At 71.0% G+C, this 114,242-nt stretch carries 101 protein-coding genes and 2 tRNA genes (2 of these 103 only partly in view); 57 read left to right on the plus strand and 46 right to left on the minus strand.

Going from position 1 to position 114,242, the window contains the following annotated elements; translation table 11 throughout:
• Nucleotides 1-879: the 3' portion of a transcriptional regulator gene (locus ACIBFB_RS13030; protein ID WP_262391751.1), read on the plus strand. The gene continues 372 nt to the left of window position 1, outside the view; 879 of the gene's 1,251 nt are visible here — the last part of the coding sequence; its start codon lies beyond the left edge, outside the window; the stop codon is at nt 877-879.
• Between the two features lie 112 nt (nt 880-991).
• Here ACIBFB_RS13030 and ACIBFB_RS13035 read toward each other — a convergent pair whose 3' ends face one another.
• A complete protein-coding gene (locus tag ACIBFB_RS13035; RefSeq protein ID WP_397229534.1) occupies nt 992-1,510 on the minus strand; it encodes a MarR family winged helix-turn-helix transcriptional regulator in 519 nt (172 codons plus the stop codon).
• A gap of 78 nt (nt 1,511-1,588) precedes the next feature.
• Between ACIBFB_RS13035 and ACIBFB_RS13040 the strand changes: the two genes are divergently transcribed.
• Nucleotides 1,589-2,803 (plus strand): FAD-dependent oxidoreductase, encoded by a 1,215-nt coding sequence (locus ACIBFB_RS13040; RefSeq protein ID WP_397229536.1) that lies wholly within the window; start codon nt 1,589-1,591, stop codon nt 2,801-2,803.
• Between the two features lie 46 nt (nt 2,804-2,849).
• Here ACIBFB_RS13040 and hisC read toward each other — a convergent pair whose 3' ends face one another.
• Entirely contained in the window at nt 2,850-3,932 is a 1,083-nt protein-coding gene (gene hisC / locus ACIBFB_RS13045; protein ID WP_397229538.1) for a histidinol-phosphate transaminase, read from the minus strand.
• 212 nt (nt 3,933-4,144) lie between these two features.
• On the opposite strand from hisC, the gene ACIBFB_RS13050 reads away from it, so the two are divergent.
• Nucleotides 4,145-4,819, plus strand: a complete 675-nt coding sequence (locus ACIBFB_RS13050) for a hypothetical protein (RefSeq protein ID WP_397229540.1) — start codon at nt 4,145-4,147, stop codon at nt 4,817-4,819.
• Here the strand turns inward: ACIBFB_RS13050 and ACIBFB_RS13055 are convergent.
• Entirely contained in the window at nt 4,776-5,765 is a 990-nt protein-coding gene (locus tag ACIBFB_RS13055) for a MauE/DoxX family redox-associated membrane protein (RefSeq protein WP_397229958.1), read from the minus strand. The two genes, ACIBFB_RS13050 and ACIBFB_RS13055, sit on opposite strands and share 44 nt — an antisense overlap.
• A gap of 2 nt (nt 5,766-5,767) precedes the next feature.
• Nucleotides 5,768-6,739, minus strand: a complete 972-nt coding sequence (locus ACIBFB_RS13060; protein WP_397229542.1) for a hypothetical protein — start codon at nt 6,737-6,739, stop codon at nt 5,768-5,770.
• A 265-nt stretch (nt 6,740-7,004) separates the two neighbouring features.
• Here ACIBFB_RS13060 and ACIBFB_RS13065 point away from each other — a divergent pair, with 265 nt between their 5' ends.
• The gene (locus ACIBFB_RS13065) at nt 7,005-7,532 is read left to right on the plus strand and encodes a SigE family RNA polymerase sigma factor (RefSeq protein ID WP_397229544.1); all 528 of its coding nucleotides are present in this window, start codon (nt 7,005-7,007) and stop codon (nt 7,530-7,532) included.
• Between the two features lie 68 nt (nt 7,533-7,600).
• Nucleotides 7,601-7,689: transfer RNA gene (locus tag ACIBFB_RS13070), tRNA-Ser, on the plus strand.
• 498 nt (nt 7,690-8,187) lie between these two features.
• Here ACIBFB_RS13070 and ACIBFB_RS13075 read toward each other — a convergent pair.
• The gene (locus ACIBFB_RS13075) at nt 8,188-8,442 is read right to left on the minus strand and encodes a hypothetical protein (RefSeq protein WP_397229546.1); all 255 of its coding nucleotides are present in this window, start codon (nt 8,440-8,442) and stop codon (nt 8,188-8,190) included.
• Nucleotides 8,443-8,580: 138 nt separating this feature from the next.
• The gene (locus ACIBFB_RS13080; RefSeq protein WP_397229548.1) at nt 8,581-8,832 is read right to left on the minus strand and encodes a hypothetical protein; all 252 of its coding nucleotides are present in this window, start codon (nt 8,830-8,832) and stop codon (nt 8,581-8,583) included.
• An 89-nt stretch (nt 8,833-8,921) separates the two neighbouring features.
• On the opposite strand from ACIBFB_RS13080, the gene ACIBFB_RS13085 reads away from it, so the two are divergent.
• The 6 genes from ACIBFB_RS13085 to ACIBFB_RS13110 all read left to right on the plus strand — a co-directional run bounded on the left by ACIBFB_RS13085 (nt 8,922) and on the right by ACIBFB_RS13110 (nt 14,874).
• Nucleotides 8,922-9,491 (plus strand): TetR/AcrR family transcriptional regulator, encoded by a 570-nt coding sequence (locus ACIBFB_RS13085; RefSeq protein ID WP_397229550.1) that lies wholly within the window; start codon nt 8,922-8,924, stop codon nt 9,489-9,491.
• A 225-nt stretch (nt 9,492-9,716) separates the two neighbouring features.
• Nucleotides 9,717-10,568 (plus strand): alpha/beta fold hydrolase, encoded by an 852-nt coding sequence (locus ACIBFB_RS13090; RefSeq protein ID WP_397229552.1) that lies wholly within the window; start codon nt 9,717-9,719, stop codon nt 10,566-10,568.
• A gap of 53 nt (nt 10,569-10,621) precedes the next feature.
• Nucleotides 10,622-11,920, plus strand: a complete 1,299-nt coding sequence (locus ACIBFB_RS13095; RefSeq protein ID WP_397229554.1) for a DUF3533 domain-containing protein — start codon at nt 10,622-10,624, stop codon at nt 11,918-11,920.
• A 134-nt stretch (nt 11,921-12,054) separates the two neighbouring features.
• Nucleotides 12,055-12,756 carry an SDR family oxidoreductase gene (locus tag ACIBFB_RS13100; protein WP_397229556.1) on the plus strand — a complete coding sequence of 234 codons (702 nt, stop codon included), beginning with the start codon at nt 12,055-12,057 and terminating at the stop codon, nt 12,754-12,756.
• A 30-nt stretch (nt 12,757-12,786) separates the two neighbouring features.
• Nucleotides 12,787-13,821: an alpha/beta fold hydrolase gene (locus ACIBFB_RS13105; RefSeq protein WP_397229558.1), complete on the plus strand. Its 1,035-nt coding sequence runs from the start codon at nt 12,787-12,789 to the stop codon at nt 13,819-13,821.
• 54 nt (nt 13,822-13,875) lie between these two features.
• Entirely contained in the window at nt 13,876-14,874 is a 999-nt protein-coding gene (locus tag ACIBFB_RS13110; RefSeq protein ID WP_397229560.1) for an NAD(P)H-binding protein, read from the plus strand.
• Between the two features lie 561 nt (nt 14,875-15,435).
• On the opposite strand, the gene ACIBFB_RS13115 is transcribed toward ACIBFB_RS13110, so the two are convergent.
• On the minus strand, nt 15,436-16,041 hold the full coding sequence (locus ACIBFB_RS13115) for a TetR/AcrR family transcriptional regulator (protein ID WP_397229562.1): 606 nt from the start codon (nt 16,039-16,041) through the stop codon (nt 15,436-15,438).
• 728 nt (nt 16,042-16,769) lie between these two features.
• Here ACIBFB_RS13115 and ACIBFB_RS13120 point away from each other — a divergent pair.
• Both ACIBFB_RS13120 and ACIBFB_RS13125 read left to right on the plus strand, forming a co-directional pair.
• The gene (locus ACIBFB_RS13120; protein WP_397229564.1) at nt 16,770-19,631 is read left to right on the plus strand and encodes an AfsR/SARP family transcriptional regulator; all 2,862 of its coding nucleotides are present in this window, start codon (nt 16,770-16,772) and stop codon (nt 19,629-19,631) included.
• 319 nt (nt 19,632-19,950) lie between these two features.
• Entirely contained in the window at nt 19,951-20,364 is a 414-nt protein-coding gene (locus tag ACIBFB_RS13125; RefSeq protein WP_397229566.1) for a helix-turn-helix transcriptional regulator, read from the plus strand.
• 51 nt (nt 20,365-20,415) lie between these two features.
• Here ACIBFB_RS13125 and ACIBFB_RS13130 read toward each other — a convergent pair whose 3' ends face one another.
• Nucleotides 20,416-20,586 carry a hypothetical protein gene (locus ACIBFB_RS13130; protein WP_397229568.1) on the minus strand — a complete coding sequence of 57 codons (171 nt, stop codon included), beginning with the start codon at nt 20,584-20,586 and terminating at the stop codon, nt 20,416-20,418.
• Between the two features lie 313 nt (nt 20,587-20,899).
• Between ACIBFB_RS13130 and ACIBFB_RS13135 the strand changes: the two genes are divergently transcribed.
• From ACIBFB_RS13135 to ACIBFB_RS13160, 6 genes are all read left to right on the plus strand, one after another.
• Entirely contained in the window at nt 20,900-21,094 is a 195-nt protein-coding gene (locus ACIBFB_RS13135; RefSeq protein ID WP_397229570.1) for a plantaricin C family lantibiotic, read from the plus strand.
• A 187-nt stretch (nt 21,095-21,281) separates the two neighbouring features.
• On the plus strand, nt 21,282-24,296 hold the full coding sequence (lanM, locus tag ACIBFB_RS13140) for a type 2 lanthipeptide synthetase LanM (RefSeq protein WP_397229572.1): 3,015 nt from the start codon (nt 21,282-21,284) through the stop codon (nt 24,294-24,296).
• 202 nt (nt 24,297-24,498) lie between these two features.
• On the plus strand, nt 24,499-24,711 hold the full coding sequence (locus ACIBFB_RS13145; RefSeq protein WP_397229574.1) for a hypothetical protein: 213 nt from the start codon (nt 24,499-24,501) through the stop codon (nt 24,709-24,711).
• 87 nt (nt 24,712-24,798) lie between these two features.
• Nucleotides 24,799-27,615, plus strand: coding sequence for a type 2 lanthipeptide synthetase LanM (lanM, locus tag ACIBFB_RS13150; RefSeq protein WP_397229576.1), 2,817 nt, complete (start codon nt 24,799-24,801; stop codon nt 27,613-27,615).
• A 125-nt stretch (nt 27,616-27,740) separates the two neighbouring features.
• Nucleotides 27,741-28,655, plus strand: coding sequence for an ABC transporter ATP-binding protein (locus ACIBFB_RS13155; protein WP_397229578.1), 915 nt, complete (start codon nt 27,741-27,743; stop codon nt 28,653-28,655).
• Entirely contained in the window at nt 28,652-29,437 is a 786-nt protein-coding gene (locus ACIBFB_RS13160; RefSeq protein WP_397229580.1) for an ABC transporter permease, read from the plus strand. Before ACIBFB_RS13155 ends, ACIBFB_RS13160 begins: the two co-directional genes overlap by 4 nt.
• A 29-nt stretch (nt 29,438-29,466) precedes the next feature.
• Here ACIBFB_RS13160 and ACIBFB_RS13165 read toward each other — a convergent pair whose 3' ends face one another.
• From ACIBFB_RS13165 to ACIBFB_RS13175, 3 genes are read right to left on the minus strand one after another with little or no spacing between them, the layout of a single operon-like run.
• Nucleotides 29,467-30,396 carry an LLM class flavin-dependent oxidoreductase gene (locus tag ACIBFB_RS13165; RefSeq protein ID WP_397229582.1) on the minus strand — a complete coding sequence of 310 codons (930 nt, stop codon included), beginning with the start codon at nt 30,394-30,396 and terminating at the stop codon, nt 29,467-29,469.
• Nucleotides 30,397-30,455: 59 nt separating this feature from the next.
• Nucleotides 30,456-32,252: an ABC transporter ATP-binding protein gene (locus ACIBFB_RS13170; RefSeq protein WP_397229584.1), complete on the minus strand. Its 1,797-nt coding sequence runs from the start codon at nt 32,250-32,252 to the stop codon at nt 30,456-30,458.
• A complete protein-coding gene (locus ACIBFB_RS13175) occupies nt 32,249-33,289 on the minus strand; it encodes a methyltransferase (RefSeq protein WP_397229586.1) in 1,041 nt (346 codons plus the stop codon). Before ACIBFB_RS13175 ends, ACIBFB_RS13170 begins: the two co-directional genes overlap by 4 nt.
• Before the next feature lie 391 nt (nt 33,290-33,680).
• On the opposite strand from ACIBFB_RS13175, the gene ACIBFB_RS13180 reads away from it, so the two are divergent.
• The 6 genes from ACIBFB_RS13180 (at nt 33,681) to ACIBFB_RS13205 (ending at nt 41,280) form a co-directional block, all read left to right on the plus strand.
• Entirely contained in the window at nt 33,681-33,851 is a 171-nt protein-coding gene (locus ACIBFB_RS13180; protein WP_397229588.1) for a hypothetical protein, read from the plus strand.
• A 264-nt stretch (nt 33,852-34,115) separates the two neighbouring features.
• Nucleotides 34,116-34,289, plus strand: a complete 174-nt coding sequence (locus ACIBFB_RS13185; RefSeq protein ID WP_397229590.1) for a hypothetical protein — start codon at nt 34,116-34,118, stop codon at nt 34,287-34,289.
• A 121-nt stretch (nt 34,290-34,410) separates the two neighbouring features.
• Nucleotides 34,411-34,605, plus strand: a complete 195-nt coding sequence (locus ACIBFB_RS13190; RefSeq protein WP_397229592.1) for a plantaricin C family lantibiotic — start codon at nt 34,411-34,413, stop codon at nt 34,603-34,605.
• 217 nt (nt 34,606-34,822) lie between these two features.
• Nucleotides 34,823-37,738 (plus strand): type 2 lanthipeptide synthetase LanM family protein, encoded by a 2,916-nt coding sequence (locus tag ACIBFB_RS13195; protein ID WP_397229594.1) that lies wholly within the window; start codon nt 34,823-34,825, stop codon nt 37,736-37,738.
• Nucleotides 37,739-37,905: 167 nt separating this feature from the next.
• Entirely contained in the window at nt 37,906-40,050 is a 2,145-nt protein-coding gene (locus tag ACIBFB_RS13200; RefSeq protein WP_397229596.1) for a peptidase domain-containing ABC transporter, read from the plus strand.
• A 252-nt stretch (nt 40,051-40,302) separates the two neighbouring features.
• Complete coding sequence (locus ACIBFB_RS13205) at nt 40,303-41,280, plus strand: NAD(P)/FAD-dependent oxidoreductase (RefSeq protein WP_397229598.1); 978 nt, start codon at nt 40,303-40,305, stop codon at nt 41,278-41,280.
• Between the two features lie 28 nt (nt 41,281-41,308).
• Here ACIBFB_RS13205 and ACIBFB_RS13210 read toward each other — a convergent pair whose 3' ends face one another.
• Entirely contained in the window at nt 41,309-41,884 is a 576-nt protein-coding gene (locus ACIBFB_RS13210) for an XRE family transcriptional regulator (protein ID WP_397229600.1), read from the minus strand.
• Between the two features lie 74 nt (nt 41,885-41,958).
• On the opposite strand from ACIBFB_RS13210, the gene ACIBFB_RS13215 reads away from it, so the two are divergent.
• Nucleotides 41,959-42,624 (plus strand): methyltransferase domain-containing protein, encoded by a 666-nt coding sequence (locus ACIBFB_RS13215; RefSeq protein ID WP_397229602.1) that lies wholly within the window; start codon nt 41,959-41,961, stop codon nt 42,622-42,624.
• 79 nt (nt 42,625-42,703) lie between these two features.
• Here the strand turns inward: ACIBFB_RS13215 and ACIBFB_RS13220 are convergent, their stop codons facing one another.
• The 3 genes from ACIBFB_RS13220 to ACIBFB_RS13230 form a co-directional block, all read right to left on the minus strand.
• Nucleotides 42,704-43,744, minus strand: coding sequence for a sigma-70 family RNA polymerase sigma factor (locus ACIBFB_RS13220; RefSeq protein WP_397229603.1), 1,041 nt, complete (start codon nt 43,742-43,744; stop codon nt 42,704-42,706).
• 243 nt (nt 43,745-43,987) lie between these two features.
• Nucleotides 43,988-44,440: a hypothetical protein gene (locus tag ACIBFB_RS13225; RefSeq protein ID WP_397229605.1), complete on the minus strand. Its 453-nt coding sequence runs from the start codon at nt 44,438-44,440 to the stop codon at nt 43,988-43,990.
• 108 nt (nt 44,441-44,548) lie between these two features.
• Entirely contained in the window at nt 44,549-45,313 is a 765-nt protein-coding gene (locus ACIBFB_RS13230) for a L,D-transpeptidase family protein (protein ID WP_397229607.1), read from the minus strand.
• A gap of 270 nt (nt 45,314-45,583) precedes the next feature.
• Here ACIBFB_RS13230 and ACIBFB_RS13235 point away from each other — a divergent pair, with 270 nt between their 5' ends.
• Together ACIBFB_RS13235 and ACIBFB_RS13240 are read left to right on the plus strand one after the other, a co-directional pair.
• Nucleotides 45,584-46,285: a response regulator transcription factor gene (locus ACIBFB_RS13235; protein WP_397229609.1), complete on the plus strand. Its 702-nt coding sequence runs from the start codon at nt 45,584-45,586 to the stop codon at nt 46,283-46,285.
• Nucleotides 46,272-48,347: a sensor histidine kinase gene (locus ACIBFB_RS13240; RefSeq protein WP_397229611.1), complete on the plus strand. Its 2,076-nt coding sequence runs from the start codon at nt 46,272-46,274 to the stop codon at nt 48,345-48,347. Before ACIBFB_RS13235 ends, ACIBFB_RS13240 begins: the two co-directional genes overlap by 14 nt.
• 20 nt (nt 48,348-48,367) lie before the next feature.
• On the opposite strand, the gene ACIBFB_RS13245 is transcribed toward ACIBFB_RS13240, so the two are convergent.
• The 3 genes from ACIBFB_RS13245 to ACIBFB_RS13255 form a co-directional block, all read right to left on the minus strand.
• The gene (locus tag ACIBFB_RS13245; RefSeq protein WP_397229613.1) at nt 48,368-49,882 is read right to left on the minus strand and encodes a hypothetical protein; all 1,515 of its coding nucleotides are present in this window, start codon (nt 49,880-49,882) and stop codon (nt 48,368-48,370) included.
• 67 nt (nt 49,883-49,949) lie between these two features.
• Entirely contained in the window at nt 49,950-51,902 is a 1,953-nt protein-coding gene (locus tag ACIBFB_RS13250; RefSeq protein ID WP_397229615.1) for a hypothetical protein, read from the minus strand.
• Nucleotides 51,903-52,466: 564 nt separating this feature from the next.
• Nucleotides 52,467-53,039, minus strand: coding sequence for a GNAT family N-acetyltransferase (locus tag ACIBFB_RS13255; protein ID WP_397229618.1), 573 nt, complete (start codon nt 53,037-53,039; stop codon nt 52,467-52,469).
• Nucleotides 53,040-53,150: 111 nt separating this feature from the next.
• Between ACIBFB_RS13255 and ACIBFB_RS13260 the strand changes: the two genes are divergently transcribed.
• Nucleotides 53,151-53,732, plus strand: coding sequence for a DNA-3-methyladenine glycosylase I (locus tag ACIBFB_RS13260; protein ID WP_397229620.1), 582 nt, complete (start codon nt 53,151-53,153; stop codon nt 53,730-53,732).
• Between the two features lie 13 nt (nt 53,733-53,745).
• Here the strand turns inward: ACIBFB_RS13260 and ACIBFB_RS13265 are convergent, their stop codons facing one another.
• Entirely contained in the window at nt 53,746-55,347 is a 1,602-nt protein-coding gene (locus ACIBFB_RS13265) for an ABC-F family ATP-binding cassette domain-containing protein (protein ID WP_397229622.1), read from the minus strand.
• A 155-nt stretch (nt 55,348-55,502) separates the two neighbouring features.
• Between ACIBFB_RS13265 and ACIBFB_RS13270 the strand changes: the two genes are divergently transcribed.
• The 5 genes from ACIBFB_RS13270 to ACIBFB_RS13290 all read left to right on the plus strand — a co-directional run bounded on the left by ACIBFB_RS13270 (nt 55,503) and on the right by ACIBFB_RS13290 (nt 59,898).
• Entirely contained in the window at nt 55,503-56,129 is a 627-nt protein-coding gene (locus ACIBFB_RS13270) for a TetR/AcrR family transcriptional regulator (protein ID WP_397229624.1), read from the plus strand.
• Nucleotides 56,130-56,253: 124 nt separating this feature from the next.
• The gene (locus tag ACIBFB_RS13275; protein WP_397229626.1) at nt 56,254-57,228 is read left to right on the plus strand and encodes an ATP-binding cassette domain-containing protein; all 975 of its coding nucleotides are present in this window, start codon (nt 56,254-56,256) and stop codon (nt 57,226-57,228) included.
• The gene (locus ACIBFB_RS13280; RefSeq protein WP_397229628.1) at nt 57,225-58,079 is read left to right on the plus strand and encodes an ABC transporter permease; all 855 of its coding nucleotides are present in this window, start codon (nt 57,225-57,227) and stop codon (nt 58,077-58,079) included. Before ACIBFB_RS13275 ends, ACIBFB_RS13280 begins: the two co-directional genes overlap by 4 nt.
• 108 nt (nt 58,080-58,187) lie before the next feature.
• Nucleotides 58,188-58,958 carry a TetR/AcrR family transcriptional regulator gene (locus ACIBFB_RS13285; RefSeq protein WP_397229630.1) on the plus strand — a complete coding sequence of 257 codons (771 nt, stop codon included), beginning with the start codon at nt 58,188-58,190 and terminating at the stop codon, nt 58,956-58,958.
• Between the two features lie 379 nt (nt 58,959-59,337).
• A complete protein-coding gene (locus ACIBFB_RS13290; RefSeq protein WP_397229632.1) occupies nt 59,338-59,898 on the plus strand; it encodes a hypothetical protein in 561 nt (186 codons plus the stop codon).
• A 71-nt stretch (nt 59,899-59,969) separates the two neighbouring features.
• On the opposite strand, the gene eda is transcribed toward ACIBFB_RS13290, so the two are convergent.
• From eda to zwf, 3 genes are all read right to left on the minus strand, one after another.
• On the minus strand, nt 59,970-60,608 hold the full coding sequence (gene eda / locus ACIBFB_RS13295) for a bifunctional 4-hydroxy-2-oxoglutarate aldolase/2-dehydro-3-deoxy-phosphogluconate aldolase (RefSeq protein ID WP_397229634.1): 639 nt from the start codon (nt 60,606-60,608) through the stop codon (nt 59,970-59,972).
• Between the two features lie 68 nt (nt 60,609-60,676).
• Entirely contained in the window at nt 60,677-62,497 is a 1,821-nt protein-coding gene (gene edd, locus ACIBFB_RS13300) for a phosphogluconate dehydratase (protein WP_397229636.1), read from the minus strand.
• A complete protein-coding gene (gene zwf, locus ACIBFB_RS13305) occupies nt 62,494-63,975 on the minus strand; it encodes a glucose-6-phosphate dehydrogenase (protein WP_397229638.1) in 1,482 nt (493 codons plus the stop codon). The genes edd and zwf overlap by 4 nt, the downstream gene beginning before the upstream one ends.
• Nucleotides 63,976-64,187: 212 nt before the next feature.
• On the opposite strand from zwf, the gene ACIBFB_RS13310 reads away from it, so the two are divergent.
• From ACIBFB_RS13310 to ACIBFB_RS13320, 3 genes are all read left to right on the plus strand, one after another.
• Entirely contained in the window at nt 64,188-65,375 is a 1,188-nt protein-coding gene (locus ACIBFB_RS13310; RefSeq protein ID WP_397229640.1) for an ROK family protein, read from the plus strand.
• A gap of 340 nt (nt 65,376-65,715) precedes the next feature.
• Nucleotides 65,716-66,378 (plus strand): hypothetical protein, encoded by a 663-nt coding sequence (locus tag ACIBFB_RS13315; protein WP_397229642.1) that lies wholly within the window; start codon nt 65,716-65,718, stop codon nt 66,376-66,378.
• 441 nt (nt 66,379-66,819) lie between these two features.
• Nucleotides 66,820-68,061 (plus strand): LCP family protein, encoded by a 1,242-nt coding sequence (locus ACIBFB_RS13320; RefSeq protein ID WP_397229644.1) that lies wholly within the window; start codon nt 66,820-66,822, stop codon nt 68,059-68,061.
• Nucleotides 68,062-68,456: 395 nt separating this feature from the next.
• On the opposite strand, the gene ACIBFB_RS13325 is transcribed toward ACIBFB_RS13320, so the two are convergent.
• Complete coding sequence (locus ACIBFB_RS13325; RefSeq protein WP_397229646.1) at nt 68,457-69,395, minus strand: hypothetical protein; 939 nt, start codon at nt 69,393-69,395, stop codon at nt 68,457-68,459.
• A 362-nt stretch (nt 69,396-69,757) separates the two neighbouring features.
• A complete protein-coding gene (locus ACIBFB_RS13330) occupies nt 69,758-70,678 on the minus strand; it encodes a hypothetical protein (protein WP_397229648.1) in 921 nt (306 codons plus the stop codon).
• A gap of 327 nt (nt 70,679-71,005) precedes the next feature.
• On the opposite strand from ACIBFB_RS13330, the gene ACIBFB_RS13335 reads away from it, so the two are divergent.
• A complete protein-coding gene (locus ACIBFB_RS13335) occupies nt 71,006-72,751 on the plus strand; it encodes a GAF domain-containing protein (RefSeq protein ID WP_397229649.1) in 1,746 nt (581 codons plus the stop codon).
• Nucleotides 72,752-72,797: 46 nt separating this feature from the next.
• Here ACIBFB_RS13335 and ACIBFB_RS13340 read toward each other — a convergent pair whose 3' ends face one another.
• The 4 genes from ACIBFB_RS13340 to ACIBFB_RS13355 form a co-directional block, all read right to left on the minus strand.
• Entirely contained in the window at nt 72,798-73,157 is a 360-nt protein-coding gene (locus ACIBFB_RS13340) for a VOC family protein (protein ID WP_397229651.1), read from the minus strand.
• Between the two features lie 374 nt (nt 73,158-73,531).
• A complete protein-coding gene (locus tag ACIBFB_RS13345; protein WP_397229653.1) occupies nt 73,532-74,203 on the minus strand; it encodes a response regulator in 672 nt (223 codons plus the stop codon).
• 178 nt (nt 74,204-74,381) lie between these two features.
• Nucleotides 74,382-75,887: an amidase gene (locus tag ACIBFB_RS13350; RefSeq protein ID WP_397229655.1), complete on the minus strand. Its 1,506-nt coding sequence runs from the start codon at nt 75,885-75,887 to the stop codon at nt 74,382-74,384.
• Between the two features lie 32 nt (nt 75,888-75,919).
• Nucleotides 75,920-76,939: a D-2-hydroxyacid dehydrogenase gene (locus ACIBFB_RS13355; protein ID WP_397229657.1), complete on the minus strand. Its 1,020-nt coding sequence runs from the start codon at nt 76,937-76,939 to the stop codon at nt 75,920-75,922.
• A 302-nt stretch (nt 76,940-77,241) separates the two neighbouring features.
• On the opposite strand from ACIBFB_RS13355, the gene ACIBFB_RS13360 reads away from it, so the two are divergent.
• From ACIBFB_RS13360 to ACIBFB_RS13375, 4 genes are all read left to right on the plus strand, one after another.
• Nucleotides 77,242-77,724 carry a DUF3830 family protein gene (locus tag ACIBFB_RS13360; protein ID WP_397229659.1) on the plus strand — a complete coding sequence of 161 codons (483 nt, stop codon included), beginning with the start codon at nt 77,242-77,244 and terminating at the stop codon, nt 77,722-77,724.
• A gap of 83 nt (nt 77,725-77,807) precedes the next feature.
• Nucleotides 77,808-78,614: an Asp/Glu racemase gene (locus tag ACIBFB_RS13365; protein WP_397229661.1), complete on the plus strand. Its 807-nt coding sequence runs from the start codon at nt 77,808-77,810 to the stop codon at nt 78,612-78,614.
• A 30-nt stretch (nt 78,615-78,644) separates the two neighbouring features.
• Nucleotides 78,645-79,394, plus strand: coding sequence for a maleate cis-trans isomerase (locus ACIBFB_RS13370; protein ID WP_397229663.1), 750 nt, complete (start codon nt 78,645-78,647; stop codon nt 79,392-79,394).
• A 49-nt stretch (nt 79,395-79,443) separates the two neighbouring features.
• Nucleotides 79,444-80,112 carry a GntR family transcriptional regulator gene (locus tag ACIBFB_RS13375; RefSeq protein ID WP_397229665.1) on the plus strand — a complete coding sequence of 223 codons (669 nt, stop codon included), beginning with the start codon at nt 79,444-79,446 and terminating at the stop codon, nt 80,110-80,112.
• A 43-nt stretch (nt 80,113-80,155) separates the two neighbouring features.
• On the opposite strand, the gene ACIBFB_RS13380 is transcribed toward ACIBFB_RS13375, so the two are convergent.
• Complete coding sequence (locus ACIBFB_RS13380; RefSeq protein ID WP_397229667.1) at nt 80,156-81,619, minus strand: NAD-dependent succinate-semialdehyde dehydrogenase; 1,464 nt, start codon at nt 81,617-81,619, stop codon at nt 80,156-80,158.
• Nucleotides 81,620-81,778: 159 nt separating this feature from the next.
• On the opposite strand from ACIBFB_RS13380, the gene ACIBFB_RS13385 reads away from it, so the two are divergent.
• The 3 genes from ACIBFB_RS13385 (at nt 81,779) to ACIBFB_RS13395 (ending at nt 84,438) form a co-directional block, all read left to right on the plus strand.
• Nucleotides 81,779-83,035 carry an aspartate aminotransferase family protein gene (locus tag ACIBFB_RS13385; RefSeq protein WP_397229669.1) on the plus strand — a complete coding sequence of 419 codons (1,257 nt, stop codon included), beginning with the start codon at nt 81,779-81,781 and terminating at the stop codon, nt 83,033-83,035.
• Between the two features lie 79 nt (nt 83,036-83,114).
• Entirely contained in the window at nt 83,115-84,230 is a 1,116-nt protein-coding gene (locus ACIBFB_RS13390; RefSeq protein ID WP_397229671.1) for a hypothetical protein, read from the plus strand.
• Between the two features lie 132 nt (nt 84,231-84,362).
• Nucleotides 84,363-84,438 (plus strand) — tRNA-Arg (locus tag ACIBFB_RS13395).
• Nucleotides 84,439-84,564: 126 nt separating this feature from the next.
• On the opposite strand, the gene ACIBFB_RS13400 is transcribed toward ACIBFB_RS13395, so the two are convergent.
• From ACIBFB_RS13400 to ACIBFB_RS13440, 9 genes are all read right to left on the minus strand, one after another.
• Complete coding sequence (locus ACIBFB_RS13400; protein WP_397229673.1) at nt 84,565-85,764, minus strand: tyrosine-type recombinase/integrase; 1,200 nt, start codon at nt 85,762-85,764, stop codon at nt 84,565-84,567.
• Nucleotides 85,765-85,792: 28 nt separating this feature from the next.
• On the minus strand, nt 85,793-85,996 hold the full coding sequence (locus ACIBFB_RS13405) for a helix-turn-helix transcriptional regulator (RefSeq protein WP_397229675.1): 204 nt from the start codon (nt 85,994-85,996) through the stop codon (nt 85,793-85,795).
• Entirely contained in the window at nt 85,993-87,696 is a 1,704-nt protein-coding gene (locus tag ACIBFB_RS13410) for a replication initiator (protein ID WP_397229677.1), read from the minus strand. The genes ACIBFB_RS13405 and ACIBFB_RS13410 overlap by 4 nt, the downstream gene beginning before the upstream one ends.
• A gap of 483 nt (nt 87,697-88,179) precedes the next feature.
• Nucleotides 88,180-89,595, minus strand: coding sequence for an FtsK/SpoIIIE domain-containing protein (locus ACIBFB_RS13415; protein WP_397229679.1), 1,416 nt, complete (start codon nt 89,593-89,595; stop codon nt 88,180-88,182).
• The gene (locus tag ACIBFB_RS13420) at nt 89,595-89,843 is read right to left on the minus strand and encodes a hypothetical protein (RefSeq protein ID WP_397229681.1); all 249 of its coding nucleotides are present in this window, start codon (nt 89,841-89,843) and stop codon (nt 89,595-89,597) included. The genes ACIBFB_RS13415 and ACIBFB_RS13420 overlap by 1 nt, the downstream gene beginning before the upstream one ends.
• A gap of 99 nt (nt 89,844-89,942) precedes the next feature.
• Nucleotides 89,943-90,350, minus strand: coding sequence for a plasmid replication, integration and excision activator (locus ACIBFB_RS13425; protein WP_397229683.1), 408 nt, complete (start codon nt 90,348-90,350; stop codon nt 89,943-89,945).
• Between the two features lie 113 nt (nt 90,351-90,463).
• Complete coding sequence (locus tag ACIBFB_RS13430) at nt 90,464-91,204, minus strand: GntR family transcriptional regulator (RefSeq protein WP_397229685.1); 741 nt, start codon at nt 91,202-91,204, stop codon at nt 90,464-90,466.
• A gap of 207 nt (nt 91,205-91,411) precedes the next feature.
• The gene (locus ACIBFB_RS13435; RefSeq protein ID WP_397229687.1) at nt 91,412-91,768 is read right to left on the minus strand and encodes a hypothetical protein; all 357 of its coding nucleotides are present in this window, start codon (nt 91,766-91,768) and stop codon (nt 91,412-91,414) included.
• Between the two features lie 71 nt (nt 91,769-91,839).
• Nucleotides 91,840-92,196, minus strand: coding sequence for a hypothetical protein (locus tag ACIBFB_RS13440; RefSeq protein WP_397229689.1), 357 nt, complete (start codon nt 92,194-92,196; stop codon nt 91,840-91,842).
• A 378-nt stretch (nt 92,197-92,574) separates the two neighbouring features.
• On the opposite strand from ACIBFB_RS13440, the gene ACIBFB_RS13445 reads away from it, so the two are divergent.
• The 3 genes from ACIBFB_RS13445 to ACIBFB_RS13455 are packed head-to-tail and all read left to right on the plus strand — an operon-like array spanning nt 92,575 to nt 95,016.
• Nucleotides 92,575-93,987, plus strand: a complete 1,413-nt coding sequence (locus tag ACIBFB_RS13445) for an XRE family transcriptional regulator (RefSeq protein ID WP_397229691.1) — start codon at nt 92,575-92,577, stop codon at nt 93,985-93,987.
• A complete protein-coding gene (locus ACIBFB_RS13450) occupies nt 93,980-94,528 on the plus strand; it encodes a flavoprotein (RefSeq protein ID WP_397229693.1) in 549 nt (182 codons plus the stop codon). Before ACIBFB_RS13445 ends, ACIBFB_RS13450 begins: the two co-directional genes overlap by 8 nt.
• Before the next feature lie 32 nt (nt 94,529-94,560).
• Complete coding sequence (locus ACIBFB_RS13455; RefSeq protein WP_397229960.1) at nt 94,561-95,016, plus strand: NUDIX hydrolase; 456 nt, start codon at nt 94,561-94,563, stop codon at nt 95,014-95,016.
• A gap of 167 nt (nt 95,017-95,183) precedes the next feature.
• On the opposite strand, the gene ACIBFB_RS13460 is transcribed toward ACIBFB_RS13455, so the two are convergent.
• Genes ACIBFB_RS13460 through ACIBFB_RS13470 form a run of 3 tightly spaced genes read right to left on the minus strand, consistent with a single transcriptional unit; the run spans nt 95,184 to nt 97,083 of the window.
• Nucleotides 95,184-95,696 carry a hypothetical protein gene (locus ACIBFB_RS13460; protein ID WP_397229695.1) on the minus strand — a complete coding sequence of 171 codons (513 nt, stop codon included), beginning with the start codon at nt 95,694-95,696 and terminating at the stop codon, nt 95,184-95,186.
• A complete protein-coding gene (locus tag ACIBFB_RS13465) occupies nt 95,675-96,295 on the minus strand; it encodes a hypothetical protein (protein WP_397229697.1) in 621 nt (206 codons plus the stop codon). The genes ACIBFB_RS13460 and ACIBFB_RS13465 overlap by 22 nt, the downstream gene beginning before the upstream one ends.
• Before the next feature lie 2 nt (nt 96,296-96,297).
• Complete coding sequence (locus tag ACIBFB_RS13470) at nt 96,298-97,083, minus strand: TIGR04255 family protein (protein ID WP_397229699.1); 786 nt, start codon at nt 97,081-97,083, stop codon at nt 96,298-96,300.
• 502 nt (nt 97,084-97,585) lie between these two features.
• On the opposite strand from ACIBFB_RS13470, the gene ACIBFB_RS13475 reads away from it, so the two are divergent.
• On the plus strand, nt 97,586-98,080 hold the full coding sequence (locus tag ACIBFB_RS13475; RefSeq protein WP_397229701.1) for a hypothetical protein: 495 nt from the start codon (nt 97,586-97,588) through the stop codon (nt 98,078-98,080).
• A gap of 316 nt (nt 98,081-98,396) precedes the next feature.
• Here the strand turns inward: ACIBFB_RS13475 and ACIBFB_RS13480 are convergent, their stop codons facing one another.
• Together ACIBFB_RS13480 and ACIBFB_RS13485 are read right to left on the minus strand one after the other, a co-directional pair.
• A complete protein-coding gene (locus tag ACIBFB_RS13480; protein WP_397229703.1) occupies nt 98,397-99,686 on the minus strand; it encodes an APC family permease in 1,290 nt (429 codons plus the stop codon).
• A 100-nt stretch (nt 99,687-99,786) separates the two neighbouring features.
• Nucleotides 99,787-100,200 (minus strand): DUF2000 domain-containing protein, encoded by a 414-nt coding sequence (locus ACIBFB_RS13485; protein WP_397229705.1) that lies wholly within the window; start codon nt 100,198-100,200, stop codon nt 99,787-99,789.
• Between the two features lie 109 nt (nt 100,201-100,309).
• Between ACIBFB_RS13485 and ACIBFB_RS13490 the strand changes: the two genes are divergently transcribed.
• On the plus strand, nt 100,310-100,771 hold the full coding sequence (locus tag ACIBFB_RS13490; RefSeq protein ID WP_397229707.1) for an Lrp/AsnC family transcriptional regulator: 462 nt from the start codon (nt 100,310-100,312) through the stop codon (nt 100,769-100,771).
• 361 nt (nt 100,772-101,132) lie between these two features.
• Here the strand turns inward: ACIBFB_RS13490 and ACIBFB_RS13495 are convergent, their stop codons facing one another.
• Nucleotides 101,133-102,080 (minus strand): helix-turn-helix transcriptional regulator, encoded by a 948-nt coding sequence (locus ACIBFB_RS13495; protein ID WP_397229708.1) that lies wholly within the window; start codon nt 102,078-102,080, stop codon nt 101,133-101,135.
• A 668-nt stretch (nt 102,081-102,748) separates the two neighbouring features.
• On the opposite strand from ACIBFB_RS13495, the gene ACIBFB_RS13500 reads away from it, so the two are divergent.
• On the plus strand, nt 102,749-103,771 hold the full coding sequence (locus ACIBFB_RS13500; protein ID WP_397229709.1) for a zinc-dependent alcohol dehydrogenase family protein: 1,023 nt from the start codon (nt 102,749-102,751) through the stop codon (nt 103,769-103,771).
• Nucleotides 103,772-104,078: 307 nt separating this feature from the next.
• On the opposite strand, the gene ACIBFB_RS13505 is transcribed toward ACIBFB_RS13500, so the two are convergent.
• Nucleotides 104,079-104,975, minus strand: coding sequence for a hypothetical protein (locus ACIBFB_RS13505; RefSeq protein ID WP_397229711.1), 897 nt, complete (start codon nt 104,973-104,975; stop codon nt 104,079-104,081).
• A gap of 223 nt (nt 104,976-105,198) precedes the next feature.
• On the opposite strand from ACIBFB_RS13505, the gene ACIBFB_RS13510 reads away from it, so the two are divergent.
• From ACIBFB_RS13510 to ACIBFB_RS13530, 5 genes are all read left to right on the plus strand, one after another.
• On the plus strand, nt 105,199-105,714 hold the full coding sequence (locus tag ACIBFB_RS13510) for a hypothetical protein (RefSeq protein ID WP_397229713.1): 516 nt from the start codon (nt 105,199-105,201) through the stop codon (nt 105,712-105,714).
• Between the two features lie 111 nt (nt 105,715-105,825).
• Entirely contained in the window at nt 105,826-106,509 is a 684-nt protein-coding gene (locus tag ACIBFB_RS13515) for a response regulator transcription factor (RefSeq protein ID WP_397229715.1), read from the plus strand.
• A gap of 120 nt (nt 106,510-106,629) precedes the next feature.
• Nucleotides 106,630-107,394 (plus strand): PucR family transcriptional regulator, encoded by a 765-nt coding sequence (locus tag ACIBFB_RS13520; RefSeq protein ID WP_397229717.1) that lies wholly within the window; start codon nt 106,630-106,632, stop codon nt 107,392-107,394.
• A 297-nt stretch (nt 107,395-107,691) separates the two neighbouring features.
• A complete protein-coding gene (locus ACIBFB_RS13525) occupies nt 107,692-110,535 on the plus strand; it encodes an AfsR/SARP family transcriptional regulator (RefSeq protein WP_397229719.1) in 2,844 nt (947 codons plus the stop codon).
• A 501-nt stretch (nt 110,536-111,036) separates the two neighbouring features.
• Entirely contained in the window at nt 111,037-111,597 is a 561-nt protein-coding gene (locus ACIBFB_RS13530; RefSeq protein WP_397229721.1) for a hypothetical protein, read from the plus strand.
• A gap of 69 nt (nt 111,598-111,666) precedes the next feature.
• Here the strand turns inward: ACIBFB_RS13530 and ACIBFB_RS13535 are convergent, their stop codons facing one another.
• Nucleotides 111,667-113,055: a hypothetical protein gene (locus ACIBFB_RS13535; protein WP_397229722.1), complete on the minus strand. Its 1,389-nt coding sequence runs from the start codon at nt 113,053-113,055 to the stop codon at nt 111,667-111,669.
• A gap of 161 nt (nt 113,056-113,216) precedes the next feature.
• Here ACIBFB_RS13535 and ACIBFB_RS13540 point away from each other — a divergent pair, with 161 nt between their 5' ends.
• Nucleotides 113,217-114,242, plus strand: partial view of a molybdopterin-dependent oxidoreductase gene (locus ACIBFB_RS13540; protein ID WP_397229724.1) — the 5' portion only. 321 nt of this gene lie beyond the right edge of the window; the window shows 1,026 of its 1,347 coding nt (coding positions 1-1,026); it begins with the start codon at nt 113,217-113,219; its stop codon lies off the right edge, out of view.

Raw genomic sequence — 114,242 nt, forward strand, 5'->3', positions numbered from 1 at the left:
CTGACCTCCTTCCACGAGGGGCTGTGGCGGCGCAAGGCGACCAGGATGGCGATCACCTGCGTGCGCGGCGTGGCCGAGCGCCTGGAGGCGATCGGCGTCCCCGTCGTCCGGCTCCGGCCCACCAACGCGGGTGTGCGCAGCGCCCTGCAGACCGCGGGTCTGCTGGGAGCGCACCACCGGCTGGAGGAGGCGCAGCTGGGGGTCGTCGTGGTGGACGTGCCCACACTGCGGGACTCGTCGCGCCGGTCCACCCCCCGGTACTGGCGGGAGGAGCTGCGGCTGTCGCTGCACCGTCTGCTGCTCCAGGAGGCGCACCGGATCAACGCCACGGCGCACCGGTTGGACGACCATTCGTTCATGGTGACCGCGACCCGCGGGTCGCTGGTCACCGCGACCGAGGGGTTCCGGCAGCCGCCGTTCGTGGAGCGGATCAAGGCGGAGCTGGGGATCGCGATCGAGGTCGGCATCGGCATGGGGCGCACCACCCAGGACGCCGAGGCGCACGCCCGAGCGGCTCTGAACCGCGCCCAGGCGTCGCGTCAGAGCTTCGCGGTGGACCGCGAGGGTCGTTCCCTGGTCCCGGCCCAGCGCGCGCCCGCACGGCAGTCCTCCGAACCGCTGCGCACCAAGGGGCGGGAGACTCTGATTCGGCTGTCGGAGAAGATCGCCGAGGAGGACGGCCCCCTGGTCGTCGACGCGGAGAACGCCGGGCGGATGCTCGGCGTCACCTCCCGGACCGCCCGGCGGCTGCTGCGCACGCTCGTGGAGGAGGGGCTGGCGTGGCCGCTGCCGCCCAACCGCACCCTCCAGCCCGGCCGCCCGCGCCAGCTGTACCGGCTGATCGTGGAGAAACTCGACAAGGACGCCGCGGGCAAGTAGCCGCGGCGTCGTCGCGCGTCGTTCCGTACGCGGGAGCGTCCTCCGGGAGGGGGCGCCCCCGCGAGGGTTCGGCACCCGCTCCGCCCCGCGGAACCGCTCGTGCGGCTCCCGCCTACGACCGGTCGCCCCCGTCCCCCTCGGTCATCCGCGCGGCGGCCTGGATCTGGAGCCGGGCGTTGGCGTCCAGGAAGCGCGTGATCAGGGCGATCTCCTCGTCCCCGTACTCCTCCATGAGCCGGTCGAGCGCACCGGTGTAGTAGGCGAACAGCTCTCCGGCGCCCTCGGAGAGCCCCTCCGCCGTCTCGACCACCACGCGCCGCCCGTCCCGCTCGTCCTTGCGGCGGCGGACGTAGCCCCGCTTCTCCAGGCGGGTGACGATCCCCGTGACCGAGGCCGGGGCCAGCCCCGACCCGCGCACGATCTCCCCCGCCGTCATCGGCCCGTTCCGCTCCAGCAGCCCGAGCGTCTTCCAGTCGCTGGGACCGATGCCGAGGCGCTCCCCCAGGACGGTGTGGTACATGACCGCGGCGTCGCTCGACCGACGCCCCGCCGCGCGGAACTCGTCCAGCAGGACAGCCCGACGCGCGCTGACCTCGTCGTCCGCACTCCCGCCACCCGCGTCGCTTGACACAGCGGAACCTCCTCCATATATTTCGTTCGCACGAAAGAAATAAATGATCCGGCACCAACCTACCCCAGGAGGGACGACATGCGCGCCATCGTCATCGGGTCCGGCATCGGCGGCCCGGTCGCGGCCACCGCCCTGCGCCGCGCCGGAATCGACGTCTCGGTCCACGAGGCCCACGCGGGCCCCGGCACCACCCTCGGAGCCCAGCTCAACCTCGCACCCAACGGCCTGGCCGTGCTGCGGACCCTCGGACTGCTCGAGGCCGTCCTGGCGGCGCCCGGCACGATCCCCAACTCCACGATCGACTTCCGGTCCGGCACCGGCCGCCGCCTGGGCGCGATCGACGACGGCTCCACGGCCCTGGAGGAGGGGCTCCAGTCCGTCAGCGTCCGGCGCGGCGAACTCCAGGCGGCGCTCGCCCGGGCCGCGACCGGCCACGGCGTCACCGTCGAGTACGGCCGGCGCCTCGTCCGCCACACCGACACCGGCGCCTCCGTCGTCGCCGAGTTCGAGGACGGCTCCACGGAGGAGGCCGACGTCCTCATCGGCGCGGACGGCATCCACTCCCGGGTCCGCCGGGGCATCGACCCCTCCGCGCCCGCTCCCGTGTACACCGGCCTGCTCGACCAGGGCGGGTGGACCACCGCGCCCGGCCTGCCGACCACCCCGCCGTCCACGAGCCGGCTGGTCTGGGGCCGCCGCGCCTTCTTCGGCTACCAGAGCGCGCCCGACGGAACCGTGTACTGGTTCGTCAACACCCCGCACCGCGACCTCGACGAGTCCACGCTCCGGAGCCGCGACGCCGCGTGGTGGAAGCGGAGCGCGCTGGACCTGTTCACCGGCCAGATGCCCGAGATCACCGCGATCCTGGAGGCGAGCGAGGAGCACTGGTTCGCGCCGCGCGCCGTCCACACCGTCCCGACGCTGCCGCACTGGGTCCGGGGCAGGGTGGGACTGCTCGGCGACGCCGCCCACGCGCTCCCCAACTCCAGCGGGCAGGGCGCGTCCATGGCGTTGGAGGACGCCGCGACGCTGGCCGCGTGCCTGCGCGACGTCGCCGGCCCGGAGGCGGCCCTGGCCGCCTACGAACGGCTGCGCCGCCCCCGGGTGGAGCGGATCATCGCCGAGGGCACCCAGCGGGGGGACCTCAAGCTGATCACCAACCCGGTGGGCGTGTTCCTGCGCGACCGGGTGCTGCTGCCGCTCGTCTTCCGCATGGTGGCCAGGACGGAGGGGCACTCGTGGATCTTCGACCACCGCGTCGACGTCGACGCCCGGGTCGGCCCCGTCAGCTGAGGGACGCCCCCGGCGAGGGGCGTCCCCGACTGCTGCGGGTGGGGCCCTAGCCGCGCTTGGCGTAGGCGGTGGCGACGGACAGGAACACGTCGTTCTCCTCGGGTGCGCCGAGACTGACGCGGGCCCCCTCGCCGTCGAACGGCCGGACCGAGACCCCGGTCTTCGCGCACTCGGCGGCGAAGTCGAGGGTGTCGTCCCCCAGACGCAGCCAGACGAAGTTGGCCTCGGTCGGCGGGACCGTCCATCCGGCGGCGACCAGGGCCTCCCGCACCCGGGTCCGCTCCACGACCGTGGCCGCCACGCGCTCCATCAGCTCGTCCCGCGCGTCGAGGGAGGCGATCCCGGCCGCCTGGGCGAGGTGGTTGACGGCGAACGGCACCAGCGTCTTGCGCACGGCGGCGACCACGTGCGGGTGGCCGACGAGGTAGCCGAGACGCACCGCCGCCAGGCCGTAGGCCTTGGAGAACGTCCGCAGCACGGCGACGTTGGGGCGGTCGCGGTACAGGCGGACGCCGTCCGGCACCCGCGGGTCGCGCACGTACTCGTGGTAGGCCTCGTCGAGGATGACCAGGACGTGTTCGGGGACCCGGTCGAGGAAGGCCGTCAGCTCGTCCTCGGGCACGGTCGTGCCGGTGGGGTTGTTCGGGTTGCACACCAGCACCATGCGCGTGTTCTCGGTGACGGCGTCGGCGATCGCGTCGAGGTCGTGGGTCTCGTCGCGCAGGGGGACGCGCACCGAGGTCACACCCGCCAGTTCGGCCAGGAGCGGGTAGGCCTCGAAGGAGCGCCAGGCGTAGACGACCTCCGCGCCGGGCTCGCCGACGGCCTCCAGCAGCTGCTGGAGCACGCCGACCGAACCGGCGCCCAGCGCCACGTGGTCCTCGGGGACCTCCAGGAACCGGGCGAGGGCGCCCACCAGTTCGTCGGCGCCGGGGTCGGGGTAGCGGTTCAGCTCCGCGGACGCCCGGGCGACGGCCTCGCGCACGGACGGAAGCGGCCCGAGGGGGTTCTCGTTGGAGGACAGCTTGATGGACCGCCCGTCCGGCCCGACGACCTTCCTGCCGGGCTTGTAGGCGGGGATGCTCTCCAGCACCGACCGCAGATATGGCGATTTCGGCTCCGACACCATTGTCCTTCCTCAATACTTTGTGTTATCCCCGCGACACGATCAGCGATATCGCGCCCCGGATCGATCACCGCTCCCAAGCGGAAATATCGCACAAACGAGGAGATTGCACCATGCTTTCGCGTCATCGCCGCGCCGACTCAGGTCGAATCATGGCAGGTCAGGGCCCTGGTACGCACAACGGCCGGAAATTCATCCGGTCACTGGCTCTTCCCATGACCCTGGCCATGGCCCTGGCCCTCTCGGCGTGCGGTTCCGGCGGGGAGGAGCAGGAACAGGCGGCGGCGGATCCCAACGCCGAGGCGGCGGCCCGGCTGCACGAGGCCCAGCCGACGTCCTTCCGCGACGCCACGCTGCTGCCCGAGGGCAGCGAGAGCGGCACCTACGCCGAACTCGCCACGGTCCAGTACAGCGAGCAGGTCCGCGAGAGCACCGAGATCGACAAACCCGAGTGCGTGGACGCCGCCAACCGGTGGGGCGACCTCGACAGCGTGCGCGCGGCGCCCGCGTCGGTGGCCGCCTACGAGTGGCCCGGAGGCTCGGTGTCGAGCGTGCTCGTCGAACTCGACGAGGAGGAGGCGGCGGAGGCGATGGGGGTCGAACCGCCGTCCTCCTGCACGACGTACAGCGCCACCTACGCCGACGGCACGTCCTCCGAGTACGGCGTCCGGGAACTCGACATGCCGGGGATCGGCGACGAGTCGCGCGCGTTCCTCGTCGAGGTGCGCACCGGGGACGAGGCGAGCCACATGCTCAGCCTCCTGTACCGCAACGGCGGCCTGTTGGGCGCCACCTCCGTCCTCGGCAGCGGCGACGTGGCGGAGTACGAGGACATGCTGGCGGGGTTCACCGAGGCTGCCATCGATCGTCAGGGGCAGATGCTGGAGTGACGGGCTCGCCCGCGGCCCGGGCCGCCCGCAGCGCCCTGGCCTCGCGCTCGGGGTCCCGAACAGCGTCGTCCCGTTTGGCCGCCACCCTGGGGCGGGGCAGCTTGCGGGGCGGTCCCGGCAGTTCGCGCCTGGTCACGGCGCCGAAGGACGCGGACACGATCCCGCTCTCCCGATCCACCAGCGCCGCGCGCACGGCGGTCCGACCGCGTCCACCGATCCGGACCGCGAAGACCACGTCCACCCGGCGTCCGTGCCGCATGCCGTCGTAGCGCAGGAACCTCCAGCAGCCGTGCCGCCACACGTCCTGGGGCTCGGTCCCCAGCATGACGGTCCGATTCGTCCGCCACACGTCGCTGGAGCGCAGCCGCGCCATGGTCCGGCGCTGCGGGGCCGGCCGGAGCTCGCACGGCTCCGTGCTCGTGAGGCGCGCGGCCAGCTCCCGCAGCTCCGGGCTGAGCACCGCCAGCACGGCCAGCTCCACGCCCAGGACCGCCCCGTGCGTGACGGTGAACCCGGTGACGGCCGACCATCCCGTCGCGTCGAGGCCGAGCGTGGCCAGGGCCGCGACCGCGAGCAGGCCGGCGCGGGTCAGCGTGCGCCAGCCGATCGGAGCCCGGCTCAGGCCGCCGAAGCATCCGCACCCGGCCTCCGGGTCGCGTCGGCGCGCCAGGAGGAGGACGACGACCGACGCGGCGAACAGGGCGGCCGTGCCCGCGCGGGCCGCCGCGCCCAGTGCCCCCGCGAACCCGACGAGTCCGACGGCGAGCACGGCCTCCAGCGCTCCCGAGGCCACGGTGACGGGGCGGCGCAGGCGTTCGGTCAGCAGGACGGCCAGGCCCGATCTGGCGGCCCCCGTGGTGGTCTTGGCGACGGCCCCCAGCGCCAGCAGCACCGCCAGCAGCGGCAACTGGACCTCGCGGACCGCCTCGACGATCTCGGGCAGCATGGTCATCCCTCCCCCTGCGCGACGGTCATGGTCGCGTTGAAGCAGCCGTCCTCCAGTCGCCCGCCGAGGGCGACGAACGCGGTCATGGTGAGGGACGCGATCCGGCCCGCGCTCTGTCCCCCGCAGGCCGGGCACAGGTCGCAGATCCAGCTGTCGGCGGCGGCGCAGTCGACCACGGGCACCACGGTGGTGTCGCGCGTGCAGTCGTTGCGCAACCGCAGCGTGGCGCCGGTCGACAGGAGCGGCAGAGGGGCGCAGGGCGTCCGCCGGTCGCACCCGTCGTGGTGCCCCACCGGGTCGATCGCCGGGTAGGCGGCGGCGTTGGCGAGGGCACGGGGGTCCAGGTGGGTGGAGCGGCCGAGGACGGGGTCGTACCAGGTGGCGATCCCTCCCACGGTGCCGGTGTACCCGCGTGTGGGCGGGCGGTGCGGAGTCGCGTGGAGCGGGTACGGGGGCTGGGTGGTGGCGGGTCGCGTCACCCGGATCGCGCCGTCGCGCCAGACTCCGACGGCGTCGAAGACGTAGCCGGGTTCCAGGCGGGGGTGGCGGACGCCGATCCGACCGGAGGCGCGGTAGGGGATGGCGACCGGCACGCGCGGGCGGCCGTGGCCTGGATCGATCTCCAGTTCGTCGCCGTCGCGCGCCACGATCACGCCGGTCGCGCGGGCGGCCTGGGCCCAGACCCGTTCGGCGATCAGCCGGCCGTCGTGGGAGCAGAGGACGACCGCGTCGTCACCGGGGCGCAGGTCGGTGGGCTCGGCCTCGTCGCCCCTCCAGAACGTGGTCACCCGCTCGAAGAGGAAGCGCTCCTCGCCTCGGGTCGTGGCCAGGCAGAGCATGTACGAGGTCGCGTCGACGACCACGCCCCGCGCCACGCGGTCGCTGAGCGGAAGGGGTTCGGGAACGGTGTCGGGGCCGAGGACCGCCGCGGTGAACCGTCTGCGGTCACGCACCCTTCCAGTCATCACTGACATGTCGTCCGCGCCCCCTTGTCACCCGACTCGTCACTCAGTGCCCATTGTCCTGCTCGGCGTCCCGTCCGGGCTCTCACACGCCGAAGGGCACCGGTTCGTGCCGCTGCCATGTCCCAGGCATTGCCCGGCGACGGCTCCGATCCCCAGTCGCCCCATACGCGCGGTTTGTAGGCGCGTGGGACGTAAGTTCCTGAATGTTGGCGTTCGCTGTGTGAGAGTGAGAGGAAGAAAAGTGACCGAGCTCATCGAGCGCGCCTGAAAGTCGGTGGTCGGTGTGGGGGGAACGACCCAGACGCCCCGGTACGACGAGTTCAGCCGCTACGTGGAGGAGCGCGGCCCAGCGCTGCTGCGGATGGCGCGGTCACTGACCAACAGCCACGCCGACGCCGAGGACCTGTTGCAGGCGGCGCTGGTCAAGACTTTCCTCGCCTGGGACCGCATCGCCAACCCGAGGGCCCGCGACGGATACGTGCGCAGGGCGATGGTCAACACGCAGATCTCCGAGTGGCGCCGCAGCCACCTGGACGTCTACCCCACCGACGACATCCCCGAGCAGCGCGTCGACGACCCGACGTGGCGCAGCGACCTCGCCGACGTCGTGGAACGGGCGATCGAGAAGCTGCCCGACCGGCAGCGCACGACGGTGGTGCTCCGGTACTACGACGACCTCACCGAGGCGCAGATCGCCGAGCGGATGGGCGTGACGTTGGGCACGGTCAAGAGCACGCTGTCCCGGGCCGTGGAGAAGCTGAGGCGCGACGCCGACCTGATCATCGAGCGCACGATCGGCTGACGGGGCCCGAGGACGGCCGGTTTCGTTTTGCGCAACGCCCCGTGGGGTCTGTACCCTTGGCACAGCCAGGAGGATTCGCCTAGTCAGGTCTATGGCGCCGCACTGCTAATGCGGTTAGGTGGCAACGCCTTCCGGGGTTCAAATCCCCGATCCTCCGCGCCTGGCCTGGGGTCTTCCGCACAGCGGAAGCCCCAGGCCTTCTCATGTTCAGGGATCGCCTCGGGGCCAGCAGGCACCACATCCGTGCCTGCCGAGCCGCCGTCGCAGGCGCTACGCCGCCAGAGTGCAGGCAGCACCCCGACCACCGACGGCACAGGTCCGAACCCGGCCCCCAGCCTCGGCACCGCGAAGGACACCCTCCCGAGAGCCCCTACGCACCCCGACGGGCGTGACCAAGCCGCCAGACGAGACCCGAGTCGATGACTCTGAACAACCAGACATCGCCGCGTCGAGTACCCCGATTCGGACTGCCCTCTCCGCTCCAGGCGCTCACCGCGAGCCACGATCGCGTCGATCGTCTCGCGTTCCTGCGTGCCGTACCGGGCGTCGATCATCGCGGCCAGGAGCTCCCTCCCCATCGCCCCCGGATGCTCGACAAGGGGCCGAATGTCCCCTCCCTGTCCGGGGAGGGGACACCGTGCGTTGTGTGGTGTGCTCAGGGCGGGCCGGGGTTGAAAATGGCGTGCGTGCCCACCCGGCGCCAGATCACGTGCGGCTTACCCGGGTACCGTTCCTGGCCGTACTCCCACGTGGCGCGCCCATCAGGTGCCCAGGTCATTTCGTAGACCCCCGGGGCTCCCTGCACGCCCTTGACGCGCAGACCTGGCCGGAACTGCCCCTTCTCCACGTCGGGGGCGAACTCGGTGGTGACCACCCGCCGGAGGCGCCCCGCCTGCTCACAGGTGAGCAAGTCGGCCTGGAACCGGGGGGTGGTGGCGAACGTGGCCAGTGCTCTCAGCGCTCCTCGTCCTCGAGAGCGTCGAACATCGACTCCGCGTCCTCGAACTCCTCGGTCTGACCGGCGGCGATCTGCTCGCTGGACTCCCGCTCACCCCGCTGCCACTCCGGACGGCCCCTCGTCGATGCAGTGCATGCGCAGGCCCTCGCCGACCGTGGCGCACCGAGGCTCGTACGGCCAGTCGGGGAGGCCCTCGAAGTGCTTGTCAGGTGTTCTTTCGACGTCCGTGCCGCCACATCGGACACCGATCGGTTTCCTACTGCGGTCGGTGGAATCGCACACCGCCGCGAGGTCGTTCTCGCTGGTCACCGGCGACTGGCAGTCCCCACCGGTGACCAGCATCCCCCTGGCCCGACTCCGGGCCCCTCGCCCCGATGCACCTTGGAAACCGATCAGTTTTCATGGTGTCCGAATCGGGTTAACCTCACAGCATGAACACCGAAGTGAAGCCAAGTCCCAGAGAGCGGCTGCTGGAGGCGGCGGCCACGCTCACCTACCGAGACGGTGTCGGCATCGGAGTCGAGGCGTTGTGCAAGGCGGCGGGGGTGTCGAAGCGCTCCCTGTACCAGCTCTTCGAGAGCAAGGACGAGCTGCTGGCGGCGAGCTTGGAGGAGCGCGCCTCCGCCTTCGTCGCCGGACTCCTGCCCGCGGCGGACGACGGCCGTTCACCCCGCGAGCGGATCCTGCACGTTTTCGAGCAGGTGGAGTCGCAGTCGATCGCGCCCGAGTTCCACGGCTGTCAGTACCTGGCCGTGCAGATCGAACTCAAGGACCAGAGCCACCCCGCGAGCCAGGTGGCCCACCAGGTCAAGGCGAACCTGACGGCCTTCTTCCGTTCCGAGGCCGAGCGGGGCGGCGCGAGCGATCCCGACCTGCTGGCCCGCCAGCTCAGCCTGGTCTTCGACGGCGCCAGCGCCCGTGCGGGGATCCGGGCCGACCACCTGGCCGGGCTCATCGTTCCCACCGCGACCACTCTGCTCGACGCGGCGGACGTGCGCTGACGCAGCGGCCTGAGCGCGGCCGGTGACGTGACTCGGATCGTACCGACGCCTGGACTTGCAGATGGAAACCGATCGGTTTACCGTAGGGGAAACCGATCGGTTTCTCATGGGGTCGGGAGCTGGGGCGCGGTCACCACCCTCCCGGGTGGGCCGTGCCCGAGTCACCTGTCCGCGGTCCACACACAGAGAGTCGGAGAGTTGTCCAACCCAGAGTCACGTCCCACGATGCGCGTTCCGGGGACCACCAGCCACACCATCGCCCCAAGCGGAGGACGCCACGGCCACGGGGGAACGCTGCGCTACCTCAAGGCGGGCACCGGCGCCCCCCTCGTCCTGCTGCACACCGTGCGCACACAGGCTGAGCACTTCCGCTCCCTCATCCCCCTGATCTCGGACCAGTACACCGTGTACGCGCTCGACCTGCCCGGGATGGGCTACTCCGAGATCGTGCCCGGCGCGTCGTACCAGGAGCCGGAGATGCGCGCGGGCGTCGAGCGGCTCCTCACCGAACTCGACCTCCACGACGTGACGCTGGTCGGGGAGTCCATCGGGGCGGTGCTCGCCCTGACCACCGCGGCCGAACTGCCGGAGCGGGTACGGCGCGTCGTCGCGGTGAACGCCTACGACTTCCGCGGCGGAATCGCCCGCTCCAGTCTCCTCGCCCGTGTGGTGATCAGCGGTGTTCTCGCTCCGGGGGTGGGCCCGGTGATCGCCGGGGTGGAGCCCAGGCCCGCCCTCCGTCGGATCCTGCAGGGCGGGCTGGTCGACAAGGCCGCTCTGCGGGAGGACTACGTGGACGAGCTCCTCCGCGTTGGCGACCGCCCCGGCTACCCGGCCGTTGCCCGGGCCGTGTACCAGAACCTGCCCAGCCTCATCGCGGCCCGCTCGCGCTACCCCGAGATCAAGGCTCCCGTCCACCTCGTCTACGGGGAGAAGGACTGGTCCCGACGCTCGGACCGGAAGGCCAACAAGGAGCTGCTGCCGGCCGCCGATTTCACGCAGGTGCCGAAAGCGGGCCACTTCATCGCTCTGGAACGGCCCGACGTGCTGGCCGACCTGTTGAACGAGCCAGCGTGATTCCCCGGGACCGCCTCTCGATTGCGGCTGTGTTGTCAGGACCGGAGTAAGTCATGAGTGGGATGTACCCCTTCCGCGTGCTGCGCGCCAGACCCCTGTGGATCGCCAGTGGTGTCATCACGGGCGTTCTGGCACTGCTGTTCGCCGTGTTCTACGTCGGCGCCAACGTCGATCCGGTCGGTCACATGGAGAGACTGCCCGTCGGTCTGGTCAACGCCGACGAGGGGGCCGCCGTCGATGGCGAGCAGGTCGACCTGGGCGCGCGGATCATCGAGTCGATCACGGAGTCAACCGCGAACGGGGACAGGATCGACTGGAGGGTGATGGACGAGCAGGAGGCGGAGGAGGAGCTCGGCAGGGGCAACCTTTACGGTGCGCTCGTCGTCCCCGTCGACTTCACCTCCTCCGCCACCGCACTGGCCGACACCGCGACCACCGGGACCCCGGCCCGCCCGACGCTGACGGTGCTGACCAACCAGTCCGCCGGAGGACTGGGCTCCAGCCTGGCGCGGGAGGCGACGACGCGGGCGGCCGAGAGCGCCTCGCTCCAGGTGGGCGAGACGCTGACCACGCTGAGCGGGACCGGGCAGGCGGAACTGCCCGCCGCGGCACGCGTCCTGCTGGCCGACCCGGTCGCCGTCACGGTCGAGGACGGCCACCCGCTCGATCCGCGCAGCGGCCTGGGACTGACGGCGTTCTACTACGCGCTCGTCCTGGTGGTCTGCGGCATGCTCTCCGCCAACGTCATCAGCGGCCAGGTGGACCACGCCCTCGGCCACACCCACAACGACATGGGCCCGCTGCGCCTGCACCGGCCGCTGATCCGGGCGACCCGGGTGCAGGCCCTCGCCATCAGCAGCACCCTCATGATCGGCCTGTCCCTGCCGACGGGCACCCTGGTCGTGGTCGGCGCGGTCGGCATCATGGGCATGAACGCCCCCCACCTGCCGCTGCTGTGGCTGTACTCGGTGTGCGCCATCGCGGTCTCCGGGATCGGTGCGCTCGCCCTCCTCGCCGTCTTCGGCACGCCCGGCATGCTGGTGGTCACGCTGGTCTTCATCGGGATGGGGGTGCCGACGGCCGGTGCCACCACTCCCATCGAGGCGCTGCCCGGCTTCTACCGCTTCCTCGCGGAGTTCGAGCCGCTGCGGCAGATCACCGACGGTCTCCGCTCGATCCTCTACTACGACGCCCAGGCCGACGCGGGCCTGGCCCGGGGCTGGCTGATGATGGCCGTCGGCCTCACGACGGCCGCGCTGTTCGGCTTCGGCGTGACGGGTTGGTACGACCGCAAGGGACTGCACCGCATCCCCGCCGAGACGGAGCCTGAGAAGACCGCCGTCCCCGTGTAGCGGGACACGGCTCACTCCGGACGGGGCCGTTGTCCGGCCTCGGCGCAGACGGATCGACGCTTGGATTTGCACGCGGAAACCGATCGGTTTACAGTGGGTGAAACCGATCGGTTTCCCATTTCTCGGAGGTAGTCGTGACAGCGATCAAGGGCGCCAACGTCTTCGTCACCGGAGGCAGCCGGGGCATCGGCAAGGTGCTGGTCGAGGAGCTCTACGCGCGCGGTGCCGGCAAGGTCTACGCCACGGCCCGTGACCCGCGCTCGGTGACGCACCCCAACGCCGTTCCGCTGGCGCTCGAGGTCACCGACCCGGCGTCCGTGGCCGCCGCCGCCGAACAGGCCCAGGACGTCACCATCCTGATCAACAACGCCGGCGCCTCGGTCGGGGCCTCGTACCTCGACTCACCGATGGAGGACGTGCGCCGGGACCTGGAGACCAACTTCTACGGGCCGCTGCTGGCCACCCGGTCCTTCGCGCCGGTCATCGAGCGCAACGGCGGGGGCCACATCCTCAACATCCACTCCGCCTTGTCCTGGCTGGCCGACGGCACGCCCTACAGCGCCTCCAAAGCGGCCCTGTGGTCGCAGTCCAACTCCCTGCGCCTGGAGTTGCGACCTCGCGGTATCGCGGTGACCGGGCTCCACGTGGCCTACGTGGACACCGACATGACGGCGGGTGTCGAGGCGGCCAAGACCGACCCACGCGACGTCGCCGTGGCCGCGCTCGACGGCATCGAGGCGGAGGCACACGAGGTGCTGGCCGACGACACCACGCGCTGGGTCAAGTCGCAGCTGTCCGCCGACCTGGAATCCCTGTACGCCCAGCTGAAGAAGTAGTACGCACTCACGGACTTCTCGGGGGTCCTCATGCAAAACGCACTCATGCACCGCTTCGTCGACGTCAACGGGGTCAGGCTGCACATCGCCGAGCAGGGGGAGGGGCCACTGGTCCTGCTGCTGCACGGCTGGCCGGAGAGCTGGTACTCCTGGCGTCACCAGTTCGGGGCTCTGGCGGCGGCCGGGTACCGGGTCGTCGCCCCCGACCAGCGCGGCTACGCCCGCAGCGAGCAGCCGTCGGACGTCGCGTCGTACACCCTGCTCCACCTCGTCGGCGACGTGATCGCCCTGATCGAGGAGCTGGGGGAGGAGCGGGCGGTCCTCGTGGGCCACGACTGGGGCGCGCCCGTCGCCTGGACCGCTGCCATGATGCGCCCGGACAAGGTCCGCGCCGTGGCCGGGCTCAGCATCCCGCCGATCCTGCCCGGCGGCATGGTCCCGCCCTCCACCACCCGCACTCTGTACGGCGAGAACTTCTACCAGGTCTACTTCCAGCAGCCGGGAGTCGCCGACGCGGAGTTCGCCAAGGACATCCCGGAATCCTTCCGCCGCCTCCTGGTCGGCGCCTCGGGCGACAACCCGTACTTCGACGAGCCCCGCCCGCTGGTCGTACCCGACGGTCTGGGCCTCCTGGACGCCATGCCGTCGTCGCCCGAGCTCCCCGTCTGGCTGACGGAGGAGGACATCCTGACCTACGCCGAGGACTTCGCCCCGCACGGCGAGCAGGCCTTCACCGGCGCCTTCAACTGGTACCGCAACATCGAACGCAACAACGAACTGCTCGCGGCCTTCCGAGGCCGCACGATCGACGTCCCCGCGCTGTACGTGGTGGGGGACCGCGACATGGTCACCTCACTGCGCGGCCCGGACGGAGGGCCCCCGGTGGGCGATCTCCTGCGCGGCGCGGCCGGGCCGGGCAACCCGATGAGCACCATCGCGCCTCACATGCGGGCACCGGTGGTGCTGCCGGGTTGCGGCCACTGGACGCAGCAGGAGCGTCCCGCCGAGGTCAACACCGCGCTCCTGGACTTCCTCGCCGGTATCGACGGTCCGGCGTCCCGATGACACTCCCGACCTCACAACACTCCTGACCCACCCCGACCAGACAGAGGACGATTGATGCCAGAGAGCAACCCCATCCTGATCACCGGTGCCGCCGGCGGAATCGGCAGCGTGAGCCGAATGATGGTCGACATGCTGATCGACCAGGGGCACCCGGTGCGCGCGTTCGTTCGGCAGGACGACGAACGCGCGGACTCGCTCCGTCAGGTCGGGGCCGAGGTCTTCGTCGGTGACCTGCTCGACATCGCCGACGTGACCGCCGCGCTGAAGGGCTGTCGCCGCATCTACTTCAGCATGAGCCTGTCGCCGTACTACACCGACGCCGTCAGCCTGATGGCCGCGGCGGCGCGGGCCCAGGGCGACATCGAGGCCTTCGTCAACATCTCCGAGTACGAGCAGTCGTTCATGACGTTCGAGAAGATGACCGCGCCGGAGGAGGAACGGCGTTCGCATCTCGGCGGACTCGTCGCGCAGTGGTCGCCGCAGCAGCGGGCCCACTGGGTCGCCGAGCGGGTGCTGGAGTGGTCCGGCGTCCCGACCGTCAACGTGCAGGCGGCCTTCTTCGTCGAGAACCCCATCATGACCTGGCTGGCACTGGGCTCGCTGGCCGACGGAGAACTGCGCCTGCCCTTCGGTCAGCACCAGCTCGCACCCATCGCCGGTTTCGACGTGGCGGAGCTGTGTGTGAAGATCCTGGTCGACCCGGAGCCGCACATCTCGAAGTCCTACGCGCTCACCGGGCCGGAACTGAAGGACATGCACGGGATCGCGGAGGACTTCGGGGCCGTGCTGGGCAGCGAGATCACCTATGTTCCCGACGACATCGAAACCTGGAACAAGACCTACGTGGACACCGCCATGTCCGAGTATCCGCACATCGCGGAGCACCTGAAGACCCTGACCCGGCTGATCGGCGCCGGGGGGTACACCGGTTTCACCGACCAGTTGGAGACCCTGCTCGGGCGCCCGCCGAAGACCGTGCGGTGGGCGCTGGAGAACAATCCGCGCATCCAGAAGATCGTGGCGGGTGAGGCACTGATCGGCCCACGTCGGTAACGGCGGCGCACCCGGTCGCACGACGAGGATCGCCAGATACAGGCCAGCGCTACTGTCCGTAAACGGCACTAGGGGTCACGAGACAAACCTGGACGTATCGCCCTGCTCATGCGGTTGGGTGGCAACGCCTTCCGGGGTTCACATCCCCGATCCTCCGCGCTCCGGCCTGGGGCTTCCCGCATCGCGGAAGCCCCAGGCCGTTGTGTTGGACGGATCGGCGCGCACGAGGCACGCACTCACGCTTGCCCAGCGGCACGCCCGTAGGAGTCACTCGTGAGGCTCGGCTTCGCGTGTCCCAGCGTCCCGCTGATCGCCTCGACCCCGACACCCGCGACCCGGCTCGACGCGGCGGACCCGTGCCGGGCCCGTGCGAGGTCACCGGCGGAAGCCCCGACCTGCGAACGAGTTCGGTCATCTACCGCGTGGCGCCGTCAGGACGAACCGGCCTTCCCCGTCCCGTGGTGAAGACCGGATCATGCTCCTCCCACAACGGACCCGCCGCCGCACGTTCCCGAGGCTGTCGGTGGGCATGGGTACGGCCCACCGTCCTGGAGGCGGAACCTACCCGTCGGTGGCCGGCCAGGCGGTCATCGCCGTTGACACGACGCCTTCGAGTTCCCGGTGGCCGTACCCGTCGAGGGCGAGCCGGGACAGCCCCTGCCAGACGGTCAGGAAGAAGGAGGCCAGGGCGCGGGCATCGGTTCCGGGCGGGAGGTCTCCCCGCTCGATGTCGGCTCGGATCATGCCCTCGACGCGGTCCGCCGTATGGGCGCGGCGCGCTCGCAGGCCCGTGGAGACCGACTCGGGGGAGGCCGTGTTCCCCGTGGCGCCGTTGAGGATCAGGCATCCGGCGGGACGGCCGGGATCCGTCTGATGGGCCACGTACCGGGTGAGGAGTCGCCGCACGGCCCGATACGCCGTGGGTTCGCACTCGATGGCCTCCTGGATGTACGTGCCGTACCTGCGCGCGTAAACGTCGACCGCTTCCTCGAAGAGGGTCGGCTTGTCGGTGAAGGCCGCGTACAGGCTGGCCGGGGCGACGCCCATCGCCTGGGTGAGATCACGGACCGAGACCGCGTCGTAGCCGTGCTCCCAGAACAGGAACATCGCCTGTTCCAGTGCGGTATCGCGGTCGAAGCCCCTCGGGCGTCCCGTCTTGGCGGCCATGGCGGAATTCTATAGCGGTCGCTCAAGAACGTGTTACCGTCATGTCCCGTATCGACCGGTGAGGAACTCGGTGGTCGACGGCGAGTACGGCGCCGACCGGATGCGCTGCTCGCCCGGGTGCGTCACCGCCCCTCCGGATACACGGAACCGAAGCAGGGTCCGCACCGTCACAGCAAGCGACCCGTTCCCCTCAAGTCAACCCCGGCTCCGTTCCCCTCGGGCTTGACTGGCAGACCTTCATCCTGGAGAACATCGGTGATGAGCCGTGAGCCCACCCCCCTCCCCTGAACGGCACCGACCCGCTCCGTCACGTTCCCGTGGCGGCATCACCGGAGTCCGCCCCCTCTTGCGCGGAACGGCTCCGGGAATCCGGCGCGGCGACCGACACGTCGAAGGCGAAGTACCGGTACACCTCGTCCGCGAACACGATCCTCAGTGGTGGCGTCTCCTTCATGACAGGGGCACATGCCAGTGTTCCTCCGCCTGATGAACAGTGCTCGGCGGTGGAAAGCCCCGCCGCGCGGATCGCCGAAGAACGGGGCCGTCCCCGGGTTCCCGCACCGGTCGGGGAATTCGCCTGATCGTTCCCTTTCCGGGCTTCGGGATTCATCGGGGTCTGTTGTTGCTTCCTCTTCGGGACGGTCGCGGTCCGTGGGACCCCTGAAGGCCCGGACCGCGGCGCGAAGCGAATACGCGGCGGATGGCGGAAACAGAATCGATGGGTCACCATGAGTAGTGAGAGCGCCTTCGGCCGTGATGCGGAAAGAGTTCGCTTCCGGCTGCTGGGAACCCTGGAAGTGCACGGCGCCGACGGGCCCGTCCACGTGCCTCTGGGGCGCCAGCAGATCGTACTGACCGCACTGCTGCTGGACCTCAACCGGGTGGTCACCCTGGAAGCGCTGATGGACACGCTCTGGTCGCACGACCCACCCGAGACCGCCCGCACCCAGGTGCAGATCTGCATCTCCCGCCTGCGTCGGCGGCTGGGTCCCCTCCACGTCGCGATCGACACACGAGCCTCCGGTTATCTCCTCCGGGCCGACCCGGAGACGGTCGATCTTCACCTGTTCCGTGCCCGGGTAGGCGAGGCGGGCGCGCTGGAGAAGTCGGGGCGCACCGAGGAGGCGTCCCTCCTCCTGCGCGAGGCGGACACCCTCTGGCGCGGACCGGCGCTCAGCGGGATCGACACCGACGTGATGAGGACGCGGGCCGAGCGGATCGGCGCCGAGAGGATCGACGCCCTGGAACGGCGCCTGGGGCTCGACCTCGGACTGGGGAGGCACGCCCGCCTGGTGACGGAGATCCCGGCGCTGCTCGAAGAGAACCCCCTGAGAGAACGGCTGTGTGCCCGGTTGATGCTCGCGCTCTACCGATCGGGCAGGAAGGGCGAGGCCCTCGGGGTCTATCGGAGGTTCCGGTCCCGGCTCATCGAGGAGGTCGGCCTGGAACCCGGTGAGGAACTGCGCGCCCTGGAAATGGCGGTCCTCGACCAGGACCCGGATCTGGAGCTCCGTGCAAGCGGTGCCCCGGCCTCCCCGCAGGAGCGCCCCGGGCCGATCGACCAGCGCATCCTGTTCCAACTCCCCAGTGCGACCCCGGACTTCCTCGGACGCGAGGACACGGAGACCGCGGTCACCGGGGTCCTCGTCTCCCCCGACGAGTCGGCCGCCGTCGCTGTGATCCTGGGACCGCCTGGGGTCGGGAAGAGCACGGCGGCCGTGCACATCGCCCATCGGCTGGCGGACGAGTACTTCCCGGACGGCCAGCTCTACTGCGACCTGAGAGGTACGGGCGAGGCGCCGCTGCCGCCGTCACAGGTCCTGGGCCGCTTCCTCCGCGCGCTCGGCGTGCCGTGGCAGGCCATACCGGACGACCTCGACGAGCGCGCCGTGATGTACCGCGGTCTCCTGGCGTCCCGGCGGGTCCTGGTCGTCCTCGACGACGCCGCCTCGGAGACACAGGTGGCACCGCTCATCCCCGGAGGCGGCGCCTGCCGGGTCCTGGTCACCTCGCGTGCCCGGCTGACCGGGATACCGGGTGCCCACCGTTTCGACCTCGGCCCCTTGGAGGAGGAACACGCGATCGCCCTGCTGCGCCGGGTGGTCGGCGCCTCCCGGGTGGAGGCCGACCACGCGTCGGCGCGTTCCCTGGTGAGGATGGTCGGTCGGCTGCCGTTGGCGCTGCGGATCGTGGCGGCCAGGTTGGCGGCCAAGCCCCACTGGACGCTGTCGATGATCGTCGGGCGGCTGTCGGACGAACGCCACCGGCTCGACGAACTGGTGCACGGGGACATGAAGGTCCGGACCAGCCTGTCACTCAGCCACCGGGCGCTGGACGAAGCCAGCGCGCGGCTGTTCGGACTGCTCGGCCTGGTGGAGGCGCCGGTCATCCCGGTGTGGGCGGCGGGAGCCCTGCTGGACGACCACCGCGCGTTCCCCGCCGACCTCATGGAGACGCTGGTGGACACCCACATGCTCGGCACCGTGGGCGTTGACGGCGCCGGGGAGCCGATCTACCGCTTCCACGACCTGGTACGGGAGTACGCGAGGGAGAAGGGACGGCAGGACCCCTTCGCCGGACGGGAACAGATCCGCCGGTGGGCCGGCGGCTGGCTCTTCCTGGTGGAGGAGGCGAACAGGAGGGTCTTCGGCGCCAACCTCCTGCGCGTCGAGGGGTGCGGTGCCCGCTGGTCGCCGCCCCGGGGGTACGTCGAACGCCTGCTCGCCGATCCGCACCAGTGGATCGAGCGCGAACGGGTCAACATCCTGGCCGTCATCCGGCAGACGGCGGAGACCGGCCTCGACGAGGAATGCTGGGAGCTGGTCTCCCAGTTCTGCGTGTACGCCGAGAGGCGGGGGTTCTTCGACGACTTCGGCGAGGCACTGCGACCCTCGATGGAGGCGGTCCGCGCTTCGGGCAACATCCGGGGGATCGCGGCGATGGACTTCTCGTCCGCCTCACTGATGATCAACCGCGGGGAGATCACGGCCGCCGAACAGGAGCTGGCCCGGTCGCTCACCGGGTTCTCGGAGGTCGGGGACCGGTTCGGCACGGCACTGTGCCGTGAATGGATGGCCGAACTCGCGTACTCGCACGGTGAGCGGGAGGCGGCCCGGGTCCTGTGCGAGACGGCACTGGCCGATTTCACGGCCGAGGGACGGACGAGCGCCGTGTGGCGCTCCCTGGTACTGCTGGGGCGGATGTGCGCGGACCGCGGGGAGTACGTGGACGGGCAGGCGTATCTGGCACGGGCGTTGGCGAGCGCGGAGACATCGGGTGACCCCCGCGCGTGCTCGCAGGTACTGCACCAGATGGCCAAGGTGGACCTGGCGAGCGGTGAGTACCCCGGTGCCAGGGACCGCTTCCGCGAGGCACTCGAACTGATCACCCGTCCCGGCGACCCCGTGGGCGAGGCACTGATCGGTTTCGGACTGGGACAGGCCCACCTCGCCCTGGGTGAGACAGGCCCGGCCAGGGCACGTCTGGAGCGCTCACTGGAGCTGTGGGAGCGGTTGGGGGACCAGGAGGGGATAGCCCAGGTCAAGGGCGTCCTCGACGACATTCCAGCGGTGTCCTGCCGAGTGGTGTGACGTCGTGCGGCCGTGCGGACCCGGAAGCGACGGCACGTCGCTCCCGGTCGGGCGGAGACGATGCCACGGGCAGGAGCCGACCGGCGGGTCCCGGGGCGTTCCCGCCGAAGCCCTATCCCTCCGCTATCCCCGCCGGTCCGCTGATCGGGCCGCCGCACGGGCGGGCGCCGCCGCGGTCTCGGCCTCTCCAGCGGCGGGCGGAGGGGCGCGGGATGCCCCGGGGATAGCGGCCTGGGCCACTTCCCTGTTTGGCTGTCCGCGTCCGAGTCCCGTCCAGGGAACGATCCCCCTGCCCGAGCCGCTCGCGAGGTACGGACCCATGCTCTCAGACAGTCCTTCCACCCGTCCCGGCACTGAGAACCAGCCGCACACGTTCGCCGGCTGCCTGCATTTCCCGGTACCCGCCCACGACCGGCGCTCCCTCGAAGGACTGACGCACCGCGAACGCGAGGTCCTCACCCTTGTGGGGGCGGGGTGGTCCAATCGGCAGGTCGCCCGAAGGCTCGGAGTCACGGAGCGAACGGTCAAGGCCCACGTCACCCGAATCCTCGAGAAGTTGGCGGTGCGGTCACGCCTGGAGGCGGCACTCGTCGTCGTCGCACACCACTGGACCCGGAGCCAGCACGGCGACGGGAGAGCCTGTGACTGCGGCCCCGACCCGGAATCCGGGCGGGTCGGCGCGCGCGTGCGCGGCGCCTCCGGCGACCGGGCCTCGGACGGAGAGGCCCGGTAGAGCCGGAGACACCGGTCGGGCCCCGATCGAGGGAAGACCGGTGGGATCACCTCACGTGGGGCACGGGTACGCGTCGGTGGTCGGGCAGATGACGATGGAGATCTGCGGACAGAGAACGAAGGACGGGGCACAGGCATACCCGGTCACGACGGGCTCGTCCGCCGCGGCCGACCTTCCGGCCAGGTCCTGATCGTCGATTTCTTCGAGAATTCCGACGTTCATGTCATGCATGGTGATCCTCTTCCTTTCCGGTGGCCGAAAAGGCCTCCCCTTCGGAAGACCATGCCACTTTGTGGCGTTGATCTCCATTGGACTTTGGGGAGGGGGCGGTGCGGGTGTTCGTTCCCCATGATCATTCCATGGATCACGGGAAGAGGAGTGCCGATCGGGTCGCCCCCTGCTTTCCGCGGATCCCCGCCCGCCGGCCGGACCCACCCCAAAGGCCAATAGCGCCCCGATCGCCGCGGTGCCAGGATGATGCGTGTCCAAGAGGCGGCGCCTTTCCGGCAACGAGAAACAAAGTGGTGAGAACGACATGACCAACAAGAACGTCGGCATTCTCGAAGAGATCACCGACCAGGGCCTGGACGCCGTCGGCGCGGGGGCCGACGCCGGCCCCAACAGCCTGAGCATCGCGAGCATCTGCGGCAGCTGCCTGGCCAGCTGGGCCATCGGCAACCCCGGGTGGGCCTGCACGCTGACGGTGGAGTGCCAGAACAACTGCAACTAGGCGAAGACGGAGCGGACCCGTCCACTGTCCTCACCGCGGTGCGGGGCAACGGAGAAACGTCACAGTGCCTCCGTGCCCCTGCCCGGGGAACGGAAACCCGATTCCACTCCCCCCTTCTACGTGACCCGATCGTTGAATCTCATGTCGTGCCGCAAGGCGCTTTTTCTGTGTTTCTTGGAGTCGTGTGATGGTCGAAGTGACATCGGATGACGTGTCCCGCGCTCTGGACACCTATCTGCCCGAGCTCCGTTCCGAGGAGACACGGGACCGCCTGCACCGCAAGCTTCTCCACGACCTCTCGAACCCCGATTCGGTCGACGATCTGGAGCCGGAGGACTTCCCCCGCCCCGCCGCCTACGATCCGGCCCTCGACGCCAAGGGCCAGTTCGAGGACTACTTCCGCCACCACGTCAGTGCGTGGACCGACGGATTCGAGGCGAAGGTGTCCGCGTCCTCGCAGGTCGCCGAGGGCAACACCGTCTTCGCCGACTTCGTCGAGAGCCAGTCGGGGCGGCTCGCCTGGCTCATGACCCGCACGCTCCTGGAGGTGCTGTACGAGCGCAGGGCCCGAGGGGCGCTGGAGGGGGACAGCCCGGAGGAGCGGTACGCGAGTTTTCGCCGGTGGACCAACAGTGCGGAGGGGCACGTCGTGCTCCTGGCCGAGAACCCGTACCTGTTCCGCACCGCGCGTGAGCGCGTACGCACGGCCGCGTCCCAACTGCTGCACGTGCTCTCCGAGGTGGAGCGCAACCGTGCCCTGCTGGACGAGCGCATCCCCGGGGTGACCGCGGGCAGCGGGGTCTCCACCGTGGTCCTGGGCCAGGGGGACACGCACAACGGCGGCAGAGCGGTCGCGCGCGTCGTCTTCGACGACGGCGGACAGGTCGTCCACAAGCCCAGGCCGATGGAGGCCGAGGCGGGCTACCACGCCTTCGTGTCCTGGATGAACGAGCGGTTGGGAACCGGCCTGCGCACCCTCGCGGTGCTCCCCTGCGGGGAGGAGGGCTTCGTCGAGTACGTGCGCACCGGCTCCGGGAACTCGGGTACGAAGGAGTACTTCTCTCAGATCGGTCGGCTCACGGGCATCCTCTACCTGCTCAGGGCGATCGACATCCACTACGAGAACATGGTGACGAGCGACCGGGGGCCGGTGGTCGTCGACACCGAGACGCTGCTGACCCCGAGGATGGCCTCGCGACCCGTGGAAGGGGACGGTTCCGGCTGGCGGCACGCCGTCCGGACACTCAGGGAGTCGGTGGTGGCGATCGGCGTCCTGCCCATGGTCATGGGGTCCAACGGATCCGACACGGGCATCGATGTGGGGGTCATCGGATACGACCAGGGCCAGCGCAGCCCCTACCGGAACATCCAGTTCCACCACCCCGGGCGCGACGACATGTTCGCGCAACTCGTCCACGGCGTCGCCTCGGATGCCAACGCGAACCCCTCGGTGTCGCGGACCGCCTCGCTGCCGGTCGCCGAACAGCGCGACATCCTCAAGCGGGAGTTGCGCCGGGTCCTGGTCCACGCCCGTGACCACCGGCAGAAGGTCGCGGACGCCATCGACCGTTTCCTGGGGGGCGCGAGGTTCCGGTTCCTCAACAACGCCACGATCTTCTACGCGCAGCTGCTGCGCATGGTGACCCATCCGGACGCCCTGCGCGACCCGCTGATCCGGGCGGCGGTGCTCCACCGCACCGTCCTGAGCCCGGACGCCGTCGCCGAGGTCGGTGACGACGAGGCGCGGCAGCTGGCCCGAGGGGACGTGCCGTACTTCACGTACACGGCGGCCTCCCGGGACCTGGCGGCCGCGGACCGGACGGTGCTCCGGGGCGCCTTCGCCGAATCCGGACTGGAGGCGACCCGTGCCCGGCTCGCCGGCCTCGACACCGCGGAGATCGAACGGCAGCTCACGCTCGTCGACTTCTCCTTCGTCGACAAGCTCCCCAGGGAAGCGGAGCCCACCGGGTTCGCCCCGCGACGTCCCCCGGGGAGGGCGGTCCCGCGAACCGGCCGGGACCGGTTCCTCGACGAGGCCGTCCGCATCGGCGACGCGCTCGTCGACGGCATGATCACCGGTACGGACGAGAGCCACCCCGCGACCTGGATCTCGCCCGTGGTAACGGGCCCGGAGGAGAACCAGTGGACCCCCGGGGCGCTGGGATACGACCTCTACAGCGGAACACCCGGGATCGCCCTCGTCCTGGCCGGGCTGGCCCGGGAGACCGGGGCCGTCCGGTACCGCGACGCGGCCCTGCGTGTCATCGGTCCCCTGGAGACGCAGCTGAGGGACGGGGTGCTGGCGGAGCTGCGCACCTCGGTCGGCGGTATGAGCGGGCTGAGCGGCACGCTGTACTGCCTGGACACCGCCCGGCGCCTGCTCGGCACCCCCGGGACGATGACCGCGGGTGAGACGGCGGACCTGATCGTGAAGGCGGTGGGCTCCGAGGGCCCCACCGACTTCCTGTCCGGTACGACCGGTGCCCTGGCCGTGTGCATGGCCCTGCACCGGCACTCCACGGGCGAGGACGACCGCGAACGTACGGCCGCCGCGGCGGCCGGCATCGTGGCGCTCGGGTCGGAGGCGTTCGGGGTGGACACCGGGACCGGGAGGGCGACCGAGTACCTCGGCTACGCGCACGGCGCGGCCGGGATCGCACCCTGGCTGATCGAGTACGGGGCCGTCTTCGGGGACGAGGAGATCCGCGACCTGGGTGTCCGTGTCATGCGCGCGGTCGCGGACGCCTACGACGAGAGCGCCCGTGACTGGCCCCGGGAGTGGAGCGGGGAGGAGACGCACCGCGCCTACGGCTGGTGCCACGGCGCTCCGGGGCTGCTCCTGGGGGCCGCCTCGGCGGTACGGCACGCTCCCGACGCGTTCCCCCGGGACCTACTGGCGCGCCTGGCGGAACTCACCCTCGAGCGCGGTTTCGGCAACAACACCACCTACTGCCACGGGGACCTGGGCAGCGCGGAGAGCGTTCTGCTCGCGGAGCAGCTGGTCCCCGGCCTGTTCGGCGAGGAGGTGACCGCCGACCTCTACCCCCGGCTCTTCACCGACGTGCTCGAACGCTACGACGCCAGGGCGGACAGCAAGTACGCCTTCAGCAACAGCCTGATGCTGGGCCAGGCCGGGATCGCCTGGTCCGTGCTGCGCCACCTGGACCCCGAGACCTACCCCTCCGTGCTGCGGCTCTTCTAGGGCCTGTTCGGCGGACGCTCCCGTGTGGTTCGGCGCTTGCCCCGAGTGCCGGGAGCAGCCTCGTGGCTCCGCGGAGGGACCGCGCCGAACACGCCCTGGGCCGTGCTCCCAGAGCGGGTCCCGCGAACGGACCGTCTCGTCCGCGGGACCGCCAGGGCCTCCGATCCCGGGGGCCTGATCATCGAGAAGGAAGGAAGACCTCATGAGCACGATGCTCCTGGACGCGAGTACCGGGTTCGCCCCTGAGGAGGAACTGGACCGGATCGCCGAGATGCCGGGGGGTTCCGTCGGCGAGGGCATGCCCGTCGCCACGTCCGTGGCGTGCGCCATCTCCGCGACGGTGGCCTCGGCCACCGCCATCAGCACCGCGTGGGGAGACGGGTGCCCCAGCACCGCCTGCACCAGCCGGTGCTAGAGGTGCCGTCCAGGGCGCCCCGGCCGGCTGCCGGGGCGCCCGCCCCCGCAGCCGACGAACCACGAGAAGGACAGGGGAAGAGCACACATGGGGATCCAGCCGGAGGACGACGTCCTCCCCGACCTGGTCCGTGAGCGCGTTGAAGAGAAGAGTGGCCTCTTCGGCGGTTTCTACCGCCCCTTCCTGCTTGACTGCGCAGGGCGTATGCGGGCGTGGCAAACGGAGAGTCCACGGTCCGTCGACCTTCCGAGCCTCGCGGCGTCCGTCCTGGGCTCGGTCATGGACCTGTGCCAATCGATCGGTGCGCGCACCCTGATCACCGCCTTCCGGTCGCAGGACCATTCCCCCGAACGTCCTCGGCTCGGGTACGCGGACTTCCATGCCCGGGTCAGCAGCGACGAGGGGCGCGCTGAGCTGTTCGACGCCTTCCCGGAACTGGAACGCCTGCTGGATCTGGCGTCACGGCGTCGCATGGACCTCGTCCAGGAGGTCCTCGACGGTGTCCGGCGGGACACTTCGCAGCTCGCGGACGCGTTCGGCGCCCAGGGCCGGGTCGTGGCGATCGCACCCGGCGCCGGGGACTCCCACCGGGGCGGGCGGGCCGTGTGCTTCGTCACCTTCGACAACGGGGTGTCGGTGGTCTACAAGCCGCAGCGGTGGAGCTGCCACGGCTTGGTCGACGCCCTGCGTTCCGTCGTCGACGAGGACGGCGGCTTCTTCGGTCCCCTCTTTCCCAGGGCGTTGGTACGGCCGGAGTACGTGTGGCAGGGGGTCGTCCGTCCCACCCACCTGGACGGCCCGGTGGAGGCCGGGGAGTACTTCCGCCGCTTCGGCCGGTCGGCCGCCCTGCTCACCCTGATCGGCGCCAACGACCTGCACCACGAGAACGTGATCGCGACCGCGCAGGGGCCCGTCGTCGTCGACACCGAGACACTGATCTCCCTGCCCAACCGCTCGGACCCGGGAAGCGGCCACGCCGTCGGCGGCGACATCGAGGCGTCGGTGCTCAACACCCTCCTCTTCCACGCCCGGTACCCCGGCATGGTGCTGGACATGGACATCTCCGCCATCGGCAACGTCAAGCAGTCGGAATCACGCCAGCTGGACAGCTTCGTCGTCGTGGACGAGGGCACGGACGACATCAGGTTCGACAAGGTGGCGGTCGGCATGGAGCCGGGGCCGAACATGGCCGCGACCCACGACGGGTGGATCGACCCCACGATGTGGGTCGACGAGGTCGTCGCGGGGTTCGAGGAGGCGCACGGCCGGCTCCGGGAACGCCTCGGAGGCATCGAGGCGGTCCTGAACGAGACCGACGACTGGTCCGTCCGCCAGATCGTGCGTCCGACCTTCGTCTACGCGCGCTTCCTCCAGGCCTCCACGCACCCCGCCTACCTTCGCGACCGGGGGGACCGGCGGACGCTGCTGGAGAAGCTGCCCCGGCACCACCGGGGCGTGACCGAGGGGGAACGCGACGCCGTGTTCGAGGAGGAGATCCTCTCCCTCCTCGACATGGACGTCCCCCTCTTCGAGGTGGGGTGCGACGCACGGGACATGGTGAGCGGTGATACCGCCATCGCCGATACCGTGGTCGCCACCCCCCGGCGGTCCGCGCTCGCCCGCGTCCGCGCGTTCTTCGAGCGACCCGTGGAACGGGACCTCGCCTACATCCGCTACGCCCTGGCCTGCTCCCACGACGACATCTGGGAGAAGCGGCACGGTCCGTTCGAGGAGGACGCGCCGCACGGCCGGACACTGCTGCCGGAACTGGCCGATCCGGGCCCCTGGCACACCCGGTTGGGAGCACTGGTCCTGGGCGGGCCCGAGCGACCGACGTGGATCATGCCCGTACTGGACGGCACGGCGCTCCGGTTCGGTGCCGTCAACTCCCTCCTCTACGAGGGCGGGGGCCTCCTGCTGTACCTCGCACGAGCGGCATCGGCACAAGGCGGGAACGCGACGGGGATCGACGTGGGCAACGCCTACGCGACCGCGGCCGGCAAGCCGCTGCCCGTGCCGCCCGCGCCGACCCCGATGTCCCTGTCGCCGTTCACCGGGAACCTCTCCCAACGGGTCACCGGACTGGAACTGGAACGTCTCGGCATCGGAGTACGGGAGGCGCTGCCGGAGACCGTCTTCCAGGACGACCGGGACGCCGGTCCCGACGGTCTGTCGACGGAGGACTTCGACTACCTCAACGGTCTCAGCGGCTACCTGGCCTATCACTGTGAGTACGGTGTCGCGGACGACCCGGTACTCCCCGGACTGGAACCGGACCGGCTCCTGGACCGGCTCGTCGACCTCGACGGCTCCCCGACGGAGCACGGCGGCGCTGTCGGGCTCGCCCACGGCCGCTTCGGGCGGATCGTCGCGATGAGCGCCATGGTGCGGCGGGGAGAGGACCGCCTGGGGCGGGCCGCCGCACACCTGGAGCGCTTCGCCTCGGCCTACCTGCGCCACCGGTGGCTCGACGACGCCCTGCGGGACCGCGCCAAGAGCGGCACCTGGTGCAAGGGGTACGCCGGTGTGGCCTTCGGCCTGACCAAACTCCTGAGAGCGGTCGGCCACTCGGCCGCGGAGACCCGTGCCGCGATCGCGCCCGAGGTGGAGCGGGTGGTCGGCGACGACCTGGGCCGCGACATCAGCTTCTGCCACGGGGTCTCCGGGCGCGTGGCCATGCTCTGCTGGCTCGCGGACCGGCTCGATTGGCCCGAACTCCGCACGGAGGCCAAGGGGCTCGGCACCCGTTTCCTGGAGCGCCACGGCGACGGCTCATGGACGTGCGGCGTGGGGATCGCGCTCGACCTCCCCTCGTTCCTCTTCGGGTTGTCCGGATGGCACTTCACCCGGTTGATGGTCGATGATCCGACCGTCGAGCTTCCGCTGTGCCTGGGGGGCCGCTGAGGCGCGTACGACCTGTCCGGCGGGTCCGGAAACCCTCGCGGACCGCGGGCGGGCACGGATCGGTGCCGGAATCCGATGTTCGGGGGAGGTCGCGCCACGCGACCGGAACCAGGAAAGGAAACGGTGTGGAACATCGACACAGCGTGATCTCGGTACGAGGGCTGTCCAAACACTTCGGCGACATCCGAGCCGTCGACAACGTGTCCTTCGCCGTGGAACGGGGGCGGATCGCCGGTTTCCTCGGCCCCAACGGGGCCGGGAAGACCACCACCCTGCGGGCGCTGCTCGGCCTCGTCAGGCCGACCTCCGGCAGCGCGCTCATCCTGGGAGAGCCCTACGGGAGACTCAGGAGACCGCTGCGCAGGGCGGGGGTGTCGTTGGACGGGAACGCGTTCGTCCCAGGGCGGACCGGGCGCGCCCACCTCCTGTGCTACGCCGGTCCGGCCGGAACCGGCAAGCGGCGTGTGGGCGAACTGCTGTCCCTGGTCGACCTGGAAGGAGCGGCGGACCGTCCGGTGAGCGGCTACTCCACCGGAATGAAGCAGCGCCTGTCCCTGGCGACGGCGTTACTGGGAGAACCGGAGCTGCTCGTCCTCGACGAGCCGTCCAACGGGCTCGACCCGGACGGCATCATCTGGCTGCGGAACTTCCTCAAGGAGTTCGCCGGGTCGGGAGGGACGGTCCTGCTCTCCAGCCACCTCCTCGGCGAGATGCAGCGGACCATCGACGACGTCGTCCTCGTCGACCACGGGCGACTCGTCCACTCCGGCCCCCTGGAGGAACTGCTGCATCCGGACCAGTGCGTACTCGCCCCCGAACACGGCGCCGAGGAAAAGGTGGTGGCGGTACTCACGGAAGCGGGATCGGAGCACCGCCCCCTGCCCGACGGCCGCCTGTGGGTCGGGGTCGGAGCGGATCGCGTGCGCGCCGTCCTGGAGGAGGCGGGGGAAGCGGTGTACGGAACACGAAGGGAACCGTGCGGCCTGGAGGAGGCGTTCGTGCTCCTCACCCGGACCGCGGAGAAGGGGGATGCCCGGTGATCGTCCAGTTCACGTCGGAGCTCAGGAAGTTCACCTCCACCCGCACGTGGTGGCTGATGCTCCTGGGCATGGTGCTGTACAGCGCGGGTTTCACCGCCTTCCTGTCCTACGCCCCCTTCCTGACCTCGCGGAGCCCGGTCGACCTCACGACCCCCGAGTCGGCGGTGATCGCCTACAACATCGCCCCGGCGATCGCCTATGTCTTCCCCCTCGCCGTGGGGGTCATCGTCACCACCCACGAGTACCGGTACCGCACCATCTCCCAGACCCTGCTCGCCGAACCGCACCGCCCCACCGTCTTCGCCGCCAAGCTCCTGGCCGGTTTCTGCACCGCGTTCGTGTTCGGCGCCGCGTCGGTCGGCGCCTGCGTCCTGGTCGTCGTGGGAGTCCTCTCCTCCCAGGGGCAGGACACCCACCTCTTCTCGCCGGTCATCCTGACCGCGATCGCGGGGTCCGTCGCGGTGCTCACACTGTGGGGACTGGTCGGTGTGGGGGTCGGAGCCCTGATCCGCAACCAGACGGTCGCGGTCGTCGGCCTCGTGGTGCTGACCCAGTTCGTCGAGCCCATGGCGCGGACGGCCCTCGCCGGTGTGGGCCCGCAATGGCTCACCCTCGTGTTCCCCGGGATCGCGGGAGACGTCGCGGCGGGCGGGACGGCCTACAACGCCATGACCGGGACGGCCGTCGCGTCACAGGGCTCGGGATTCCTGGTGCTCGCCGTGTACGCCCTCGTGTTCTCCGTGCTGGGGAGCCTGAGATTCTCACGGTACGAGGTGGCCTGAGGGCCGCACCGTCGCGAGGAGAGGGGCGTTCACCGCGCCTCGGCGAGGGCGCGGAGGATCTCGGCCGCGTCCTTCACCGCGGCCCCGATGCCCTCCGACGCGATGACCCCCATCGTGTTGATGATGACTTCGTCCACACCGGCCCGCGCGTACTCGCGCAGACGTGACACGATCCCGTCGGGCGTGCCGAACAGGAACACCCCGTCCTCCACCAGGCGGAGGGCGCCCGCGACGGGGTCGTCGGCGTGGGCGTCCGTTCCGGCCCGCCGGAGCATGTCGGTGTACTGCGGCAGACTGAGGTGGTTCGCGGCCGCCAGGTAGGCCAGGCGCTCGGCGACGCGTCCGGGCCGCTCCACCGCGGCGTGGACCACCGTCGCGATCCGCGGCGGCTCCCGGTCGTCCCCGGCTCCCTCCCGCAACGCGGGGACCAGGGTGTCCCCGATGTAGCCGGGCGGCGTCATCCACGTGATCGCCACGTCGGCCACGGCCCCGGCGGCCCGGGCCATGCCCGGTCGGAGCACCCCCACGCCGACCTCCACCCCGGGATGCCCGATCGGCGGGAGCAGGCCGTCGTGGCCGTTCAGGATGGCCTGGACCTCGGCGACGTACTCGCGCACCGCGCTCGCCGGACGCCCGTAGGGCTTGCCCAGGAGGTAGGAGACGAACTGCGGGTGGGAGCCGCCGAAGCCCGCCACCACCGGCCGACCGGTGAGCAGGGCCAGCGACCGTGCCTCCAGGGCGGCTTCGAACGGATGCCGCAGGGCGGTGAGGTTCACCGATGTCCCCACACGGATCCGGTATCCCGCACCGGCGAGGAAGGCCATGTACTGCTGCGTCTCCGCGAGGAGCGATGTCCCCATCCACAGTCGTTCGGCGGCCCCCTCCCGGACCAGGTCCGCGAAGGGCCGGGCGTCGTCCCCGGCGCTGGGGAACACGGGGAAGAGAACAGAGGTGCGCACTGACGGACTCCTTGTGGATACGGCATCGGTCCGGGCCCTGTGTGTGGGACGGCCGGGTGCTACCCCCCGGTCGGGGCCGTTCCCGCGGCCGCTCCCTGCCCCTCCAGGAGCGCCTGGTAGGCGGGCGAGGTGGCGGCCAGCACCTCGTGGGAACCCTGACCGACGACCCTTCCCCCGTCCAGGACGACGATGTGGTCGGCCCCGCGGACAGTGGACAGCCGGTGCGCGACGACGACGACGGCCCGGTCCGCGGCCAGCCGGGTGACCGTCTCGCGCAGGCGGTTCTCGTTCACCCCGTCCAACTGTGAGGACGGCTCGTCCAGAAGCACCAGGGGCGTGTCCGCCGCGATGGCCCGGGCCAGCGCCAGCCTCTGCCGCTGCCCCCCGGACAGGTCGACATCGCTCCCCAGCACGGTGTCCAGGCCGGAGGGCAGACCGCGCACCGCCCCGGCCAGGCCGACCTCGGACAGGACGGCGTAGAGTTCGTCGTCACCCGGGTCGCCGACGGCCCCGAGCAGGAGGTTGTTGCGCACGGTGTCGGCCAGCAGGGTGAACGACTGGTCGACGTAGGTGATCATCCCCCGCAGCTCGGACAGGTCCAGGTCGGCGGTGTCCCGGCCCAGAACGCTCACCGTGCCCGCGGTCGGGACCATGAACCGTTCGATCAGCCCCAGGACCGTGCTCTTGCCCGCGCCGGAGCGGCCCACGACGGCGGTCAGCCCGCGCCGGGGCAGTTCGATGTCGACTCCCGACAGCGCGGGGCGGCCGTCATAGGTGAAGTCGACCCCGTCGAACCGTACGGCCGGGGCGTCCGGGGGCGCGGGCCGTGTTCCCGGACGCTCGCCGTCCTCTTCCAGGGGCAGGGCGAGGACCTCGTTGAACCGTTGCTGCGACACCAGACCCGCCTGGATGACGGTCAAGCCGGTCGCGGCCATCAGAATCGGGGCGGCCAGTTGCAGCAGGTACAGCAGGAACGCCGCGAAGACGGCCAGGTCGAGTCGGCCCTCCAGCACACGGACCCCTCCGGCGATGATCACGACGACCAGCGCGATCTGCTGGCCGAAGGTGATGGCGGGCACGATCAGTGACTCCAGGCGGGCGGCCCGCAGTTCCAGGCCGCGCACGTTCCCGGCGACCCGGGCCAGTTCCCCGCCGATACGCTCCTCGGCGCGTCCGGCCTTGATGACGGTGACGGCGTTCAGGGCGGCGACGAACCTCTGCGACATGGCGCCGACGTCGCGCTGGACGGCCGTGTAGATACCCCGAAGGGTCCGGAACACCAGGAAGACCAGGGCGAACGCGATGGCGAACGCGATGGCGGTCATCGACAGCAGGCGCATGTCCAGAACCGCCAGCAGCACGACGGTGCCGATGAGGTTGACCCCGGCCATGGGAAGCTGCAACCCGGTCTCCACCGCGCCCTTGATCCGCGCTGCGTCGGAGGTCAACCGCGCGGCCAGGTCCCCCGATCCGATCCGCCTGACCTCGCCGACCCAGGTACCGAGACTGCGCCGCATCACACGCTCCCTGGCCCGGAGGATGACTCCGCTGCCGATGACCTGGAGCTGATAGGTGGCCAGAGCGTTGACCACCGCACCGGCCAGGGCGGTCGCGACCATGGCCGCCACCCATACCGTCACGGCCGGATCGTGTCCGAAACCGTCGATGACCCGGGCCATGAGCATGGGCAGGGCGAGGGTGCCCGCGGAGGAGAACAGTGCCAGCACGACGACGGCGCCGACACGGCCCCGGTGGGCCAGGATCTCCGCGACGACGTTGAGCCCGCCGGGGGCCGGAGGGACGGCCGCGGCCCCGGGCGAGGAGGGTCTCCGCGTGGAGCTCGGGGAGGGCGTCATGGCGTCACCGTGAATTCCAGGAGGGAGCGGACCGGGGACTGCGGGCCCTGCCAGGACAGGCGTAGCCCGGCCTTCCCGGCGATGTCGGTCAGCTGCCGGGTCGAACGCGTGGGAACGGTCACCGTCGCGGCGACGTACAGGTCGCTCGCCGTGGAGTCGATGTCGTGGGAGTCCGCGCCGACCTGCGGCAGGGTGACCTCGGCCAGGAGCACGCGTGCGCCCGGTCCCGCGGCCTCGGCGACCGTGCCCAGGATCCGGGCGGCCTCCCCGTCGGTCCAGTCCGCGAGGATCGCGGAGAGCAGGTAGACGTCGGACCCGCCGGGAATCCGGTCGAAGAAATCGCCCACGACGGCCTCGCCCCGATCGTCCAGCCCGGCCTGGGCCAGCCGCTTCCGGGCGAGCGCGGTCGAGTTGGGCAGGTCGACCACGCGTCCCCTCAGGTGGGCGTGCGCGCGCAGCAGTTCGATGAACAGGGATCCGCCGCCGCCTCCGATGTCGGTGACGTGGGAGACCGAGTCCCAGGGATAGGAGTCGATGACGATCTCGGCGTCCCACCCCACTCCGTTACCGAGGAAGAGGTCGAATGATTCCGCGTAGGCGGGATCCTGCTGGACGTCGGACCAGAAGTCGGTGCCGAACACGCTCCTGTGGCAGGAGCGACCGGTGCGCACAGTGTGCAGGATGTTGACCGTACCCAGGTCGGAGCGGCCGAGGACACCGTCGGAGTCGAGCATGGCGCGTACGCTCGCGGGGCCGTCGGAGCGTAGGGCGTCCCCGAGTTCGGTGAGGGTGTAGTGGTCGCCGTCCCCACGGTGGAGGAGACCGAGCGAGGCCAGGTAGCGCAGGAGCCGGGTCAGACCGTCCTGGTCCGCGCGGACCAGGTCGGCCAGCTCCTCCGCGGCCGTGGTGCCCTCCGCGATGTGGTCGGCCACGCGCAGGGTCGCCGCCGCCCGGATGGCCGCGGGGCGCAGGATCCCCGCCATCTCGTACAGCCTGCGGGCGCTCTCCTGCGCGCTGGGCGGGGGATGCTCGGACACTCCTGTGGCTCCTTCGTGGGGACGGGGAGGGGGACCGTCCGGGACGCTGTCCGGACGCGCCCCCTGTGCGGGTTCGCCGTGGTTCCGGCATTTTCGGTTCGACGGGCACCGGGTTCGGCTCGGACGTACTGGTTCGATTTCGCACCGCACGCCGGCCCGGTGCGCGGAACGGTGTCGCGCCCGCTCCGGAGGTGTGACGGACGGGGTGGGGAGAACGCACTGACCGCACACCTCTTCCCGAAATTCTCGGGCGGTGATGATCATAGGACTGCGCGCACTCCTCGGCCACCCTCCCCAAGGTCCAATGGAATTTGAATCCGCGGCATGGAAGGGTCCCCTGCGAAGGAAGATATCCGACCCCTGAGAACCGACTGTGGAACGAGGCCGACCCATGACCGATATGAATGCGGCAATTCTCGAAGAGATCGGGGAGCAGGATCTGTTCATGGCCGCCGCGGGCGATGACCGCCCGCCCGCGCCCGTTTCGATGATCTCCTTCTGCGGGCCGACGATGCCGGTCGTGTCGATGCTCACCGTCGTCACGTGCGGAACGTGTGAGTGAGACCGGACACGGACAGTGGAACAGCGGAGCGGGCCGGGTCGCCATCCCTGCGGCATCCCCGTCCCGCCCGTGCGCCGAGGGGGGCGGGCGACCCCGCGGCGGTCCCCGCCCGCCCGCGGTCCGAACAGCGGGCGGGCGGGCGGGGATAGCGAAGGGATAAGGAGCCGCCGGGAACATCCCGATACTGATCCGATCGGCCCTTGCCGGTGAGGCGCTCCCGCCCTGCTGTGGGAGCGCCTCACCCCATCCCCTCAGGAGATCGACGTGAGTATCCGCAGAACCACCGCCGCTGTCGCCGTAGTCGCGATGTTCACCGCACTGGTCGGGCTCTGTGCCTCGGCCGGGTACGAAGAGGCCGGCACCGTCACGACGGCGGCGCCTCCGGTCTCGGAGGACTGGGTCTGGAGCGGGCACTGGATGCGGGAACCCGAGGCCTGAGCGGCGGTCGGAGCCGCTCCCTCCCCAAGGTCCAATGGTCTTCCCAGGCGGCCGGTGCCAGGATTCCCGAGGTAGGGAGGCTCCGCCTCTCCGCAGAAATTCCGATGGATGGGTGGTCGTCATGTCCGAAATGAACGCGAGCATTTTCGAGGAGATCCAGGAGCAGAACCTGGACGACATCGTCGCCGGCGACGTCGCTCCCGACAGTATCAGCGTCACCGTCCCTTGGATCGCCTGTGCGATCGCCAGCAGGAACAACACCGGCCTGTACTGCACCGTCACCCTCGAATGCAACAACCCCGGCAGCGTGTGCTGATCTTCTGAGGTTCGGTCGGGGCGGGTCCGGTTGTTCCCGCGCCGCCTTTTCCCAAGGAGACAGACAACAGATCGTTGAGGCATCGGGCCCTCCGTTCGGCCCGGTCGGTGACGAGAACTCTAGGAGCCTCAGAATGGTCGCGGTAGAGCCGGCTGCGTTGTCGCGGGTGCTGGAGAGGTATCTTCCGGAACTCTCCTCCGAGACGACACGTGATCACGTGTCCCGCGGGCTCCGGGACGTGGAGGCGGATCCGGGGGCGCTCTCCGATGAGGGGTTCCCCGCTCCGCCCCCCTACGATCCGGCTCTCGATCCCGACGGCCGGTTCGCGGACTACTTCCGGCACCTCGTCCTGGCGTGGACACGTGATCTGCGAGCGGAGATCCCCGGCTTCGCCTGTCTCGACGAGGACAACACGGTCTTCGAGGACTTCGTGGCGGCCCAGGTCCCGGCCGTCGCGGAACTCCTGGTGCGCACTCTCCTCCGGGAGCTGTTCCTGCGGAGGTCGCAGGGACTGCTCCGGGGGGAGTCCCCCCAGGAGCGCTACCGGAGCTTCCGGGAGTGGACGAACAGCTCCGAAGGCCACCGCGCGTTCCTGTCGCGCTACCCGCGTGCGTTCGACGCGGCGCACCGGCGCGTGCGAAGGGCTGGGATCGGGCTCTCACGCATCCTGTCGCGGGTGGAGGTTCACCGGGAGGGGCTGAACGCCCTGCCCGGTGTGGCGGAGGAGGACCGGGTCTCCACGGTCCTGACGGGGCAGGGGGACGCGCACAACGGCGGCAGGTCCGTGGCCCGGATCGTCTTCGCGGACGGAGGGCGCGTCCTGTACAAGCCGCGGCCGTTGGACTCCGAGGTCGGTTTCAACGGCCTGGTCGGCTGGTTCAACGAACGGTCGGGGACGGACCTGCCCACGGTGTCCGTGCTCCCCTGCGGCGACGAGGGGTTCGTGGAGTACGTGCGGGCGGATGCACCCCGCTCCGGCTCGGACGGGTACTTCGCCCGGATCGGGCGGCTGCTGGGCATCCTCTACCTGGTCAAAGCCATCGACATCCACTTCGAGAACGTGGTGACGTGCGCCGGGGGACCGGTGGTCGTCGACACCGAGACACTGGTGACACCGCGGCTCGCCGCCCCGGAGCCGAACTCCGCCAGGTCCGCGATGGAGGAGGCGAACTCCCTGCTCGGAGAGTCCGTCACCGGTATCGGCGTGCTCCCCTTCACCATGAGGAAGGGCGGACCCGGAGAGGCCGGCATGGACGTCGGGGTCGTCGGCTACGACCCCGGCCAGCAGGTCCCCTTCAGGAACCTGCGGATCCGCAACCCCGGACGGGACGACATGTTCGTCGAGCTCGCGCAGGAGACGTCCGTCAACGCCACCGCGAACCTCTCGGTGGCCAGGGCCACCGACCTGCCGGTGCGCGAGCAGCGGGACGCCGTCAAACGCGGGCTGCGGCACGTCCTGGAGTTCGCCGCCGCCAACAAGGAGGAGGTCGCGGCCTCGGTCGAGGAATTCCTGGGAAACGTTCCGTTCCGTTTCCTCCACCACCCCACGATGTTCTACGCCCAGCTTCTGCGGATGGTGACGCACCCGGACGCGATCACCGATCCGCTGGTCCGCAAGGCGGTGCTCCACCGGGTGTTCCTGGGCGCCCGGGGGAGGTACGGGATCGCCGAGGACGAGGCGCGCCAGCTCGCGGAGGGAGACATCCCCTACTTCTGCTACACCGCGGATTCCCGGACACTGCTGGCGGGTGACGGCCGGGTCGTCCTGGAGAACGCCTTCGAGGAGCCCGGAATGGACACCGTCCGGGCACGGATCGCCGCGCTGGACGGGGCGGCCATCGACCGGCAGGCGGCCCTGGTGGACCTCTCCTTCGTCGCCAAACTCCCGTTGGCCGACGACGTCACCGGCTTCCTCGCCCGGCGTTCGCCCGGGACCGCCCCCGCCCGGGTGGGCTCGTCCCGGTTCCTCGCCGAGGCCGTCCGCATCGGCGACACGCTCGTCGACGACATGGTCGACGGTTCCGACCCCCGGCATCCCGCGGTCTGGATCGGACCTCAGGTGACGACCCCCGAGGGCGAGGAATGGACCCCCGGAGCCTCCGGATTCGACCTGTACGCCGGCATGCCCGGGATCGCGCTGGCCCTGGCCGGGCTGGCCCGGGAGACGGGGGAGGAACGCTTCCGCCGGGCGGCCCTGAGGGTCGTGGAGCCGCTCGAGGACCTGCTGGTCGGGGGTTCGCTGAACGTGCTGGGGGGCACGGTCGGCGGCATGTGCGGACCGGACGGCATCGCCTACGCCGTCGCCACGGCCAGAGGCCTGATCGGCGGTGGCGGGCCGAGCGTCGGCGAGATGGCCCGCGCGCTCGTGTCGGACATCGATCCGCCGCGCCTGTACGACTACGTCACCGGCTCCGCCGGGAACCTGGCGATCTGCCTCTCCCTGCACCGCAACGCCACCGACGCAGAGGACCGCAGATCCGCGGCGGCGGCGGCCGAGGTCCACGCCGGGCACGTGATGAAGGGCGTTCGCGAGAGCGGTGCGGTCGACGGCCGGGTCACCGAGTACACCGGCTACGCGCACGGGGCCATCGGGATCGCGCCGCCACTGCTGGAGTACGCTGCGGTCTTCGGTGACCGGGAGGCCGCCGAGGCGGGCACGCGCCTGGCGGAGGCCGTCCGCGACGCCCGGGACGTTCACAGCCAGGACTGGCCCCGGGCCTGGAAGGAGGACCGGCCCTCCTACGCCTGGTGCCACGGCGCCCCGGGCATCCTCCTGGGGGCCCTGGAGGTGAACCGCCGTGTTCCCGGGCTCTTCGGCGAGGACGTCCTGGGCCGCCTGGCGGAGCTGACCGCCGCCTGGGGCTTCGGCAACAATCCGACGTACTGCCACGGCGACCTGGGCAGCCTGGAGACCGTCCTGCTGGCGGAACAAACGGTCCCGGGACTGTTCGGCGAAGGCGTCGACGACCTCTACCCCCGTCTGTTCACCGAGGTCATCGAGCGCTACCCGGAGCGGTCGGACACGAAGTACACCTACAGCAACGGCCTCATGCTCGGCCGGGCCGGCATGCTCTGGTCCGTCCTGCGCCACCTCGACCCCCGCGCGTATCCGTCGGTGGTGCGCCTCGAATGACGCGACCGCGCTCCGGAGCCGCGACGAGGTCATCGGACGGGCCGCATGTCCGCAGTCCCGCCGAATCGAATGCGGGAGATCCCCGTGGGCAGGAGCGGATCTCCGCCCGGGTACGGAGCCGGCCGCCCCGCGGCGGCCGGCCTTTCTCTGTGAAGTGGAGGGCACCGATGCGTGTACGGCGTGTGCGGGAAGTCCAGCAGTTCACCCAGACCGAGTGCGGCCTCTGCTGCGTCGCGATGGTGTTGTCGGCCTACGGCTCGCGTGGAACGGTGTCACCGCTGCGACGCGACCACGAGACGGGGCGCGACGGCCTTTCACTCCGGGAGGTCGCCACGATCCTGCGCGGGTACGGCATGCGGGTCCGGGCGTTCCGCGCGGGGATCGGCAAGCTCAACGAGCTCCAGTTCCCGCTGGTGGCCCACTGGAACGACAACCACCTCGTGGTCCTGGAGGAGGTCACGGGCAGCACGGTCACCGTGGTGGACCCCGCCTCGGGACGCCGCAGGTACCCGATCCGGGAGTTCGAGGAGCACTACAGCGGTATCGTCATCGAGGCGACGCCCACCGACGCCTACGTCCCGGTCGTCCACCGGGATCCGAGCGTGTGGTGGGAGTTCCTGCGGTCGCTGACGGGGGCGAGGCGGGCCCTCGCCCAGGTCCTCGCCCTGTCGCTGCTCCTCTACGCGTTCATTCTGTGCGTGCCCCTCGGGGTCCAGGTCGCGATCAACGGCCACAGTGCGTACTTCACGGATGCGCCCCTGGGACCGCTCCTGGCCATGATGGCCGTCCCCCTGGTGCTCTACTACCTCATCTCCTTGCTGCGGAGCCTGTTCCTGGCGACGGTCATCAGGCGTCTGGGCGAGGAGATGATGGGCAAGGCGTTCGGGAAACTCCTGACCCTGCCCTACAAGTACTTCGCGGGCCGGTCCCAGGGGGAGCTCATGTACCGGTTGGCGAGCATCGCCTCGGTGCGCGACATGGTCTCCGGCCAGGCGACGGCGGTTCTGCTGGACGTCGGCAGCCTGTTCGTCGTCTTCGGCTACATCTTCTACCGCTCCCCCCTCCTCGGAGCGGTCGCCCTGGCGGTCTTCCTCTGCATGGTCGCGATCGCCGTGGTCTCCTACCGGCCGATCCGGTCGGTGATCGACCGCGAGATCAGCGCCGGCGCCGAGTCCACCAGCATCCAACTGGAGGCCATGACCTCGATCGAAACGCTGAAGGTGTCGGGGATGACCGGTCCCTTCTTCGAGAACTGGAGGAAGGTCTACGCCGAGGCCGTGAAGCAGACCTGGAGGCGGATCGTCATCCAGGGGGCGGCCTCCGGCGCGTACTCCGCGTTCCAGGTCTTCGGTCCGCTGGTCGTCCTGGTCACGGGGCTGTGGCTGGTCCACGAGGGGCGGTTGGACCTGGGGTCCGCCGTGGCCGTGCAGACCCTGACCTCCACCGGCCTGGGCACGGTGACGTCCCTGTCCGGGGCCTTCACCCAGCTGATCACTGCGAACGCGCAGGTGGAGCGGGTCGGGGACATCCTCAACCATCCCGCGGGCAACGAGATGCCGGGCGACCGGAAACCACCCGTCACCGGGGAGATCTCTCTGCGCGGTGTGGGGTTCGCCTACCCCGGTTCCAAGGTGCCGGTCCTGGAGGACGTGTCCTTCGAGGTCCCGGCCGGCGCCCGGGTCGCGGTCGTGGGGAGCACCGGTTCGGGCAAGAGCACGCTCGGCAAGCTGCTGATGGGTCTCTATCCGCTGGGTGCCGGCGAGATCAGGTACGACGGCGTTCCACTGACCGGTATCGACGCGGGGTGGTTCTACCGGCACGTGGCCTACGTCCCGCAGGAGATCTCACTCAGCAACAGGTCGATCGCCGACAACATCCGTTTCGGTCTGCCCGACGCCGATCCGGAGACCGTCCACAGGGCCGCGCGCGAGGCGCAGATCGACGGGGACATCGAGGTGATGCCGCTCGGTTACCACACCCAGGTGAGGGAGATGGGGGGAAGTCTGTCCGGGGGCCAGCGCCAGCGCATAGCCATCGCGCGGGCCCTGGCCAGGGCACCCAGGGTCCTGGTCCTGGACGAGGCGACGAGCTCCCTGGACACGGTCACGGAGGCGATGATCGCCGCGACCCTGGACGGACTGGCGTGCACGAGGGTCATCATCGCCCACCGCCTCTCCACCGTCGTGAACGCCGACCTCATCGTCGTTCTCCAGGAGGGGCGGGTCGTCCAGACGGGGCGGCACGACGATCTCGTCGGCCGCCCCGGCCCCTACAGGGCACTGGTGAGGTCGCAGAGCGATGTCACGGCCTGAGATCCGGCGCCGGACACGCGGGCTCGGCGGAGGGTGGCAGCGGCCCCGGACACGCCGAAGTGCCCTCCGGAGCGGGCCCGACCGCCTGCATGGCGGCGCGCAGGGCCTCCGCGCCGTCCGGGAGGGCCGAGCCGTGGGCCCCGCCGTCCCCCGGGCCGCAGGATCCGGGCCCTCCGGACCGGCACGGCCGCGTTCTTGCTGAAACGGCATGAACACTTGCCCCGTTCGCGGGCGCCGGACGACCATGCCGGTATGACTGAGAGCGCGAACAACCCCAGTGACGTCGACGTCGTGATCGTCGGCGGCGGAGTCGCCGGCCTGTCCGGCGCGGTGACCCTCGTCCGGTCCCGGCGGTCCGTCGTGGTCGTCGACTCCGGCGAGCCCCGCAACGCCCCGGCGTCCGGAGTGCACGGCCTGCTGTCGAGGGACGGCATCGCCCCGGACGAACTCCTGCGCGTGGGACGGGAGGAGGTCACCGGATACGGCGGCCGCGTGGTCCCCGACCGGGCGGTCACCGCGAGCCGGAACGGCGACGGCTTCCTGGTGGAGACCGCGGGCGGGAGCCGCTTCCGGGCCCGGCGGCTCCTGGTGAGCACGGGGCTCGTCGACCGGCTTCCCGACATCCCCGGGTTGCGCGAGCGGTGGGGCCGGGACGTGCTGCACTGCCCCTACTGCCACGGATGGGAGGTGCGGGACCAGGCCATCGGGGTGCTGGCCACCGGCCCGGCGTCCGTCCACCAGGCGCTGCTGTTCCGCCAGTTGTCCGACGAGGTCACCCTGTTCCGGCACACCGTCGGCGACCTGGCAGACGAAGCGTGGGAGAAGCTCGCGGCCCGCGACATCGCGGTGGTCGAGGGGGAGGTCGCCGGACTGGAGGTCGAAAGCGACCGCCTCACCGGAGTGCGACTGGCCTCGGGGCCGCGGATTCCGATCAGCGCGCTGGTCGTAGCTCCCCGGTTCGAGGCCCGGGACGACGTCCTCGCGGGCCTCGGACTGACCGCCGCGGAGCACCCGATGGCCGTCGGGGAGCAGGTGGCGGCGGACGCCAGCGGGCTCACCTCCGTTCCCGGTGTGTGGGTCGCCGGGAACGTGTCCGAGGTCCTGGAGGGGGTCCCGGGCGCGGCCGCCGCCGGTGTGCGGGCCGCCGCGGCCGTCAACGCCGACCTGGTGGCCGCCGACACCGGCGCCGCGCTCACCCGCCGCCTCGCCGGGAACAGCGCGCACGCCTAGTCCCGGGGCCGTCCGCGCCCCCCAGCGGTCACGTGGTCCGGGCTCGCAGATGGGCGCGTTGGCCCTGGCTGCCGAAGAGCACCAGCAGTTCGACCGGCCGGTCGTCGGCCGGTGCCAGGCAGTGGGGCACGTGCGTGTCGAACTCGGCGACCTCGCCGGGGACGAGGACGAGGTCCTGGTCGCCGAGGACCAGTCGGAGGCGGCCCTCGAGGACGTAGACCCACTCGTAGCCCTCGTGCGTCCTCGTCTCCGGCTCGGCCCGGTCGGGCCGGGGAGGGATGACGAGCTTGTGCGCCTGCATGCCGCCGGCCCGGCGGGTCAGCGGGATGTACGTCATCTCGGGCCGGTGCACCGGTCGCAGGTGGACGCGGGGGTCGCCGGTCTGCGGGGCGCCCACGAGCTCGTCCAGGGCGACTCCGTGGGCACGGGCCAGGGGGAGCACCAGTTCGAGCGTCGGCTTCCGGTCACCGCTCTCCAACCGGGACAGCGTGCTCTCCGAGATCCCCGTCGTCCGCGACAGCGCCGCCAGCGTGATCCCCCGCCGCCGCCGCAGTTCCCGCAGCCGCGGACCGACGGCGGCGAGGGTCTCCCTCAGTTCGTCCATACCCACCACCTTGCCGGAACGGCATGAATTCTTGCAACCGGGCCGACCACGGTCCGGAGGAAGGCGGCACAGCCATGACCGACGACAGTCCCGACGCGGACCGGAATCCCGACGAGGCCGCACGTTTCTGGGAGCGGCTCCACACCCAGCGGGAGGAACGGCACTGGTCGGGCCGTCCCAACCCGGTGCTGGTCGAGACCGCGCACGCGATCGCGCCCGGCACCGCGCTCGACCTGGGCAGCGGTGGGGGCGGGGACGCCGTCTGGCTCGCCGCCCGGGGCTGGCGGGTCACCGCCGCCGACATCTCCGCGACCGCCCTGTCCCGGGCCGCCTCGCACGCGTCCGCCGCCGGCGCCGCCGTCGCACGGCGGCTGACCGTCGAACGGCACGACCTCGCCCGCACCTTCCCCGCGGGCTCGTTCGACCTGGTCAACGCGCACTATCTGCAGACCCCGTTCGCACTTCCCCGCGCCCGCGTCCTCCGCCGGGCCGCACGGGCGCTGACGCCCGGCGGTCTGCTCCTCGTCGTCGACCACGGATCCGAGCGCCCCTGGTCCTGGAGCTCCGGCCAGGACACCCGTTTCCCCGCTCCGGAGGAGGTCTTCGACGCGCTCGCGCTGGACCCCGCGGCATGGCGGCCCGAACGCCTCGACACCCCGCGGCGCGAGGCGACCGGGCCCGACGGGGAGACCGCCACCGTCACCGACACCGTCGTCGCCGTGCGCCGCCTGGCGCCCTGACCACCCGCCACCGCCCCCGGCGCCTCCGAGGCGGGCCCCGGCAGGGGCGCGCCCGGCGGGGCCCTGGCCGCCGGACGCCCTACCCGGGCGCGGGCAGGGCGTCCGGCAACCCGAGCAGCGCGAAGTGCTCGCGCCCGACGAACGACGTCAGCGCGCACACGCGGTCCCCGTCCAGCGTCAGCACCGTGACCGACCACGCCGCGTACACGCCCGCTCCGTCGTCCCACAGGTACCCGGCGACCGCCGGCTGGCCGTTCGCCTCCGTCGGCAGCGTCCGCCAGCTCCCGCACCCGGTGATCGGGACCCGTACGGCGAAGTCCGTGACGGCGGCGCGCCCCCGGTACCAGTGCGGCATCGGCGGCATCGACCAGGTGACGTCCTCGGTGAGCAGGGCGACGAACGCGTCCACGTCACCGTTCTCCAACGCGGACGAGTAGCCCTCCACGACCTCCCGCAGGCGCGCGTCGTCCACCTCCCGCAGGGTCCGCTGCTGCGTACGGGCGGGAACGCGCTCGGCCACGGCGCGGCGCGCCCGCTGGAGGGCGCTGTTGACCGACGCGGTCGTGGTGCCCATCGTCCCGGCGATCTCGGCCACCGAGTACCCCAGGACCTCGAAGAGCAGCAGCGCGGCGCGCTGGTTGCCCGGCAGGTGCTGGAGCGCGGCGACGAACGCGAGCTCCACGGCCTCGCGCTGCTCGTACCTGGCGTCCGGGGTCGTCGGCAGCGCGTCGAGGCCGGTGTCCGGGTAGGGGCCGAGCCACGCGACCTCGGTCCGCGGCGCGTCGCCGACCACCGCCCCGTCGCTGGCCGGGCCCAGGTCGACGGGCAGTGCCCGCCGTCCGCGCCGCTCGGCGGCGTCGAGGCACACCCGCGTGGCCACCCTGTACAGCCACGAGCGGAGCGAGGAGCGCCCCTCGAAGCCCTCCAGGCCGCGCCAGGCCCGGACGAGGGCGTCCTGGAGGGCGTCGTCGGCGTCGTGCGCCGAGCCGAGCATGCGGTAGCAGTGCGCGTGGAGCTCCCGGCGCAGGGGGGCGACGAGGCGGGCGAACGCGGCGTCGTCCCCGCCGCGCGCCCGGTCCAGGTCGTCGTCCCCGTGCGACGGGGTGGTCGTGTGGGTCACGGGCACCGATTCTGCTACGCACGAACGACATCCCTCCCCAGGACGGCCGGTGGAGGGATGTCGCGTGCGAGGGGACCCCCGGCGGCCGGATGGCCGGAGGACCACCGCGGCCGCTGGAGTGACCGGCGCGCGGGGCCGCCGGGGGCGTGTGGGACCCGACCCCCGCCGGTGGGTCCCACGGTCGGGGCGCGCCGCGTCGAGGATTCCCGCCCCTGTCAGCGCGCCCCGGTTCCGGGACCGGCGTCAGCCGGTGTAGTTGGGGTCCGCGGGCCGGGGCCGGGCGGGGTCGGCGGGGTCGATGGGGCTGCCGTCCGGGCCGACGCCGGGCCGCGCGGTGGGGTTCTCACCGGACGCGGCGGGATCCTCGGCGGGGTCCGGCGAGGGGGAGGCCTGCTGCTCGGCCTCCCGCTCCGCCCGCTCCGCCCGCTCGGCCTCCAGTTCGGCTTCCCGCTCCTCCCGCTCGGCCTCCAGCTCGTCCCAGACCGCCGCGCAGTCCCGCGGGCTCCCGAACCGGGCCTCCAGCTCGGCGACGCGCTCCTCGTTCAACCCCATGCTCTCGGCCCGCTCCAGGACCGTCTCCCGGCACTCCTCCAGCCCGCTGGGGGGAGCCCCGGAGCCGTCGGCCAGGGCGGGCGCGGCGCCGAAGAGCGCCAGCGTGGTGACTCCGGCGGCCAGGAAGAAGGACTTCAGTCGCATGATCGACCTTTCGTTGCGTTGTCTGTGGTGGTTCACGGCGGACGGAGCGGTCTCCGCCCGCCTCCGGTCCCGGTTCCGCCCCCGTACGCGCGGAACCGGGACCGCTCCTCACGCGGAGATCTCGACCGGGGTGCCGATCGGCAGGTTCTCGGCCATCCAGGTGACGTCGTCGTTGGAGACGCGGATGCACCCGTGGCTCACCTGGCGGCCCAGGGCGTCCTCGTCGTTGGTGCCGTGCACCGCCAACTGGCCGGGTCCGCCCGCGAACTGCTCCAACGTGTCGGAGAAGCCGCTGAGCCCGAAGGCGTAGACGCCGTAGGGGCCCTCGGGGTCCGGCGGCTCGAGCAGCTCGGTGAAGTAGTAGCGGCCCGCCGGGGTGGGCGTCTCGCTCTCCCCCGTGCCGATGGTTCCCGAGCGCACCTCCTCCTCTCCTTCCAGAACGGTGAACGCGAACCCCGACATGTCGACCTCCACGCGGTACTCGGTGCTGGTCAGCGTCACCTCGTCGCTGCGCACCCACCCCGTGCTGCCGTTCGGACGGATCGGCAGGAGCACTTCCAGCCAGTCGCCCTCGACGCGTTCGACGAGGAACGTCCGGTCCTCGCCGAAGTCGTTCGGGCTCGCCAGCGTCTCCAGGACCTCGTCGCCGCCCGGCTCGGTGCGGACGTCGATCGCGTCGCCCGCGACCGTGGCGATCGTGGCCCCCGCCGCCGCGTCCTCCGCGGTGTCCGGAGCGCCACCACCGCCCTCCTCGTCCGGTGCGGCGGACGAGCACGCCGTGAGGGCGGCCAGGAGCGAGGCCGTCACCAGGGGCGGCAGGGCCGCGCGCGGTCCGGGCCGGGTCGGGCGCGGAAGCAGTGCGGATCGACGCATGGGGAACCATCCGGGTTCGTGTGGCGGGGGGCGGCCCTCGGACGCGGTGGTCCGCGCCGGGACGCCGGGGACTCGTCCGGGTCGGTGTCGCCCGGCCGGACGGTTATGAACCATGGCGTACGAATGTGTGGATCCTGTGTGCTCGCCGTGTGGGAACCGTGTTCTGACCTGGGGGGTGTTCCCGGGCGACTTCCGCCGGCGTGTCCGCTTCCTTCGGCGCGGCGTACGATCGAGCCGCGCCAGCGTTCCCACGAGCGAGCGGAGGACCCCGTGTGCGCCCATGTGCTCGTCGCCGAGGACGACACGAACCAGGCCGACCTCATCCGGCGCTACCTGGAGCACGAGGGCCACGTCGTGCGTGTGGTGCACGACGGCCGAGCCGCGGTCGCCGAACACCACCGGGAGTGCCCCGACCTGGTGATCCTCGACGTGATGATGCCGGTCATGAGCGGTCTGGACGCCTGCCGCGCGCTGCGGGCCGAGTCCGACGTGGCGGTCCTGATGCTCACCGCACGCTCCACCGAGGAGGACCTGCTGACGGGGCTCGACCTCGGCGCGGACGACTACGTCACCAAGCCCTACAGCCCGCGCGAGCTGATGGCACGCGTACGCACCCTCCTGCGCCGGTCCCGCCGCCGTGTCGAACGGACCGACCGCGTCATGCGCACCGGACCGCTCGCGGTCGACCCCGACCAGCACACCGTCGAGCTCCACGGCGAACCCGTCGACTGCACCCCCGCGGAGTTCCAACTGCTCGCGGCGCTGGCCGCCCAGCCGGGGCGGGTGTTCAGCCGGGCGCAGCTGTTGGAGCACATCCACGGTGTCAGCCGCTTCATCACCGAGCGCACGATCGACGTCCACGTGATGAACCTGCGCCGCAAGCTCGAACCGAACCCACGCAAACCCGCGCTGCTCGTCACGGTCTACGGCGTCGGCTACAAACTGAACGGCTCGGTCGATGGCGCGCCGTAGGGGCGCGCTGCGGCACAGCCTGCTCGCGCGCATGCTGGCGAGCTCCGTGCTCGTCGCGGTCTGCTCCATCACGGCGACCGCGTGGTTGGCGGTCCAGGGCACGTCGGAGTCGATCAGCTCGGAGCAGGGCGAGACGCTGGCCGCCGACACCCGCATCCACGACACCCTCGTCGGCTACGCGGCGACCCATCCCGACTGGGACGCCGTCGACGCGACCGTGGGCGAGCTCGCCGAGGAGACGGGACGGCGCATCGTCCTGGCCACGGAGAACCGACGCCTCCTCGCCGACTCGGAAACCGGATCGGAGGCGCCGCTCCCACCGCGCGCCTCATCCGTCGTGGACCCGCTCGCGGTGGACGTGACCCTGGTGTCGGAGGGGTCCGACCGTGTGGACGCCCGTGCGGTCGGACCGTTCGCGCTCGACGACGCGGACCGCGCGCGTCTGGAGGACGTCGCGGCGAGGGCCGTCGGCTGCCTCAGTGACGAGTGGGGGCTCTCGGCCACGGTGGAGACCGCGCCGAGCGGTCGCCCGTACCTGGCGACGGCGGACGGGGGTGAGGACGTCGCGTTCGCGGCGGAGTACTGCGGGTTCGAGGACCTGGAGGCGCCCACCGGGAGCGAGGCGACCGTCCTGGAACGGCTGAGCGATCTCACCGGGAGCTGCCTGGACACCGACGCGCCCGAGGTCGCGTTCCGCATGGACTGGTCGCGGGGGACGGCCGTGGCCGTTCCCGTTCCGCCTTCACCCGCGGACGATCCGGGCGACGACGCCCGCGCGCCGCGGGACCCCTCCCCGGGGACCGACCCCGGCTGGCCGTCCGAGGAGGGGGACCCGTCGCAGGAGCCCAGTGCGGGCCCGCCCGAGGACGCGGCGCTGGACCGGGAGGCAGCGCAGGCGGAGGAGGAAGAGGCGGAGCGGCGGGCCGAGGAGGAGGCCTTGTGGGCCCCGACCCCGGTGGCCAGCGACGCTCCCGACGGCTCCGGGGTGCCGGAGGATCCGAACAATCCGTTCGCGACGGTCTCACCCGGACTGGACGAGCGCGCCGCCGAGTGCGTGGCCAGCGCCCGCCGCGAACTGCTCCGCCCGTACGTGGCCCCGGCGGCCCTCCTCTTCATCGACGACCCGTCCGCCGGCACCGCCGCCGCGCCCTCCCTCTCCCGTGAGGGCCTGCTGCGGGTCTCCGGTGTGGTCCTGCTGGTGCTGGTGCTGACGGTCGGGGTGAGCGTGGCCGTCTCGACGCGGTTGGTGCGTCCCGTCCGCGCGCTGACCGACGCCGTGACGCGGATGCGCCAGGGGCGGGGAGCGGCACGGGTCGAGGTGCGCGACTCCGGTGAGATCGGTGAACTGGCCGCCGCGTTCAACGAGATGTCGGAGCACCTGGAGCGGTTGGAGGACCAGCGCAAGGCCATGGTCAGCGACGTCTCGCACGAGCTGCGCACGCCGCTGAGCAACCTGCGGGGGTGGCTGGAGGCCGTCCAGGACGGGGTGGCCGACCTGGAGCCGGAGCGCATGGAGATGCTGGTGGGCGAGACCCTGCTGCTCCAGGACATCATCGACGACCTGCGGGACCTGGCGTTGGCGGACGCGGGCAAGCTGCGGCTGTCCCTCGAGTTGGTGGAGGCGCGCGGACTCGTCGAACAGGTCGCGGCCAGCTACCGGCTGCGCGCGGACGAGGCGGGGCTGGAGCTGGTCACCGAGACGTCCGACGTCGTGCTCAGGGCCGACCGCACACGGCTGTTCCAGGCCGTGGGCAACCTGCTCGGCAACGCCCTGCGGCACACCTCGGAGGGGACGGTCACCGTACGGGTCCGCCCCGAGGGGGACGAGGCGGTGTTCGAGGTCGCCGACACGGGGACGGGCATCGCCGCCGAGGACCTGCCGAACGTGTTCGACCGGTTCTGGCGGGCGGAGAAGTCGCGCAGCCGCCAGACCGGGGGAAGCGGCCTGGGGCTGTCCATCGTGCGCAACCTGACCGAACTGCACGGCGGGAGGGTCTCGGTCGAGAGCGCCCTCGGCGAGGGAACGACGTTCACGCTCCGGCTTCCCCTGGTGGGGCCCTGACGGCCCCGCAGCGCTCCGGATCACCCGCCGATGACGTAGGGCCGTTCCTGGGGCTGGTCCTCCTCCAGGGGAAGTTCGACGACGGGCACGTAGCGGCCGACCGCCTCGCCGCCGCGTTCGGGACCGTAGCTGAGCACTCCGGCCCCGGCCGGGACCTCGTGGGCGCTGTTGAGCAGCATGAGCTGGTCGAACACGTCGGAGGGCAGCGGAGGGCCGTCGAGTTCCATGGCGTTGGTGGTGCGCACGGCCGAGGCCGCCACGGCGAACGCGTCGTGGTTGACCAGGGCGTAGCCGTTGTCCAGTGCGGACGGGTCGTCGGTCACCTCCTCCGCGAAGGCCGCCCTGAAGGCGGCGTAGCCGGGGGGAACGTCCACGTCGGGGCTGCCGGTCGCCCAGCGGGGGTCGATGCCTGACGCGTGGACGAGGGTGATCCGGCTCTCCTCCAGCGTCGCCATCAGCTCCTCGTCGGCCAGGGCGCTCAGGCCGGTGACGACGAACAGCACCCGCACGGGGGTGTCCGCGCAGGCCCGGGCCGCGAGGGAGTCGAGGAACGCGTTGAGGTCGGGCGTGCGCCCCGCGAACAGCACGGTGTCGGTCCCGGCCGCGCACACGTTGAGGGTCACGGTGTTGAACAGTCCGGCCCGGGGGGCGTCCCCCACGGTCGTCCCGCTGAACTCCTGCGCCTGACCGGTGACGTACTCCCCGAGCCGGGTCCGGTAGGCGTCGCGGAGCGTGCTGACGAACAGGTCCGGTTCGGTGGTGTCGTAGACGAGCGTGGCCCGCGGCGTCTCCTCCAACGCGTCGAGGTAGCCCCGGAGCGCGCGCACGTACTCGGAGTTGCTGGGGGCGGCGCGGAGCAGACCGGGGATCTCGAAGTGGTCGAGGCCGTCGGCGGTGACCGCGGAGGAGACCATGGGGATCTGGTTCTCGGCGAGGCGTTCGGCGGCCGCCCGGGTGGACTCGACGCTCACGCCCATGCCCACGACGGCCACGAGGGGGACCGGCTCGGCGGACATCGCGACGAGGTCGTCCACGACCGTCTCCCAGTGCTCCTGCTGGGCGCCCATGTTGGCGAGGACCAGCTGGATCCGGGGGCTGGGGTCGCCGAAGTCGTGCGAGTGGTTGGCGCGCATCATCCCGGTGTAGGCGCCTTCCAGGGCCCTGCGGATGCGGCCGGGGTCCATGGGGCTCACGTCGCCGAACGTGAGTGTGCCCAGGAAGGCGATCCTGACCACCGTTCCGCCCTCCTCGGCCACCCGGGCGTTCTCGGCGGCGATGAGCGCCTGGATCTCGGCGAAGTCCTCGTGGAAGACGTGGTCGCCGTCGCTGACGCCCACGCACTGCCCCTGGACCGACCGCACGCCGTTGCCCGGCCCGCCGCAGGCGAACCGGTCCCACACCGCGACCGTGCCCGCCGCCAGCGCCAGGACGACGGCTACGGCGAGCGCCGGCGCGAGTCGTCGCAGACGGCGGAACCGCTGGGGTCGGGGGATGACGACCCCGCCACCCGCAGGGTTCCTCTCCTGTTCGGCCATGGTCTGGACTTCCTTCCGGTGTCTGGGGAGGTCGACGCCGCCGGAACGCACGCGGCCCGGACGGGGTTCAGGCGGTGCCGTGGAAGCGGCGCCAGTACTCCAGGTGCGCGCTGGCCTCGTCGAGGAGGTGGCTCTGGCCCGAGGGGCAGTACTGGGACAGTTCGGTCAGCGCCTGGGAGCAGACGGCGTGCAGGTGGTCGGTGCGGAACATGTCGGGGTCGCCGAGGATGCGGCGGGCGGCGACGAGCTTGAGGCAGGCCTCGGTCTCGGCGGACGTGCCCTCGCCGATCTCCTCCGTCCACATCCGGCGCCAGGTCTCGTGGAGGGGCGGCGCCGGACGGGAGCGCATCGGGGCGCCGGTGATCGTGCGGAGCCGCCGGACCCAGGCGGCCCCGCCGATGTCCGGGGCCTTGAGCCAGCCCTCGAAGTGCCAGGCGACGCGGAGGAGCTGGCCGTCGCAGAGGCGGTGGTAGATCTCGCTCTCGGTGGCGCGCTCCGGGTCCGGGTCGGCGCCCTGGTAGTAGTCGGCGAGGAGGCGGTGGGTGGTGGACCAGTCCGGGTGGGGGCCGCCGGAGGCGCGCCGGGCCAGCCTGCGCAGCAGCAGGCGGCGCAGCACGGTGGTGCGTTCGCCGTCCCACAGGGGGTGGGCGCGCAGCTCGTTCTCGCCGACGGTGCGGGGAGGGTCCTGGGCCCGGTACAGCCACAGCCCCGCGTCCATGTCCCTCGCGGCGGAGCAGGTGGTGAGCGCCTCGCGGAGGTCCTCGGGAAGGTCGGTGAGGGCGGCTCCGAGCACGTCGGCGAGCATCCGCTCCTCGGTCGTGCGGGTCGAGGCCCGTCCCGTGCCGGGGTCGGCGGGCGCGTGCGCGAGGGCCTCGTGGAGGCCGCGGCCCCGAACCCCGGTCCAGGCCTCGACCAGCCGGACGGTGGCGGCGGGGTGTCCGGCGGTGAACTCCCACAGCCGTTCGGCCGGGTCCCCGGCGACCTCGCCGTCGGTCCGCTCCGCGAGAAGGCGCCCCGTGTCCCGCGCGGTCAGGGCGGACATCCGGAAGGCGGTCCAGGCGGCGTCCTCCCCGATCCCGTCCCGGGGTTCGGGGAGGGCGCGGAGCAGGCTGTCCCTGCCGGCGGCGACGACGGTGAGCGGTTCGGGGTCGGCGCTGCCGGGCACCTGGGTGAGGGCCTGGACGAGTTCGGGTCCCACGCCGCGGTGGGCGTTGTCCAGCAGGATCACGGGCGTGGGTAGGGCGTGGACGCGCCTGGGCGCGTGCCGCATGTCGGCGCGCAGGGCGTCGCACAGGAAGGCGGTGACGATCTGGCGGTTGGTGAGCCCGCGCGTGGGGTCGGCCCGGTCGGGTTCCCGGGCGCTGTGGGCGAGGGCGACGAGGGAGTCCACCTCGCCGTCGTTGCGGCCGCGGTCCCGGGTGCGGAACCACGTGACCGCGCGGTCGGCCCCCGCGGCGCCGAGGCTGGCGACGGAGGCGACCCAGCGGGAGATGTCGAGGACGGCGCCCTCGGGCCCGAGGAGTTCGGCGGGCGGGATGAGGTCCCGGGCGCGGTCGAGCCGGTCGCCCAACCAGCTCAGGCTGCCGCGGTCCTGGGCGCGGACCCGTTGGAGGACCTGTTCGACCTGCTCTCGTTCGCCGCCCGGATCGCCGTCCCCCAGGTCGAGCCGCAGGGCGAGCAGGGCGATCCACAGGCGGGGGAACTCCAGGCGGCCGTAGTACCTGCGGTGGTGGCCGAGGCCGTTGGCGGTCACGGACACCAGGTCGGTGAGGACCGCGGCCACGTCGGAGTAGTAGCGGGGATCCGCGAGGTCGAGGTGGGCGTAGGGGATGTCGCGCTCCCTGAGGTTGGCGCCCATCCACCGCAGCAGGTGGGTCTTGCCGTGGCCGTGGCCGCCCTCCACGACCATGACCGGGCGGCGGCGGCCACCGCCGCCGGTCCACTCCGCTCTGATCAGGTCAGCGAAACACCTCGCCTCTCCGAGCTGTCCAACAGGACTGTCACTGCGGGGCTCCGTCACCCGACACTCCCCGGTCATTGGTCTCGGCCATTCACCTTGATGCGCGAATCCCGGGCGGATAACACGGTTCGCTGCTTTCGCAACACAGGCGTTATGTACGCTCTATTACTAGTGAGTGCTTTATGGGTTTTCGCGCGCTTTGAGACTCGTGTGACTGAAGTTGCTAGAGCGGCGTTGACGAGCGACCACACCCTGAGTTGTCCACAGCCCGACGGGCACCTCTTCCCGAATTCGGCTCACCCTGCTGTCATGAATGGGACGGACGCACGGGGAGAACGGTTCCGCCCGTGGAGGACGGGGACGCGCCGACGGCCGGATTGAACGGGGAGAGTCCAGTTCGGAAAGCGGGGGAACGGTTGCCAGGGAACCATCGGACGCGCGGGGGCGGATCCGCGGCACGCACCGGGACGGCGGGCTCCCGTGAGGGGACCGGCGCGGGACCGGCGCTCGGTTCCGGACCAGGACAGGAGAACGCCTTCGGTCCCCGGGCCGAGGGGGTGTCGGTGGCCGGGACGGGGGTGTCCCTCCGCGAGCGCTTCAGCTTGACGTCAGGCCACAGCCGCTCTACGCCGCCCGGCGTCGCCGGGAAGGGGTCACCGGGCGCTCGTAGATGTACTCCAGGCCGTCGGTCTCGTCCCACCGCTCGCCCACGTGCGCGAACCCGAACCCGGCGATGGTGGCCAGGGAGGCGGCGTTGTCCGGCCTGATCGACGCGCGCACCGTGGTCACCTCGGGGAAGGCGGCGGCGCGCCGCAGCAGTGCGGCCACGGTCGCCCGGCCGTACCCCCGGCGGCGCCGGTCCGGGTGGATCGCGTATCCGATCTCCACCCTCCCGTCCGCGTCGGGCGGCCCGTGGTACCCGCCGTTGCCCACCGTCCGGGGACGGCCCCGGTCTCCGTCGTCGTCCACCACCGCATAGGTCAGCCACCCGGCCTGGCCCGGGTCCTCGGTGAGCTGCACCAGGCGGAAGTGCCACAACCACCGCTCGGCCAGGAACTCCGGTCCGAACTCGACTCCCGCCAGCTCGCCCGCCTTGACCAGGTCCCCGTCCACCAGCGCCGTCAGCACACTCGTGGTCAGGTCCACCATCCGCACCCGCGGTGCGGCGGGCCCCGAGCCCCGGTCCGCATCCGTCATGCTCCGATCCTTCCCCGTCCGCCCCGACCGCAACAGACGTCCCGCGCGAAGTGTCCTGCGCCTCGGGCACAATGGCCGCACACCCGTGCCCGCCGCCGTCCGAGGAGCGCCATGTCCGCCGCCACCGCACCCGTGGACCAGCGCTGCGCCTGGGCGCGCGGCGCGTCGGACCTGATGAAGGCGTACCACGACGACGAGTGGGGCCGCCCCTCCCGCGACGACCGGTACCTGTTCGAGATGCTCGTTTTGGAGGGCGCCCAGGCCGGGCTGTCCTGGTCCACCGTGCTCAACAAGCGCGAGAACTACCGGCGCGCCCTCGACGGCTTCGACCCCGAGGTCGTGGCCGCCTACGACCAGGCCCGGCTGGACGCCCTCCTCCAGGATCCGGGCATCATCCGCAACCGGCTCAAGGTGGCCTCGGTCGTCCGCAACGCCCAGGCCTTCCTGCGCGTGCGGGACGACCGCGGCGCCTTCGCCGACTACCTGTGGGGCTGGGTGGACGGGTCCCCGATCGTCAACCGGTTCACCGACCCGTCCCAGGTCCCCGTGAGCACCCCGCTGTCCGACCGGCTCAGCAAGGACCTGAAAAAGCGCGGGTTCACGTTCGTCGGCACGACGATCGCCTACTCCTACCTCCAGGCCACCGGGCTCGTCGACGACCACCTGGTCGGCTGCCCCGCCAAACCCGTCTGACCTCCGGCCGCGCTCACCCCGCCCCGCCGTCCACCGGCGCCCCGCCGCGCGCGAGCGACCACCACCGTGTGACCCCGACCTCCTCCAGGAACGCGTGGTCGTGGCTGGCCACGAGCAGCGCGCCCCGGTAGTCGGCGAGGGCGTCCACCAGCTGCCGCTGGCTGTCCAGGTCCAGGTTGTTGGTGGGCTCGTCCAGGACCAGCAGCTGGGGCGGCGCGTCCGCCAGCAGCAGCCGGGCCAAGGCGACCCGGAACCGCTCGCCCCCGGAGAGGTCGGCCGCCCGCTGGTCCACCCGGTCCCCGCGCACGAGGAACCGCGCCAGGCTCGCCCGCACCTCGTGCGGGGTCGCCGTCCGCGCCGCGGCGCGGACGTTGTCCAGGACGCTGAGCCCGTCGTCGAGCACGTCCAGCCGCTGCGGCAGGTATCCGATCCGGCCGATCGCCGCGACGACGCCGACGCACGGGTGCTCTCCCTGGCCGACGACCGCCCGCAGCAGCGTGGTCTTCCCCGATCCGTTGGGACCGACGAGCGCGATCCGTTCCGGTCCGCGCACGTGCAGCCGCCCGTCGTCCGGCGTCCGCAGCTCCAGCACGTCACGCCCGGCGGGGACCTCCGTGGCGGGGAGCGCGACCCGGATGACGGCGTCGTCGCGGACGGCCTCCTCCGCGCGGACGAGTGCGTCGCGCGCCTCGACCAGCTTCTCCTCCTGCATGATCCGGTGCTTGCCCGCCGCCACCTGGGCATCACGCTTGCGCTGCTTCATGACGACGCGCGGTTCGCGCTTGGTGTCGTACATCTTCCGGCCGTAGCGCTGCCTCCGGGCGAGCTTGACGTGCGCGTCGGACAGCTGCCGCTTCTCACGCCGCACATCGGCCTCGGCAACGCGCACCGCGCGTCGGGCGCCCTCCTGCTCGGCGGCGAGCCGCTCGGTGTAGTCCGAGTGGTTCCCGCCCCACATGCGCAGCGTCCCCTCCCTGAGTTCGGCGATCTGGTCGACCCGTTCGAGGAGCTCGCGGTCGTGGCTGGCCACGATGAGCACCCCGCGCCAGGATTCGACGGCGTCATGGAGCCGTTCCCTGGCCGCACGGTCGAGGTTGTTGGTCGGTTCGTCGAGCAGGGTGACGGCGGGACGGCGCAGCGCCAGTCCGGCGAGGGCGACCAGCATCGTCTCCCCGCCCGAGAGTGTGCCGACGGACCGGTCCAGCGGAGCGCTCCCGTCCAGGTGGACCCCGAACCGCTCCACCTGGGCGAGCGCCCGTTCCTCCACGTCCCAGGCGTCTGCGACGGCGTCGAAGTCGGCCTCGGCGCCCCGGCCGCTCTCGATGGCGTGCAGGGCCGCGCGCGCCCGGTCGACGCCGAGCAGTTCGGCGACCGTGCGGCCGGTGTCCAGGGTGACGCCCTGGTCCAGCCAGCCGACGTCGCCGCTGACCGAGACCGTGCCCGAGGCCGGTGTGTGCGCCCCGGTGATCAGCGTGAGCAGCGTGGACTTCCCGCTGCCGTTGCGGCCGATCAGGCCTGTCCGGCCGTGGCCGAAGGCCGCGTCGAGGCCGGTGAAGACGGGCGTGCCGTCGGGCCAGGAGAAGGTGAGTCGTGAACAGACGACGGAGAAGGACATCCGGACCTCCCGGGAACGGTGGAGAACGGCTGGGGACCTGGGGTTCGGATGACTCGGCCCATCGTGATCTCCTCCTGGGAAGGTCGGCTGGTGCGACGTTCGTCGCGTTAGCGACTATGGCATGCGGAATCTTCAAATGCAACTAGAGTTGCGTTATGAACTCGAACACGCCGAACCCCGGCGCCTCCCGCCCCGGCGGCCGGACCGCGCGCAACACCGCGGCGGTCCTCCAGGCCACCCTCGACGAACTGGGCGAACACGGGTACCACGGACTCACCGCCGAACGCGTCGCCGCCCGCTCCGGCGTGCACAAGGCCACCGTCTACCGCCGCTGGGGCGGCGTCGACGGTCTCGTGTCAGCCGCCCTGGAGTGGTCCACCGCCCACGCGTGGGAACCGGCCCGCACGGGCGACCTGTACACCGATCTGCTGCGCCTGGCCGAGACCGTCGCCAGCGGGTTCACCGACGCGCCCGAACGCGATCTGTCCACCGCCTCCATCGCCGCCGCGATCTCCTCGGAGACCGTCGCCGAGGCCCTGCGCGCCTTCATGGCCGACCGGCACGCGCGCGCGGCCGTCGTCGTCGAGGAGGCCGCCGCCCGGGGCGAGGTCCCCCCGGACACCGACGCCCGCGAGGTCGTCCGGGCCGCCGTCGCGCCCGTCTACTACCGCCTCTTCGTCAGCCGCGAACCGGTGACCGCCGCCGACCTCCGCCGTGCGGCCCGCACCGCCGCGGACGCCGCCTCGCGGGGGCTGTTCACCACCGAGCACCGCACCGACTGACCAGCCTGACCTGGGCAAACGAAGACATCCAGAATTACGTACGCCGTACGGGAATTCTTCGGCGGGGACCTCCGTTCGCTATGTCGTACAATGTACGGCACGCTGTACGACGGAAGGGAGCCCGATGCCGACCACACAGCACGCCGTCAGCGCGCGGGGTCTGGGCAAGCGCTACGGGAAGACCTGGGCCCTGCGCGGCTTCGACGTGGAGGTCGCCCACGGAAGCGTCCGGGGCCTGCTCGGACCCAACGGCGCGGGCAAGAGCACGGCCGTCCGGATCCTCACCACCCTGCTGCGACCGGACGAGGGCCGCGCGGAGATCGCCGGGTTCGACGTGGCCGCCCAGGGAGAACAGGTCCGTTACCGGATCGGCCTCGTCGGCCAGAACGCCGCCGTGGACGAGATCCTCAGCGGACGCCAGAACCTGGAGATGTTCGGCCGCCTCTACCACCTGGGCGCCCGATCCGCCCGGCGCCGGGCGGACGAGCTCCTCGAACGGTTCGGGCTGGCGGACACCGGCACAGCGCCGGTCAGCGGGTACTCCGGTGGAATGCGGCGCCGCCTCGACCTGGCCGCGAGCATGATCCTCACGCCCCCGGTCCTGTTCCTCGACGAGCCCACGGTCGGACTCGACCCCCGGGCGCGGGGGGAGGTGTGGGCGGCGGTGCGCGGGCTGGTCGACGACGGAACCGCCGTACTGCTCACCACGCAGTACCTGGAGGAGGCCGACCAGCTCGCCGACCGGGTGTCCGTGATCGACTCCGGCCGGGTCGTCGCCGAGGGCGGCCCGGCCGAGCTCAAGGAGCGCGTGGGCGGGGACCGTCTGGAGCTCGTTCTGCACGACGAGTCCGCCGTCCCCGAGGCCGCCGCGCTCGTGGAACGGCTGACCGGCTCGGACGTGACGGTCCAGGCGGGGACCCGGCGGCTCAGCGCCGAGGTCGACGACCGTGTGGCCGCCCTGACCCGCGTCGTGACCGCCCTGGAGGAGCGGGGCACGTCCGTCGAGGACGTCTCCCTCCGCCGACCCACACTCGACGAGGTGTTCCTGCACCTCACCGGTGACCGCGACGACACCCCCGAGGAGGCCGTGAGCCGATGACCACCGCATCCGCGACACCCCGCCCCGACACCCCTGTCCCCCTCGCGCCGCCCACCGGGGCGGCCCGTCTGGGCTGGGCACTGGCCGACGGCTGGACGGTCACCCGCCGCGATCTGACCCACTGGCTCCGCCAGCCCTGGCAGGTGGTGTTCGGCCTGCTGTTCCCGATCCTCATGGTGCTGGTGTTCGGCTTCCTGTTCGGCGGGGCCATCACCGTCCCCGGCGGCGGCGACTACCGCGCGTACCTCATGCCCGGCATGTTCGCCATGACCATGGTCTTCGGCCTGAGCGAGACCGTCATGGCGGTCGTCCACGACACCTCGCGCGGGGTCACCGACCGTTTCCGGTCGATGCCCATGGCGCCGAGTGCCGTGGTGGTCGGCCGGTGCGCGGCCGACATGCTCAAGTCCACGGTCACACTGGCCCTGCTGGTCGGCTGCGGGCTCCTGGTCGGCTGGCAGTGGCACGGCGGCCCCGGACCGACCCTCGCCGCGTTCGGGCTGCTGCTCCTGCTCCGTTTCGCCCTGGTCTGGGTGGGCGTCTACCTGGGGCTGGTGATGAGGGGCGAGGGCGCCATCGCGGTCCTCCAGACCCTGGAGTTCCCACTGGGGTTCCTGTCGAACGCGTTCGTGGCCACCGCCACCATGCCGGTGTGGCTGGGCGTGGTCGCCGACTGGAACCCGCTGTCGTCGACCGTCGGGGCGGCACGGGAGCTGTTCGGCCACCCCGGGTCGGCCGCGGACAGCTGGATCGCGCAGAACGCGGTCACCATGGCCGTGGTCTGGCCGCTCCTGGTCGTGGCCGTGTTCGCACCGCTGAGCGTGCGGCGCTTCCGCGCCCTGAGCGGATGAACCGGGTGCGGGCTTCGGGCGGCGCTCCGCCGTCCGAAGCCCGCACGGCCCCCGGCGCCGTTGCGGCCGACGTACACTGACGCCGACCCCGACCACCGGAACGGCCGAATGTCCACCCAGTACAGCAAGAGCGGCGATCCCGCGCGCAGCCTCGCCCTGCTGTGGCGAACCACGGAACCCACCAGCCGCAGACGCACGCCGGATCTGAGCGTGGACCGGATCGTGGCCGCGGCCACCGACATGACCGACGCCGAGGGCATCGGCGCGCTGTCCATGCGCAGGGTCGCCGAACGGCTGGGCGTGGGCACGATGTCCCTGTACACCTACGTCCCGGGCAAGGGCGAACTGGTCGACCTCATGCTCGACTCCGCCTACGCGGGCATGTACCCGGACGGCCTGCCCGGCCACTGGAGGGACGGGCTGCGCGCGGTCGCGCACGCCAACCGCCGCCTGTACCTGGACCACCCGTGGATGCTGCAGGTCACCAGCGCGCGGCTGCTCGGCCCGGGCCTCATCGCCAAGTACGAGGTCGAACTCTCGGCCGTGGACGGCATCGGCCTGACCGACGTCGAGATGGACTCCACGGTCAGCCTGGTCACCGGCTACGTCGAGGGGACCGTCCGGCGCACCGTCGAGGTCACCCGGCTCGAACGGGAATCCGGTCTGACCGACGGCCAGTGGTGGGCGGTCCACGGCCCTCTCCTGGGGAACCTGGTCGACGAGGAGCGGTTCCCCCTGGCGAGCAGGGTGGGCTCCGCGGCGGGTCAGGAGCACCGGTCGGCGTACGCGCCGGAGCACGAGTTCGTGTTCGGCCTGGAACGCGTCCTCGACGGGATCCAGACGCTGGTGGACTCCCGCGCCGGGGAGGACGGCGCCTGACCGGCGCGCCGGACCGGCGGGGCTCCCGCGATCACCGTGGCGCGCGGAACCGGGAAGGGCCGACGACCGTCCCATCTCCACGGCGGGTGGACCTCCCCGCCCCGCCCGAAGCGTCCCACCCGCTCCGCGGCGCCACAGACCAGGACCGGTAAGGCTGACACGCATGCACCACCACGGCGCCCCTCCGCCGGGCCAGGGCCCCGACCCGCGCCACCGGAACGGACCCGCTCCAGGACCACCCCCTCAGCCTCCCCACGGCCCACCGCCAGGCCACCCGGGACACCCCCCGCACCACCAGGGCCACCCGGGACAGCGGCCCGCGCCCCGGGCGAAGTCGTCGGGCGGCGCCCTCAGGTGGCTCGGCATCGGCTGCGCGGGCGTGTTCCTGCTCGCCCTCGTCGGCGGCGGCGCCGGTGCCGCCTACGTCCTGGGCTGGTTCGGCCCCGAGGACGTCCACGCCGCGCCCCCGCCGGCCCCCTGCGACCTCTTCGACGCCGACGCCGCGGGCGAGATCGCCGGGAACGGCCCGAACCTGGAGGTCTTCGACGCGGAGTACGACTACGTGTTCGACGCCCGGGGGCTCGAATGCGTCGCCCACCCCGGTGCGGAGGCCGCGTCCGGCCACGAGGTGCGCATGCGCAGCCTCGTCTTCGCCAGCGAGACGATCGGGATCCGGAGGGAGAGCGGCGCGGAGCGCGCCACCTCCTACTTCTACGGCACCCGGCCCGCCTGGACCGGGGATCCGCTGACCTGTGCGAACGGAAGACAGCCCCTCAGCGGGACGGACGGCGGCCTCGCACGCGCCCAGTACCGCCTGGACAACCTCGTCCTGGAGGTCGAGGTCCACCCCGCGGACGCGGACGTCGAGGAGGCGCTCGACGAGCCCGGACGCGTCCAGGCGGCCGTCGACCTGGTCTGCGACGCCGTCGACGACGTCTGACCCGCCCCGCCGGACGTCCGGCGGGGCGCCCGGTCCGCGGCGCGCACCGCGGACCGGGCCTCCTGCCCGCGTCAGCCGCGCAGGGCCGCGGCCTCCCGCGCCAGGGCGGTGATCTCGTCCCACTTGCCGGCCGCCACCAGGTCCGCCGGGGTCAGCCAGCTGCCGCCCACGCACCCCACGTTCGGCAGGGCCAGGTAGGTCGGCGCAGAGGCGGGCGTGATGCCCCCGGTCGGGCAGAAGCGCACCTGCGGCAGGGGCCCGCCCAGCGACTTCAGGAACGGAGCCCCGCCCGCCGCCTCCGCCGGGAAGAACTTCAGCTCCGAGACACCGCGCTCCAGCAGCGTCATCGCCTCGGACACGGTGCCCACGCCGGGCAGGAACGGCAGCCCGGTGTCGGTCATCGCGGCTACCAGGTCGGGCGTGCACCCGGGGCTGACGAGGAACGCCGCGCCCGCCCGGGCCGCCGCGTCCGCCTGCTCCGCGCCGACCACGGTGCCCGCGCCCACGACGGCCTCGGGCACCTCGGCGGCGATCCGCTCGATCGCGGCCAGCGCGGCCGGGGTCCGCAGGGTCACCTCGATGCCGGGCAGCCCGCCGGCCACCAGCGCGCGGGCCAGCGGCACCGCGACCTCGGCGTCCGAGACCACGACCACCGGCATCACCGGGGCCAGGTCGAGCACGTCCGCTCCCGAGCGGGGGATCGTCGTCATCTGTCGTCTCCAGGGTCGATTCGTCGGGTTCGCGGCGCCGCGGGCACCGCACCGGTGGCGCGCAGGGGTCAGACGCCGAAGACGCCCGCTCCCGCCTCGGCGGGGCCGACCGCACCGCGCAGGGCGGCGAACAGCTCGCGGCCGGTCCCGGCGGACGAGTCCACCGTCGGCTGGGCGGCCTCACGACCGCTCAGGTCGGCCAGCACCTCCAGTGTGCCCGCCACGGCGTCGAGCCGGATGACGTCGCCGTCGCGCACGTACGCCAGCGCGCCGCCCGCCTCGGCCTCCGGCGAGACGTGGATGGCGGCGGGCACCTTGCCGGAGGCGCCCGACATCCGCCCGTCCGTCACCAGCGCCACCTTCTGGCCCCGGTCCTGGAGCACCGCCAGCGGCGGGGTCAGCTTGTGCAGCTCCGGCATGCCGTTGGCGCGCGGGCCCTGGAACCGGACCACGGCCACGAAGTCACCGGTCAGCTCACCGGCGGAGAACGCCGCCTGGAGCTCGGCCTGGTCGCCGAAGACCCGCGCCGGGGCCTCGACGACGTGCCGCTCCGGCGCGACCGCCGACACCTTGATCACCGCGCGGCCCAGGTTGCCCGAGAGCATGCGCAGTCCGCCGTCGGCGGCGAACGGCTCCTCGACGCCGCGCAGGACGGTCGTGTCCGCGCTCTCCTTGGGACCCTCACCCCAGGTCAGGACGGTCCCCTCCAGCTGGGGGGACTGCCGGTAGCGGCCGAGGCCCGGCCCCGCCACCGTGCGCACGTCCTTGTGCAGCAGGCCGCCGTCGAGCAGCTGTCCGATCAGGTAGGCCATCCCGCCCACCTCGTGGAACCGGTTCACGTCGGCGGCGCCGTTGGGGTACATGCGGGTGAGCAGCGGCACGACCTCGGACAGCGCCGCGAAGTCGTCCCACGTCAGCTGGATCCCGGCGGCGCGCGCGATGGCCACCAGGTGCAGGGTGTGGTTGGTGGAACCGCCCGTGGCGAGCAGCGCGACGACGGCGTTGACGATCGCCCGCTCGTCGATCTGCTCACCGACCGGGGTGTAGTCGTCCCCGAGGGCGGTGTGCGCCAGGACCCGGCGCCCGGCCTCGGCGGTCAGCGCCTCGCGCAGCGGCGTGCCCGGCTGCTCGAAGCTGGCGCCCGGCAGGTGCAGGCCCATGACCTCCATGAGCATCTGGTTGGAGTTCGCGGTCCCGTAGAACGTGCAGGTCCCGGGCGCGTGGTAGGCGGCGGACTCGGCCTGGAGCAGTTCCGTGCGGCCGACCTTGCCCTCGGCGAACTTCTGCCGGACGCGCGCCTTCTCCTTGTTCGGCAGGCCCGACGGCATCGGCCCGGCGGGCACGAAGGCCACGGGCAGGTGGCCGAAGGACAGCGCTCCGATGAGCAGGCCCGGCACGATCTTGTCGCACACGCCCAGCATCAGGGCGGCGTCGAACATCTCGTGCGAGAGCGCGACTGCGGTGGCCATCGCGATGACGTCCCGGCTGAACAGGGACAGCTCCATGCCCGGGCGCCCCTGGGTGACGCCGTCGCACATGGCGGGCACCCCGCCCGCGAACTGGGCGACGCCGCCCGCCTCGGACACGGCGGCCTTGATGATCGCCGGGTAGGCCTCCAGCGGCTGGTGCGCGGAGAGCATGTCGTTGTACGCGGAGACGATCGCGACGTTGGGCGTGACGTCGCCGGCGAGCGCGAGCTTGTCGGACACGCCGCAGGCCGCGAAGCCGTGCGCCAGGTTCGCGCAGCCCAGGGCCGTGCGGGAGGGGCCCTCCTGGGCCGCGGCGGCGATCCTGGCCAGGTACGCGGACCGGGTCTTCGCGCTGCGCTCCGCCAGTCGCGCGGTGACGTCGGCGACGACGGGATGGACTTCGGGGGTGTGCGCGGTCATCGGGGCTGCTCCTCTTCGTACCACGTCCGGCCGGTGCGGCCGATGAGCCGTTGCGCGCCCGCGGGGCCGGCGCTTCCGGCTGGATAGGTCTCGGGGGTGGTGCTCTGGCCGTTCCAGGCCTCGATGATGGGATCCACCCAGCGCCACGCGGCCTCGACCTCGTCGCGCCGCATGAACAGGGTGGAGTCCCCCGCCAACACGTCCATCAGCAACCGCTCGTAGGCTTCGGGCGAGCGGGTGGCGAAGGTGTTGGCGAAGCTCAGTTCCAGCGGGACCGGGCGCAGTCGCAGCGCTCCGGCGCCGGGCGTCTTGGCCAGCATCGTCAGGTGGATGCCCTCGTCCGGCTGGAGCCGGATGACGAGGCTGCCCGCGCCGGACAGTGTGTTGGTCCCGGGGAAGATCGTGTGCGGGACCTCGCGGAAGCGGATCACGATCTCCGAGCGGTTGTGCGCCAGGCGCTTGCCGGTACGGAGGTAGAAGGGGACGCCCGCCCACCGCCAGTTCGCGATCTCGGCGCGCAGGGCGACGAAGGTCTCGGCGCTGCTGGCGGGCGCGCCGCCCGGCTCGTCCAGGTAGCCCGGGACCTGCGAGCCCTGGACGGTTCCGGCGACGTACTGGCCGCGCACCGCGTCCTCGGCCACGCGCTCGCCGGTCAGCGGGCGCAGGGACTGGAGGACCTTGAGCTTCTCGTCGCGGACGGCCTCGCGGTCGTAGGTGGCCGGGGGCTCCATGGCGGTCAGGCACAGCAGCTGGAGCAGGTGGTTCTGGACCATGTCCCGCATGGCGCCGGAGGTGTCGTAGTACCCGCGGCGCCCGCCGACGCCGACGGTCTCGGCGGCGGTGATCTGGACGTGGTCGATCCAGCGGGAGTTCCACAGGGGTTCGAGGAAGACGTTGGCGAACCGCAGGACGAGCAGGTTCTGCACCGTCTCCTTCCCCAGGTAGTGGTCGATCCGGTAGGTCTGCGACTCGTCGAAGACCGCGCCGACGGCGTCGTTCACCTCCTGGGAGGAGGCGAGGTCGCGGCCGAGGGGCTTCTCCATCACGACGCGTGAACTCGGGGTGGCCAGACCGGCCGCGTCGAGGCCCTGGCAGATGGAGCCGGAGATCATCGGCGGGACGGCGAGGTAGAAGACGCGGTCGCGGTCGTTCCCCAGGGTGTCGACCAGGTCGGACCAGCCGGAGGGGTCGCCGCCGACGTCGACCGTCACGTGGGACAGGCGGCTGAGGAAGCGCGCGAGCACGTCGGGCTCGGCGACCTGGACCGCGTGGTGTCCGCGCACCGCCGCGGCGGCCTTGTCGCGCAGGTCGGCGTCGGTCAGCCCGTCGCGGGAGACGGCGACCACGCGTGTCGCCCCGTCCAGGTGTCCGTCGCGGTCCAACAGGTAGAGGGAGGGCAGGAGTTTGCGCATGGAGAGGTCGCCGGTGCCCCCGAAGACCACGAGGTCGGTCGGTCTGGGCGCGGACTGCTGCGACATGTCGGGCTGCTCCGTCGAAAGAGGAGGTCGGGAAGCGGGGCGCGCGCTGCGGGACGCGCGGGGGTGAACCCCGGTGGACCGCGTGACCGGTTCCCCCGGCACTTCCGACCTTAAGCCCGACTATGGTAAAAAACCAAGCACACTTCAGAACACTTCTTTACATAACCTCCCATCCATCCTGTCGCCACCGGGACGTAATGATTCAATGAGGCATGGCTAGAACCCCCGGACGCTTGTCCTCGACGGCCACCAGCGGCCACATCCTGGAGATGATCCGCACCGGCACGGCCACCAGCCGGTCGGAGATCGCACGCGCCACCGGCCTCTCCCGCCCCACGGTCGCCCTGCGCGTCACCGAGCTGATCGAGAGCGGACTGGTCGTCGAGGGGACGGGAGCCGTCTCCAGCGGGGGCCGACCGCCCACGCTCCTGGAGTTCAACGCCGCCAGCGGCCTCATCCTCACCAGTGCCCTGGGCATGGCCCGGAGCCAGGCCGCCGTGTGCGACCTGGACGGCCGGATCCTCGTCCGCACGCCGGGCTCCCCCGACATGGAGCAGGGACCGGAGGTCACGGTGCCCTGGCTGCTCGACACCTGGACCGAGCAGATCGCCTCCCTCGGCCGCGACCCCTCCGACGTCCGCGGCACGGGCATCGGCCTGCCCGGCACGGTCGAGTTCCAGGCGGGCCGCGCCGAGGACCGCCCCGCGCTCGGCAAGTGGGCGGGTGTCCCGCTCGCACCGCTCGTCGCCGAACGCTTCCCCGTGCCCGTCACGGTGGACAACGACGTGAACGTCATGGCCCTCGGCGAGCACATCGCGGGCGGGCACGGCCCCGCCGACGACATGATCTTCGTGAAGGTCTCCACCGGCATCGGCGCGGGACTGCTGTCCGGCGGCCACATGCTGCGCGGCGCCCTGGGCGCCGCCGGGGAGATCGGACACATCCCCGTCCGCGACGGCGGCGGACTCCCCTGCCGCTGCGGCAACACCGACTGCCTGGAGGCGGTCGCGGGCGGTCGGCGGCTGTTGGAGTGCGCCGCGGCGCGCGGTCGGCGCCTGAACGGGCTCAAGGAGCTGGTGGCCCTGGCGCAGGAGGGCGACCCGGTCGCGGTCACCCTCGTGCGGGACGCCGGCCGACGGCTCGGCGAGGCGCTCGCCGGAGCGGTCAACCTGCTCAACCCCGAGGTCATCGTGTTGGGCGGCGACCTGTCCGAGGCCTACGACCACCTCGTCGCGGGCGTGCGCGAGATCGTCTTCCAGCAGTGCACCGCCCTGGCCACCCGCCAGCTGCGCGTGGTGCCGAGCGCGCTGTGGGACGACGCGGGCGTGCGCGGGTGCGCCGCGATGGTGACCGAGGAGATCCTGTCGCCCGAGGCGGTGAACAAACTCCTGGCCGGATGAGCGTGCGCGACGCCGCCGCGGGGCCGCTCCGGGCCCGCGCGTCCTCCGTCCACAGCCTGTGGACGGCGAGGTTTGCGGCCCCCGCCCGGCCGGGCAGACCACGGGGGTGAGGGGTCTCCTCCGCCGTCCCCCTCCCATCACCGCAAGCACCGACTCCATTCCGGCGACGCACAGTCCGACCTGCGCCGACGCCCTCCTCTGCGTGTGTCGCGCGCCCGTGGACACTTGACAAGCCCACCCGCCGTGCCGAATAGTCGCCCAGCACCCGGTCCCTCCCGCACACCCCCGTTCACCCCGTGACCGCGCCCCGTGCGGACCCCCGCCCGGAAAGGCCCTCACCGTGTTCAACGACAGCCCAGTCCTGCTCATCCTGTTGGGCGCCGGAATCAGCCTGGTCACCAGCGTCGTCGTGACCGCCGTCCAGGCCCGGCTGATCCGCCGCGACGGGGTCCGCAACGCCTCCCGCTCCTCCGCCCGCAGCCTGACCAGCGCGTTCATCGCCGAGCGGGATACCCAGGACCCCGACCAGAGCTTTCTCGCCGAAGCCGAGCTGACGGTCATGGCCATGACCGACCGCAAGACCCGCGACCGGCTCCGCGACGTCATCCGCCTGCTCCGCGAGCGCGAACTCCCCGAGATCGAGGAGCTCAGCGGCGTCAGGTCGGCGCGCGCCCGGCAGCTGCTGTGCGACCACGCGCTGGAGGTCCTCGGCGCCCACCTGCGCGCCGAGCGCCTGCCCGAGGTCCCCGCCCAGATCCGCAAGATGCTGAGCGTCGAGGAGGAGGCGCTCAGCATCCACGCGGGCGAGACGCCCAAGCCCAGCGAGCCGATCGCCAAGGCCCAGGTCACCGCCCGGCCGCGGCACGGCACCACCGGCAAGTCCTCCTCCCGCAAGACCACCAGGAGCACCGCGAAGAGCGGGACGGGCTCCCGGTCCGCCAAGGGCGGCGGCACGGCCACCGACACGGAGCCCGAGAAGGACAGCGCCTTCTGGGACGACTGACGGTCCCCGCGAAGGCCGCACGCCGCGTCGTTGCGCCGCGACTGTCCGCAGATCGTCGAACACGCGCGTATTCGGCGGGTCGGGCGTGATTATTGCGCCCCAGGATGCGAAAGTCGGTTTCGGCAGCGTCAGTGGACGATCACTCAGCGAAGGAATTGTGCGGCGCAATTGTGGTCAGTGACCCCGCGCGCGGACAACCGGAACGCGCGACCGACGGCGTCTTCGCCTAGGATCACTGGCACGCGCGGACACACCGGGACCGTTTCCCGGTCCGACCGCCGCCCCGGGACCGTCAGCCCCTCCCCCAGGCCCCTCCCGGACTCCACGGCGACCCGCGCCCGCTCTCCGCGTCCCCTCCGCCTCCCCCAGGACACGGACGTGCGCCCCACCGCGAGCCGGCGGCCATGGCCTGCCGTCGGCCGAACTCACCGAGGTTGCCCGATGCGCGACGACACTTCCTCCGCCGATGCCGGTCCGGAGGCCCCGACCGCCCCGCCGCCCGTGCGCCGCCGATGGCGCCGCGTCCTCCTGTGGACCGCGGCGGGCGTCGCCGTACTGCTGGTCGCGGGGGTGGGGACCGCCTACGGGTACTACAGTTTCCTGCGCTCCGGGATGGTCCAGCACGACCTGGGCGCGGTGCTCGACGAGGAGGACCGCCCGGACCGGCTCAACGACGCGGTCAACATCCTCTTCATGGGCACGGACGGGTACGAGGAGGGCACCACCGCCTACGGGCGGGAGTTCGAGGGGGAGCGCTCCGACGCGCTGATGCTCGCGCACGTCTCCCCCGACAACGACCACGTCTCCGTGATCAGCTTTCCGCGCGACTCGCTCGTCATGCTCCCCGACTGCGCCCCCTACGGACAGACCGAGGGCACCAGCGGCTACTTCGGCATGATCAACGCCGCGATGTTCCACGGCGGCCCGCCGTGCGTCGTCCGCACCGTCGAGTCGCTGACCGACATCCGTGTCGACCACTTCGTGCACCTGAGCTTCATGAGCTTCCGCGACGTGGTGGACGCCATCGGCGGCGTCGAGATGTGCATCCCCGAGCCGATGCGCGACGAGCGCTCCGGGCTGGACCTGGAGGCGGGGCAGCAGGTCCTCGACGGCGACGACGCGCTGTCCTTCGTGCGGGCGCGGTACGAGATCGGCAACGGCGGCGACATCGGCCGCATCGACCGCCAGCAGATGTTCCTCGGCGCGCTCGCCGAGCAGGTGAGTCGGCGTGATGTCCTCACCAGCCCCTCCCGCCTCAACGGTCTCCTGAGCGCGGTGGCCGACAACAGCGCCACCGACCAGGACCTCACCCTCGACCGCATGCTCTCCATCGCGGTCACGCTCGCCGACGTCGAACTGTCCGACATCGAGTTCCACACCGTGCCCTGGTACCAGGCGCCCTACGACCCCAACCGGATCCTGTGGGACGAGGTCCGTGCCGCCGAACTGTTCACCGCCGTGCGCGAGGACCGGTCGCTGCCCGCCCACCTGGCCGCCGACGAGGCCGGAGCCCCCCGCGAACCCGTCGAGTCCGCCGCCCCCTCCGCGGACCCGGAGTCCGGCGTCTCCGGCGCGGGTGCCATCGAGGAGGGCGCACCGTCCACCGCGCCCTTCGGCGGCCGTGACGCGACCGCCGACCCGTGCGTGGACGGCCTGGGCTTCGGCACCGGCCAGGCGAGCTGACCCCGCAGACGCCCCCCGGCAGTGGCCGAGGAGGACCGGGGACCCTCCGAGGACGTGCCCAGAAGCGCTGAGACGTCCCGAGAGTCGTGCGGAGGCGCCGAGGCGCCCGGGGACGTGACCGTCCTGTCGGGACGTCCCGAGGACGTCCTGACAGGCCCTCCGTCTCCGCCGTCCGGGGACCCCTCCCAGAGGCCCCCGGACACGGACGACGACGCGGCCCCGGACTGGATCGTCCGGGGCCGCGCTGGCCTCGGGCGGCGGGAACACGCGGTCTCCGCCGGTCCGCGCCGGGAACCCCCACAGTTCTTACCGGCGCCGTCATCGGCGGACGGGTTCCGCTCACCGCCCGAGGCCCTGTGCGCCCGCCACGACCGGCGGGCGCACGTTCTCGGGGGTCAGACCAGGCCGCCGCCGACCAGGTCGGTCACCTGGCCGGGGTCGACCTGGGGCTCACCCACGGTGGGCATCCCCTCGACGGCGACCAGGTCGCCGCCGACCGCGTCCATGGGCACCAGGCCGGTCAGGGCGGAGGCGTCGGGGGCCGCCATGGGCAGGACCCCGGTGGGCTCGGGCAGCCCGGCCGCCGGAAGCAGGGTGGTGGCGCCGCCGGTCAGGTCGGAGTTCTCCCCCGGGTCCAGCGAGACGGGGGTGTCCGCGGCGGCCATCGGCAGGACGTCGCCGACCTCGGCGGGCGCCTCACCGACGGAGGCGGGCACGTCCTCGACCGTCCCGGGAACCCCGCCGACGGCCGCCTGCGCGTCGCCGACCACGGCCGGGACGTCCTCCACCGAGCCGGGCGCCTCGGGCGCGGCGACGGGGTGCGCCAGCGGCAGGGTGCCGCCCCCGCCGTTCACACCGCCCAGCAGATCGCTGACCGGGTCGCCCGCGGACCCGCCCAGCAGACCGCCCAGCAGATCGCTGACCGGGTCACCCGCGGCCACGGCCTGGTGGTCGACCGCGTGCGCCAGGGGCATGGCGCTCTGCACGCTCCCCAGGTCCAGCGGACCGACGTTCGCGGCGTTGTCCTCGTCGCCGACCGGGGCGTGGACGGGAGCGCCCTCGCCGACGACACCGTCGACGGGGTTCGACTGGTGGTCGATCTCGGGGGTCGCCGAGACCGTGCCCGGCTCGACCTTGACGAGGTCCCCGAAGGGAGAGGTGACACCCTCGGTCAACTGCGCGGGAACCTGGCTGCCCAGGTCGCCCAGGGGGAGGCCGTCGGTGACACCGCCGAGGGTGTCGGCCCCCGCGATCCCCGCCCCGAGGGCGACGAAACCCGCGGTGCTGGCGGCCATCAGCGCGGTCCTGGCGGTGGTGCGCGCGGTCTTGAACATGGGATTCCTTCCGGAACTACGTAGGAGTACGGCTCTGTGTGTCGGGGCGGCGGAACGGGTGTCGGGCCCCGCTGCCCCACGGTCCGGCCCCCTGGCCGGGGGGACGCGTTCCGCGTGCTGCGATCATGCGGTCCGGGGAGCCTGTCGCGCCTGGAGGGAGCGGCGGTGCTCGGCCGGTCGGCAGTCCTTGGTCTGGCTGACCACTGACTGACGTGAACCTCGCCGTCGAGGTGCGCGGCTCACGTCAACCCCCAGAGACGTCCGGACGGTGCCCCGCGGCGGTGGCCGACGGGTGTCCCGGGTCTGGGCGGGAGATGCCAGGAAGGGAAGGGTCGCTCAGCGACCGGAGGGAGAGCGCCGCGCTAGTCGGGCGAGAAGGTCGGCTCGTCGGCGGCGTCGGCGGGTGCCGAGCGCAGGACGTGCCAGGCGGCCTGGAGCAGACCGGGAGAGGGGGCGGGGGCCGTCGTGGCGGGCAGGAAGCCCGCGACGCCGGTGCCGCCGACCGCGCCACCGGGCGCGGAGGACGAGGACGACGAGGTGACGGCCGACCGGGTGGAGTCGACGACGGCGCGGTGCCGCTCGCCCTTCCCGTCGGCGTCGTCCCGGACATCGTCCGCGGTGTCGGACGCGTGGGCGTCGCCGCCGTCCACCGGGTGCCGGTGGGCGTGGGCGACGGACTCGGGCAGGACGGCGACGTCCGCCTCAGGAGCCTCCTCGTCCGCGCCGGTCGGCTCGTCGGAGTCGTCCCGCTCCGCCTCGGCGGCGGGACCGTGAACGTGCTCGGGTTCCCCGTGGCGGATCGTCTCGCGGACCCGATCGGCCACGTCAGCGCCCTCGGCGACGGGCGTGGCGACGGTGTCGGAGGCTGCCCGGACCGCGTGCGAGGTCCGTTCGCCCACACCGGCCACGGTACCGTTCAGGGGCTGCCGGTCCAGGGCGGTCGCGACAGGGGAGACGGCCGGGGCGTCGCCGCCACCGCTCTCACCGCCGCGGTCCCGCGCGACGCCGTGGTCGGCCTGCCCGTGCTCCGGTGCGCCCGCCACGGCGGTCCGGTTCTGGGCAGCGGCGCCGGGACCGCGGGTCTGCTCCACCTGCCCGAGCAGGTCCTCCCCGGAGGGGCGCTCGGTCACCTGGGCCGCGTGGACGGGGGAGGCCGACGCCAACCAGACGGTGACCAGGATCCCGGCGACGAGGGCGGCCAACAGCAGCGCCCGCCGGACCGGTGCGGAGGCCATGACGACACGGGCGCCGGTGGCGCTCGCGAAGCCGTGGATTCCAGACACCGGGGGTTCCTTCCGCCGAGGAGATCGTCCGACGCGTGTGGGGTGGTCGGTTCCAAGGGGTACGACACCGGAGGTCAGCGCGCTCCGGGCCGTGCGGTGCGGGGCCTGACGAGACCCTCCTGCCAACCGCTGATCGCGACGTTAGCATGAATTGCGCGGCCGACACCCGGATTCCCCAGGAATTCCCACGCACCGGAGCCCGCGTCAGCCCCGCACAGCTGTGGCGCACCGGGGTAAAACCAACGACAATTCGACCATTGCACCCGAAGAAAGCGCGCAATTGCCTACAGAGTCCCCCGACCTGGCTCTGCGGAGGTTGACCACCACATGACAGAGATCCCCCAGAGCCCTCCGCCGTCCCCCGCCCACCTGGACGACCTGCTCACGGAGGTGCGCACGCGCCTCGACCCGGGCCTGTCGCCCCAGGGCCGGATACGGTCCCTCCTGCGGGCGGTGCTGGCCATCGGGGGCGACCTGGACCTGGCCGCGGTGCTCCGCCGCCTCACCGAGGCCGCGGCGGAACTGGTCGGCGCCCGGTACGCCGGTCTGGGCGTCATCGACGAGGACGGCACGTTCACGGAGTTCGTCGCGGTGGGCATGACCCGGGACCAGGCCGAGCGGATCTCCCGGTCCCCCCACGGCCGGGGCGTGCTGGCCACACCCCTGACCGACGGAGCACCGCTGCGCATGACCGACCTGCGCGACCACCCCGACTTCGCGGGCTTCCCCGACGGCCACCCGATGATGTCCAGCTTCCTCGGCGTCCCCGTCCAGGTGCGCGACGAGGTGTTCGGCAACCTGTTCCTGACGGAGAAGGCAGGCGGCGGCGCGTTCGACGAGGAGGACGAGACGGTCGTCAAGGCGCTCGCGACCGCCGCGGGCGTGGCGATCGAGAACGCGCGCCTGTACGAGGAGACGCGGCTGCGCGAGCGGTGGCTGGCCGCCTCGACCGAGATCACCACGCGACTGCTGTCGGGGGCCGACTCCGGAGACGTCCTCGCCCGCATGGCTGCTCAGGCGAGGGAGATCGGCGACGCCGACGTCGCGGTGGTCCTGCTCCCCGACCCCCGGGCCCGGGGACACCTGTTCGCCGAGATCGCGGACGGCGCCGTCGCCCAGGAAGTGCTGGGGACCCCGGTCGAGATCGAGGGCAGCGCGTGCGGCGAGGTGTACGAGAGCGGCGAACCGGCGAGCATCCCGGACCTGACCCGGTCGGACTGCCCGATGCTCGCCCACCACGGTTACGGGCCGGGGCTGGTGGTGCCGCTGGGGACCCCGGGCAACACGCGCGGTGTCCTCCTGCTCGGCAAGCTCGACGACCGGTCGCCGTTCGGCCCGACCATACGGCGCATGCTCCACGGCTTCTCGGTGCAGGCCGGGGTGGCCCTGGAACTGGCCGAGGCACGGGGCGACAACGAACGCCTGGTCGTCCTGGAGGAGCGGGACCGCATCGCCAAGGACCTGCACGACGTGGTGATCCAGCGGTTGTTCGCGTCCGCGATGACCCTGATGAGCACGCTGCGGCTGATCGACTCGTCGGAGGCCGGGGAGCGGGTCCAGCGCACGATCGACGACCTCGACTCCACCATCCGTGAGATCCGCTCGACCATCTTCGCGCTGCAGAACCCGCCGAGCCGCGAGGACACCTCGCTGCGCGGCCGCATCCTGCGGCTGGCGGAGAACTCGGCGCACACCCTGGGCTGCCACCCGGGGGTGAGTCTGGACGGCCCGATCGACGCGTCCGTGCCCGACGAGGTCGGCGAACAGCTGCTCGCGGTCCTCGGCGAGGGGCTGAGCAACGTGGCCCGGCACGCGCGTGCCAGCGAGGTGCACGTGTCCGTGGTCGTGGAGGAGTCGGCGACCACCGGACGGCCCACCACACTGACCCTGACGGTGACCGACAACGGCGTCGGGCTGCCCGCGCGGGGCCGCCGCAGCGGCCTGCGCAACCTGGACGAACGCGCGCAGGCGCTGGGCGGCGGGTTCACGGCGGCCCGGGGCGCGTCCGCGGGCACCGTGCTCACGTGGAAGGTGCCCGTACCCGATACGGACAGGTCCCTGGACGACTACTGACCGGGGCGGGAGCGCCTCCCCCGCCCCGGCGGGAACGCCGCCCCGGTCACCGGGCCAGGGGGACCACCAGGCAGAACTCGTGTCCCTCGGGGTCGCGCAGCACCTGGAACGATCCCTCGTCGTCGGTGACCACGCCGCCCACCCGGCTGGCGCCCCGCCCGACGACGGCCTCGGTGGCGGCGGGGAGGTCGTGGACGCGGACGTCGAGGTGGATGCGGCCAGGCCCGGTCCTGGGTCGGGGGTCCGGCTGGAACGAGATCCTCGGACGGCCCCCGGTCCCCTCGACGAACGCCCAGCCGTCGCCGCGCGCCACCGGCTCACCCCCGAGCACGAAGGCCCAGAACCGGGCGAGGGCGGCGGGATCGGCGGCGTTCACGACCCACTGGTCGACGGTTCCCACGGGCATCTGTCGACGTCCTCCCCGGGGTGGGCCCCGACGGTCCCCACAGCCTCTCGGCCGTGGGCCCGGTACGCCTCGCGGCGTCCGCTGGTTCCTGTTTCGCTGACCGGCGCCCCATCGCCCGACGACGACGCGTACGGCACAAGGACACGTGCGCACTGTGCGGGTCGGGGCCGATGCACCCGCGGACCGAAGGACGGAGCACTCCCCGACAAGACTAGGGCGTGTTCCGTGGATGCTGCCCGTCGCGAGCGGCGTCTCCAGTGCGGCTGTCGCAAGGCCGAAGAAGGAGTCAGGGTGGGGTCCTGTCGACTGATGAGAACGCAGCGAGAGTTGTGCTGGGGCGTCGCGCAGCAGGGTACGCGTCCGCGGAACACGCCCTAGTAGCGCCTTCCCCGGAGCTCGGCGACGAGGACGGCCGCCTGGGTACGGCGCTTGAGGTCGAGCTTGGACAGCAGCGCGGAGACGTAGTTCTTGACGGTCTTCTCCGCGAGGTAGAGGCGCTCCCCGATCTGCCGGTTGGTCAGGCCCTCGCCGATGAGGTCGAGGATCTGGCGCTCCTGCGGGGTCAGCTCGGCCAGGGGGTCGGGTTCGGTCTGGGATCCGCGCAGGCGTTCGAGCATCGCGCCCGTGCTGCCCGAGTCCAGCAGCGACCCGCCCGAGGCGACCGTGCGCACGGCCCCGACGAGGTCCGCGCCGTGGATCTGCTTGAGCACGTAGCCCGCGGCGCCCGCCATGACCGCGTCGTAGAGCGCGTCCTCGTCGGCGAACGAGGTGAGCATGAGACAGGCGATCTCCGGGTGGTCGGACCGTATCTCCCTGCACACCTGCACGCCCGACCCCCCGGGCAGCCGCACGTCCAGGACGGCGACGTCCGGCAGCACCACCGGGATCCGGGAGAGCGCCTGCTCCGCGGTCCCCGCCTCGCCGACCACGGTCATGTCGTCCTCGGTCTCCAGGAGCGCCGCCACGCCGCGGCGGACCACCTCGTGGTCGTCCACGAGGAAGACCCTGATCCGCTCCCGAGCGCCCTCGGTTCCGCCGCCCGTCATCCGCCCATCCCCATCCTGCGTCTCGCGGGTCAGACACCACTCCGCCCTAGACCGTAGCGCCTGCCGGTGTCGACGCACGGGTCCTATGGCATGAATCTCCCCGGGCGAAAGTCCCGGAATGGGACGATTCACGCGGCCCGGGGAGAGAACTGCCTGGTGACGTATGGTGAGGATTCGGCTACGGCCTCCGGTCCGCCCAGGGTTGGGCCAGTTCGAACGCCCGGCAGGCCGCCAGGACGCGGGCGTCGGCGTGCCGGGGGCCGACGATCTGGAGGCCGACCGGCAGTCCGGACTCGGAGAAGCCGCACGGGACGCTCGCCGCGGGCTGCTGGGTCATGTTGAAGGGGTAGCTGAACCCCGCCCACGACGTCCAGCGCCGCCCCGCCAGCTCCGGCGGGGACTCCAGGCCCGCCTCGAAGGCGACCATCGGGGTGGCCGGCGTGAGCAGGAGGTCGTGGTCGGTGTGGAACCGTCCCATGCGGGCGCCCATGGCCATCCGCAGCGCCATCGCGGTCAGGTAGTCCTGCGCGGAGTAGGTCAGCCCCTCCTGGACGATCTCCCGGAGCCCGGGGTCGAGCAGGTCGCGCTCCCGGTCGGTGAGCGCCTCGGTGGCCTTGGCCGCGCCGGAGTACCAGAGGACCTGGAACTCGTGCATGGACGGCGGCAGCCCGGGGTCGGACTCCTCCACCACGGCGCCCAGGCCCTCGAACACCTTCGCCGCGCCGGCGACGATCCGGGACACCTCGGGGTCGACGTCGAGCCCGCCCAGAGTGGGGCTGTAGGCGATGCGCAGTCCGCGCACGAGCCCCTCGGCGTCGGTGCGGCGCCGGACGTCGGCCAGCCCGGGCGCCGGGGGCGCCAGCGCGGCCCAGTCGCGGGGATCGGGTCCGGTGACGCACTCCAGCATCAGCGCCATGTCGCCGACCGTGCGGGTCAGCGGGCCGGTGTGCGCGAGGGAGCCGAAGGGGCTGGCCGGGTAGTGCGGCACCAGGCCCCAGGTCGGCTTGATCCCGCAGACCCCGGTGAAGCTGGCCGGGATGCGGATGGATCCGCCGCCGTCCGTGCCGGTGGCCAGCGGTCCCATCCCCGCCGCCACCGCCGCCGCGGCCCCGCCGCTGGAGCCGCCCGGGGTGGTGGCCAGGTCCCACGGGTTGCGGGTGACGCCGGTGAGCGGGGAGTCGGTGACCCCCTTCCACGCGAGTTCGGGCGTGGTCGTCTTGCCGACGAGCACCGCGCCCTGTTCGCGCAGGCGGGCGGTCACCGGGGAGTCCTCGTCCCACGGGCCGCCCTGGGCGGTGGTGACCGAGCCCCGGAGGGTGGGCCAGCCCCGGGTGAGGTGGACGTCCTTGATCGAGGTCGGGACCCCGTCCAGGACGCCGTCGGGCTCACCCCGCCGCCACCGCTCCGCGGACGCCTCGGCCGCCTCGCGGGCCTCTTCCGGGCGGACCAGGCAGAACGCGTTCAGCGCGGGATTGTCCTGCTCGATGCGCGCCAGGACGGCGTCCACCGCCTCCACCGGGGACAGTTCTCCCGACGCGTAGGCCGCGAGGAGTTGTTCGGCGGACAGATCGGCCGGACTGGTGGGCGCGTCGCCTCGGGCGCGCTGCGCCTCCGGGGACGGTCGGCTCGCACCGACAGCCGCACCGTTCCCTCCGATCTCGGTCCGATCGGCACGGATCGTCACTTCAGCCTCCCAGGTCACACCGTGGTCAGGGGTCAGCCGGGCACGTAGCCACGACTCTTGTCGACGACGTTGAGCAGGTCGCGCCCGTCGAGATAGCGGGCGAGGTTGTCCAGGAACAGGTCGACCAGGTCCTCCCGCCAGCCGACGACGTCACCGGACATGTGCGGCGAGACCACTGAGCCGGGCAGCTCCCACAGCGGGGAGTCGGCCGCCAGCGGTTCGTCCTCGAAGACGTCCAGCGCGGCTCCGGCGATCCGGCCCTCCCGGAGGGCGGCCACGAGGTCGGGCTGGACGACGATGGGGCCGCGCGCGACGTTGAGCAAGCGCGCGGTGGGCTTCATGAGGCTGAGGAAGCGGCGGTCCACCAGGCCTCGGGTGGTGTCGGTGAGCGGCGCCGCGACGACCACGTAGTCGGCCTCGGGCAGCGCGGAGGCCAGGGTGGGGCCGCCGTCGGCGCCGCGCCCGGCGAGGCTGGACTCGACCACGGAGGCGAAGTCGGGGTCGCCGGAGCGCGCACGGCTTCCGGAGGCGTGCACGTCCATGCCCATCGCGGCGAGCCCCCGGCCGATGGCGCGGCCGATCGGTCCGGTGCCCACGACCAGGGCGCGCCGCCCCGCCACCCGCTCGGTCTCGCGGTGCCGCCAGCGGCGCTCGCGCTGGAGGTCCCAGCTGTGGTGGAAGTCCTTGGCGAACGCGATCACCTGGCCGACGACGTACTCCGCGATGGGCTGCTCGAAGATCCCGCGCGAGTTGGTGAGCACGACGTCGCTGTCGACGATGCCGGGGAACACGAGGTTGTCCACTCCGGTCGTGGCGGCGTGGACCCACCTCAGCGCGTCGGCCTTGGGCCACGCGGAGACGAGGGCCTCGGAGAACAGGTCCCACACCAGGAGCACATCGGCGCCGGGCAGACGGGCGGGCAACGCGTCGGCGGTGGCGTAGACGACCTCCCCCAGGCCGGGGTGGTCGTCGATCCGATCGTGTCCGGGCGGGAGGTCCTCCCCGCGGAGGACGAGGAGCCGGGGCCGGTTCGACGTGCTGGGACTGTTCACGGGCGTGCACTCCGTTGGGCGACGAGGGTCTGCGGTGTCGTCTGGGGTGGTGGATGATCCGCCCTGCACGAGAAACGCTAGGGAGCCGACATAGGATTGTCAACAATCCACAAACCGGTCGTTCTCCGGCGAAGCGGGCCTTCTCGACCACTCCAGGGAGGTCGGAATACCCCGCCCGCGCGCACCTATTGCCGCGCGAGACCTGTAAACCATAAGATTGTCGACAATCAACACCTCTGTTGGTCAGCGTCCCGAGCCACGCTCACGCGCCGCCGTCGAAGGGACAACCATTGCCCAGGTACATGACCATCACACTGGCCAAGCGCGGAGTGTCCTGCGTGGCCGAACTCCTGGAGAAGGACGCGCCGCGCACCTGCGACGCGGTCTGGAACGCGCTCCCCCAGGGAGACGCCGTCCAGCACGCCAAGTACGCGCGCAACGAGGTCTACACCATGGTGCCGCGGTTCGCCGGGACCGAACCCGGCCTGGAGAACCCCACCGTCACACCGATCCCCGGGGACGTCGTCTACTTCTCCTTCGACGGAGGGATGCTCGACCGCTCCTTCAAGGAGGACAAGGGGATCGACCACCTGCCCGGCGTCATCGACCTCGCGCTCTTCTACGGACGCAACAACCTGCTGCTCAACGGCGACGTCGGCTGGGTCCCGGGAAACGTCTTCGCCACGGTCGTGGAGAACCTGCCGGCCATGGCCGAGGCGTGCAACGACGTCTGGCGCTCCGGCAGCGTCGGCGAACGCCTCCTGTACGAGCGTCTCGAACGTTGACCGGGCCGCGGTCCGCCGACCGTCCGGCCCCGTCCCGCCCACATCCATTCGAATCCACACGTTTTCCGGGAGGTGAGTGACCGATGCGGACCGATGGAAGCCACATGCCCGCCGAGGGCACCGGCGCCGAACACGAGGTCGTCGAACTGGCCGCGGCCCAGCAGACGCCGTGGCAGTCGGGGGTCGGCGTCATCGCGCCCTACGACTTCGCCCTCGACAGAGAGCTCTGGCGGTGGACGCCGGACGACGTCTCACTGCACGTCACGCGGTTGCCGTACGTGCACGTCCCCGTCACGGTGGACCAGGCGGCGGCCCTGAGCATGGAGCAGAACGTCGACCCCGCGGTCCGCGCGCTCCTGGCTCCCGAACCGCTCGCCATCGGCTACGCGTGCGCCTCCGGAAGCTTCGTGCACGGCGCCGAGGGCGAGCGCCGCCTGCACCGGACCATGACGGCCGCCGGAGCTCCGGCGGCCGTCACCACGTCGGGCGCCCTCGTCCAGGCGCTCGGCGCACTCGACCTCCGCCGGATCGCGGTCGTCACCCCGTACGTGGACAGCGTGACCGACCGCCTCCTCGCCTTCCTGGGCGAACACGGCGTCGAGGTGACCTCCAGCGTGGGGCTCGGCCTGCTCAGCCACATCTGGCGGGTCACCTACGCCGAGGTGTCCCAGGCGGTGCACGCGGTCGACCGCCCGGACGCCCAGGGCGTCTTCATCAGCTGCACCAACGTCCTCACCTACGACATCATCGCGCCGCTGGAGCGCGAGCTGGGCAAGCCGGTGATCGCCGCCAACCAGGTGACCATGTGGGCGGTGATGAGGGAGGCCAACCGACAGGCCGTCGCCCGGGGACAGAGTCTGCTCGACGTCACGGCACCCAGTGCCGTGTGACCGCCGGCCACACCCATCCGAAGGAGCGCCATGACCCGAGTCGGATTCCTCTACCCCGGTTACAGCGCCGAGGACGACTACACCGCCTTCGCCGCCATGCTCGGCGGCGACGTGGAACTCTCCGTCGTCCACACGCTCATGCGCGAGGACGCCCACCGGGTGGACGCCCTGCTCGACGTCGGGGGTGAGGACGTCCTGGCGACGGGCGCGCGCGAGCTGGCGGGGATGGGGGTGGACGCCGCCGTCTGGGCGTGCACCAGCGGCAGTTTCGTGTTCGGCTGGGAGGGCGCCCGCAAACAGGTCCAGGGGGTGCGCAACGTCGCCGGGGTGCCCGCGTCGAGCACCTCCTTCGCGTTCGTGCACGCCCTGCGGCAGCTGCGCGTCACCCGGGTCGCGATCGCCGCCACCTACCCGGACGACGTCGCGCGGCACTTCGTGGACTTCCTCGGCGAGGCCGGTGTCTCGGTGCTCTCCCTGGCCAGCCACGGCATCGTCACGGCCGCCGAGGTCGGCCTCCTCGACCCGGACGAGGTCCTGGACTTCGTCATCTCCAACGACCACCCGCGCGCCGAGGCGATCCTGGTCCCGGACACCGCGCTGCACAGCGCCGACCTCATCGAACCGATAGAGGCCCTCATCGGCAAGACCGTGCTCACCGCCAACCAGGTGAGCATCTGGGAGGGCATGCGGCTGGCCGGCGAGACGGCGGCCCGGTCGGGCCCGGGCACCCTGTTCCGTTCCGGAGCCACCGCGGTCACCAGCGCGCTGGCCGCCCGTTAGCCTCTGACGACACACCGGATCCCCGTCCCCGACGAGAGGAGTGCGGCCCATGCCCGCCCCAGGTCAACTGAGACCCGTGCCCCGGCGATCCACCGCCGAACTGATCGCCGACCAGCTGCGGTCCGCGATCATGTACGGCTCCCTGGCGCCGGGGGACCAGCTCGGCGAGGCCGAGCTCGCGGGGCAGCTGGGGGTGAGCCGCGGTCCGCTCCGGGAGGCCATGCAGAGGCTCGTCCAGGAGGGGCTGCTGCGCAGCGAACGGCACAGGGGCCTGTTCGTGCGCGAGCTCACCCCGGACGACGTCCGGGACGTCTACGTGGCCAGGCTCGCCGTGGAGCGCACCGCGTGCGAGCTGATCATGCGGGGGAACCGCGGCGAGGCCCTGGCCCGCCTCACCCCCGCGCTCGACCGGCTGGCCGAGGCGGCGCGGAGCCGGGACCGGACCGCGATGAGCGACGCGGACCAGGCCTTCCACCAGACGCTCGTGAGCTGCTCGGGCAACAGCCGGCTGGAGCGCATGGCGCAGACGCTGCTGGTGGAGACCCGCATGTGCCTGACGGTCATGCAGGACGTCTACCCCGAGCCCGAGGAGCTGCTCGACGAGCACCGCCGCATCCTCGACGCCATCGTCGACGGGGCCGAGGAGCGGCTGCTCGACCTGATCGAGTCGCACATGGTCGACGCGGTCGAACGGATCAACGCGGAGCCCGAGGGGTGACGACGGGGGCTCCGCGCCGAAGGCGTTCGTCGCGGACGTCGGGTCAGAGCCCGCCGATGCCCACGTACTTGGTGTCCAGGAACTCCTCGATACCCACGCGCCCGCCCTCGCGGCCCAGGCCGGAGTGCTTGACCCCGCCGAAGGGCGCGGCGGGGTTGGAGACGATGCCCTGGTTGAGCCCGACCATCCCCGTCTCCAGCCCCTCGCTGACCCGCAGCGCGCGGTTGAGGTCGCGGGTGTACAGGTAGCTGACCAGGCCGAACTCGGTGTCGTTGGCGGCCGCCAGCGCCTCCTGCTCGGTCTCGAAGGTGAGCACGGGAGCGACGGGCCCGAAGATCTCGGTGTACGAGAGCTCGCTGTCCATGGGCACGTCGGCGAGCACGGTCGGCTGGTAGAAGTGCCCGGGCCCCTCGCCGGGTCCGCCGCCGACCAGCACGCGCGCGCCCCTGCCGACCGCGTCGTCCACGAGGCTCTGGACCTTCTGGCGCGCCTTGTCGTCGATCAGCGGACCGACCTGGACGCCTTCGTCCACGCCGCGCCCCAGCCGCAGCGCGCCCATGCGCTCACTGAGCCGCGCCGCGAACTCGGCGGCCACGCCGGACTGGGCGTAGATGCGGTTGGCCGCCGTGCAGGCCTCCCCGATGTTGCGCATCTTGGCGAGCATCGCGCCGTCCACGGCGGCTTCGAGGTCGGCGTCGTCGAAGACCAGGAAGGGCGCGTTGCCGCCCAGCTCCATGGAGGTGCGCAGGACCTGCCCGGCGCTCTGTTCGAGCAGCTTGCGCCCGACCGCCGTCGAGCCGGTGAAGGAGAGCTTGCGGATGCGGCCGTCGCTGAGCAGGGGCTCGGTGACGGCCCCGGGCGACGTGGTGGGGATGACGCTGAGGACGCCCTCCGGGAGTCCGGCCTCGGCCAGGATGCCCGCCAGGGCGAGGGCGCACAGCGGGGTCTGGTGGGCGGGCTTGAGAATCATGGTGCACCCGGCCGCGATCGCGGGGCCGATCTTGCGGGTGCCCATCGCCATGGGGAAGTTCCAGGGGGTGATGAGCATCGAGGGGCCGACGGGCTGGCGCATGATGAGGAAACGGGACTTGCCGTCCGGCGAGGTCGAGAAGCCGCCCTCGATGCGCACGGCCTCCTCCGAGAACCAGCGCAGGAACTCGGCGGCGTAGGCGATCTCGCCCCGCGCCTCGGGCAGCGGCTTGCCCATCTCCAGGGTCATGAGGACGGCCAAGTCCTCCTGGCGCTCCATGAGCAGCTCGTAGCCCCCGCGCAGGATCTCACCGCGCGTCCTGGGGGCCACCGCGGCCCACTCGCGCTGGGTCCGGTGGGCGATGTCGAGGGCGGCGAGGGCGTCCTCCTTGCCCGCGTCGGCCACCTCGCACAACGTCTCCCGGGTCGAGGGGTCCTCCACCGGGAAGGTGGCCCCGGACGCGGCGTCGCGCCACTGCCCGCCGAGGAAGAGCCGCTTGTCCACCTGTGCGACGACCCGTGCTTCCTGATCCGACATGTTCTCCCACTCTCCAGTCACGCGCCGACCCGGGCCGAGCACCCGTGGTCAGAACTGCCCGGCGTGAGCCCTCTGGACACCGCCCGACACGGATGTTTCCATAGCATCGTCGATTGTCAACAATCCTACGGAAATAGCAACCGGAAGTGAGGCCACCGCATGGCGGAGCTCTCCCCGATCCTCAAGCAGGCGACCCCCGTACTCGCGGCATGGGGTGAGGGCGCCTACATCTTCGACGAGGACGACCGCCGCTATCTCGACTTCACCGCGGGCATCGGTGTGACCAGCACCGGCCACTGCCACCCCAGGGTGGTGGCCGCGGCCCAGGAACAGGTGGCCACCCTCGTCCACGGCCAGTACACCACCGTGATGCACCGGCCGCTGCTGCGACTCACCGAGCGGCTCGGAGAGGTGCTCCCGCAGGGCGTCGACCGGCTGTTCTACGTCAACTCCGGCAGCGAGGCCGTGGAGGCGGCGCTGCGCCTGGCACGGCAGGCGACGGGACGGCAGAACGCGATCGTGTTCCAGGGGTCCTTCCACGGGCGGACCATGGGCGCGGCCTCGTTGACCACGTCGGGGGTGAAGATCCGCGCGGGGATCGGCCCCCTCGTGCCCGGGGTGGTCGTCGCACCGTTCCCGTACGCCTACCGGCTGGGGATGTCCGAGGACGACGCCGTCGCCCACGCGCTGCGCGAGCTCGACTACCAGTTCGCGACGGTGACCTCGCCCCAGGACACCGCGGCGGTGTTCATCGAACCGGTCCTGGGCGAAGGCGGCTACGTCCCCGCACCGGACGCCTTCCTCCAGGGGCTGCGCGAGCGCGCGGACCGGCACGGTTTCCTGCTCGTCCTGGACGAGGTGCAGACGGGGTTCGGGCGGACCGGGACGTTCTGGGGGCACGAGCCCTCCGGCGTGCGCCCGGACATCGTCATCACGGCCAAAGGGCTGGCGAGCGGCTTCCCGCTGTCGGCGATCGCGGCGCCGGAGTCGGTCATGTCCAAGGCGTGGCCGGGGTCGCAGGGAGGGACCTACGGAGGCAACGCGGTGTCCTGCGCCGCCGCGATCGCCACCCTGGACGTGATCCAGGACGAGGGTCTGGTGGACAACTCGGCGCGCATGGGCGAGCGGCTGCGGCAGGGCCTGGAGAAGGTCGCGGGCGCCCACCCGGTGATCGGGGACGTGCGCGGACGGGGCCTGATGCTGGCCAGCGAGTTCACCGCGCCCGACGGCTCCCCCGACGGCGCGACCGCGCTGCGCGCCCAGCAGGCCGCGGCCCGGAACGGGCTCCTCCTGCTGACCTGCGGCCCGGCCGGGAACGTGGTCCGGATGATCCCGCCCCTGGTGGTCAACGGGGAGCAGGTCGACACCGCGGTCTCCCTGTGGGCCGCCTCGGTGGAGGAGGCGACCCGGGGCTGAGGTGCAACCGGGAGGCGCGGCCGCCCGTCTCAGGGGTGGGTGCCGGCGGGGCACCCACCCCGGGAGCGAGGCGGTGCGCATGGGACAGCGCGGGAAGATCCACAGCACGGTGAGCAACGGCGTCCGACCGGTGTTCGATCCCGACCTGCCTCCGCGCGTCATGGACCGCCTGCGAGAGAACCCGTCCTCTCTGGTCCGCGAGACGGACACCGCCCGCCCCTGGTCGGGACACCGGGGGAAGCTGCTCGTGGGCGGCCTCGCCGTCGCGGCGCTCAATCTCGCCTGGATGCTGGGGCACGTATGGCTCATCACGGAGGCGACGGGCTGGTACTTCGTGGGACTGCTCGTCCAGGCGGTCGTGGTGGCCGTCGGCGGGATCGCCGCGCTCCGCGTGACCCCGCGTACGTCGCTGCCCGCCCGGCTCTGCGGGAACTGGGCCCGTCGGGGATGGATCTGGTTCAGTCTGTCGGTGCTGCCCGTGACGATCCTCACCTGGATGCCCGGCCCCGAGGGGCCGTGGCTGTTCTCCGTCCTCGTGTGGTACAGCCCCACGGCGGTCTACACCGCGGTGGCCCTGTGGGTGGCCTTCGGTTGGACCCGGCACGAACGCCTGGCCGTGGCGCACGTGCGCCGCTACCTCGTCGCGGCGGACTTCGACGCACGCGGCGCCGACCTCCTCGTCGGAGTGCAGATGACGGTCTCCACCGTGGACGAGGCGGGCGGGCGCCTGGGAGCCTCCTTCGACACCGCGCAGCCCCTGCGGATCCTGCGCGCGGAGGAGTGGCGGATCGCCTCGACGCTGTACCGGTACCAGCGGCTCCGGGCCGAGACCCGGGCGGAGTCGGCCGACGCCGCGTCGGAACGCGTGCGGGCCGTGCTCGCGCGCCAGCGCCAGCAGCAGGAGGCCGCCTACCGGGAGCTGGCCGCCCAGGTGGACCGGATCCTCGAGTACGGCGCGGCGGTCGAGGAGGCGCTCCGAGCGCACACCGAGTGGGAGCAGATCGAGCGCGCCGAGGCCCGCGACGAGCGGATCGCCGAGTTGAACGTTCGGGCGTCGTCCGACAGCGGCAGCGCGGGCGTGCTGCGGGACGAGGCGCTGGGCGCGGTCGCCGCCAGGCAGGTCCGGGACGAACTGATCGACCGGGCGCTGGCGGCGGGAAGGCTGCTGACCGCCGAGCCCGACCACGAGGGCTGAGGCCGCTGCCGGAAGGGCCTCCATGTCCCGGGTCACACCGGAAAGTGGCGCGAAGCCCTCCCAACCCCGTGGTAGAGTCGGAGACGTCGCCAGGGAGGCATGGCCATCCGGGCGACACACAACTGAAGACCTGCACTCGTAGCTCAATGGATAGAGCATCTGACTACGGATCAGAAGGTTGGGGGTTCGAGTCCTCCCGAGTGCGCCACCTTGAGACAGTGGAGATACCGCCGGACCTGGACACCACACAGGCCCGGCGGTTTCTTTTGTGCCCCGAGGAGGACGGCGTCCGGAGCCGCGATGCACATTCAGTGCACATGGCGTCGGTGCCCCCTCAGGCGGCGAGCACCCGCGACCGGGCCGCGTCCATCGCTTCGGCGACCTCGTCCAGGCGGTCGGGGAACAGGTGCCCGTACCGGTCCAGGGTCATGGTCGCGGTGGCGTGGCCCAGCATGGCTTGCACGACCTTGACGTCGGCACCGGCCGCGATGGCGAGCGACGCGGCGGTGTGCCGGAGCTTGTGCGGGGTCAGGCCGATGCCGTCGAGCTTGGCCGCCGTGAGCGCCTTGCCGAACTCCCGGTTGCGCCAGTTGCGCAGTCGCAGCGCGGCACCGCGGCGGGTGGTGAAGACCAGCGCGTCATCCGACCGGCCGTCGACGAACGGCCGCAGTTCCTCGGCCAGGAACGGCAGGATCGGGACCGTGCGGAACTTGCCCGTCTTCGGAAGCTGTTCGATGAGCGTGCCTTCGACTTCGGCGAAGGCGGTCACGACGCGGATCCGCCGACGGGACAGATCCACCCTGCCGACCCGCAGGGCGGCGGCCTCGTTCCAGCGCAGGCCCGTGTAGGCGAGCAGGAGGATCAACGCCCGGTTGTTGTGGGCGGACGCGGCCACCTGGTCGTACTTGGTGCGCAGGGACGCGGCGGCGTTCGCGAGCCGTTCCACCTGGTCGTGGTCGAGGTAGACGTGTTCGGCCTCGCTGGGTTTGGGCAGCGGAACGCCCCGGGCCGGGTTGGTCGGGATGCGGCGGGGAACGCACCAGCCCAGGACCATCGCCAGGACCCCGTGTGCCAACCGGGTCTGTGAGGATCCCAGGTTGGCGCCGCCCTCGTCCCGCGGCTTCTGGAGTCGGGCCACCCAGACGGCGACGTCTTCGGTGTGCACTGCCGAGAGCGGGAGGTCTCCCCAGCGGGGCAGGACGTGGGTGTCGAGAAGCGCGCGGTACTTCCACCAGGTCGAGCGCTTGATGTCCGTGCGGGCAGTCAGCCACTTCTCAGCCATCTCCCCCACCGACACCTTGCCGTCGTGCGGGTTGCGGTAGGAGCCCTCGTGGAGGCTGTTCTCGATCTCGGTCTGTCGGTTCTCGGCGTCCGGCTTCTTCTTGAAGGTTCCGCCGCTCTTGATCCGGCCGGAGGGGTCGTAGTAGCGGACCATCCACCGGGCGGGCGGTGTGCGTTTGGCGTCCTTGGCCTTCCTCACGGCCTCGTTGTACGTCTTGTCCTTGGTGCGGTCGTAGACCCACGCGCGAGCCATCAGAGGTGTTCCTTCCAGGGGGTAGGGGTCAGCGGGATCGGACCCAGGCGTGGACCTCGTCCGGGAGGTAGCGCACGTACCGACCGACGCGGTGAGAGGGCGGGCCGTCGCCCTTGTACCGCCACTCATAAAGCGTCTTGGCTGGAACACCGAGGTAGGCGGCGGTGTCCTTCACCGACCACAGGGCGGGGCGGGGTTGGGGGACGGTCTGAGTGGTTGTCGTGGGGGTCATGCGGCCCTCGTCTCGTGCGTTGCCGAAAGATCGTTCTGGCGGGCGGCGTCGAGTTGGGCGCGGCGTTTGAGGGACTCGCCGACTGCCCGGAGTAGTCGCCGTTCGCGGGGAGCCACGTCCGGATCGGTGGGACGCGCGAGTTCCCACGCGAACCGTCCGGAGTTGACCGAGGTCAGCGCGGGTGGTCGGGGGTTGTTCTCGTCCTCCTGGCCGTCGTCGTCATCGATACGATCGATGCGATCGATCCCGAGCGTGTTCAGGACCCAGGCCAGCCGGTCGGCCTTGTGGTCGGCGAGGGTCTTGCCCGACCACTTCCGAGAGACCAGGACACGGCGGCCCGCGTAGCCCAGGTGTTCACGACGGTGTGCCTTGGACCGGCAGAACCCGGGGCGAAGGCCCGCTTTGGGCTGGTCGGGTTGGATGCCGTAGCGGAGCCAGTTCGCGCACCGGGGCGAGCACGGTTCGAAGCGAAGCGCGTCCAACAGCCGGTCCACGTGCTGTTCCTGGGCAAGGGTGTCGACCTCGTGGCACTCGGCGATGTCCTTCGTGAGGTACTTGGCCAGGTACCGGACACACCGGTCCGCGTCCGCCGACCCAGCAACCACGCCTTTGGCGTCCACCTGTCGGCCGAACCGCACCACGTGGTGGGGCTCAGCGTCGGGATCCTCGTCCAGGGCGTCCAACGCCTGTTCCCAGGTGGGCAGGACTTCCCCGGTCGACGGATCGACATAGACACCAGTCGACTGATCCCAGACGGGGAGACGATCGCCCTCGAAGACGACGCGGTCCGCCCGGGGCCACCACACCTGGTGGTAGGTGGCGGCGGCGATCTGTCGGAGTTCGGCCCGGGGGATCGTGCCCCGGGTGGCCATGTGCAGGTGCGGAGCCAACCGCCGTTGCGGTTCCACGGCCGCGAAGTACTGCACATCGAACCCGGCCACCCGTCGCAGGTTCTGCACGAACCGATCGACCAGCTTGGAGAAGTGCAGGGCGTCCCGAGCCGCCCGCCGGTAGTCGTACGTCGTCGGATCCACCGGGGTCCCGTCCGAGCGGACACGCCCGTAGGAGTCGAGAGTGAGGGTGATGAACAGCGACGGACGGAACACCCGCCCGGTGTTGGGGTCAGTGTAGGCCCGCCCCACCGTCTTGCGGGTCATGGGCCGCTTGGGAAGGTCCGGGACGTCCTGACGGCGCTTAGTGGAGCGAACCCGACGCGACCCCGACGACGAGGAGGAGCCCGAGCGGGTCACCGAGCCCCGGAGGCCGGAGGCGGTGATCTCCTCATCCAGGTCCGAAATCGCAGCATCCAGGCGAGCCAACTCGTCAGCCGACGCGTCCCCGGACGCGGCGAGCCGGTCCCGTTCGGCGGTGACCACGGCCCGCTGTTCCACCCAGCCCCGTTGCGTTTCGGAGGGTGGGTCAGGCTCCACCACGGGTTCCTCAACCAGGTGCCAGCCCTCCTCACACTGTGTCCGGCGCAGGGACCGTTTCCGCTTGGCGCAGGCGGGGCAGCGGGATTCGAGGGTGGACCCGCACGGCACGTCGATGATCTCGGTGGCACCGGTGGCGATGTCGGTGCGTCGAAGGGAGACCGGGCGGATGCACACCCCGTGGTCGGCGGCCACCTGTTCGGCGACCTCACGGGCCAGGGGTTGCGCGAGCCGTTCGGCCCGGGTCGACTTACCGGTAGGAGTCGGCATCAACCCACCCCCAAATCCCCGCAGTCAGGACCCCCACCCGATGAAGGATCTGCTTAAGCGGGAGGTGCCTGTCTGGGTGCAGGCACTCCTGTGCCTGTTCGGTGTCATCCTCTCGACGGCGCACATCGCGATCCGTTGGAGCAACGACCAGAGCGCTCCCCCGAGTACATGGATGGCCTTGTTCTTCACAGCGACCGGGCTGGTAGTCAACCTCTGGGAGTACCGGAAACAGCGGCTTGCGCAGCGTGAACATCAAGCCACCCCTCCCCCAGGGGAAGAGTCCGCCCCGTAGGCTCGCCCGCAATCGATCTAGGGTTTCGTCATGGATGCAACGCGGCTCATGTTCTGGGTGAGCTTCCCAGGGATGCTGCTGTTCGGGCTGTTGTCGATCCACGTCGGTCTGTTGGCAGCACTCGCCGGGGCGGGGGTTTGGTTCGCGCTGGTCTTCCTGTGGACTGAGTGGTACCGACGCAGACACGGTCATCACTCCGCCTCCCAGGAGCCAGATCCGTAAGCGTCGGTCATGGCGGTGATGTCGTCATCGGACACGTACGCCGCCCGCACCCGCACCGGAGCCGGGGAGCCCTCCATCCGGACGTAGCCCACCCCGGGAAGACTCGGGTCGATTAGATGCGCGTTCGCCCCACGGTCCCGGGCGCCCTCCCCGAGGATCATGTCCACCTGGGACGCCTCGTCCAGACGCAGCGCGACCTTGTCCGGGAACAGGTTCCGCAGGTTCATCACCTCCTTACGCGGATCCTGCAACGCGGCCAAGACCGCGAACCCCACCGAACGCCCCTGAGAGGTGAGTGTGGCAATCGCGTTCTCGGCACGACGGCGAACGTCGCGGTCGGGGTGGTAGGCGGTCAGGAACGCCACCTCATCCAGCACCACCAGCACGAACGGATCCGCCACCGTGGGGACGTGGGAACGCTGCTTGCCCGCGTACCGTCGGGCCCGGTCCTGCATCTGGCTCACAGCCAGTTCGAGGACCGCCACCGCGGATTCGCCGTCGTCGGCGTACCGGGCGAACAGGGAGCGGCCGTAGGACAGCTCCATCCGTTTGGGGTCGATCGCCCACACCTGCGCGGTGCCGTCCGCGACGGCGGGGAGCATGGCGCGGATGGCGGACCAGATCACCGAGCCCTTCCCGGACCCGGTCACCCCCGCCACCAGGACGTGAGTCCCGTGCAGGCGTAGCCGCCACTGCGACCCGTCCTCAGTGACGCCGACCGGCAGTGCGGACAGGTCCACCTCGTCCGCAACGTCGAAGGCGTCCAGGGGTTCGGCCAACGTGTCGTGGCGAGGGAACTCCAAGGTGATCTTGCGCGGCCCCTCCACCACCACACGACAGGACGGGGCACCGAACCCGTGCGCCAGCTCGGCCACGCGGGTCTCGAAATCGGCCGGGGACGTCCCCGCCACGAGGGTCACCCGGACCCGGTCAGCCCAGGACGTGCACACCACACGGCGGATACGGGGCAGGTAGCGGCGTTCCTGGTAGGACTCGGCCAGCCCGGAGATGACCAGGACGGGTTGCCAGTGCCGGCGGTAGACCACCACGTGCCGCCACCACGCCAACAACCGCAGCGTCACCCGGACGCGGAACGAGTCCGGCCACACGCGCCACCACACCAGCGCGGCGACCGTGGCGGTTGACCACAGCACGGCCAGACCCGCCCAGCCGAACCACCACCACACCACAGCCGAGGAGACCAGTGAGCCGACCATGACGGGGAACCGGAACGGCGACGTGACCAGGAACCGCACCAGCCGCCACACCCACGAGGCGAGCACGACGATCCCGGGGGTTTCCACGATCGGGGTCGTCCACCGCACCCCCTGAGCCGGAGACGGCAGAGTCGGGAAGGTCTGAGCGGAACCCACCTTGGACGGCATCAGACCTCACCGCCCATCGCGGCCTCGATCCGGGCCAGGATCCGGTCACGGTCGGCACGGGCGCGAGCGGCGAACCGGGCCGCGTCCGGGTTGCCGCGGTCGGCCAGCAGGGCGAACACGCGAGCCTTGAAGTCGAAGAACTCGGCGCGTTCGGCGTCCGTGGAGGGCGGCGAGTCCACCGCGTCCAGGAACAGCCGCACCAGCTCAGCGCCGGTCAGAGTGGACAGGTCAGGTCCGTTATCGGACATACTGAAGACACCTCTTCTGAGATTTCGCAGTCGCAGGAGGGATTCAGGGGCGGCCACGGTGTTGCAGCACCAGGCCGCCCCGCTTTCATGTGGTGAGCCTCAGGCGGCGTCCTTTGCCGGGGCGCGACGCCCACCAGCAGCACCACCGGGAGCCTTCACGCCACGGGCCCGCAACGAGTACGCCACCCGAGGGCGACGACCGTTGTCGTCCACATACGGCATGGCCGCCATCGCTTCGAACTCCACCGGGCGGAACGGCAACCCGGGAACCTCGTCCGGCAACGTCGGGCACACCTCGGCGGCGACCTTGACCTTCACCGACTTGGCCTTGCCCCGTGCTTCGGGGTCAGCGTCGATCACGTCCACCGCCCACAGCGGCAGACCCGAGTCCTTGTCCAACTGGGGCCGCTTGGTCTCGAAGTCCGTGATCGCCTCCACCCCCAGAGCGAAGGCACCGTGCGGGAACACGGTTCCGAACTCCACCGGCAGCGCACCCTGAATGGCCATCGATCAGCCTTCCTCGTGATGTTCACTCAACCACTTGTTCGGTCAAGTTGAAGTCAGGATAACCGGCCAGACTTGATCGGACAAGTAGATAAGTGGCCGGTGTTCACCCGCGTCTACACGGCGGGGTAGGAGTCCTCCAGTTCGTGCAGGTCACCCGGGAGGACCACCTCAGCAACAGCGATCACGTCACCCGAGGCATCCAGTATCCGAGCGGTGATCCCCAGCACGGGCGTCCCCTCGTCCAACCCGAGCGCCCCGCGTTCAGCGTCCGAGGCCAGACGTGCCGAGAGACGTTCCACAACCTTGGAGGGCCGCAACTGCTTGACCATCTGCACGTGTTCACGCGCACCGATGCTGATCGGTTGCTCTTCGCCCAGGTCGGTCCCCTCGGCGACGTCCAGGGGGAACCACAGGGTGACCAGTTCGCTCGGTTCGTCCTCGTCCAGGACCAGGCGTTGCCGCGTGATCGCCGGAGAGCCCTCGGGTACGCCGACCGCCTCAGCGACGCGAGCGGGCACAGAAGCGCGCCCCGCCTTCAGGATGCGGTTGCGCGCGGCCTCCTCAGACGCGTCGAAGGCGCTTGCCCCGGCATGGGAGCGCTCGGAACTCTGCTGAGGCACCCCGCGCACGAACGACCCGCGGCCGTGTTCGCGTTCGATCCATCCCTGCATGCTCAGAATCTGCAAGGCCCGCACCACTGTGGAGCGTCCGGCCCCGAACTCGCGCACCATCCGGGATTCGGAGGGAAGCATCTCCCCCACCGGGTACGTGCCGTCTTCGATGCGCTCTTGGATCGCCCGCACGATCTGTACGTACTTGGGCGGAGCGAACTCCAGACTCGACATGATGTCCACCTGGTGACTCTAGTACTCGTATGGTCGAGTAGCTTACTTGCGTGGTTTCACCCTGTCAGCAGGCGGGGGCACATTTGAGCCCCGGACGTGATCAGGGTGCACGGTGGGAAGCACACCGGAGGAGGTGTGCACGTCACCGTGCGAGGAAGAGGCCCGCGTGCCCTGGCCTCCGTGGTCTCGAAGAGACGTCAGGGCACGCGGGGGTTCTCAGAAGGGGCGCCAGCGATCAGCGCGTTCGACGGTGTAGACCCGCAGGTTGTCCGCGGTTGCCCCGCACACCGCCCGGCGTTCGGCCTCCACCAGGGCGGCGGCAACCAGGGCCACGTCACGGCTTGCCGCCTCGTCCGTCGAGGACAGCACCGGGGGCACGATGCGCCGGACATGGACACACTCGGCCCCGCCGTACTCGTGGCAGAGTCCGACCACGTAGGTCATGCGCAACCGCCGTCGCGCGATCGTCTCGGGCAGCACGCATCGGATCCGCTGCACCAGCGAGGTTCCGTCCGGTTGGGGGGACAGTGCCTCGTAGGTGATGGACTCCCAGTCCTCACAGGCCACGCGCACCCGCACTCCCTGAGCACGCGCCCATGCTTTCAGGGTCTCCCTGTCGACCACGGAATCGGGTTCGTCGCCGGTCACCGTCCCACCGCCCCTACGGCTATGGCCGTGCGCACCAGGTCACGCAGCTCGGCCAGGTCGTCGTCAGGGGAGGTCGATTGTGCGATCCGCACCAGCGTGTCGATTCCCCGCCGATCCTGTTCGGCCCGCTGCGCGGCACGCTTGTTCTCCAAGGCCGTGTAGGGGCCGCGCACGAGACGGTAGGCGCGGGGGTCGTCACCGTCCATCACGATGGGTTCCGGTGCGGGCAGCAACGCCACCCGCGAAGGCAGCGGCAGGGGGAACGGCCGGGGGCCGGTCCGGTGGTGCCTGCCGTGTCGCTTCGGTCGAATCAGTGTCACCAACGCCCGGATCAGGGCGATAAGGTCTCTCACGTCAGCCTGCTTTCCTCAGGTTGGCCGTGCCCCCGGACGCCTTCCACCGCGTCGCGGGGGTCTGTCATGTCATGGATCAGCAGGCGAGGCCGCTGTCTGTGGAGGGCTCCGCAGTGACGGAGCGCTTCCCCGTCCCCTTGCAGAAGGGACAGACCGCTGTACGCGTCGCCTGCGTCTCACCAGGCACAGATCGAACGACGACGAGTCGTCGCGGTCGGACGGACTTCCAGCCCCGCCCACGGCATGACCTGCACTTCATTCCGTTCCTGGGATCCATGAGGCCAACCATCCCGGGTTGGGAATCCGAAACCCATTCCTCCTCGGGATGACAAAGAGGGATACTGGCCGTCCCCGTACTCGCAGCGCCGAGGAGTCAGGATGCAGGGACACCCGACGAGCCGGATCACCATCCCGTCGTGGGCATGGGAGCGAGAACACACGGCCGAGTTCCTGCGCAGGCGCGATGTCCAGGCGCTTTTCCGGTTCGTGCGTCAGTACGGCGGCGCGAGCCAGATGGCGATCTCGGCGGCGACCGGCCTGTCCCAGGGGCGGGTCAGCGAGATCCTGAACGGGCGCAAGACCGTCACGGCCTTCGAGGTGTACGAGCGGATCGCCGAGGGCATCAGCATGCCTGACACGTCCCGGATGCTGTTCGGCCTTGCCCCGAGGAATCCTGACGCGTTCACTGGAACCGAGAGTGCGGCGTCCTCGGTGATCCCGAGCTTGCCCGCTCAGAGGAGCCCAGGCCCGGGGGAGGACTCGAACGTGCGCCGCCGCGAATTCGTCGGACTAGCCGGAACGGCCCTCTTCCAAGCCACAGGTGGTTCGATGCTGGACATGGACGAGATCGCAGCGGCACTCACGAGGTACGCGGGAGCCAGCCGAGGCACCGCCCGAGCAGTGAGCAGTCTGAGAGAACTCGCCCAGCGGACACACTCCGCCAAAGTCGGATACCAGGCGTGCCACTACACGGCTGTCGCCAAGCAACTTCCCCATCTGTTGCGGAACCTGGATGATGCTGCCACCGGAGTCGAGGGGGACGACGTCGCCCAGGTCCACGCGCTCCGTGCAGAGGCGTACCACGTCGCGGCGAGCCTGCTACTCAAGTGCGAGGAGCGGGGATTGTCCTACCTCGCAGCCGACCGGAGCATGCGAGCTGCTGAGGACAGCGAGAACCCCGCAGTCGTGGGTGCCAGTGCCCGAGCGTTCACGCGAGCACTGATGCGGGAGCGGCACTACAAGGCGGCGACGGAGTTGGCGACGAGCACCGCGGAGCGAGTGGACAGCGCCATGGACGAGCCGACGCCGGAATCCCTGTCGGTGTACGGGTCGCTACTGCTCAGCGGCGCGGTATCAGCGGCCAAGCGCGAGGACCGGGGCCAAGCGCTCAGCCTCCTTGACGAAGCAGGCGAGGCGGGCACGCGACTCGGCGGCGATTACAACTACCAGTGGACAGCATTCGGCCCCACCAACGTTCTCCTGCACCGGGTCAGCGCAGCCGTCGAGCTGGGCGACGCGGGCAGCGCCATCGACTATGCCCGACAGGTGCAGCTGGACAACATCGAGGTCATGGAGCGCAGGGTAACGCTCTTCATCGACGCGGCCCGCGCGTACCAGCAGTGGGGGAAGACTGAGCACGCGTACCACGCACTGCGCAACGCCGAAGAGATGGCGAGTGAGGAACTGACTGCACGTCCGGTGGTGCACCAGCTGATCAACGACATCCGTACCCGCGCCAGCGGGCACCTGTACGGGAACGTCAGCGAACTCGCGGAAAGGGTCGGTGCCTGAACCAGTGAGCGAGCAAAAGACGCTCTATGTGGTGGTGTGCGCGGCCGGACCGGCATCGGAAGTCGGCACCTTGGTTGGCTTGGCTCAAAACCGAGGCTGGACAGTTCAGGTCATGGCCACCCCAGCCGCGGTCTCCTTCATCGACGTTGAAGCACTGGAGAAGCAGACAAGCCGCCCCGTTCGGAGTCAGCACCGTGCACCAGGGGACCCACGCTCTCCCAAAGCGGACGCCATCATCATCGCCCCGGCCACTTTCAACACGATCAACAAACTGGCCAACGGAATCGCAGACAACTACGTCCTGGACGTAGTGAACGAGGCAATCGGTCTTGGTGTGCCAACCGTCGTCCTCCCGTTCGTCAACTCCGCTTACGCCAGTAGAGCCCCGTTCCGTGAGAGCATTAAGAAGCTTCGGGATGAAGATGTTCCTGTCCTGATCGGGCCAGGATCATTCGTCCCGCACGAAGCCGGAAGCGGATCGAGCGCGTTCGACGCCTTCCCTTGGCAACTTGCTCTAGACCAGGTAGAGGAGAGGCTCTAGAGCAGCAGAATCGGAACACGGGTGTGCAACGCATGAACCGCGATACCAACCGGACACCATCAATGCCGCTGCACTCCGTGTCTGTGGCAGGAGCCGTTATACGCGACGACGGGCGCATGTTGGCGATCCAACGCAGGGACAACGGAAGTTGGGAGCCACCGAGCGGAGTCCTGGGACTGGACGAGACCCCCGAAGAGGGCGTGGTCCGCGAGGTCTTGGAGGAGACCGGTATCCACGTCGAGGTGGGACCGCTGACGGGCGTCTACAAGAATATGTCCCGCAGAGTCGTCGCCCTCGTTTTCCGCTGCAAGCCGTCCGGCGGTGCAGCACGCGCCACCCCCGAGGCGACCGCTGTCGAATGGCTCACGCCCAACGAGGTGAAGAAGCGCATGGGCGAGGTCTACGCAGTCCGCCTGTTGGACGCTCTTGATCCGAGCAGTCCCCATGCCCGCACCCATGATGGAAAGCAGCTGCCCTCAAGCCATTGAATACTCCCTGAGAATAATCTGAGTCAAAGCTTCTCGTGGGGATGATCGGCACATGATTCTATGAGCAATCAGAAGACGCCCTAGTGGTGATGCGCTAATGGGACGACCTCGACATTGGCCGCTGTCAATATCAGCAAACCTAACCTAAAAGAACCCCATGAGGAATTCTAAGCATCGAGGTCATGCCATTCGAACTTATCGATGATTCGGGTCCGCAACTTCCTCCAAATTGGCTTAGGCAAGGTTCTTTGCGATGAGAGAATGGAAGAATGAACCTTCGCTATAAATTCCCAATTTGGATCATCCGACAATCCCCCGGCAGGGGAATCCAATACTCCCAGGTAAAATCCATCCACGGGCTCGCAACTTCGAATATCAGCCACACTGATAGCAAATAGGTGGTTTTGTTTTGCGGTGATTACCTGATTCTCGGATATGCCGTGAATTTTCATCAGGCCACGCCTGGATACAGAAATTCCCGTCGGATCCCACTGCAAGTCAACCGCACCCAACTTGGGAGAGTGACCATCTTTTCCCACATCTGGAACAGTTCCCCTTGGGAACCGGTCGGCACTACTATCATGCAAAGGAGCACGCCTGTATAGAACGTCATCGTCGGCTATTTTGGGGTCATCAAATTCCCAGGGGGGTTCCGACATCAACGAAACATCTTTCTCCACGAAGGGTTTTCGGAATTTGCCTTCTCCGAAAGCTTAAAAAGCTGCTTCTTTATTCCTTCGACACAATCAAAGCACTCTGGCTCGAAGCAATCCTTTTCCAGAGTTATGTTTCCATCGGCATCAGTGGAGCAAAAATAGTCCCCTATGCTCTCATCACCTTCAATTTCAATTATTATGACCTGAGGACCCGACCGCCATTCAGCAATTAGCCCTCCTTCAGCATTCGGATGGATGGTGGGGTAAACAACTGATTCCCCTTTTAGTTCGATCAGAACTTTTGCCAGCTTCGATACCGCCCTGGGATTAACAAACCTATGATCTGTCTCGCTGAGCCCCCGACTGGTTGCAGCGATACTCCGCAACCGACCGGAAAAATATCTAACGAAATCGTCACCGATTCCGCTTGCTGCAGAGCGAGATTTTCTTATCAGACTCCCGGGTTCAGAAAAACTAGGGTCATGCACACGACTCGCCGGGGATTCCCTCAAGCGAGACACAACCAGAAATCTCGAACGTTGAATTCTCGATGAATCTACAAACGAACCCTGAGCGACCTTACCCGAAACAAAATTTCCCACCCTGCCGCGTTCAACCATCAAGATCACTCCCAGGAATTTCTGAGCGACTCTGGCATCACTTCAAGGAATACCTTCAATACGCCATCGTGAAGTTCAGTTATTTCATCACGCCAAACTTGACCATCCTTCACATCCTTTTCTGAATCAAAAGAAATGAGAGCCGATTCAGTTTCAGAGTTCGACGGGTTCGGGACAGAGTCCAGCCCTACAGAGACCGGGATACCCAAACTCCCACCTCGATAACGCGCCCTAACACCAAAGTAATCGTAATCTCTTATAACTCTCTCGTACGGTTCTTTCCATCCCGAAAGAGCACCGTAGGTAAATTCGTCAGCTCCAATTGCGTCAACTATATTAACATAATTGACCATTACTTTCTCAACTTTCGGGAAATCTTTCCCAGAATTCTGAACAATATCACAAAACTCCGAAAATCGCTCTTCCATGTCACTCAAGAGACCAAAGAAGCCCGGGTAATCTAGTCCGGAGTTCTGAAACTTCCAAGCCAGAATGAACCTGTCGCTCTGGAATTGAATCGAACGGGTCTCTTCCTGGTTACTAAAGTCACAGTACGGTATCGGCCAAGAATCATCGGTTCCAACGAATCCAAAACCACCCCTCTCATCCGCTTGCCAGGGCGGAAGCGGAGCAGTCTCGGAGAGCACTGGGTACTGATTTTCCCACTTCAGCCTAAGAAGGCCAAAATCGAGAGAATTCATGCGATCAATTGGTTCAAAGAGGGCAGTCAATACTACTTGCCGGACAGGCGGGTGAGAGAAAGATATGTCTCGCCCTTCAAAATTTTCCAAGACTTCACCTCTCTTAGGTTAGTTTCATCTATTATTGTAGTTTAATTTTAACCACCGGTCCAGTCTCCTGCTAGTGATGTTGCCGAGTTGGGCTGTATGGAATCAAGGCGACGGCGCGAGCGCCGTCGCTGCGGCCACCGGCCGCTGCTCGGGCTGCGGGCTGACGCCCGGTCCCGAGCGCGCCCGTGGCGACGCCTCTGCCATTGTCTGTCGTGGCCCCGAAGATGGGGCCAGAATCGACCAAGTCAGGTCATCATGCCCTATGACCTGCGCGTATGTCAGAGCTTTTGGTCCTGAAACGGACGGATGTGCTCACCTGTCCCGAGGCACCCGTCAGCGGACTACGACTGTCTGGGGTATCTGCCCCCAGCGCTGCCGGGCACCTCGGCCCGAAACCGTGGTTGCGGTTCGCTGTGGTGCGGTGGCGAGCCAAGGCGTTCTGACGGCACCGGGGCCTACTCTCGGTGGCCCATCGCCCCCTACGGAGTCGAAAGGCTTCACCGTGCACAGCTCTCCCCTCACACGCCGCGCACTCGTCTACCCGGACTACGGGGTCTTCCAGATCATCGACTGTGAACACCCCGAGCCGGACGCTCCCCTACCCGGGTTCAACGACTTCAGCGTCGGCGAGCGCTCGGTGTTCCTCCACAGCTGTCAGAACAACGTCCTGGTCCGCCTCGACCTGGAGTCGTGGGAGACCGAACCCCCCGAACCAGGTACGGAGTGGGAGGCCACCCACACCGCTTCCATCACTCTCCCCAGCGGTGTGATCGGGGTCAGCGAGATGACGACCGGGACGCAGGAGAACCTGCTGACCCTGCCCGCACCAGGCCGGTACCGGATCCGAATGGCCCACCGCAACCGTCGCCTCGTCGGCCGGGCCTACGAAGCTCTCTTCAGCCAGTTCGAGGACACCGACGACCCGGGCTTCATCGCGGCCCAACGCGACCTCGAAGGCCGCGAACAGTACCTGGCCCAGTTCTGGCCCGAGTCCTAGCGGCACCGCGGCGATGCACATTCATTGCACACGCCACCGGGAAGCCACCGGAACCCCCGGGAAGCCCCCAGCACCCCCGCCCAGGTCAGCGGCCGTTTCCACCCCTCCCCCGCAAGCCAGCGGGGGCGCCCGGAACATCAGAAGGTTGGGGGTTCGAGTCCTCCCGAGTGCGCCACCTTGAGACAGTGGAGACGCGGCCCTACCTGGTAAAACGGGTGGGGCTTCGTCTTTTTTCGCGTTCCCCCGCGAGGATGCCGCGCGCTCCGACGCGCGATGCAGCGCCTCGCCGCGGCGGACGCCGATCACGTCGACGGCCTCATCCCGCGGGTCCGCCCACAGGTGCCCGTGGGTTCCGCCGTGCCCGGGTGCGGCGGTTCGCCCACACGAACAGCAGGGAGCACGCGCCCAGAAGGGCGGGGAGGGCGATCAGGACACCGCTGAAGAGCAGGACCACGCCGATGAACAGGGAGGCTGCGATGGAGCAGAACTGGAGGAGCGGGCTCCCGCGCAGGAGCTTGACAGCGGCGACGGCGCCGGTCAGTGTGACCGCCGTCAGGCAAGCCGCTGTTCCGCGCATGAGGATGTCCAGGTCCAGGGAGAACACCACCGTCGCGACGCCGAGAAGGAGACAGCACACCGCGAGCACCGCCAGGCTGCGGCGCGGGATGTCACCGGCTTTCGTCCCGTCGTCGAACCAGCGGGGAAATCCCCCATCGCGGCCCAGCGCCGCGCCCAACCGTGCCCCGCTCGCGATGTAGGCGTTGACGGCGCCGAACGTCAGCAGGACCGCCACGCCTGACGTCAGCACCAGGGCTGAGGGCCCCACGGCGAGTTCCATCAGGAGCAGCAGGGGAACCTCGGACTCAGCACCCGTGCTCCCCAGCACACCGACGGTGGTGACGGCCAGTCCGAGATAGAGGACGCCGACGGTGACAACCGTGAAGAGGGTGGCGAGGGGGAGGTGTCTGCGCGGGTCGGCGAACTCGCCCGACAGATGGCTCGCGGCCTCCCAACCGGCGAACGCGAAGAACAGAACGCTGGCCGCACTGCCGATCGCCCACCAGCCGTGCGGAGCGAACGGCTCGAAGTTCTCGCCCGTGACCCGGGGAACGGAGCAGGCCACGGCCACCAGAAGGAGCAGGATCAGGAGCGCGGCCAGGATGAGTTGGAGCCTGCCGGACACGTGCAATCCGGCGTGGTTGGCGGCGAACCCCGCGCCGAGCAGGGCTGTGGCCACCACGAGAACGGCCCCTCCGCCGAGCCCCAGCGCTTCCGCGACGTACTGGCCCCCGATCACGGCGGCTGCCAGGACACCGACCGGTACCGCGGCGAAGAACCACCAGCCCACCGGAGCGGTGATCCACGGCCCGAAGGCCCGGGCCGCGAAGGTCGCGACACCTCCTCCGTCCGGATAGCGCGAGCCCACAACAGCGAAGGTCACCGACACCGGGACACTGGCGAACAGCAGGAAGACCCACGCGACGATCGAAGCGGGACCGGCTGCCTGGGCGGCCAACGCGGGGAGAGCGAGCACCCCTGGGCCCAGCACTGCTCCCAGGTACAGTGCGGTCCCCGCCCCGAGGCCCAGTCTGTAGGGCTTTCCCATACTCCCCCTCCATCGCCGCTCGGCCACGTCCCGTGGTGCGTCTCCCCGCCGCCGCGCTTTCCCTGACTCAGTCAGTGGGCCCCTCACACGGGACACCGGATCAGCTCATGAGCGGAAGGCGCTTCGTGAGTCTCGTGATCGCGTTGCGGGGACCGAAGAGCGCCAGACCGACGTAGTCGATCTCCTCGGTCGGCGTGGCGGCCAGGGCGGCCTCGTACTCCTCGTAGGTCCTCGAACGCCGTGCCACTTCGTTGAAGCCCACGACGGTCACGCCTTCCTTGGCGGAGGCCCTCGTGTGGAGGTCGCGGAGTTGCTCGGTGGAGGCCACCAGCGTGGGAACGGGATGCGGGTTCAAACCAGCGTGCACACCCCCCGAGGCGTCCACGCCGTCGTCCGCGACGGAGCCGTCGAGGCGGCCACCCATGGCCAGGCCGAGCACGGCGGCGGCGTTCGCAGCGATGGCTGGCTCCAGCCCTTCCTGCAGGGCGACGATCATCTTGACGGACGGATACATGACCTCTCCAAGAATCAATCGGACGGATTCAGATTCAAATACTAGACATACAGTCGACTGTTACACCAGATAATCGAATATCATTCGGTGATTGACGTAGACTGGCCGAATGGACGAACTTGATTCGGCGATCATCCGCCACCTCCAGCTGAATGCACGGCAGACCAACCGCGAGCTCGCCCGCACGGTCGGTGTCGCCCCCTCCACGTGCCTGGAGCGGGTGCGCTCCCTCCACGAACGCGGGGTCATCCGCGGCTACCACGCCGAGATCGCGCCTGAGGCGCTCAACCGTCGGGTCGACGCCTTCGTCTCCGCGCGTCTGCGCCCGCTGAGCAGGCCCATCATCGACGGGTTCAAGGAAGCCCTGATCGCTCTACCCGAGGTCCTGGCCGTGTTCGTGGTGGCCGGCGACGACGACTTCCTCATCCAGGTGTCGGTCCAGGACCTGGACCATCTGCACAACTTCCTGATCGACCGGCTCAGCGAGCGCCCCGAGGTCGTGAGCTTCCGGAGCCAGATCATCTACCAGAGCAGCCGCAAGCACGTGCAGGACAGGCTCTCCGACACATGACCGCGCGGACGAGCACGCGTAGCGGCCCCGGACGGTGAACCGGGCCGCCTCCACCACCGGGTCATTCGAGGGTGGACCCGCACGGGACGTCGGCGGTCTCGGTGGCACCGGTGGTGATGTCGGAGCGTCGAAGGGAGACCGGGCGGATGCACACCCCGTGGTCGGCGGCCATCTGTTCGGTGACCTCACGCGCCAGGGGTTGCGCGAGCCGCTCGGCCGGGTCGACCCACCGGTAGGAGTCGGCATCAACCCACCCCCAAATCCCCGCAGTCGGCGCATCCGCGGTCGACCAGCTGCGTCCGCGCGACCTGCCGCGTGGAGACGTCCAGGCCCCGTTCGGAGAACACCTGGGAGCCCGGTCTCACCGCGATGGGTCGCGCCAGCCGGGGTTCCTCTCCTTGGGTTCGGTCTGGGTGGCGGATGGGCTCTGGGGTTCGGCGGGGGCGGCCGCCCAGCTGGCGAGGAGCTTGAGCCGATCTTCGTCGGAGGTCCCCGGCTCGGCTGTGTAGCTGGTCAGGGAGTGGGCCTCATGGGCAGAGATAGGCAGGTCCATCGGCTGGTAGGTGAGTTCCAGTGGGCCGACGGCAGGGTGGTGGAAGCGTTTGACACCGCCGTGGTGGATGCGCACGTCGTGGGCGGCCCAACGGATGCGGAACTCGGCGCTGACGGTGGACAGCTCACCGATGAGCTCTCGCAGTGCCCTGTCGTTCGGGTAGCGCCCGGCTTCGACGCGCAGCATGGCGGTGGTGGTGTTCGCGGCGTGGTCCCAGTCGCCGACGAAGTCGGGGGCGCCACGGTCGAGGAACCAGTACCGGGCGAAGTTGGGGCGGCCGCGTTCGTCCGCGGTCTCACTGTCGAACAGCGGCGCGAACAGGGCGCGGGCGAGTGGATTGAAAGCCACCATGTCCATGCGGCCGTTGGTGACGAACGCCGCGGACAGCGTGATGGAGTCGAGCAGCCACTGGACGCGGGGCGGTATGTCCACGGCCTTGCGCCGACGGGGTGAGCGGCTGGACGGCCGGGCGGCCCTGGCCACGTCGAACAGGTAGGTGCGCTCCTCCTCGTCCAGTTGCAGCGCGCGGGCGACCGCGTCGAGGACTTCCTCGGACACACCGCTGACGTGGCCCTTCTCCAGCCGCGTGTACCACTCGGTGCTCACACCGGCGAGAACGGCGACCTCCTCGCGCCGCAGCCCCGGAACCCGGCGTCGGCCGCTGGTGGGCAACCCGGCCTGCTCCGGGGTGATCCTGGCGCGCCGGGTGGCGAGGAAGTCCCGGATCTCGGAGCGGTTGCCGGGTCGCTGGTCCATGCCCTCCACAGTAGGCGCGGGCCGCCGGAAAGGGAGGTTGAGCTTGTACCCCCCATAGACACGACCTTCTTCTCACGCGATGGATCCGGTTTCGTGAGTCTCGCGGCGTGACCGTGTCCCTTGTGGAGAAGAGAAGCGATGAGCACGCGAGGAGGAGCTCTCCAGGCGCCCGCGGGGTCGGGCGCCGAAGGGCTCGGGCGGCCCCCATGGGGCTGATCGCCCGCCACGTTCCGCACGACGGCGGGGACGGACGGGCGGTGTCGATCCGATCCGAACTGTCCGCGTCGCGCTCCGGCCGCCCGTGGCTGGCGCTGGCCGCCTGTGCGACCACCGAATGTGGCGCTCTGGGAGCGTTCAGTCACATCGCGTCGCTGCTCACCGGCCATGCGGGCCTCGCCGCCGGGCTCGTCCCGCTGGTGCTCGCCGTCTTCGGCGCCGGGGCCCCGGTGGGCTTCCCCGTCGGAGGCCGACGCGGCGACGTCCGTCCGGCTTCGCCGCCCCCACCGCCGTGCTGGCCGCCCTGCCGGGGCTCTTCGGGCTCGGCGCCAACCCGGTGCTGATCTCCCTGCCGACCCCGCCGTCGCGGCGTCGATCCGGGGCGCGGAATCGCCTGACCACCTTCGGCGCGGCAGGCGCCGACGACCAACAGAGAACAAGGAGTGGCACACATGCGCGGAGTAGTGATGTACAAGGCCGGTGACGTCCGGGTGGAGGAGCGTGAGGACCCGAGGATCCTCGAGCCCACCGACGCGGTCGTCCGGCTGACCGCGACCTGCATCTGCGGGTCGGACCTGTGGCCCTACCGCGGCGTCGAGCCCGCCGATCATCAGGTCATGGGCCACGAGTACGTGGGCGTCGTGGAGGAAGTCGGCTCCGAGGTGAAGAACGTCAAGGCCGGTGACTTCGTCGTCGGGTCGTTCGTCATCTCCGACAACACCTGCGAGATCTGCCGGGCCGGGTTCCAGTCCAAGTGCGTGCACGCTGAGTTCGTCGCGCAGACGATCGGCACCCAAGCCGAGAAGGCACGTATCCCGCACGCCGACGGCACGCTCGTCGCCACCCCGGGACACCCCGACCCCGAGCTGATCCCCGCACTGCTGGCCGCCTCCGACGTGCTCGGCACCGGCTGGTTCGCCGCCGTCGCCGCGCAGGCCGGGCCCGGCAAGACGGTCGCGGTCGTCGGTGACGGCGCGGTCGGACTCATGGCGGTCCTCGCCGCCAAGCGCCTGGGCGCGGAACGCGTCATCGCCATGTCCCGCCACCCCGAGCGGCAGAAGCTGGCCCGCTACTACGGCGCCACCGACATCGTCGAAGAACGCGGTGTCGAGGGCATCGCGAGGATCAAGGAACTCACGAACGGGCTCGGCGCGCACTCGGTCGTCGAAGCGGTCGGCACCCAGGAAGCCTTCATGCAAGCCGTCGGCGCCACCCGCGGCGGCGGGCACATGGGGTACGTGGGCGTGAACTACGGCGTGACCGTCCCCGGGATCGAGCTGTTCCTGGCGGGCGTCCACACGTTGGGCGGTCCGGCTCCGGTGCGTCGGTTCCTGCCCGAGCTGATCCAGCTCATCTGGGACCGCGAGATCGATCCTGGCAAGGTCTTCGACCTCACCCTGCCCTTGGACCAGGCCGCGGAGGGTTACAGGGCCATGGACGAGCGCCGCGCCACCAAGGTGCTCCTCACCCTCTGATCTGAGCGCCTGCCCGGACCGGCCGCGACCCGTCCGGACGCGGCCGGGTTGTCGCGGACGCGTTTCGGAGTCCGGGCCGGCCGGGCCTCTGCCCCGGACGGAGCATCCAGCAGAGGGGCGGACACGGTGCGGGTCAACGCCACCAGCCCTGACGGGTGCGGTCGTGTCCCTTCGCGTGGTGGAACCCCGCGGGCGCACGGACCCCCGGGTCCGATCCCGTCGGGGCCCTGGCGGCCCGGGACACGGCCGCGCCACCGGCGCCGTGCCGGCCCCCCGACCTCGGTCCGGGGGCCGACACGGCTACCGGTCAACGGCAGTCGTTGCCGGAGTTGGCGCGGTCCCTGACCCTCGTCTGGAGGATCCGCGGGCGCTCCGGGTCACCCACCATGACGTTGGTGGTCCCGTCCACGTAGTAGCCGTAGGAGAAGATCTCGTACTGGTTGGGCCGGCCCCGCCAGGTGCCGACCCACACCTGGTTGCCGTAGTCGTTGGGCCGCCACGCCCAGCTGTACGACTCGATGTCGAAGCTGACGTTCTGCCGCACCGTGACGGTCTGGTACTGGGCCTCCCACCAGGCGGTCCTGTGGGGTGCGGGGTCGATGGTGAACATGTCGGAGTGGGTGCGGGTCTCGGTGTCGGACCACTCGGCGCCCGCCGTGACGGAGATGTTCGCGCTGAACGCGTCGGTGAACTTGTACTCGCTGCCCACCGTGACCGAGTAGCTCTCGGTAAAGCTCGACGACGTGGTGTAGTCCAGCCGGATCGCCCGCTGGCCCTGCCGTGATCCGGTGCAGTTGGTCACCGGCTCCGAGACCCTTCGCCACCAGTGGCCGCGCCACGATGAGCGCAGGTCGGTGCGGTCGTAGCGGCAGCGGCCCCGCACGTACTCCCAGGGCGGGTTCAGCGCGCGTTGCCCGTTCCTGACGTTGTGCACCGGAGCGCGGCCCCCGGCACTGGCGTTGCGGACCTCTCCGGTCTGGACGTTGATGTAGAACTCGCGGGTGCCGGTGCCGCCGTCACCGCAGAACGTGGCCATCACCCTGTCGGTGCTCCAGCCCTCCCGGTAACTGGAGTCGGCCGGGTTCCTGATGTCCTCGATGCCGAGGTCCCGGAAGTCGGCCGCCGCCGGCGATGCCGTGGCCAGCGTGGTGGCCGCCGCCATGGCGAACACCATCGCGGCCGTCAGTGTCTTCTTGAGGAACACGCTCGCTCCCTGGGTCGTGGGGGTCGCGACACGGGCTCCGCGCTCACGGCGCGTGAGTCCGTGTCGGCTCCGAGTATTCGTCCGGAGCGGCGCACTTGACCATCCGAAATTGTCGGAATCTCCGCTCCGTCCGTACCCCCGGGATCCGGCCGCGACTACCGTGACCGGCCGACGGCCCGTGCGCCGAGCCGCGGGTCCACGAACACCCGGAAGGGACACACCGATGGCGACAACGAGAGGCCGTGCCCGTTGGCTGACGCGTGCCGTGGCGGCCCTGGGCACTCTGGCACTGGCGTCCGGCGTGGCGGTGGCCACGGCGGAGACGGCCCAGGCGCGTGACGGATCGCACTTCCTGCGCATCAGGACGTCCGGAAACGTGAATTCCGTGTTCGTCTCGGGTCGCGGATGGACCGCCTACGACATCGTCGGGCAGGGCTACAGCACCCTCACCACCCGAGGGCTCGACACCTGCTACATGTACGTCGGGGACAACAGCGCCAGCCCGTGGGTCAGCGTGAACAGCGGGTTGATCGCCCACACGAACCAGGCGCCCGGGATCCAGTCCATCGCGCCGGTGAACGGCGCGCAGCGGTCGAACCCGGCCTGGATCGACGGCACGCCGCTCACCATCACGACCTACACGTCCAGGGACTGCACCCAGGGACAGACCGCCCGCTACCTCGACGTTCGCGTGCCGGAGAACGACCTCGTCTACACCTGGACCGACCTCACCGGCTGAACCAGTGACGGGACACGTGGGGGTTCGGGTTGTACGTCGACCGAGGTCGTGCCGTACCGGGTCGCGGACCCCCACCATGGGCGCGCTCCCAGCAAAAGGTTGAATGTTCGTGTGAAACCCCCGCAAGAGCGGGGGCGCGTCCTCCTCGTCGACGACGCCCCCGACAGCCTGTCCATGCTCACCGTCGCCCTGAGGTTCGTCGGCTGCGAGGTCACCGCGGCCAGAACCGGAGGCGCGTGTCTCGAACTCGCCCTGGACTCCCCACCCGACGTCATCGTGATCGACGTCGAGTTGCCCGACACCGACGGATTCACGGTGTGCCGGCGCCTGAGAGAGGCGGGGCTGTGCACACCCGTGCTCTTCCTCACCGCCAAGGACACCTCCGAGGACAGGCTCCGCGGCCTGGAACTGGGCGACGACTACGTCACCAAGCCGTTCGACCTCCAGGAGACGGTCGCCCGGATCCGCGCTCTGCTGCGGCGCACCAGCCCTGGCGAACCCGCCCGACTGCGGGCCGGCGGTCTGGAACTCGACGAGGACACGCGGGACGTGCGCGGACCCGTCGGGGTCGTGCACCTGTCGGGCACCGAGCACAGGGTGCTGCGCCACCTGATGCGCAACGCCGGGCGACTGGTCACCAAACAGGAGCTCGTGCTCTCGGTGTGGGGGCGTGAGTCCGAGGGCGGCTGGGGCGCGGTCGAGACCTACGTCTACAATCTGCGGCGCAAACTCGGCGACACCGACCGAACGCTCATCCGCACGGTGCGCGGCGCCGGCTACGTCCTCCAGACCTGACGCGGGCGGCCTCGGAGCGCGTCCCGGCCGAGGCCGCCGGGGGTACCTCGTACGGTCACGTTGATCTTACTCTGAGGTAACTCTGAGAAAGGCGTCACCTGCGTCGGGTTCAGTGGAGGCATGAGGCAGAGGCCAGAGATCCCGCCCCTTCCCGCCCCTCCGGTTGAGGGGAGGACCCACTGGCCACCGCCCCTCGATCCCTGGCTCGCCCTGGCCTCACGGCCCCCCGGCCGCCTCCGGCCGCCGGGCGACGGCGCCGCCCAGGCGAGTCTCGCGATGTGCTGGGAAGGCTGGTCCGCGGCCCGGGTGTCGGCCGCCGAGAACGTCATCCGCGACCGACTCGGCGCGGTGTCCCTGGTGGCGCTGTCCTTCCACGGAGCTCACGTGGTCCTTCCCACGGCCAGCGAGGACCAGGCGGCGCGCGGAGCGACGGCGGTGCGCACCGCCTTGGGCGGGCGATCCGTGTGGATCGGCGTGGGGTGGTCGCCGCAGGCGGACGTCAGGCACGGGCGCCGTATGGCCCACGACGTCCTGGCGCTCGTGTGCGGTCTGCGCCTTCCACCCGGGGTGTACCGGTTGGGCGACATCCCGATGGAGTACGCCTCCGCGCAGATCCCGGCGGTCCGCGAGATGATGTCCACCGTCGCCGCGCGGGTGATCGGCGAACCGCATCTGCACGGGACCCTGGAGGCACTGGTCGACGCCCGCGGCAACCGCAGCCGTGCGGCGAAGGCGTTGTTCATCCACCGCAGCACGATCGACTACCGGTTGGAGCGGATCCGGACGCTCACCGGACACGACCCCACCCAGCCACAGGGCCTGCAGTTCCTCCGCACCGCCATGGCCCTGCAGCGACTGCGCCGCCCACCCGCCCCCCTCGTGTGACGCACCCGTTCCCCCGTCCGGTGACCGTGTCGGCACACGTGGCTTCCCAGGTCCGACAGGGCTCGGACGGTCCGTTGCGCGACCGCGTCCGCTGAGCGCGGTCGGGTGGAGCCGGCCGAGGTCCGGGCGATCCGGGCTTCCAGCTCGGTGACGCGCCCGTCAGCGCGGGCCGGCCGGAGGAGGGCGCCCGCTCGACCTCGCAGGTCCAGTGCCTGCCGTGCAGGAGAACCAGTCAACTCATGCAAGAGATCTGAATAGTTACGTCATCCCCACCTGGTTCCATCCTGAGGAGCGGACATGGCCGTCGAGATCTCCGTGCTCGGGGCAATCGAGACACATATCAACGGACACCCCGTCGACCTCGGACACGCCAGGCGGCAATCCGTGTTCATCGGATTGCTCGCGGACGCCAACCACCTGGTGTCGGTCGACCAGCTCATCTACCGGGTCTGGGGGCAGCATCCGCCCCAGGGAGCCCGGTCATCCCTCTACAGCTACGTATCCCGGATTCGGGCGGCCCTGTCCGCGGCCGGGAACGACGCCGTCGTCGACCGGCGTCCGGGCGGCTACACGCTCTCCCTGAGCGACCACAGCGCCGACGCCGTGGACCTGCACCGCTTCCGCGCGTTCACCGCGCTGGCGCGGGACGCCTCCTCCGAGGACGCCGCCCTGGCCCTGTTCGAGGACGGGCTCGGTCTGTGGCGGGCCGACGCCTTCGGCGCCCTGGACAGCCCTTGGGTCAACGAACTCCGGGAGAGCCTGCGCCTGGAGCGCTTCGGCGCGGAGCTGGACCGCAACGACCTGTTGCTCCGTCAGGGAAGACAGGGCGAACGCCTCGGCGACCTGCTCTCCCTCGCCCAACGGCATCCGCTGGACGAGCGCCTGATCGGCCAGCTCATGCTCACGCTGTACCGGGAAGGACGTACCGCGCAGGCGTTGGACTACTTCGAGTTCACCCGCAGGGCCCTCTCCGACGAGATGGGCACCGATCCCGGAGCCGAGCTCAGGGACCTCCACCTGAAGATCCTCAACGCCGATCCGGATCTGAACGCCCGGTTCCCCGCCCCGGTGCTCGCCGGGGTCCGGTCCGCCTCGGCTGCGGCCTCCCCGTCCGTGCCCCTGCCGAGCCAGCTCCCGCCTCCTCCGCCGCCGCTGGCCGGACGCGACGAGGAACTCGCCGCGCTCGACACCGCGCAAGAGTCCGAGGCGGTGTCGATCACCGTGGTCTGCGGCCTCGGCGGTGTCGGCAAGACCGCACTGGCACTGCGGTGGGCGCACGACAACCTGGCCCGGTTCCCCGACGGCCAGCTGTACGTGAACCTGCACGGCTTCTCCTCGACCGGCGTCGCGGCCCAGCCGCAGACCGTGGTCCACGACTTCCTCACCGCCCTCGGAGTGGACGCCAAGGCCATCCCGACCAGCACCGAGGCGCAGGTCGGCCTCTACCGCAGCCTCCTCGCCAAGAAGCGGATGCTGATCCTGTTGGACAACGCGCGCGACGCCGAGCAGGTCCGTCCCCTGATCCCCGGCTCCCCCACCTGCACCGTCGTGATCACCAGCCGTCACCGGCTCAGCGGCCTGCTCGCCACCGACGCGGCCGGATCCGTCACGCTCGGCCCGCTCACCTCCACCGAAGCGCACCAGTTGATGGCCGCCCGCCTCGGGGAGCGCCGTGTGGCTGAGGAGCCGGAGGCGGTGGAGTCGGTCATCCGCAGTTGCGGCCGGTACCCCCTGGCCCTCACCATCGCCTCCGCCCACGCCGCCAGCAGCCCGCACCTGCCGCTCCGCGAACTCGCGGCGGAGCTGCGGGAGACGGAGACCCTTCTCGACGTCCTGGACACGGGCGACCTGGACACCTCGCTGCGCGGCGTCCTCGACGCCTCCTACCGGGCGCTGCCCGACGCCGCGGCACGGCTGCTGGGCCTGCTCAGTCTGGCTCCGGGCCAGAGCATCGGACTGCCCGCCACCGCGGCACTCGCCGGGCTCCCACCCGCCCGCGCCAGGGTCCTGCTGCGCGACCTGGAATCGGTCCATCTCGTCCACCAGCCGATGCCCGGGCGCTACGAACTGCACGACGTCGTCCGCCTGCGCGGGAAGGAACGGGCGGAGCGGGACCAGCCGGAGGAGGACCGCCGCCGGGCGCTGGGCTCCCTGGTCGACTTCTACGTCCGCACCGCCGACGCGGCCAACCGACTTCTGAGCCCGAACGACATGCCGTCGTCCGCGATGGAGCGGGAACGGTCCTCCGGCGCGCACGCCCTCGCCCCGCGGCTGGCGGACGAGGCCCAAGCCCTGGAATGGTTCACCGCCGAGCGGTCCTGGCTGCCCGCCGTGGTCCGCCTCGCCGCGGAACTGGGCCTGTACCGCGAGGCCTGGAGACTGTGCTGGGACACCTACCTGTACTTCCGCCGCTGCGGCCACGTCGACGACTTCATCGGCACGGCCCGCGCCGGGCTCGATGCCGCGACCAGGCTCACCGATCCGGACGCCCCGACGCTCACGGCGTTGGCCCGCCGGGGACTGGCCTCGGCCATGCTCATGGCCGGGCACCACGGCGAGGAGCCGCTCGACCACCTCTCCCAGGCGCTGACCCACTTCGCGAGCGTCGGGGACCTGCTCAACCAGGCGCACACGCACCAGGTCCACCTGCTGTTCTCGATCCTCGCCGACGACGAGGAGCGGGCGCTCGAGCACGCGGAGCGGGCGCTCGAACAGTACCGACGTGTCGGCGCCTCGGTATGGGAGGGCTCCGCGCTCAACAACATGGGCTGGTGTCTGGCACAGTTCGGCCACCACGAACGCGCCCACGCCTGCTGCCAGGAGTCCCTGCGTCTCAGCCGCGCACTCGGGCACAGGGTGGGGGAGGCCGCCGTCCTGGACAGTCTGGGCTACATCTCCACCCGCTCGGGCCGCCACGCCGAAGCCGTCGAGCACTACCGCCAGGCGATCCAGGTGTGCCGGATCCTGGGAGACGCCTTCGAGGAGGCGAACGCGCTCCACGGCCTCGCGGAGGCCCACGACGCCCTCGGCGAGGCGGGCCCGGCCCGTGAGGCCTGGCGGCGGGCGCTGGCCCTCTACCGCGCCCAGCACCGGACGGAGCAGGCACGCGACGTCGAGGACAGACTCCGGGCGTCGCCGTGAGGACGCGCCGGCGTCCGTGCCGGGACTCGCCGCCGACGCGACGTCCGCGGTCACGTTCCGCGCGCACAAGGTTCGTGCAAGAAACGCACAAGTCGGTTGCGGGAACCTGCTTCCCGCCCGCATGAACGGACTCCCCACCTGCCCGTGCGGCTCCAGAGCCTTCACACAGATCCGCACAGGACCTTGAACCCGCCGTCGAACACTCACTCATCGATCGCGTTCCCGCGCCACCGGGGCTCGCCGATCACGGGCTCCGCGCCTGAGCCGCACCCTCGGGTGCCGCTGTCCGACATGGATCCCGCCACACGTCCGGAACGGGGGTGCCCCAGTGGATCAACCGTTCCCGATGCGCTGAGAAGGATCGTCATCAAACCCTGGAACCGCCTCGGAATCCCTTCCGTCGAAGCAGCCGACCGGTTCCCTCCCGTCCTCCGGCTCCACTCGCCCGAGGGTCCGGAGACCGAGACGCCGTCCACCGCATCCCACACTTGGAGACCACCGATGAAGCGTGACCTCATCCCTCACCCCCTGAGCGGTACCGTCCTCGCGCGGGCGACCGCTGGAATCGCCTCCGCCGCCCTCGCGGTGACGCTGACCTCCTGTGCCTTCTCCTTCGGCGAACTGGAGCCCGTCGGCGAGGAGAGGCCCACGTCGGCCAGCCCCGCCGCGGCCGAGGAGACGGCCGCCGCCGAGCAGCCCGCGGAGGGCGGGGCCGAGGAGGTCCCCGCCGCCGAAGGCGTCTGGAACGAGCTTCCCGTGGACCCTTCCGGGGCCCTGGCCTGGGACGATGAGACCTACTGGCTCAGCGGTTCCGGAGACGCGCTCTACCGGCTCGATTGGACGCCCACGGCCACCACCACGTTGGAACTCACCCACTCGGGCAGCGCCAACTTCATCGTGGTTCCCTACGACGCGGACGGGGCACGTCTCGGAAGCCTCGCCAACGAGATCGGCGCCTACGAGGGGAACTCCGTGCTGGAGGAAGCGGCGATCCTCGGCAGCGCCGCCGAGGTCGAGTTCATCCACATCCAGGCCGACGGGGCCTGGACCATCGGCCGCTGACCCGCCTCGTCCGCGGCGGGTTCCGTGTGCCGCGTCCCACGCGCCGGGCCCGCCGTGGGCGCAGCGCCGTCACCACCCGGTGCGCAGCGCGTGGTTGACCAGCAGGGCGGTCGCGGCCTGGAGGGCGAGCCACACGCGGTGGTCGCGGGACGGCAGCAGCGCGGCGGAGGGGACGAGCCACACGAGGAAGGGGAGCCAGATCCGCTCGGTCTCGCCCTTGCTCATCCCCGACAGGTCGGCGGCGGCGGTCGCACCGAGCGCCGCCGCGACGAGGAGGACCACCGCCCCGGTGCCGGACACGGCCGTGGGCAGGGCGCGCACCGCCCCCGGCAGCAGCGCGAGGACGCGCCGCGCTCCGGCGGCGGAGGCGGCCCCCGCCACGATCACGGCGATGGCCAGGTTCGCCCACACCCAGTACCCGTAGGGCCGGACCGCGGCCACACCCTGGTAGTACCGCTCCACCAGCAGGCGGTAGCCCTCCCACCACCAGAAGCCGGACGCCGTGAAGGCCGCGGCGACGGCCAGCGCTCCCGCGAGGGCGTAGGGGAGGGGACGGGCGGTTCGCGCGCACACCAGCACGGACGCCGCCAGGATCCCGACCAGGACCAGCCCGTAGGACAGGTACACCGTCCAGCCGAGCAGCAGCCCGGACGCGAGCGCCGTGGCGCGGGGCGCTCGGGCTCCGGGGGCCGCCGCCACCGCGAGCAGGGCCAGACCCCACGCCGCCGCGGCGGCGAAGTACCCGTCCGCCGACGCGCCGACCCAGACCGCACCGGGGAACAGCGCCAGGAACGGAGCCGACCGGCGCGCCGCCTCCTCGGCTCCCAGCGCCCGGAGCGCGACGAGGACGGCCGCCGCGGCCGAAGCGCCGACCACGACGCACCAGGTCCCCGCCCAGACGCCGCCGCCGAGTCCCATCCGGTCCAGCGCGACGAAGGTCAGGATCGCACCGGGCGGATGCCCGGCGACGTGGGTCGGCCAGTTGTCGGGCGAGCCGACGAGGATGTGTCCGGTGAACCCGCGCAGCGCCGCACCGACGTCGGCGAAGCGGTCGACCGAGCCCAGGTACTCGTAGGGGGACTCCAGCGGCTGTGCGAACCCCCGCCAGCCGTCGACGAGGGCGAGCGAGAACGTCCACAGCACGGACACCGCCCACGTGGCCGCCAGCAGTCGGCGCCACGGAAGGACCCGTGCCGCGAGGGGACCGCAGGCGACCACCGCCGCGGCCAGGGCGAGGGCGGGGACGCTGCCGGGGCCCGAGTGCGGGTCCCAGGAGGCGTAGAGCGGGGGCCAGCCCACGTACAGGCTGGCGTCGGCGCGGTCGATCGCGCGTCCGACGGTCACGGCCAGCGCGACGAGGAGCACGGCCCCGACCGCGGTGAGCACGTCGAGCCGACGCCCGGCGCGCTCGTCGCCGACCGCCTCGCGAAGGTGGTCGCGGAGACCGTGCGGAGTCACGCCGCCAGCGTAGGTCCGAGCCCGCGCCGGAGCCGTGACGCACCGTGGCGTGTCGCTGAGAAGGCCTGGTCAGAGCGCGTTTCGCTCCCAGGGCGCACGGGCCCGCTCGCCTAGCATGATCGCGTGCGCGGCCCGGCGCGGACGAGGGACGGAGGGCACGCATGGACGAGGACACCGACCGGACGCGTCGTTCCGCACCGGCGGGTCCCGAGGACGCGTCCTCGCGCGGAGACCGGTTGCGCGCGTTCCTGCGCGACGGGCCGCCGTTCGGCCCCACGCGCCCGGCGTTCTGGCGCAGCCCGGTCCGCGGCCCGTGGACGACGTCGGTGCTGGGAGCCGTGCTGCTGGTCGGCCTCACCCTGGTGACCGTGACCGGGCTGCTGTCGTACGCCGCCTACAACCCCGACCTGACCCCGGTCAACGACAAGACCCCGGACAAGGGCCTGCTCGGGTTCTACCTCTTCCCCTGGCCCACCGACCCGCCCTGGCTCTACCGGCTGACCCAGGGCGTCCACGTCACCCTGGGCATCGTGCTGGTCCCCGTGCTGCTCGCGAAGCTCTGGTCGGTCATCCCCCTCTTCTTCGCCTGGCCGCCGGTCCGTTCCGCGGCCCACGTCCTGGAGCGGCTGTCGCTGCTGTGCCTGGTGGGCGGGGCGCTGTTCGTCTTCGCCACCGGGCTGCTGAACGTCCAGCTCGAGTACGTCTTCCCCGGCTCCTTCTACGTCCTGCACTTCTACGGTTCGTGGGTGTTCCTCGGGGGCTTCGCCGTCCACATCGCCGCCAAGGCGCCGACGATGGTCCGGTCCCTGCGGGCGGGGCCCGCGGGCGCGGAGGAGTCCGGCGGGGGCGCACCGCCCGGTGACGCCGGACTCGTCACGCCCGACCCCGCGCCCGCGACCCTCTCCCGCGGCGGACTCCTGGGCATGGTGGGACTGGGGTCGCTGACGCTGCTCGCGGTGACCGTGGGGCAGAGCATCGGCGGACCGTTGCGCGCGACCGCTGTGCTGGCCCCGCGCGGCAGGTCGGGCGACGGTCCCCACGGGTTCCCCGTCAACAACACCGCGGCCCGCGCCGGCGTCGGGGCGGACGACGTCGGCGACGGTTGGCGGCTGACCGTGCGCGGCGGCGGGCGCGAGGCGGTGCTCAGCAGGGAGGACCTGCTCGCGCTCCCCCAGCACGACGCGGCG

The organism is Nocardiopsis sp. NPDC050513 (assembly GCF_044457925.1).
Classification (GTDB): domain Bacteria; phylum Actinomycetota; class Actinomycetes; order Streptosporangiales; family Streptosporangiaceae; genus Nocardiopsis.

Bases quoted from the DNA above. Each gene is read 5' to 3' on its own strand.
- ACIBFB_RS13050 (WP_397229540.1), top strand. From the start codon at position 4,145: ATGACCCTGGCCATGGCCCTGGCCCTCTCGGCGTGCGGTTCCGGCGGG.
- ACIBFB_RS13365 (WP_397229661.1), top strand. From the start codon at position 77,808: ATGCGGACCGATGGAAGCCACATGCCCGCCGAGGGCACCGGCGCCGAA.
- hisC (WP_397229538.1), bottom strand. From the start codon at position 3,932: ATGGTGTCGGAGCCGAAATCGCCATATCTGCGGTCGGTGCTGGAGAGC.
- ACIBFB_RS13510 (WP_397229713.1), top strand. From the start codon at position 105,199: ATGGCGACAACGAGAGGCCGTGCCCGTTGGCTGACGCGTGCCGTGGCG.
- ACIBFB_RS13215 (WP_397229602.1), top strand. From the start codon at position 41,959: ATGACCGACGACAGTCCCGACGCGGACCGGAATCCCGACGAGGCCGCA.
- ACIBFB_RS13095 (WP_397229554.1), top strand. From the start codon at position 10,622: ATGAGTGGGATGTACCCCTTCCGCGTGCTGCGCGCCAGACCCCTGTGG.
- ACIBFB_RS13170 (WP_397229584.1), bottom strand. From the start codon at position 32,252: ATGACGCCCTCCCCGAGCTCCACGCGGAGACCCTCCTCGCCCGGGGCC.
- ACIBFB_RS13385 (WP_397229669.1), top strand. From the start codon at position 81,779: ATGGCGGAGCTCTCCCCGATCCTCAAGCAGGCGACCCCCGTACTCGCG.
- ACIBFB_RS13255 (WP_397229618.1), bottom strand. From the start codon at position 53,039: ATGACGGATGCGGACCGGGGCTCGGGGCCCGCCGCACCGCGGGTGCGG.
- ACIBFB_RS13055 (WP_397229958.1), bottom strand. From the start codon at position 5,765: ATGCTGCCCGAGATCGTCGAGGCGGTCCGCGAGGTCCAGTTGCCGCTG.
- lanM (WP_397229572.1), top strand. From the start codon at position 21,282: ATGGTCGAAGTGACATCGGATGACGTGTCCCGCGCTCTGGACACCTAT.
- ACIBFB_RS13105 (WP_397229558.1), top strand. From the start codon at position 12,787: ATGCAAAACGCACTCATGCACCGCTTCGTCGACGTCAACGGGGTCAGG.
- ACIBFB_RS13085 (WP_397229550.1), top strand. From the start codon at position 8,922: ATGAACACCGAAGTGAAGCCAAGTCCCAGAGAGCGGCTGCTGGAGGCG.
- ACIBFB_RS13495 (WP_397229708.1), bottom strand. From the start codon at position 102,080: ATGGACCAGCGACCCGGCAACCGCTCCGAGATCCGGGACTTCCTCGCC.
- ACIBFB_RS13270 (WP_397229624.1), top strand. From the start codon at position 55,503: ATGAACTCGAACACGCCGAACCCCGGCGCCTCCCGCCCCGGCGGCCGG.
- ACIBFB_RS13125 (WP_397229566.1), top strand. From the start codon at position 19,951: ATGCTCTCAGACAGTCCTTCCACCCGTCCCGGCACTGAGAACCAGCCG.
- ACIBFB_RS13320 (WP_397229644.1), top strand. From the start codon at position 66,820: ATGCGCGACGACACTTCCTCCGCCGATGCCGGTCCGGAGGCCCCGACC.
- ACIBFB_RS13310 (WP_397229640.1), top strand. From the start codon at position 64,188: ATGGCTAGAACCCCCGGACGCTTGTCCTCGACGGCCACCAGCGGCCAC.
- ACIBFB_RS13040 (WP_397229536.1), top strand. From the start codon at position 1,589: ATGCGCGCCATCGTCATCGGGTCCGGCATCGGCGGCCCGGTCGCGGCC.
- ACIBFB_RS13485 (WP_397229705.1), bottom strand. From the start codon at position 100,200: ATGTATCCGTCCGTCAAGATGATCGTCGCCCTGCAGGAAGGGCTGGAG.
- ACIBFB_RS13225 (WP_397229605.1), bottom strand. From the start codon at position 44,440: ATGCGACTGAAGTCCTTCTTCCTGGCCGCCGGAGTCACCACGCTGGCG.
- ACIBFB_RS13400 (WP_397229673.1), bottom strand. From the start codon at position 85,764: ATGGCTCGCGCGTGGGTCTACGACCGCACCAAGGACAAGACGTACAAC.
- ACIBFB_RS13325 (WP_397229646.1), bottom strand. From the start codon at position 69,395: ATGTTCAAGACCGCGCGCACCACCGCCAGGACCGCGCTGATGGCCGCC.
- ACIBFB_RS13285 (WP_397229630.1), top strand. From the start codon at position 58,188: ATGTCCACCCAGTACAGCAAGAGCGGCGATCCCGCGCGCAGCCTCGCC.
- ACIBFB_RS13480 (WP_397229703.1), bottom strand. From the start codon at position 99,686: ATGGGAAAGCCCTACAGACTGGGCCTCGGGGCGGGGACCGCACTGTAC.
- ACIBFB_RS13425 (WP_397229683.1), bottom strand. From the start codon at position 90,350: ATGGCCATTCAGGGTGCGCTGCCGGTGGAGTTCGGAACCGTGTTCCCG.
- ACIBFB_RS13260 (WP_397229620.1), top strand. From the start codon at position 53,151: ATGTCCGCCGCCACCGCACCCGTGGACCAGCGCTGCGCCTGGGCGCGC.
- ACIBFB_RS13115 (WP_397229562.1), bottom strand. From the start codon at position 16,041: ATGGCCGCCAAGACGGGACGCCCGAGGGGCTTCGACCGCGATACCGCA.
- ACIBFB_RS13265 (WP_397229622.1), bottom strand. From the start codon at position 55,347: ATGTCCTTCTCCGTCGTCTGTTCACGACTCACCTTCTCCTGGCCCGAC.
- ACIBFB_RS13500 (WP_397229709.1), top strand. From the start codon at position 102,749: ATGCGCGGAGTAGTGATGTACAAGGCCGGTGACGTCCGGGTGGAGGAG.
- ACIBFB_RS13380 (WP_397229667.1), bottom strand. From the start codon at position 81,619: ATGTCGGATCAGGAAGCACGGGTCGTCGCACAGGTGGACAAGCGGCTC.
- ACIBFB_RS13080 (WP_397229548.1), bottom strand. From the start codon at position 8,832: ATGCTGGTCACCGGTGGGGACTGCCAGTCGCCGGTGACCAGCGAGAAC.
- ACIBFB_RS13230 (WP_397229607.1), bottom strand. From the start codon at position 45,313: ATGCGTCGATCCGCACTGCTTCCGCGCCCGACCCGGCCCGGACCGCGC.
- ACIBFB_RS13280 (WP_397229628.1), top strand. From the start codon at position 57,225: ATGACCACCGCATCCGCGACACCCCGCCCCGACACCCCTGTCCCCCTC.
- ACIBFB_RS13245 (WP_397229613.1), bottom strand. From the start codon at position 49,882: ATGGCCGAACAGGAGAGGAACCCTGCGGGTGGCGGGGTCGTCATCCCC.
- ACIBFB_RS13520 (WP_397229717.1), top strand. From the start codon at position 106,630: ATGAGGCAGAGGCCAGAGATCCCGCCCCTTCCCGCCCCTCCGGTTGAG.
- ACIBFB_RS13135 (WP_397229570.1), top strand. From the start codon at position 20,900: ATGACCAACAAGAACGTCGGCATTCTCGAAGAGATCACCGACCAGGGC.
- ACIBFB_RS13420 (WP_397229681.1), bottom strand. From the start codon at position 89,843: ATGTCCGATAACGGACCTGACCTGTCCACTCTGACCGGCGCTGAGCTG.
- ACIBFB_RS13275 (WP_397229626.1), top strand. From the start codon at position 56,254: ATGCCGACCACACAGCACGCCGTCAGCGCGCGGGGTCTGGGCAAGCGC.
- ACIBFB_RS13335 (WP_397229649.1), top strand. From the start codon at position 71,006: ATGACAGAGATCCCCCAGAGCCCTCCGCCGTCCCCCGCCCACCTGGAC.
- ACIBFB_RS13110 (WP_397229560.1), top strand. From the start codon at position 13,876: ATGCCAGAGAGCAACCCCATCCTGATCACCGGTGCCGCCGGCGGAATC.
- ACIBFB_RS13060 (WP_397229542.1), bottom strand. From the start codon at position 6,739: ATGTCAGTGATGACTGGAAGGGTGCGTGACCGCAGACGGTTCACCGCG.
- ACIBFB_RS13200 (WP_397229596.1), top strand. From the start codon at position 37,906: ATGCGTGTACGGCGTGTGCGGGAAGTCCAGCAGTTCACCCAGACCGAG.
- ACIBFB_RS13090 (WP_397229552.1), top strand. From the start codon at position 9,717: ATGCGCGTTCCGGGGACCACCAGCCACACCATCGCCCCAAGCGGAGGA.
- ACIBFB_RS13525 (WP_397229719.1), top strand. From the start codon at position 107,692: ATGGCCGTCGAGATCTCCGTGCTCGGGGCAATCGAGACACATATCAAC.
- ACIBFB_RS13120 (WP_397229564.1), top strand. From the start codon at position 16,770: ATGAGTAGTGAGAGCGCCTTCGGCCGTGATGCGGAAAGAGTTCGCTTC.
- ACIBFB_RS13490 (WP_397229707.1), top strand. From the start codon at position 100,310: ATGGACGAACTTGATTCGGCGATCATCCGCCACCTCCAGCTGAATGCA.
- edd (WP_397229636.1), bottom strand. From the start codon at position 62,497: ATGACCGCGCACACCCCCGAAGTCCATCCCGTCGTCGCCGACGTCACC.
- ACIBFB_RS13130 (WP_397229568.1), bottom strand. From the start codon at position 20,586: ATGAACGTCGGAATTCTCGAAGAAATCGACGATCAGGACCTGGCCGGA.
- ACIBFB_RS13405 (WP_397229675.1), bottom strand. From the start codon at position 85,996: ATGACCCCCACGACAACCACTCAGACCGTCCCCCAACCCCGCCCCGCC.
- ACIBFB_RS13180 (WP_397229588.1), top strand. From the start codon at position 33,681: ATGACCGATATGAATGCGGCAATTCTCGAAGAGATCGGGGAGCAGGAT.
- eda (WP_397229634.1), bottom strand. From the start codon at position 60,608: ATGACGACGATCCCCCGCTCGGGAGCGGACGTGCTCGACCTGGCCCCG.
- ACIBFB_RS13445 (WP_397229691.1), top strand. From the start codon at position 92,575: ATGCAGGGACACCCGACGAGCCGGATCACCATCCCGTCGTGGGCATGG.
- ACIBFB_RS13190 (WP_397229592.1), top strand. From the start codon at position 34,411: ATGTCCGAAATGAACGCGAGCATTTTCGAGGAGATCCAGGAGCAGAAC.
- ACIBFB_RS13370 (WP_397229663.1), top strand. From the start codon at position 78,645: ATGACCCGAGTCGGATTCCTCTACCCCGGTTACAGCGCCGAGGACGAC.
- ACIBFB_RS13455 (WP_397229960.1), top strand. From the start codon at position 94,561: ATGAACCGCGATACCAACCGGACACCATCAATGCCGCTGCACTCCGTG.
- zwf (WP_397229638.1), bottom strand. From the start codon at position 63,975: ATGTCGCAGCAGTCCGCGCCCAGACCGACCGACCTCGTGGTCTTCGGG.
- ACIBFB_RS13205 (WP_397229598.1), top strand. From the start codon at position 40,303: ATGACTGAGAGCGCGAACAACCCCAGTGACGTCGACGTCGTGATCGTC.
- ACIBFB_RS13345 (WP_397229653.1), bottom strand. From the start codon at position 74,203: ATGACGGGCGGCGGAACCGAGGGCGCTCGGGAGCGGATCAGGGTCTTC.
- ACIBFB_RS13410 (WP_397229677.1), bottom strand. From the start codon at position 87,696: ATGCCGACTCCTACCGGTAAGTCGACCCGGGCCGAACGGCTCGCGCAA.
- ACIBFB_RS13530 (WP_397229721.1), top strand. From the start codon at position 111,037: ATGAAGCGTGACCTCATCCCTCACCCCCTGAGCGGTACCGTCCTCGCG.
- ACIBFB_RS13415 (WP_397229679.1), bottom strand. From the start codon at position 89,595: ATGCCGTCCAAGGTGGGTTCCGCTCAGACCTTCCCGACTCTGCCGTCT.
- ACIBFB_RS13340 (WP_397229651.1), bottom strand. From the start codon at position 73,157: ATGCCCGTGGGAACCGTCGACCAGTGGGTCGTGAACGCCGCCGATCCC.
- ACIBFB_RS13210 (WP_397229600.1), bottom strand. From the start codon at position 41,884: ATGGACGAACTGAGGGAGACCCTCGCCGCCGTCGGTCCGCGGCTGCGG.
- ACIBFB_RS13390 (WP_397229671.1), top strand. From the start codon at position 83,115: ATGGGACAGCGCGGGAAGATCCACAGCACGGTGAGCAACGGCGTCCGA.
- ACIBFB_RS13145 (WP_397229574.1), top strand. From the start codon at position 24,499: ATGAGCACGATGCTCCTGGACGCGAGTACCGGGTTCGCCCCTGAGGAG.
- ACIBFB_RS13240 (WP_397229611.1), top strand. From the start codon at position 46,272: ATGGCGCGCCGTAGGGGCGCGCTGCGGCACAGCCTGCTCGCGCGCATG.
- ACIBFB_RS13360 (WP_397229659.1), top strand. From the start codon at position 77,242: ATGACCATCACACTGGCCAAGCGCGGAGTGTCCTGCGTGGCCGAACTC.
- lanM (WP_397229576.1), top strand. From the start codon at position 24,799: ATGGGGATCCAGCCGGAGGACGACGTCCTCCCCGACCTGGTCCGTGAG.
- ACIBFB_RS13375 (WP_397229665.1), top strand. From the start codon at position 79,444: ATGCCCGCCCCAGGTCAACTGAGACCCGTGCCCCGGCGATCCACCGCC.